The organism is Arthrobacter sp. BPSS-3, from assembly GCF_044628475.1.
Lineage (GTDB): Bacteria > Actinomycetota > Actinomycetes > Actinomycetales > Micrococcaceae > Arthrobacter.
This window is the reverse complement of sequence record NZ_JBIMMV010000004.1, coordinates 1-115,343: the sequence shown is the minus strand read 5'-3', so window position 1 is coordinate 115,343 and position 115,343 is coordinate 1. Positions and strand designations below refer to the sequence as shown.

Genomic DNA, 115,343 nt, shown 5'->3' with positions numbered 1-115,343 from the left:
GCGCCGTCGCCCCGGCCCTGGCCCTCGGCAACGCCGTGCTGCTCAAGCCGGACCCGCGGACCACGGTGTGCGGCGGCGTCAGCGTCATCCGCATCTTCGAGGAGGCCGGGCTCCCGCCGGGGCTCCTCTCGCTGCTCCCCGGCGGCGCGGAGGTGGGTGCCGCCGTCGTCGAAGCCGAGGAGGTGCGCGTGATCGCGTTCACGGGTTCGACGGCGGCCGGCCGGAAAATTGGCGAGACCGCCGGCCGGCTACTCAAGCGCGCCCACCTGGAACTGGGCGGCAACAACGCCCTGATCGTCCTGCCCGGTGCGGACATCGCCAAGGCGGCCTCCGCCGCCGCGTTCGGGTCCTTCATGCACCAGGGCCAGATCTGCATGGCCGCCGGCCGTCACATCGTGCACGAGGACATCTACGACGAATACGTCGCCGCCCTCTCCGAGAAGGCCGCGCACCTGCCCGTGGGCGACCCGAAGAGCGGCACCGTGGCGCTCGGCCCGGTGATCGATGAACGCCAGCTGCAGCGGGTGGACGGGATCGTCCGGGACGCCGTCGCCGCCGGCGCGAAGCTCGCCGCGGGCGGCACCCACGACGGCCGCTTCTACCAGCCGGCCGTGCTGGTGGACCTGGACACGGACAGCCCCGCCTGGAAGGACGAGATCTTCGGCCCGGTGGCCCCGGTGATGAAGTTCTCCACCGTAGACGAAGCCGTGGCCCTGGCCAACGACAACGAATACGGCCTCTCGATCGGCATCCTGGGCGATGTGGGCCTGGCCATGACCATCGCCGACAGGCTGGACTCCGGCAAGGTCCACATCAACGAACAGACCGTCTCCGACGAGGCCAACTCCCCCTTCGGCGGCACGAAGAACTCCGGCAACGGCTCACGGATCGGCGGCCATCACGCCAACATGGAGTCCTTCACCGAGATCCAGTGGCTCACCATGCGGCCGGACATCGCGCCCTACCCGTTCTAGGAGCGGGCCACCCGCGCGGCGGCGGTCTCCACCAGGGCCTCGAGCCAGTGCTGGTGCTGCTTCTCGATGCTGCGCCGGACCACCGGTCCCAGCAGCGTCGCGAGGACGCCGCCCTGGACCTCCTCGGTGACGATCAGGGTGCCGCCGTCGTCCGTGCGCTGCAGGTCCCAGCGGTGGTAGCCGGTGGAGCCGCGGCCGGCGCCCTCCCAGCCGAGCCGGGTGCAGGGGGCGAACTCGCGGACCGTGCTGGCCACGCGCAGGCCGAAGGTGGTCCAGTCGAACCGGGACGAAGCCTCCAGTTCCGTGCCGCCGCCATCGAGCACCACGTCCTTGGCATTGCGGTACCAGGCCGGCCAGCGCGGCGCCTCGATCAGCAACGGCCAGAGCTGCTCCGGCGCCAGCTCGGTGCGGAGCTCGTTATAGGCGTACACCCGGGCCGAGGCGGGGTCGAAGCCGGCGGGCCAGTCGGTGGTGGGGTTCATTTGCTGCTCCTGAACTGAAGGCGAAGGTAGGCGTCGAAGAGGCCCGAGCCGAGGAAGCGGCGGGACTGGACGATCGCCTTGGCGGCGGGGGTGACGGTGTAGCGGGACCGGGGCTTGCGGGCCGTCGCGGCGTGTTCGACGACGGCGGCCACGGCGTCGGGCTCCGCGGCCAGCAGCGGGGAGGCGTAGGAGACGGCCATCTGCTCGTCGGCCGCGGCCCGGAGCGGGGCGTACGGGCCGCCGTCGGCGCCGGAGGAGGCCAGGGTGCGGGCGGCGGTGGCGCCGAAGCCGGTGCGGATCAGGCCGGGGGCGATCAGGGAGGTGCTGATGCCGAAGGGCGCCGTCTCGAAGCGCAGTGCGTCCGTGATGGCCTCCACGGCGTACTTGCTGGCATGGTAGTAGCCGCCCACCGGGAAGGTGACGCGGCCGCCCATGGAACCGATGTTGATGATCCGGCCGGAGCGTGCGGCGCGCATGCCGGGCAGCACCAGCTGGATCATCCGGGAGAAGCCGAAGACGTTCGTCTCGAACTGGCGGCGGACGGCGTCCAGGTCCGCTTCCTCGATGGTGCCGTATTCGCCGTAGCCGGCGTTGTTGATGAGGATACCCACGCTGCCGTGCCGTTCCTCCACGGTGCGGACGGCCGCGGCCATGGAGTCCTCGTCGGTGACGTCCAGGGGCAGGACGGTGGCGCCGGCGTCGGCGAGTCCGGCGAGGGTTTCGGGCCGACGCGCGGTGGCGTAGACGGTGAAGCCGGGCCGTTTGAGCAGCCGTTCGGCGGCGGCCCGGCCGATGCCGGAGGAGGCTCCGGTGATCAGAACTGCGGTGGTCATGGCTGGTCCTTGGGTTCGTTGGGATAGATGGTGAAGCCTGCGGTGAAGATGGCCACGCCGCGGCGCAGCCGGTCCGGGAGCGCATCTGGGGCGGCGACGCCTGCTTCTAGGCCGCGGGTGAAGGCGAACAGCATTTCGGCCGCGTCCCGGGCATCGGCGCCGGGATAGGCCTCCTGTACGGTGCGGGTGAGCAGGGCCAGCATCGCCTCGTCGTACCGGCCCAGCGCCTCGGGCGCGAGCCGGGTTTCCACACCCAGCAGCTCGGCGGCGTGTGCCGGGCTGTCCCGCCAGATCCGCATCACCAGCTCCAGCTTGGCCAGCAGGATTCCGGCCAGCCGCTCCTCCGGCGCCGTGCCGGCCTCCGCGGCCGCCTCCGAGGCGGCGAGGGCGTCGGCCAGCAGGCGCTCGACCAGGGCGCGGAAGACGTCTTCCTTGCTGCGGAAATACTGGTACAGCGCGGGCCGGGAGACTCCGGCCTGCCCGGCGATGTCGTTCATGGTGGTGCGGCGGGCCCCGTGCCGGGTGAAGCACACGTAGGCCGCCTCGACGATGTCAGCACTGCGGTCGCTCATACCTGACACTTTAGGCAAAAAATGTCAGAATGTAAACCATGGTGCCGCAGGACCAGAGGGAAGACGGTTAAACGCCGGACGCCGGCGACCCCGTAAGGGGCGCCGGCGTCCGGACCGGGGGCGGAGCGGTGCTACATGTGCACGTGCAGACGGCGGGCCGCCTCGGAGATCGATCCGCTCAGGGACGGGTAGACAGTGAAGGTGCTGGCGACGTCGTCGACGTGCATCTTCTGGGTCACGGCCAGCGAGATCGGGAAGATCAGCTCGGAGGCGTTGGGGCCCACGACGACGCCGCCGATCACGGTGCCGGAGCCCTTGCGCGCGAAGATCTTGATGAAGCCGTCGCGGTGGTTGCGCATCTTCGCGCGGGCGTTGCTGCGCAGCGAGAGCTTGACGACGTCGCCCTGGTATTTGCCGGAGTCGATGTCCGCCTCGGACACGCCCACGTTGGCGATCTCGGGCGAGGTGAAGATGTTGGAGGCCACCTGGTGCAGCTTCAGCGGGGCGACGCTGTCGCCGAGGAAGTGGGCGATGGCGATCCGGCCCTGCATGGCGGCGACGGAGGCCAGCGCCAGGACGCCGGTGCAGTCGCCGGCGGCGTAGATGTTCGGGGCGGTGGTGCGGGAGACGCCGTCGACCTTGATGTGGCCGCTCTCGGTCAGCGCCACGCCGGCCTCCTCCAGGCCGATCCCGGCGGTGTTCGGGATGGATCCGACGGCCACCAGGCAGTGGCTGCCGCGGACGGTGGAGCCGTCCGCCAGGGTGACCACCACGCCGTTGTCCGTGCGCTCCACGGTCTCGGCGCGGGCCCGGGACAACACGGTCACGCCGCGGCGTTCGAAGACGCCCTCGAGGACCTCGGCGGCGTCCGCGTCGGAGCCGGGCAGGACCCGGTCGCGGGAGGAGATCAGAGTGACCTTGGAGCCCAAGCCGTTGTAGGCGGAGGCGAATTCGGCGCCGGTGACGCCGGAGCCCACCACGATCAGTTCCTCGGGCAGCTCGTCCAGGTTGTAGATCTGCGCCCAGTTCAGGATGCGTTCGCCGTCCGGGCGGGCGGTGGGCAGTTCGCGCGGGTGGGCGCCGACGGCGAGCAGGACCGCGTCCGCCTCGACCGTCTCCACGCCCTCCGCGGTCAGGACCTCGATCGTGTGGTTGTCGAGCATCTTGCCGGAGCCGAGCATGATGCGGACGCCCTGGCCCTCGAGGCCGCGCTGGATGTCGGCGGACTGCTGCCGGGCCAAGCCCAGGAGCCGGTCGTTGATGTGCTTGAGGTCCGCGCGCATGGTGGGCATGCAGTCGCCGCCGTCGACGTCGAACTTCACGCCCAGCTCCCCCGCCTCGCCCACGCGGGTCATCAGGTCCGCGGTGGCGATCAGGGTCTTGGAGGGGACGACGTCGGTAAGTACGGCGGAGCCGCCGAGGCCGGCGCGTTCGATGATGGTGACCTGCGCTCCCAGCGAGGCGGCGACCATGGCCGCCTCATAGCCACCCGGCCCTCCGCCGAGAATCGCGATACGGGGTGCACTGAAATCGGGATGCGTAGTCACAATCATCCATTGTCCATCATCCGGACCGGCGCCACCAAGCCACGGTGCTGGGCAGCGCGGGGGCGGCAGGGTAGCTTGTTCCAGTGAGCAACACGGAATTCCTGAACACTGACCCCTTCGACGCCGCCCGCGCCGCCGCCGACTACATCGCGGAGGAGACCGGCGTCGACAGCCACGACATCGCCCTGGTGCTGGGCTCGGGCTGGGGGGACGCCGCCGAACTGATCGGCGAGACCACCGCCACCCTGTCCGCGGACGAGGTCCCGGGCTTCTCCGCCCCGTCGGTGGTGGGCCACGTGGGCACCATCCGCTCGGTTCTCACCCGCGAGGGCAAGCGCGCCTTGGTGCTCGGCGCGCGCACGCACTACTACGAGGGCAAGGGCGTCCGCGCCGTGGTGCACGGGGTCCGGACCGCCGCCGCCGCCGGCTGCAAGACCCTGGTCCTGACCAACGGCTGCGGGGGCCTGAACGAAGACTGGGCTCCCGGAACCCCGGTGCTGATCAGCGACCACATCAACCTCACCGCCACCTCCCCGCTGGAGGGCGCCACCTTCGTGGACCTGACAGACCTCTACTCCTCCCGCATCCGTGGCCTGGCCCGCGAGGTGGATTCCAGCCTGGACGAGGGCGTCTACGCGCAGTTCACCGGCCCGCACTACGAAACCCCGGCCGAGGTGCAGTACGCCAAGCGGATCGGCGCCTCCCTGGTGGGGATGTCCACCGCGCTGGAGGCCATCGCCGCTCGTCACGCGGGCATGGAGGTCTTCGGCATCTCGCTGGTAACCAACCTCGCCGCCGGCATCAGCCCGGTACCGCTGAGCCACGAAGAGGTCCTCGAGGCCGGCCAGGCCGCGGGCCCGCGCATCTCCAAGCTGCTCGCGGAGATCATCGCCAAGCTCTAAGCCGGCCGGCTCAGCCTGCCGCCAGCTGCGCCACTGTCCGGGCCCGGTCCTCCGGAAACCGCCGCTCCATCGAGTCGGCGATCCCGGCGATGGTCTGCCGGGCCAGGGTCTGCCGCCACACCAGTTCCGCCTGCCGCATCGTCTGGGAGACCAGGCAGGACCGGGTGAAGTCGTCCCGCGTCGCGGCGCCCGGGAGGTTGCCCAGGATGCCCTCGCAGCGGAAGGCCGGTTCCTGGCCCTCGATGGCCAGCACCACGTCCAGGACGGTGATGGCATCCGGCCGCCGGGCCAGCGCGAACCCGCCGCGCGGGCCGGAGACCGAGACCAGGATCCCGTCCCGGACCATCGCCTGCAGCTGCTTGTTCAGGTAGGCGGCTGGCAGGTTATACAGGGCGGCGATCCGGCCGCTGTTGACGGCCTCGCCGGCGGGGGTCCAGGACATGGCGACGCACGCGTGCAGCGCCCATTCCACCCCTCGCCCCATCCTCATATTCCAGACGCTATGTGTCCGGAAATTGGGGTGTCAACGGGCCGAGGGGCCCTGTGGGGGTCTCCTGCGGCAATCCTGAGCCAGCCCTGCGGAGGGTCCGGACGTAATGGAACTGTAAGGCCGCGCGCGCTTGTCGCGGCGCGCCGGCCCCCGGTTTGCCGCTAGTTTGGTATTCATGACGTCTTCCGATGCCGCACTGAACGATCTCCTGGGCGAAGCCCGCGCTTGGGCCGGACAGGACCCGGATCCGGCCACCGCCGCCGCCCTGGCCGAGCTCATCCGCCTCACCGAGGAGGGCGCTCCCGGCGCCCGCCAGGAACTCGCAGACAGCTTCAGCGGCACCCTGGAGTTCGGCACAGCAGGCCTCCGCGCCGCCCTCGGCCCCGGCCCGAACCGGATGAACCGCGTAGTGGTCCGGCGCGCCGCCGCAGGGCTCGCCGCCTTCCTCACCGGCGCCGTCGGCCAGGCCGTCGCCGGCACCCGGCCGCGCGCCGTCGTCGGCTTCGACGCCCGGCACAACTCGGACGTCTTCGCCCGCGAGACCGCCGCCATCTTCACCGCCGCCGGCATCGAGACGTTCCTGATGCCCGCCGCACTGCCCACCCCGCTGCTCGCCTACGCCGTCCGCGCCCTGGACTGCGACGGCGGCGTGATGGTCACCGCCAGCCACAACCCCCCGCAGGACAACGGGTACAAGGTCTACCTGGGCCGGCACGCCGTCGAGGAATCCGGCCGCGGCGCCCAGATCGTGGCACCGTACGACGCCCGGATCGCATCCGAGATCGACGCCGTCGGCCCGCTTGAGTCGATCGCCCTCGCCGGGGAGGGCTGGACGGTCCTGGAGCCCTCCATCGCCGCCGACTACCAGGCCGCCGTCGCGGCGCTGGTGATGCCGGAGCACTTCCCGGCCCGCGACCTGAAGATCGTCCTGACCCCCATGCACGGCGTGGGCGGGGAAACCGCCGTCGCGGTACTGAACGCCGCCGGCTTCGCGGACGTTACCCTGGTCACCGAGCAGGCCCTTCCGGACCCGGACTTCCCCACCGTCAGCTTCCCCAACCCGGAGGAACCCGGCGCCCTTGACCTGGCGCTGGAGACCGCTGCCCGGGTGGACGCGGACATCGTGATCGCCAACGACCCCGACGCCGACCGCGCCGCGGTGGCTGCCAAGGACCCGGACACCGGCGCCTGGCGGATGCTGCGCGGCGACGAGGTGGGCGCCCTGCTGGGCGCGCACGTCGTCGCCCGGCTCGCGGCCGACGGCGGAGACGGACAGGGTAGCGCTGTTGCGGGCGCCGCACAGGACGGCGAAAACGCCGGCGTGTTCGCCAACTCCATCGTCTCGTCCCGGTTGCTTGCCCGCGTGGCCACCGCCGCAGGCTACGACCACAAGGAAACCCTCACCGGCTTCAAGTGGATCGCCCGCGTTCCGCACCTGCTCTACGGCTACGAGGAGGCCCTGGGATATTGCGTGGCACCGTCCCTGGTCCGGGACAAGGACGGCATCTCCGCCGCCGTGCTGATCGCCGAACTCGCCGCCGCGGCCAAGGCCGCCGGCCGGACCATCTTCGACACCCTCGACGAGCTGTACCTGGTGCACGGCCTGCACGCCAGCGACCAGCTCAGCATCCGGGTGGCGGACCTGGGCCTGCTGGACGCCATGATGAACCGGCTGCGGGTCAGTCCGCCGGAATCCTTCGGCGGCTCCGCCGTGGAGACCGCCGCGGACCTGGCCGAGGGCAGCGAACAGCTCCCGCCCACCGACGGCCTGCTCTACCTGACCCGCGACGGCAGCCGCGTGATCATCCGGCCCAGCGGCACCGAGCCGAAGCTCAAGTGCTACCTCGAGGTGATCCGGGGCGTGGAATCCGCCGCCGGCCTGCCCCAGGCCCGGCAGGAGGCGCGCGCAGCGCTGGACGCCGTGCTGGCGGACGTGCGCGAGGCCCTGGGCCTCTAGGACCTCGGCGCCTCTCGGGGCTAGAGCCGGATTTCGATGAAGCCGTCGACGGCTCGTGCCGGGTAGGTTGCCAGCCGCAGCTCCGGGTTGCCGAGGCACTCCCCGGTCAGCAGGTCGTAAACCTCCTTGTGCAACGGGGACGCCAGGGTCCGCCGGGTCCCCCGCGATCCTGTAATCCCCCGGGCCATGACGTGCGCGCCGGTGGCCGGATCGGCGTGGTCGACGGCGAAGACCTCACCGCCGGCCGTGCGGAACACGGCCACCTGCCGGCCCGCGACCAGTGCCGCCTCACCCCAGCCTGGCTCCAGGTCCTGCACCGCGCAGATCCGGTGCCAGCTGGTCCCGTGCGTTCCCGCCATCTGCTCCGCAAAACTGCGGGCCGCGTCATCCAGTACGGCAGTCATCCGGGGCTCCTCCCTGCTTGCTTTCCGGTTTCCCGGCCGCCACTGCGGCCATTCCTCCACGCTAGGACCGTCGTGTAACGGCCGCATACAGCCCATGTGTCCGGCCGGTAAAAGAGACCTCACCCGGGCCGAAACCCGTCCGTGATGCAGAAGTTAAGACCACGAAACATTCGGGAAACTGACGCGAAACTGCCGCTGCCTAGGCTGGCCGGAGATGTTGCAGCACACCGCCTGCGGCCCAACGAAAGGCCACCCGTGACCGGACAGACCGCCAGCCCCCGCCCCTCCTCCCCCGCATCCGCCGAGGCGCGCCGCGTCGTCGTCGCCGGCGGCGGCCCCGCAGCCCACCGCTTCGTGGAGGCCATGCACGCCCGCGGCCTGGCCGGCTGGCAGATCACCGTGCTGACCGAGGAGGCCCACCTGCCCTACGACCGGGTGGCGCTGAGCAAGGCGCTGACGGATACCGCCGTGGACCTCACCCTGGGCGAGCCCTCCCTGTGGGACCACGGGGCGCTCACGCTCCGCACCGGCGAGCGCGCCACCGCCATCGACACCGCCGCGAAAACCGTGCAGACCGCCGCCGGCACCGTCTACCCCTACGACGAGCTGGTGGTCGCGACCGGCTCGGACGCGGCCCGCCTGCCCATCCCGGGCGCCGAACACACCCACGTCTACCGCACGCTGGAGGACGTCCGGGCCATCAACGCCGAAATCGCGAACCTCACCGCGGCGCTGGGCCGCACGGTCAACGCCGTCACCATCGGCGGCGGGTTGCTGGGCCTGGAGGCGGCGGCCGGCACCGCCCAGCTCGGCGCCAACCCGGTCGTCATCAACGGCTCCCCCTGGCTGATGAACACCCAGCTGGACGAGGGCGCCGGACAGGCCCTCGGCCGGCTGATCGAGGCCAAAGGCTTCACCGTCCACTGCGGCGTGTTCCCCGCCGAGGTGCTCTCCGACGACGCCGGCCGGGTCACCGGCGTGCTGCTGGCCGACGGGCGCGTGATCGACGCCGACATCGTCATCGCCGCCGTCGGCGTGCGGCCCCGCGACGAGCTGTTCAGGGCCGGCGACGGCGGGCCGCAGCAGTTCCGGCTCGGCCCGCGCGGCGGCGTCGTGATCGGCGAGGACTGCCGCACGGAGGTCCCCGGGATCTGGGCGATCGGCGAAGTGGCCAATTTCGGCGGCATGTGTCTGGGCCTGGTAGCGCCGGCGAACACGATGGCGGAAATCGTCGCGGACCGGCTGCACGGCGGCGCCGCGACCTTCCCCGGCTTCGACACCGCCACCAAACTCAAGCTCTCCGGCGTCGATGTCGCCAGCTTCGGCGACGCCTTCGCCCGCACGGACCACGCGCTGGAGATCGTCTACGCGGACCCGGCCCGCGGCGTCTACCAAAAGATCGTCACCACCGACGACGCCACCACCCTGCTCGGCGGGATCTTCGTCGGCGACGCCGCCCCGTACACCGCGCTGCGGCCGCTGCTGGGCCGCGCACTGCCGGCCGAACCCGGCGCCTACCTCACCGCGTCCGGCGGCGGAGTCGACGCCCTCGCGGCCGAACTGCCCGACGACGCCATCCTCTGCTCCTGCAACAACGTGGCCGCCGGGACCATCCGCGACGCCGTCAACGCCTGCGGCACCTGCGAGGGCAGCGAACCGGTCCGGGACCTGCCCGGGCTCAAGGGTTGCACCCGCGCCGGCACCAGCTGCGGATCCTGCGTCCCGATGCTCAAGAAGCTCCTCGACGGCGAACTCACCAAGTCCGGCGTCGAGGTCTCCACGGCGCTGTGCGAACACATCGGATTGTCACGCCAGGAACTCTTCGACGCCATCCGGGTCCTGGAACTGACCTCTTTCGAGGGCGTCATGGACCGCTACGGCAGCGGCGAGGGCTGCGATATCTGCAAGCCCACCATCGCCAACATCCTCGCCAGCCAACACGGCGCGTACGTCCTCGACGCCGGCCGCGGCACCCTGCAGGACACCAACGACCGGGCCCTGGCGAACATGCAAAAGGACGGTACCTACTCGGTGGTGCCCCGGATCGCGGGCGGCGAGATCACGCCGCAGAAGCTCGGCGTGATCGCCGCCGTCGCCGAACAGTACGGCCTGTACACAAAGATCACCGGCGGCCAGCGGATTGACATGTTCGGCGCCCGGCTGGAACAGCTCCCGGAGATCTGGAAGCTGCTGGTGGACGCCGGGTTCGAATCCGGCCAGGCCTACGGCAAGAGCCTGCGGACCGTGAAGTCCTGCGTCGGGTCCACCTGGTGCCGCTTCGGGGTGCAGGATTCGGTGGCCATGGCCATCCGCCTGGAACTCCGGTACCGCGGCCTGCGCAGCCCGCACAAGCTGAAGATGGGCGTCTCCGGCTGCGCCCGCGAATGCGCCGAGGCCCGCGGCAAGGACGTCGGCGTGATCGCCACCGCGGACGGCTGGAACCTCTACGTCGGCGGCAACGGCGGCGCCACCCCGGCGCACGCGCAGCTTCTCGCCAAGGACCTCGACGACGAGACGCTGATCCGCTACATCGACCGCTACTTCATGTACTACATCCGCACCGCCGACCGGCTGCAGCGCACCGCCCGCTGGCAGGAGGAGCTCGACGGCGGCATCCGCCACGTCGAGGACGTGGTGGTGCACGACAGCCTGGGCATTGCCGCGGACCTCGAGGCAGCCATGGCCAAACACGTGGACACCTACGTCGACGAGTGGGCCGAGACCCTGCGGGACCCGGACCGGCTGCGCCGCTTCCGCTCCTTCGTCAACGCCCCGGGCCAGGTGGACGACTCCATCACCCTCGTCCCCGACGACCGCGGCCAGATGCGGCCCGCCACCGCGGAAGAAAAACGCTCCCGGCTGATCGCCACGACCATCCCCGTCAGGTCGGCCGGCCCCGCCGCCGGCGAACCCACCGAAAGCAGGGTCTAAGCATGCAGCTCAGCATCGAACTCACCGGCCGGACCGTCCTGGTGGCCGGCTCCGACGCCGCCGCCCGGCAGGCCGTCCTGCGCTACCGGGCCGCCGGCGCCGTCGTCAGCCGCCTCACCGGCCCGGACGCCCCGGCGGCCGCGGGTCCGCTGCCCTTCCTGGTGGCCGCGGTGGACGACGGCCAGCCCGGCTGGCCGGCCCGCCTGGACCGGTTCCGCGCCGCCGGCGTGCCGGTCGCCGCCGAACCGGCGGCCGGCCCGGCCGGGCACGTCACCCTGGTGGGCGGCGGCCCCGGCGCCGGGGAACTGCTCACCGTCGCCGCGGTGGCCGCCCTGCGCGACGCCGACGTCGTCTTCTACGACCGGCTGGCACCGCACCAGGACCTGCCGTCCCTGACCACCGCAGAGCTGGTGGACGTGGGCAAGACCCCCGGCCACCACAAGGTCAGCCAGGGCGGCATCGAGGAGTTGATGGTCAATGCCGCCCTGGCCGGCGCGAACGTGGTCCGGCTCAAGGGCGGAGACCCGTACGTCTTTGGCCGCGGCGGCGAGGAGGTGGCCGCCTGCGTGCGCGCCGGGCTGCCGGTCCGGGTCATTTCCGGGGTCACCAGCGCCGTCTCCGTCCCGGCCGCCGCGGGCATCCCGGTCACCCACCGCGAGGTCAGCCGCCTGTTCACCGTGGTCTCCGGCCACGCCCCGCTGACCGAGGACGAGCACCGGCACCTGACCGGGCTCGGCGGGACCATCGTGGTGCTGATGGGCATCGGCACGCTGCACCAGCTGGCGGCCGGGCTGCGCCGGGCCGGGATGGGCGCGGACATGCCGGTGGCGGTGATAGAGCGCGGCTACCAGCCCGGCCAGCGCACCACCATCGCGGACCTGGGCGGCATCACGGCGGCCGCTGCCGGCTGTGGCAACCCCGCCGTCCTGGTGATCGGTGAGGTGGTCCGGGTCGCGGAGGCGAACCGGGGCTGCGACGCCGCCGCGGCCGAACTGGACCGCCTCGCGGCGTCCCTGGTCGGGGCGTGAGCGCCGTGATCGTGAACAGCCTGCCCGTCACCGCGCCCGCCACCGCCACGGAGGCCTCCGACCAGCCGCTGGAAGGGTTCCGGATCGGCGTCACCTCGCACCGACGCTCGCAGGACCTGATCGAGGCCCTGGAACGCCGCGGCGCCGAGGTGCTGCACGCACCGGCGCTGAAGATCGCCCCGGTGCGGGAGGACCACCGGCTGATCGAGGACAGCCGCGCCATCATCGAGGCCCGGCCGCAGCTGTGCATCGCCACCACTGCCTACGGCATGCGCCGCTGGTGCGAGGCGGCGGACAGCTTCGGCATCGGCGACCAGCTGCTGGAAACCCTGGGCGCCACCCGGATGTTCGTCCGCGGGCCCAAGGCCCGCGGCGCCGTGCGCGCGGCCGGCCTGGCCGACGTCGGGATCAGCAGCGACGAGACCACCGCAACCCTGGTGGACATGCTGCTGGCCGAGGGGGTGCGCGGGAAGACCGTCGCCGTCCAGCTGCACGGCTACACCGACGTCCGGCAGCTGGAGCGGCTCCGGATGTCCGGGGCAAACGTCATGACCGTCACCCCCTACCGCTGGGTCAAGCCCGAGGGCGCCGGCCGGCTGCCCAAGCTGATCGAGGCCGCCTGCAACGGCAGCCTCGACGTGCTGACCTTCACCTCCGCCCCCGCCGTCGACGCGCTGTGGAGCACCGCGCACGAGATGGGCCTGTACAAGCAACTGGTCGCGGCGCTGAAGACCACGGTGGCCACCGCCGTCGTCGGCCCCATCACCGCCCAGCCGCTGGTCGACGCCGGCGTGCAGCCGCTGGTGCCGGAACGGTTCCGGATGGGCGCGCTGATCCGGCTGGTCTGCGAGCACCTGGCCCTGAACCACGTCCGCCGGCTGGACACCGCCGGGGGCGCGGTGGAGCTGCGCGGCCGGTCGCTGCGGATCGACGGCGAGCCCGTGGAACTGGCGCCCGCGCCGCTGCTGCTGATGCGGGCGCTGCTGGGGGCCGGCGGCGCCGTCCTGTCCCGGGAGTCGCTCTCCGAGCTGCTGGAACTGCGCGGCTCGGTGCACGCGCTGGACATGACCGTCAGCCGGCTCCGGTCCGCGCTGCCGGACGCCTCGCTGGTGGAAACCGTGGTGAAGCGCGGCTACCGGCTCCGGGTGTGAGCCACGCCATTACCAGCTGGTAACAATTGGCGAACAGGGAGCGAAAATACCGCAACACCGCAGAAACGTGCGCGAAAAACCGGCCTCCTACGCTGGGGAACAACAGAAACAGGGGCCACACCAGCAGGCCCGCCAGCGAAAGGGCCAGCACATGTCCGCACCGAAATCCTCCGCCACCAGCACCGCCTCCACCACCGTGGCCTCCTCGCCGCGGATCGTGATCGCCGGGGCCGGCCCGGCGGCGCAGGCCCTGGTCCGCCAGCTCACCCGCACCCCGTTCGGCGGCGCCATCACGGTCCTCAGCAACCGGGACGACGCCCCGGCGGAGCTGCTGGAGCTGGCCGTTCTCCCCCAGGTCTCGGTCCGGTTCGGCCAGCCCGCCAGCTTCATCGACGCCGAGCAGCGGCGGGTGACGACGGCGGACGGCCTCGAATTCGGCTACGACCAGCTGGTCATCGCCACCGGCTCGGCCCCGGCGCTGGCCCCGATCGAGGGCTCGGGCCGGTGCCTGAGCTACTCCACGATCGACGACGCCGGCACCCTCGGCGACGCGGTCAAGGACGTCACCCGGGTCCTGGGCCGGCGGCCGCTGGGCATCCTGGTGGGCACCGGCACGGCAGCGGGACAGGCCGAGGCGGTGCTGCGGGCCCGCGGCGTCCGCCCGGTCCGCACCACGCTGCGGCCCGCCGCCGTCGTCCCCACCCTCGCCGGGTCCGTGCTGCCGGCCTCCGGGATCGTCTTCGAGGACGGCTCCAGCATGAGCGGGGACCTGGTGGTCCTCGCCGAGGAGCGGATCTCCCGGGACGCGCTGGCCCGCACCGCCGGGCTGGCCACCGCCGCCCAGGGCGGGATCCTGGTGGGGGCCGACTACCGCACCTCCGTGCCCGGCATCTGGGCGATCGGCGACGCCGCGGCGCTCGACGGCGTCCGGCTGGGCCTGTTGGTGGCCGCCGGTTCCGCCGCCAGCATCTGCGCCGCCGGGCTCGTGCAGGCCTGCCTCCAGGTCCCCGTCGCGGCCGCCGCCTGAGCGGGCTTCCTACCCCGAGACAGTGTGGTCCCATATGGCAAGATGGTGCACTGAGAAGCCACGACGCGCGCCGCGTCAGCAGCCGGGCCGGCCATGATCCGTCCCGTCAGGAAAGGGACCACCATGAGCAACGACGCCACCACGGCCGGGGCCTCCGGCACCGGCCAGGACCTCCACCACGGCACCGGCAACATCGCCGCGTTCATCGACCACACCCTGCTCAAGCCGGAGGCCGGCGAGGCCGACGTGCTCAAGGTCTGCTCCGAGGCCGCCGAGTACCAGTTCAAGTCCGTCTGCGTGAACCCGATCTGGGTCAAGACCGTCAAGACCGCCCTCAAAGGCTCCGGCGTGCTGACCTGCTCCGTGATCGGCTTCCCGCTCGGTGCGACACCCAGCGACGTCAAGGCCTTCGAGGCCCGCGGCGCCGTGCTCGACGGCGCGGACGAGATCGACATGGTGATCAACATCGCCGCCGCCCGCGCCGGCGACAAGGGCGCCCTGGTCGATGACATCCGTGCCGTGGCCGAGACCGTCCACGCCGGCGGCGCCATCCTCAAGGTCATCATCGAGACGTCCCTGCTGGACGACACGCAGAAGGTCCTCGCCTGCGAGGCCGCCGTCGAGGCCGGCGCCGACTTCGTCAAGACCTCCACCGGCTTCAACGGCGGCGGCGCGACGGTCGAGGACGTCACCCTGATGCGCCGCACCGTGGGACCGGACCTGGGCGTCAAGGCATCCGGCGGCGTGCGGTCCCTCGCCGACGCGCAGGCTATGATAGCTGCTGGTGCAACACGTATTGGCGCCAGCTCCGGCATCGCGATCGTCAAGGGCGAACAGGGTTCGTCCGCGTACTGACCGCCCCGCCGGAACCACGCCGCCACAGTTTTTACAGCCCCGCGGGGCCGAGGAGGAACGAATGTCCAGCAACAACGGCAAGACCGCCAAGACCCCCAGGTTCGAGAACAACCTGGCATCCAGCGTGGTGCTGTTTGTCATCATGATGGCGCTCTTCTTCGGCGCCCTGTACTCGCTGTCGTTCCTGACCCTGGGCAACCCTTGGCCGATGCTTGCCTGCCTGGTGCTGTTCGCCCTGGCGTTCTGGATCCCGCAGACCATCACCGGCCGCTCGGACTCGGCCGGCGAACACTAAGCCTCGTCCAACGCACTGAAGCCCCGGTCCGCCGGGGCTTCCGTCGTTTAATGGCCGGTTCCAGAAGGGCGCGGCGGATTCGGACCCGCGCACCCCGGACCCGAACCGCAGCGGAAATGTGCCACGCCGACGGGCAGGTTGCGGCTAGCTTCCCGTGCCGAGCAGACGGCCGACGACGGCGGAGCCGAAGGCGACGGCCGCCGGGAAGTGGCCACGGGCGACGTCGACGGCGGCGACGCACATCCCCACCATGGCGTAGGCGCCGACCGGGATCAGCACCAGCCACTCGCGCCGCGAACCGGCACGGCCCAGGAGCGGGATGGAGAACGCCCCGTTGGCTTTCCAGACGTCCTTGACCAGCGGCAGCCTCCGCAGGAACTTCGGCGGTTTGACCACGATTGGCCACAGCAGCGGCACTCCCCCGGTGGTGATCATGTCCCCGAGGATGTGCACCAGCACGCCGGTCAGCATCGACACCGGCAGCCAGGACCACTGATGCGGGGCGAACCAGGTCACCAGCCCGGCCATGGTGAGCGCGAAGATCCAGTTGCTGACCACCCCATACTTGGGGAAGAGCTTGAGCGCCTTCGCGGCGATGTTGATTAGGAACATGCACAGCAGCCCGGCGCCCACCGAGAGCAGGCCCCAGTCGGTCTGCAGCTGGATCTTCCCGGCCAGCGCGGCCAGCAGCACGAAGAACGCCGCCCCCAGCACCGAGTGGGTGCCCTGGCGGTGGCCGCCGGAGGCGTTCTCGATCCCGACGGCGATCAGGTTCGACAGCGGCGGCAGCGCGTGCGCCACCGTGGACGAGCGGTGGTCCCAGTCGCAGATCAGCGCCGTCCCCGCGGTCGCCATCCCGCCGATGACGATCCCGGCGGGATCCAACGGGTACCAGCCGAGCGTGTACGGCCCGGTCGAGGCAATAGCCACCCACGCCGCGGCACCTGACGCGGCGTGGTGTCCTCCCATCACGGCCTAGCCCGCGGCGGGCGGGGCGTCGGTGAAGATCGCCTCGATCACGCTGTTGGCCCAGGCCAGGATCTCGGCGTCCTGCAGGTCGCGGCCGCCGATCCGGGCGGTCTTGGGCTTGGGAATCAGTACCGCGTCCAGGGCCGGCTTGGTCTGCGAGCCCGGGTACATGCGGGCCAGCCGCATCTGCTTGGACTCGGGCAGCTGGGCGGGCGAGAACTTGATGAAGTTCCCCTGCAGGGCGACGTCGGTGAGGCCCGCCTCGCGCGCCCCAACCCGGAAACGAGCCACGGCCACGAGGTTCTGGGCGGGCAGCGGCAGCTCCCCGTAGCGGTCCACCAGCTCGGCCTCGACCTCCTCGATCGCCTCGTTGGTGAGCGCCGAGGCCAGCTTCCGGTACGCCTCCAGGCGGAGCCGTTCGCCGGGAACGTAGTCGTGCGGCAGGTGCGCATTGACCGGCAGCTCGATCTTCATTTCGGCGGCCTTCTCCTCGGCCTCGCCGCGGTAATCCGCCACGGCCTCGCCGACCAGCCGGATGTAGAGGTCGAAGCCGACGCCCTGGATGTGGCCGGACTGTTCTCCGCCGAGCAGGTTGCCGGCGCCGCGGATCTCGAGGTCCTTCATGGCCAGCTGCATACCGGCGCCAAGCTCATTGTGGGTGGCCACGGCCTTGAGCCGCTCCAGCGCCACCTCGCCCAGCGGCTTCTCCGAGGGGTAGAGGAAGTAGGCGTAGGCGCGTTCCCGGCCGCGGCCCACCCGCCCGCGCAGCTGGTGCAGCTGCGAGAGCCCGTACTTGTCCGCGCCGTCGACGATCAGGGTGTTGGCGTTGGAGATGTCCAGGCCGGTCTCGATGATGGTGGTGCAGACCAGGACGTCGAAGCGCTTCTCCCAGAAGTCCACGATGATCTGTTCCAGCCGGCTCTCGGACATCTTGCCGTGCGCCACCTCCACGCGCGCCTCGGGCACGAGTTCGCGGATCTTCGCGGCGGTGCGCTCGATCGTGGAGACCCGGTTGTGGACGAAGAAGACCTGCCCCTCGCGCATCAGCTCGCGGCGGATCGCGGCGGAGGTCTGCTTGTCCGTGTACGGGCCCACGTAGGTCAGCACCGGGTGCCGCTCCTCCGGCGGGGTGGCCAGGGTGGAGGTCTCGCGGATGCCGGTCAGCGACATCTCCAGGGTGCGCGGGATCGGCGTCGCGCTCATGGCCAGGACGTCCACGTTGGTGCGCATCTTCTTCAGCGCCTCCTTGTGTTCGACGCCGAAGCGCTGCTCCTCGTCCACGATCACCAGGCCCAGGTCCTTGAACTCGAAGTCCTTGGACAGCAGCCGGTGGGTGCCGATGACGACGTCGACCGCGCCGGTCTTGACGCCTTCGGCCGTCTCCTTGGCCTCCTTGGCGGCCTGGAAGCGGGACAGGGGCCGGACCCGCAGCGGGAACCCGGAGAACCGCTCGGTGAAGGTCTCGTAGTGCTGCTGGGCGAGCAGGGTAGTGGGCACCAGCACGGCCACCTGCTTGCCGTCCTGGACGGCCTTGAACGCGGCCCGGACGGCGATCTCGGTCTTGCCGTAGCCGACGTCGCCGGAGACCAGGCGGTCCATCGGGATCTCCCGTTCCATGTCCGCCTTGACCTCGTTGATGGTGGTCAGCTGGTCCGGGGTCTCCACATAGGGGAAAGCCTCCTCCAGCTCGCGCTGCCAGGGCGTGTCCGGGCCGAAGGCGTGGCCGCGGGAGGCCATCCGGGCCGAGTAGAGCCGGATCAGCTCGCCGGCGATCTCCTTGACCGCCTTGCGGGCCTTGGACTTGGTGCTGGCCCAGTCGGAGCCGCCCATCTTGCTCAACACCGGGGTGTCGCCGCCGACATAGCGGGTGACCTGGTCCAGCTGGTCGGTGGGGACGAAGAGCCGGTCGCCGGGGGCGCCGCGCTTGGACGGGGCGTACTCAAGCACCAGGTACTCGCGCACACCGTCGCCTCCACCGGCCACCTTGCGCTGGATCAGCTCGACGAACCGTCCGATGCCGTGCTGTTCGTGCACCACGAAGTCCCCGGCGAGCAGCTGCAGCGGGTCGACGGCGTTGCGCCGCTTGGAGGGCATCCGCCGCATGTCCTTGGTGGACCCGGCGGACGTGCGGCCCAGCAGGTCCGCCTCGGTCAGCAGCGCCGTCTTGAGCCCGTCCAGGACGAAGCCGCGGCCCACGCATGCGGTGGTGACCTCGATCAACCCCGGCTGCGGCTCCGCTTCGAGCGTCTCGACCCGGGCGCAGGGGATGTCGTTGTCGTGGAACAGCTCGGCGAGGCGCTGGGCGGGGCCGGGGCCCTCGGTGGCGACCACGATTCGCCACTGGTCGCGCACGTGCGAGCCGATGAAGTCCATCATCTCGGCGACGTCGCCCTGGTAGCCGCGCGGTTCGCGGGCGTGCAGGTTCACGACGTCGATGTCCGGCAGCAGCTCCTCGTCGCTGGCCAGGGAGCTGATCGACCACCAGGACACCTGGTGCTCCAGCGCGGTGGCGCGGGTCTCGGCCAGGGACCGGAAGCTGGCCGAGTGCAGCGCCTCGGACGCGGCGGCGCTCAAATCCAGCGGTGCAGACCCGCCGTCGGACGCCGTGGACCAGGCCGCCTCGAGGAATTCCTCGTTAGTAGCGGCGAGGTCGTGGGCGCGGGTGCGGACCTTCTCGGGTTCGATCACGACGGCGATCGAACCGGCCGGGAACTGGTCCACGAACGGAACCATCGAATCCACCAGCACCGGGGCGAGGGACTCCATGCCCTCGACGGCAATGCCGCCGGCGATCTTCTCCAGCATGTCCGCGGCGGCCGGCAGCTGGGACTTCAGCGTCGCGGCGCGGGACATCACGGAGGGGGTGATCAGGATTTCGCGACACGGCGGGGCGTGCAGTTCGGTGGGGTGGTGCACTCCGGGGGCGGTCAGCGAGCGCTGGTCGGCGACGGCGAACCAGCGCATCTGTTCGACCTCGTCGCCGAAGAACTCCACCCGGATGGGGTGGTCCTCGGTGGGCGGGAAGACGTCCAGCATGCCGCCGCGGACGGCGAACTCGCCGCGCCGGGTGACCATGTCCACCCGGGCGTAGGCGGCGGCCGCGAGGTTCTTCACCACCTCACCGAACGGGGCCTCCTGACCCACCGTCAGGGTCACGGGCACCAGCTCGCCAAGCCCCGCCACGATCGGCTGGACGACGGCGCGGACGGGGGCGACGACGACGCGCAGCGGCGTGCCGGAGGCCTCCGGGTGGGCCAGGCGGCGCAGCACGGAGAGGCGGCGGCCGACGGTGTCCGAGCGCGGGGAGAGCCGCTCGTGCGGGAGGGTCTCCCAGCTGGGGAACTCGGCGATGCTGCCGGCGGGCAGGAAGGCGTCCAGGGCCTGCACCAGGTCCTCCGCCTCACGCCCGGTGGCGGTCACGGCCAGCACGACGGGGGCAGCGGTGCCGCCGGTGTCGGACGCGAGCAGGCCGTCCGAGACCTCGGCGAGCAGGGCCGCGCGCAGCCCGGCCGGGGCGCTGAGCTGGTAGCCCTCGCTCCGGGCGGAGACCGGCCGGGATGCCTCGGCCTGCACCCGGGCGAAGGTTGAGTCCCGGGCGAGGACGCGCCGCAGGCCGGAAAGTGAGGGGCCGGGAAGGCTCATGGCGGAAACTCCTGAACTGATCGCTGACGTGCAGGCAACACGAATACCCGGAATTCGCAAGAATCCCGGGTGATTCCAGCCTACCGCCACCGGAGCGGACCGGGCACCCGGGGGCTAAGCTGGCAGGACGGGCCCGGCCCGTTTCCGGCTCCCCATCCACGCCTGTTTCGTGGCAGCGGGGACGTCCGGCGGGCCCGCCGCTCCGAATGGCTAATATCCGCAACGAGAAGGAGCCACCCGCAATGACCGGCATCCCCCTTACCCCGCACCCCAAGACCGTCCTGGTCACCGGCGCCACCGGCTACATCGGCGGCCGGCTGGTCCCCCGGCTGCTGGAGGCCGGGCACAGGGTCAAAGTCCTGGTCCGGACGCCGGCGAAGATCGCGGGCGTGCCCTGGCTGGAGCAGGTGGAGGTGGTGCAGAGCAGCCTCGACGACGGCGGGGCACTCAAGGCTGCCCTGGCCGGCGTCGACGTCCTCTACTACCTGGTCCACTCGATGGCCGGCGGCTCCGGCTTCGAGGCCAAGGAAAAGGCGATGGCGGCGCTCACCGCAGAGGCGGCCGAGTCCGCCGGCGTGGACCGGATCGTCTACCTCGGCGGCCTGCACCCCTCCGGCGCCGAACTCTCCACCCACATGCGCTCCCGCGAGGCCGTGGGCAAGATCTTCCTGGACAGCCCCGTGGACGCCGTCGTCTTCCAGGCCGGCGTGGTGATCGGCTCCGGCTCCGCGTCCTTTGAGATGATCCGGCACCTGTCCGAGACGCTGCCGCTGATGCCGGCCCCCAGCTGGGTGCGCAACAAGATCGAGGCGATCGCCGTCCGCGACGTGCTCTACTACCTGGTCGGCGCGGCCTCGCTGGAGGGCCCGATCAACCGCACCTTCGACATCGGCTCCCGGCAGGTGCTCACCTACGCCGGGATGATGCAGGAGTACGCCGCGGAGGCCGGGCTGCCCTACCGGATGGTGCTGGCCCTGCCCGTTCCGGCCCCGAAGCTGGCCGGCATGTGGGTGGCCCTGACCACGCCAATCCCGCTGTCCATGTCCCTGCCGCTGGTGGAATCTCTTCAGCACGACGCCGTGGCGCGCGAACACGACATCGACGACTTCATCCCGCAGCCCGACGGCGGCCTGACCCCCTACCGCCGCGCCGTCGCCCTGGCCCTGGGCCGGGAACGCGACGGGCAGGTGGAGACCACGTGGGCGAACGCGGGCGCCGACGCCGACCCGTTGCCGAGCGACCCGGAGTGGGCCGGGCACCGGGTCTACGTGGATGAGCGCAGCTACTCCAGCCCGGCGGCCCCGGACCACGTCTGGACCATCATCGAGGGCATCGGCGGGCAGAACGGCTGGTACTCCCTGCCGCTGGCGTGGAGCGTCCGCGGCTGGCTGGATAAGCTGACCGGCGGGGCCGGGCTGGCCCGCGGCCGTCGCCACCCGCGGCTGCTGGCCGAGGGCGAAGTGGTGGACTGGTGGCGGGTGGAGCGGATCGACCGCGGCCGGCTGCTCCGGCTCCGTGCCGAGATGCGCGCCCCGGGCCGGGCCTGGCTGGAGCTCATGGTGGAACCGGAGGGCAACGGCAGCCTCTACCGGCAGCGGGCCATCTTTTTCCCCAAGGGGCTCAGCGGCAAGCTCTACTGGCTGGCTGTGCTGCCGTTCCACAGTCTGATTTTCCCCGCCATGTCGCGGAATATCGCGGCGGCGGCCCAACGGCTCGCAGAGACAGAACCAGAGGCGAAACCAGTGCCGGAACCGGAACGGGCGCCGAAGACCGAATCGGAACCGGCCGGGCCTAACGCGTAAGATGTTTGGAGCCCGAAACGACCCCTTCCACCCCCTGGAGGACCCTAATGGCCCTGAGCGCATCCACCACCCTTCCGCACACCGTCGAGAGTGTCACGGCAGTCTTCGCCAACGAGGACTTCCTGCGCCACACCAGTGAACTGGTCGGCGGCACCCTGGAATCGTTCGCCGTCGATGGCGATACGGCCGGCGCATTCAACACCACCACCGTGCGCACCATCCCCACGACCCGCATGCCGGACATCGCCCGGAAGTTCGTCGGCGAGAGCCTGAAGGTCACCCAGCTTGAGAGCTGGGGCGCCCCGGCGGCCGACGGTTCGCGGGAAAGCAACATCTCCCTCAAGGTTGCCGGCGCCCCGCTGGACGTCACCGCCGTGCAGCGCCTCGTGGCCGAGGGCGGCAGCACCCGGATCGAGTTGGAGGGCACCGTGTCCTCCTCCGTGCCGTTCCTCGGCGGGAAGATCGCCGACGCCGCCGAGCCGATGGTGGGCAAGGCCCTGAACATCCAGGCCACCCAGGCGCAGGCCTGGCTCGAAAGCCACTAGGCCATGCAGCTTCCCGTCCTCGCCGCCGTCGTCCTGATCATCGCCGGCATCTGGTCGCTGGTGGTCTGGCCGCAGTTCCTGCGCCGCGTGCGCAACGATCCGCGGGCCCGTGACGCCAATGGCAAGGCCACCCGGTTCCTGACCGTGCACGTGGTGCTGGTCAGCATCTCGATGGTGCTCGGTGCGGCCACGGCCGGGATCGGGATCGCCGGGCTCTTCTGATTCCGCGGTCCCTTCCGGACCCCACCCGGCCGTCGCGAAATGTGAGTAGGTAACCCGCTCACGTAAGCGGCGGCCGGGTCTTTTTTTGCGTGGACCGCACGCTGTTTCCGGCCGCCGGCCCGCCGTCCAATGGTGCTATGGACATGGATGGAATGGAACGGGTCTGGCACGGCAGCCACCGGAAGCCGGGCGGACGGAACTGGTCGATGTACACCGCGCTGGCCATGATGGTGCTGCTCTTCGGCATCATCGCCAGCTACGTGCCCTAGCTCTCCTGCCGGCCCAGCGCCTGGGTGAGGGCGTCCTCGGCGGCAACCCAGGAGAGCATGGCGCACTTGACCCGCGCGGCGTAGCGGGACACACCCTCGAACGCGGCCGCGTCGCCGAGGATCTCCGGATCCGCGGCCACCTTGCCGCGGGAGCGCAGCACCTCACGGAAGCTGTCGATGATGCGCTGCAATTCCGCCGTGTCCAGGTCCTCGGCGAGCTCGGTCAGGACCGAGGCGGACGCCATCGAGATCGAGCACCCCTCACCGTCCCAGCGGAGGTCGCTGACCTTCCCGCCGGCCACGGACACCCGCACGGTAATCTCGTCGCCGCAGGTCGGGTTCAGCTGGTGCGACTGGCCGGACGCGGCCCCCGCGGGGAACTCCGCCCCCGCATCCAGGCCGTTGCCGTGCCGTTCCTTGGCGTGCTCGAGGATGATTTGTTGGTACAGCTGGTCAAGGCTCACGGGCGGTCCTCAGGCGTTGAAGTAGGGACGGACACCGGCGACCGCGTCCAGGAACGCGTCGACGTCGTCGGTGGTGTTGTACAGGTAGGTGCTGGCGCGGGTGCTCGCCGTCAGGCCCAGGCGGCGGTGCAGCGGCTGGGCGCAGTGGTGGCCCACGCGCACGGCGATGCCGCGGCTGTCCAGGAACTGCCCGACGTCGTGGGCGTGGACGCCGGCGACGTCGAACGCGGCCAGGCCGATCCGTTCCCGGCCGGCGGCGGGGCCGAGGACGCGGATGCCGGGGATAGCCTCGAGGCCCTCGACGAGCCGCTGGCCGAGCGTGGCTTCCCAGGCGTGGATCCGGGCCAGGCCGGTCTCGGTCAGGTAGTTCGCCGCGGCCGCGAGCGCCACCGCCTGGGAGATCCGCTGCGTTCCGGCCTCGAAGCGCTGCGGGCTGGGCAGGAAGCCGGCACGGTCCATGGTGACCGTGGTGATCATGGACCCGCCGGTGAGGAACGGGGGCATGGCGTTGAGCAGCTCCGAGCGGCCGTAGAGGCCGCCGATCCCGGTGGGTCCGAGCATCTTGTGGCCGGAGAAGACGGCGAAGTCCACGTCCAGGGCCTTGACGTCGAGCTCCAGGTGCGGGGCGGACTGGCAGGCATCGAGGACCACCAGCGCGCCGACGGCCCGGGCCAGCGCGACCAGGTCAATAACGGGGTTGATGGTGCCGAGGACGTTGGAGGCATGGGTGAAGGCCAGGACCCGGGTGCGGGGGCCGATCAGCCGGGCGGCTGCCTCCAGGTCCAGGGCACCGGAGTCGTCCACGGGGATGTAGTGCAGGGTGGCGCCGGTCCGGGCGGCGAGCTGCTGCCACGGGATGAGGTTGGCGTGGTGCTCCATCTCGGTGACAACGATCCGGTCGCCGGCGCCGAGGGCGAACCGGGCGGCCTCCGCGGGCGCGCCGGGCAGGGAGGCGTTGAGGAAGGAGTAGCTGAGCAGGTTCAGGCCCTCGGTGGCGTTCGAGGTCCAGATCAGTTCGTCGTCCCCGGCGCCGATGAACGCGGCGACGGTTTCCCGGGCGTCCTCGAAGACGTCGGTGGCCTCCACGGCCAGGTGATGGGCACCCCGGTGCACGGCGGCGTTGCGCTGCTCGTAAAACTCCTGCTCGGCCTCGAGGACGCTAATGGGGTTCTGCGAGGTGGCCCCGGAGTCCAGGTACACCAGCGGCTGGCCGTTCACGGGCCGGTTGAGGATCGGGAAGTCGTTGCGGATCCTCAGGACCTCGTCGTTCCCCAGGGCCGGGGCCGGGCTGGGCAGGTGGGCTGGTGGTGCAACCATGGGTGGAACTCCTGATCGGCAGTCGCTGCGTCGGCTGCCGACGGCGGGTGAGCGCGGCGTGGGCGGCCGATTACGTTACACAGATTTAGCCTAATTATTCCACGGCCCGGCCGGATGCCCCACGGAGGGCCCCCTTACCGCCGAAACTTACCGCCGGAACGCGGGGCGCTCCCGGGCTTCTCCCCCGCGTTCCGGGCAGCCAAAGGCCACGTGCCGATCAGACAAGCGCCCTGTCCCGGGCAGCCAAACGCCCCACCGGCGGGCCTTGGGTTCCCGGGCGGGGCGTTTGATTCCTGCGTCTGCCGCCGGATGGACCTGGCGGGAGACCGTAAAGGGAGCCGGCGGCGGCTGGGGGGAGAGCCTCGGTCTCAGAAGGCTCTGACGCCGCCGGCTCCGTCTAGGGGGTACGGCTGCCGGTTGGGGGCACCGTACGATTCCATCGAAGGAAGCCGGATGAAGCGAAAGCCAAGTGTGTGGAGCGTTGTCCTTTCGGGCCGTTCCCTTGACTGAGTCAAGTTAATCAAATCCCGCCGGTGCTCCACACGAGTAGGACTTACCCGACTTCCCTCCGCCGCTACCCTGCCGAACTACTTAGGCGTACTCCCGGCCGGCCGGAGCGTCGGCCGGGAACTACGCAGGACCTCCCGGTGGCCCCGTCCCCGGCCCAAATCCGGGTCCCGGCGGGGTGAGGAAGTCCGGTTCTGCATCGACGAGTTCTGAGCGCCGGCTGACGCCCAGTTTGGCGAAGACCCGGTACAGGTGGCCCTCCACCGTGCGGGTGGAGAGGGTCAGGGCGGCGGCGATCTCGACGTTGCTGGCGCCCTGGCTGACGAGCCTGAGGATTTCGGCTTCCCGGGCCGTCAGGTCCGCGTGGTGGTCCCCATGGACGATGTTGATGCTCTCCGACATCCCGGCCGCGACCATGCGGTGGTGGACCTTGCGCTGGACCACCGTCAACTTCCACTTGTGCGGATCGTTTTCCAGACAGCGGGCGGCCTGCTGGGCGGCTTCCAGGGCCAGGAGCAGGTAGCCGGCGGCCAGCGCCTCGTCGCTGAGGGTACTGAGCGCGGTGGTGTCGGAGTCGGCCACGGCGCGGGCGAAGGCGCGCAGCAGGGAGCCCTCGGGCCCCTCGATCGCGGCGCTGCTGAGGGCCAGCGCCTCCGCGGCGGCCGGGTCGCCTTCGCGCACGGCCAGCCGCCGGATCTCCGTCTCGACACCGAACAGGCCACGGTCTCGGGCACCGTCCGCCAGCCGGTCCAGCCGGTGCTGCCGGGCGGCCGGGCCTGCACCGCCGTCGTCCGCGGCGGTGCAGTAGGCATCGGCGAGCAACCGCAGCGGGGCCGGCCCGCCCAGCGGTTCCGCACGGTAGGCACGCGCATTGGCGGCGGCGTCGTCGTTCCGGCCGACGACGAAGGCGGCGTAGGCCGCGAGCGCGTGGGCCAGCGGACGCAGCCGCCACGGGTCGGCGACGGTCAGCTCCTCGACGCCGATCAGCAGTTCGGCCAGGCTCTCCGGGAACCGGCCCTGGCGCAGGCGGGAGAAGCCGCGCACCAGGTGCAGCAGCCCGCCGCTGTAGAGCAGTCGGAAGGGCAGGGCCGCGGCGTAGCCGTCCACGGCGGCGGCGAGTTCGTCCCACTCCCCCGCCCGGACCAGGTTCAGGCAGTGCCGGGCGAGCAGGTCCTCACGCACCAGCGGCAACGCGGCCGTCGCCGGGCCCGCCTGCGGCCATGCCTGCCGGTCCGTCCCGAGCCCGGTCACCACCTGCCCCCGCACCGACTGCAGCTCCGCCACCCGGAATGCCGCGGGGACGCCCAGCTCCTCCGCCACGCCGGGGAGGTTGGCCAGGGCTGCCCAGCGGCGCTGCAGCTCCCCCGCGGGCTCGTCGTCCTGGCCCAGCAGCAACCGTGCGGCGAGACCGGGCGCCTCGGAACCGGACCACTCCGCCGCGGTGTCCCGGTCCCCGGCGGTGTCCTTCTCCCTTGCGACGTCGTCGTCGCCTGCCGGGCCTGCCGGGCCGGTCTCCGGGGCAGCATTTCCCAGCCGCGCTGTCAGGAGGGCCGCCAGGTAGGAGGGTCGGCCGTAGGGAACGGCCCGCGCGGACCTCAGCTGCCCGGCGGCGGCCTCCGTCCGGCCCAGGAGGTACTGCGCGTAGGCCAGCTGGATCTTTGCCTCCGGCGCGCGGTCACCCCCGGCGGCGGCGGTGGCGGCACGGAGCGCGGTGACGGCGTCGAGGGCGGCGTTCGCCCGTGCGGCGCCGTACACCAGCTCGGCGGGGGCGAGCTCGGCGCCGGCGTCAAGCGCCCAGCGGAACCGGTTGAGGTAGGCCTCGGGGTGGCCGTCGCTGAAGCCCGGCAGTTGCAGCAGGCTGGCCCGCAGCCCGGCGCTCCGTCCGGCGGGGACCCTGCCGCGGACGATCTCGCCCACCATGGGGCTGGCCGGCCGGACCAGCCGCTCCTGGTCCCTGGAGACGGCAATGATCCCGGCCATTTCGAGCGCGTCGACGGTCTTGGGGTTGCTGAAGCGCAGGATCTCGCCGAGCGAGAGGGGTCCGGCGAGGGAGACGATCGCGGCCACGGTCTGTTCCTCGGCGGGCAGGGACCGCACCCGGTGGTCCACCAGGTCCGCGGCCGGTACCCGGGCCAGATCCGGGGGCGCCAAGAGGATCCAGGTGCCCCGCCGCAGCCCGATGGAGCCGGTCTTTTGGGCATACCGGAGCAGGGACATAAGCATGGCCGGCAACCCGGCGGTGACGGTGCCGAAGAGTTCACTCAGCCAGGGCGAGACGTCCGCCCGCAGCGCCTGCTCGCAGAACTGGTGCACCTCGGAGCGGGTGAGCGGGGCGAGGTCGTACTTGGCGATCAAGCCGTCGTCCCAGAGGGCCAGGAATTCCTCCGGCGTGGACGGGCCGGTCCGGCAGGCGGCCAGCAGCCGGGCGGCCCCGGTCGCCACGGCCTGGGCGATCAGCCGGACCGTCCCGGCGTCCAGGTCCTGGGCGTCATCGATGACGAAGAGGGGTGGGGCGGGGCTGTGCTTCAGGCGCTTGGTGAAGGCCCGCGCGACGGCGGCCGAAGAATCGAGATCGTGCACCGGAAGGTCGGTCAGGACGGGGCCGAGGGCGCCGAACGGCACGGCGGAGAGCATCGCCGTCGGGGCGAGCCGGATCACCGCGCCGCGGCCGGGAAGGTCACGCAGGATCTCGCGCACGACGGCGGTTTTCCCGGACCCGGCGACGCCGACGATGAGCGCCCCGGAGCGTTCCTCGTCCCGCAGGCACGCCACGGCGTCCCGGACTACACCGGACCTGCCGATGAGTGCCATCTGGTCCGTGAGGCTTTCCACCCAGGTCCTTTCCCCGCTGGCGGCTGGCGGCCGCCGGGCCCGATGAGCTGTGGCGCCCCGCTAGCCGATGCGGGCGTTGCCGGTGGTTCCGGCGATGGCATCTTTAAGTTCGGACCGGCTCGCCAGATGGAGCTTGGCGTACACCTGGTAGAGGTGGCCTTCCACGGTCCGGACCGAGACCTGCATCTGTTCGGCGATCTTGCGGTTCGACGTCCCGGCCGCGGCCCGGACCGCGACCTCGCACTCGCGTGCCGTGAGGATGGACGAGGTCAGGGCCTGGACGCCGTTGCGGGGTCCGCCGAAGCGTTCGTCCAGCATGTGCTCGGTGCGCTGGGCGACCCGCAGGGCGATCCGGTTGCCGGCGTCGTTGGCGCAGGTGACGGCCTTGCGCGCCACGTCCCGGGCGAAGACGGCGTCTCCCGCGGCGTCGGCATCCTTGGCCACGGTCAGCAGGGCCTCGCTGGCGGCGTCCTTGACGCCGTTGGCCAGGCGCAGGCAGAGCATTGCGAACTGGCCCGTGACGCTGCCGGCCAGGCCGCCGAGCTTCTGGCTGGCCTGGCGGTCGCCGAGCCGCGCGGCGGCGGACTGGAACAACAGCGCGGTGGCCACGGCTCCCGCCTCGGAGTCGGCGTCCGCCTCGGCTGCCAGGGCGCGGATCGCGGCGGCCCGCTGGCCCAGTTCCGCGGTGGCCCCCAGCTCGAAGTAGCGGGTGAGCCGCGCGGTGAGCCACGGGGCCGGGTGTTCCAGGGCGGAGAGTTCCGCCAGCTGGACCGCGGCCTCGTCGGCGTTGCCGTGCAGTCCGTTGGCGTAGGCGCAGGCGGCCGTCGCGAGCCCGGTGAGGGGGTCCCGGTCGTTGGTCCGCAGCTGCCAGAGCCCGGCCTCGAGGCCGTGCAGGGCCTCCTCGAGCCGGCCCGCGTGCAGGCTGATGAGTCCCTCACCGATCTCGAACATGCCGCCCAGGCGTGAATGCGGGTCCGGCACCTCGGAGGTGAGGGCCAGGAACTCGCCGGCCTCCTTGAACCGGGCGGAGAGCAGCATCAGCAGGAGCATCCGGCCGCGGAGTTCGCGCAGGTTCCGGTCCGTCATGGGGACCGTGGCCGCGGCGGAGAGGACCTGCTTGGCCAGGCCGGTGGCGCCCAGGACGTTGCCGGTCACCGCCATGGCCTCGCAGAGCAGGCCGCCGGCGACGACGCCGGATTCTGTGCTGAGGTCCGCGACGTCGAGGTCCTCGCGCATGGCCAGCACGTCGGTGTACCGGCCCTCCTGGACTGCCAGCCGGGCCTCGGCCAGCCGAAGCTGCGCCGCCGCGCGGTGTCCGGCGTCGGTCTCGGCGTCAGGCCGGTCCGCGAGCGACGGTCGCAGGTCCAGCACCCGTCCGGAGGCGGCGGGGGCCGTCCCGGGGCCTCGGTGTTCCAGGTCGGCTAGCAGGATGTTGACCCCCACCCACTCGGGGGCGGTGAGGTCGGGGCCCTGGCCGCCAACCAGCGGGTGCAGCAGCCGGCGTGCGGCCTCGTCGTTGCCGAGGCCCAGGTGGGCCCTGGCGGCTTCGATGACGGCCGCGGGCATCTCCGCCAGTTCCTCGACCGCGTGCAGGAAGCGCAGGGCGGCGGCGGGATCGGAGGAGTCGTTGGCGCGCCGGGCCGCCGCGAGGGCCAGCTCCGGGGTGATCTGCTCGCCGCAATCCAGCGCCCAGGCCACCCCGGTGGGGCCGCCGGGTTCGAGGCTATTGGCGGTTTCCTGCACGGCGGTGAGGCGGCGGCGCAGTTCGGCGCTGCGGCCCGGGGGGACGACGCTTCCGACGATGGCTGCGGTCACGGTGTTGGAGACCCGGACGGTCGGCGGGTGCTCGTGGCTGACCTGGATGAGGCCGCGTTCCTGCAGGGTGTCCATGTCGTGGGGGTTGAAGATGCTCATGAGCGTCTGCAGGGACACGGCACCGGCGAGCGCCAGCAGTTCGAACACGTCCCGCTGGCCGGGGCTGAGCCGGTTCAGGCGTGCCTTGACCACGTCCCGGACCTCGCCGGTGAGCGAGATCGGGCGGCGGCCGAGAACCCAGGTGCCGTCCTGCTTGGCGATCGCGCCCAGCTTGATCTGTTCGCGGGCCAGGGAGTGCAGGAAGAGTGCGTTGCCGCCGCTGGCGGTCCAGAGGGCGCGGGCCGCGGCGTGCGAGAAGTGGCCGCCGTACTCCTGGTTGAGGGTGGCCGAGGTCTCGGCGAAGTCGAACGGCTCCAGGTCCACGCGGCGCAGGAGGTCGTCCTTCCACAGGCCCATGATGTCGCCGCCGACATGCGGCAGGTCCACGCAGGCGGCCAGGAGGGTGACGTGGCCGCCGGCGCTGAGCTGGGCGACCATCATGCAGGAGAGGTCGTCCAGGTCGTGGGCGTTGTCCACGAACAGGGCGATGGTGCGGCCCTGGGCCTTGGCGTGCAGCAGCTGGGTCAGGCCGCGCAGGACCATGAGCGGGTGTTCGAGGTGGGAGGAGTCGAGGTCGTTAAGCAGCACGCTGAGCGCCCCGTAGGGCAGCTTCGAGGAGATCGAGCTGCCGCGGACCTGGACCACCAGGTAGTCCTCCCCCAGCTGCTCCAGCGCGCGCTGGGCGATGAAGGACTTGCCGGCGCCGTGCTCGCCTACCAAAACGACGCCGCAGCCGGACCCGGAGGTCAAGGTTTCCACGACGTCGTCAATAATGTGCTGGCGGGTTTGCTGTTTGTCGGGCCGCCCGCCGGCGGCATGGTGCGCGGGTGGAATCACATCTGTTTTACCGCTGCCGGCGGGCACGCCGGTGTCATGCTGAAACATGGGAGAGACCTTCGCAATCAATGGATAGCCAGTGATAGCTCCACCGTATGGATGAGCCCCGGCGATGACACCCGTAGGTAGTACCCGATTGGAAGACAGGTATTCGGAGGCCTTTACTTGGGTGTACTCAGTTCCTCGGCCGGAGGCTCCGGGATGGACCAAGTAGTCCCCCGCCGGTCCGCGTCACCGGGTACGCATCCGGGCGTAGGCGGCTCCGGCGGCCTGTTCTGTGCGTGGTCGGGTAGTTGCGGGCAGTGGCGGGCCGCACGCAAAACTGTAGCGGATTCCGGGTCAGTCGTCGGCGGCGAGGCGGCGCAGGTCCTCGCGGCCCTTGATATTCAGCTTGGCGTAGCTGCGGTAGAGGTGGCCCTCCACGGTGCGGACGGAGACCTGCAGTTCGGCGGCGATCTGGCGGTCGCTGAGGCCGCGGACGGCGCGGGCGACGATGTCCCGTTCACGCCGGGTGAGCAGCGCCAGGGCACCGTCCTGGGCGTCCGGCTCCTGGCCCGGGGTGCTGGACGCCCGGTCGCGGCAGCGTTGGCGCTGCGCGGTCGCTACCCGTTCCCGCAGGGTGTCCCCCGCCTCGCGGTACGCGGCGGCGGCGTCGTCGTAGGCCTGCGCCGCGAACCCCCACAGCTCGGCTTCCTCGCAGCCCTTGGCCGCCGCCAGCAGTTCCCCGGCGTCCCCGTTGCCCAGCGCCGCCGCATAGGCGCAGACCGCCGCCGGGCGCCGGCCGTCCAGGTCCGGCGCGAGTTCCCGCAGCCGGGCCGCGACGCTCTTGTCGCCGAGGGCCAGCCGCCAGGCCAGCGACTCGAACTCGAGTCCGGCGCCGTCGGATCCCCCGGACTCCCCCAGCCGCCGCAGCTCACCGAGGGCATCCGGGTGGTCTTCCAGTTTCGCTTTCCCGTAGACCACCGCCATCGCGGCGAGCGTGCGCAGGTAGCGGGAGGCCGGAGGCCTGGCGGATTCGTAGTCCGCCAGCAGCCCCGCGGCCTTGCTCTTGGCCCCCACCTCCGCTGCAGCGGCGAAAGCCATGGCCGCGGTCAAAGCAAAAAGCTGCTGGGCATCCGCGATCCGCAGGGCCTCCAGGCCTACCCGCAGGGTCTTCTTCGCCTCGGCGGCACGGCCCTGGTAGAGCAGCATGATCCCTGCCGCCGTGTGGACGCCGCCGCCAAAGGCAATCAGGCTGGCCCCGTAACTGGCCGAGAAGCCGCCAAGCACTCCCTCCGCGCCGCTCCAGTTTCCCCCGTGCACCAGCGGGGTGGCCGCGCGGACGGCGAGGAACTCGGTGAGGAAGGAGACCTCCTCATCGGCCTTCCCGGCGGCCTCGATCCCCCGGGTCGCGGCCGCGTAGGCGTCCTCGGTTTTGCCCCGGACCAGCAGTTGCTCGGCCTCCAGGGCCAGCTCGAAGGCGCGCTCCAGGTGGTTGTCCGGGAGCCCGTCACCGGTCTCCGCGGCGGGGAAGGATTCGCCGGGCTCCGCACCGCCGTCGTCCTCGCGTTCCCCCGCCAGCGCCCGCGCCAGCGCACGGAGGGAGCGGACCCGCGCGGCGGTGGCGGCCCGGATGCTCTCCGCCTCCGCCGGGCGTTCCCCGGCGAGCCGCTCGCCCGCGGCCAGCAACTCCTCCGAGCGCCGGACGATCTCGGCCGGCTTGTGACCCAGGGCGGTGAGGACGGCCGCCCACAGCAGCGTGCCGGAGAGCAGGCTCGTGACGGTGCTGCCCAGGCCGAAGTCCGCCTCCAGGATGTCCCGGGCGGCGGCGTGGTTGGCGGTGTTGTAGTACGTGCGTGCCACGATTGCCCGTCCCGCCATGCGCAGGTCCGGGTCCTTGACCTGGCCGGCAGCGCGGCGGGCAAGCTCGTCCTCGAAGAGTCCGCTGGCCAGCGCGGCGGCGCGCAGCAGCTGACGGTCGTCGACCTCCATGCCGCATTCCAGCGACCAGCTCACTTGGCGGAGCAGGCCTTCGGCGCTGGCCGGTTCCCGGTCCATCAGCCGGAGCAGGCCCTGCCGGAGCTGGAGGCTGCGGGCCGGGGACACGAGGTTCCGCAGGGTGTCGCCGTAGGTGGTGTGCCAGAGCCGCAGCTCCGGTTCGGCCGCGTCGGTCACCCGGAGCAGTTCCTGTTCGACCAGTCCGGCGACGGTGTCCTCGTCCACCATGGCCTCGATGAGTTTCCGGGACACCGGCTCGGAGAGTGCCACGAGGTTCAGGGCCGTGCGCTCGTCCGCGGAGAGGCGGAGCAGCTGCCGGCGCACGACGTCGGTGAGCCGCTCGCCGTGGCTGTTCAGGGCGCGGGTGAGGAGCCAGACGCCGTTGTGCTGCTTCAGCGTGCCGTCGTTCCGGGCGTCGTCGATCAGGCAGGTCAGCAGCAGCGGGTTTCCGGCGGAAGCGTGCCAGAGCATTTCCGCGGCACTCGGCAGCACCTGCGGGCCCAGCCTCTCGGCCAGGAAGTCCTGCGTCTGTTCGAGAGTCAGGGGGCGCAGGTCGTGCCGTTCCGCGATGCCCTCGAACCAGAGCTCCAGCAGCGGGGTGGGCAGTCCCGGACGGACGGCCGCGCTGACCAGCAGTTTCGCCCAGCCGGCGGCCGCGAGCTCCACCAGCACCGACGCGGTGGCCTCGTCCAGGTCATGGGCGTCGTCCACAATCAGCAGCAGCGGCTGGCCGGTGACCCGCCGCTGGGCCTCCAGGTGGCTCCAGAAGGTCCGCAGCACGGCCAGCTGCGACGTTGCTTCCTCCACCGGAAGCTCCACAATGTAGGGCGCGAGGACACCGTAGGGGACGCTGCCCAGGGCCGGGCTGCCGTGGAGGCGGACGGCGGTGACCTCGTCCCGAAGTTCGGTGGCGACGGCCTCCATCAGGGTGGACTTGCCGATGCCGTGCTCGCCCACCAGCAACACGGCCACGTGCATGCCGCCCCGCAGGGCCTCGGCCGCGGCACGCAGGTCCTCGGCCCGTCCGGTCAGGCCCGCGCTCCGCGTCTCCCGCGAGGCGGTGGTGGCCTTAGATGAGTCCAAGCAGATCACTCCGCGAGGACACCCCGAGCTTCGTGAAGACCTGGTACAGGTGGCCTTCGACGGTGCGGACGGAGATGCCGATTTCCTGGGCGATGTCCTTATTGGTGACGCCGTTTCCGGCCAGGGACGCGATCTGCCGTTCCCGGTCGGTCAGCAGCGGCCCCTTGTTCCTGGGGACCACCGGCAGCGACGGCACCGAATCGGTGAGGGACTCCAGCATGCTGTGCGCCGCGGTGGCGAGGCTGGCCTGGCCGGCGCCCCGGGCGAAGTCGAACGCCAGCGCCGCGCACCGGGCCTGGACCGCGTCGAGCTCCAGCGCGGCGGCCAGGGCGGCGGCGTCGAGCATGTTTTCGGCGTCTTTTTTCCGGCTCCCGACGGCGACCACCCGGGACAGTTCGGCCAGCTGGCCCTGCCGCCGGCCGGCGATTTCCTCCATGAACAGGAAGTCCTTGACCGTGCCGTTCACGGTGGCGCCCAGCATGCTGATGCCGGCCAGGGTGTAGAGGCCGTCCCGGTCGTAGCGTTCGGCCGCGCGGACCAGCCGGTCCTTGGCGTCCGGGTCCCCCAGCCAGCGGGAGGCCATGTCCATGCAGAAGTCCGCGGAGCTGCTGACGACGAACCGGCCCAGTCCGTCGGCGGAACGGGCCCGGTCCAGGTAGATGGTGGCCTGGACCGAGTTGCCCATCTGGGCGTAGGCGAAGGCCGCGGCGGCATAGGCCTGGCGCAGCGACTGCAGGCTGGGCCGGACCTCCAACTGGGCTATCGCAGCCAGCAGCGGGTCCAGGGCCAGGTGGCCGCGGCCGGCGTAGACATAGGCGAGGCCGACGGCGAGGTCCGTGGCGGCGCTGCCGGAGTGCAGGCCGTGCCCGGCCCGGCCGCTGGCGTCCTTGAGCATGTCGATGCTCTGGCGCCACTGCCCGGCCAGGAGCAGGACGTTGAAGGACCGCCAGGCGAAGTTTTCCCTAAGCCGCGGAACGTTGGCCCGCTCACCCAGCTGGCCGGCGATGTCCCGCATCACGGCCCGGGCCTCGAGTTCCCGGCCGGTCATGCCGAGCGCCTCCATCAGGATGATGGCGGCGCGGAGCCGGAAGTCGGGGTCGACTGCATCCGCGGCGGTGTTCTCGGCGGCGTCCCTGAGGCGCTGCATCATGGGCGCGTAGTCGCCGATGAAGGACAGGTAATTGAATTCGCACAGCTCGAGGCAGAGGCCCGCGCAGGCCAGCCCGTCGGCCTCGGTGTCGGGGCCGAACTCCTGGAGCCGGAGCCGGGCCTGCCGGAGCAGTTCCGGGACCTTTCCGGAGCGGTCCTCGAGCCAGGCCATGCAGTCGGCCTTCGACGCGATGAAGTTGGCGAACGCCCGCGGAGGCAGCGCCATCAGCTGGGCCTCGGAGATGTCGTCTAAGGCGGACATTGCCTGCAGCGGCAGGCCCAGCTGGAGGTAGGCGGCGGCTTTTTGCTGCTGGCCCTCGGGCCATTCGCGGTCCCGGGACCTGATGCTGCCGGCGCATTTCAGCGCGAATTTGGGGTCGAAAAGCCGCACGGCCGCCTGAGCCGCTGCCAGGGCGTGAGCGGGTGCGAGTTCGGCGTTGCAGTCGAGGGTCCAGGCGGCGTAGGCCAGCAGGTCCTGGACGGTGAGCTCGCCCAGCTCCTCTTCCCGGTGACCGGGGACCTTGTCCCGCAGCTCCAGGCGGCGCTCCACGCTGAGCCAGTTCCGGACGATGTCCCCCAGATAGCGGTCGCCGAGGGTGACGAAGTGCCGGTCGGTGCGGTCGACGACGATCTGGCCGGCCTCCTCCATGTCCGCGATGAGGGACGGGCCGTACATCCGGGCCAGGCGGGACAGCGACATGCTCCGGGCGCAGGAGAGCACCTCGATGACCTCGCGGGCCTCCGGGGATTCGCGGGCGTAGCGTGCCCGGACGATGTCCTCCAGGGCGGTGCGGCCGTCCAGGACCACCTCGTCCACCAAGGTCCACACGGAGCCGGCGAGGACCAGGTTGCCGCGCTCGATCTGTTCGGAGACCACGGCCTGCAGCAGCGTGGGGCTGCCGCCGACCAGTTCGTGCAGCTGGCTCGCCAGGGCAGTCGATACGCGGTGCCCCAGGGCTGCCTGCAGCACCTTCCGGGTCTCCAGTTCGGTCATGGCGGAGAGCCTGACCTCGGCCAGCTGACCGGAGGTGATGAGCCAGTAGAAGTCCGGCGGGAGGTCGGTGGTGCGCTGCGCGGTGGCGACCAGGCGGGCGGTGCCGGTCTGCAGCAGGTTCAGCAGCACCCCGGTGCTCTGCTCATCCAGGGCGCCGGCGTTATCGAGCAGGATGACGCATTTGCGGCCGGCGGCGTCGTCCCGGATTAACGAGGTGATCCCGTGCAGGATGGCCGTCGGTGAACCCAGAGAGCTCTGCGGGAGGCGGGCCAGGGTGAAGGACAGGCAGCCGTAGGGGGTGGCGGTACCGTTGCCCGGGCTGCGGAGCTGGAGGGTGTAGACGTCCGCGCCGAAGGCGGCGATGGCGCTGCGCCCGACGAGCGACTTACCCACCCCGCGGTCGCCGGTGATCACCACCCCCATGCCCTCGGGGGCGGTCAGGGCACGGACCACTCGGTCGGCGTCGGCCCCGCGTGCCAGGCCTGACCAGGAATGGCGCCCGGCGGATGGCGCGGCCGCGCCCCGGTCGTCGCCGCTGGCTGCGCCGGCCCTGGCCGGAGCGGGAGGCACCGTCACGGAGACGTCCCCCCAATTCAGCGTATCCCTCGACATCAAGCCCCCTCTTACCGCTTGCGGACGGCTTATCCCGCGCCGTCGGCATGCAAGTAGCGTAACCCTACCCCGCGACACGGAAGTATGGCGATCATAACGGCGCGCCGGAAGGCTCGGGAAGGAGACTAGGGCCCTTGCCAGCCGGGGGCCCCGCGGCTATGGCCGGGAGGTGCGGCGGTCAGGCCTTCGAGGGGTGGAACTTCTGCTGCGCGACGAGCAGGCCCTCGCGGATGAGGTCCTCCACGGCGTCGGCGGCCGAGCCCACCAGGAAGGGCAGTTCCTTTTTCTCGGGTCCGGCAAAGTCACGGAGCACGAAGTCGGCGGTGTCCATCCGGCCCGGCGGCCGTCCCACGCCCACGCGGACCCGGAGGTAATCCTTGGTGGCGAGGGCCTTGGAGATGTCGCGCAGGCCGTTGTGGCCGCCCTCGCCGCCGCCGAGCTTGAGTTTGATGGTGTCGAAGGGGATGTCGATCTCGTCGTGGACGGCGATCACGTGGGCGGGGTCGATGTCGTAGAACTTCGTCAGCGCCGAGACCGGACCGCCGGAGACGTTCATATACGTCAGCGGCTTGGCCAGCACAACGCGCGGGCCGCCGATGCCCAGCCGGCCCTCCAGCACCTGGGCCCGCGCCGCCTTGTGCGACTTGAAGCCCCCGCCCACCCGCGCGGCGAGGTCGTCGAGGACCATCTGGCCGACGTTGTGCCGGTTGTGGGCGTATTCGGCGCCGGGGTTGCCGAGCCCGACGATCAGCCAGGTTTCGCTCATGGGTGGATCCTTTCAGGGCGGCCCGCCGGGGCGGGGTGGGCACAGACGACGGCGGCCGGGCCCCTGTGGGACCCGGCCGCCGGACGATTCGCCGTAATTACTCGGCGGCAGCTTCGGAGGACTCTTCCGCGGCAGCTTCCTCGCCGGCTTCCGGAGCCTCTTCGCCGGTCTCTTCTTCCTCGACCTCGAGCTCGACGGCCTCGGAGACGTTGACGACCAGGGTATCGGCGTCGGCCAGCAGGGTGGTGCCCTTCGGCAGGACCAGGTCGGAGGCGAGCACGTGCTCGCCGGCGGCGCGGCCTTCGACGCTGACCTCGACGGCGGTCGGCAGGTGGGTTGCCTCGGCCTCGAGCGGAACGGTGGTCAGTTCCAGGTTGTGGACGTTGCCCGGAGCAACTTCGCCGGTGACCGTGACGGGGACGTCAACGGAAACCTTCTCGCCCTGGCGGACCGTCAGCAGGTCGAGGTGCTCGACGATCTGCTTGACGGCGTTGCGCTGGATGTCCTTGACCAGGGCGAGGTGGGATTCGCCGTTGATGTCCAGGTTCAGCAGGGCGTTGGGGGTGCGGACGGCCAGGGTGGTGGCCTTCGACGGCAGGGTCACGTGGATCGGCTCGGCGCCGTGGCCGTAGATGACGGCGGGGATGAGGCCGGCCATGCGGGCGCGGCGGGCGAAGCCCTTGCCGAATTCGGTGCGTACTTCTGCTGCGAGCTTCTGCTCAGACATAGCGTCTCCTCTGGTGGAACGGTGGTTCAGCAAGGGCGGAGGTCTGTCAGCGACCTTCGACGCCGGGCGCGTGGCCCACTTCAGAAGGAGATTCAGACCCAGTCGATAACGGAGACCGGCTGTTGTGCCGGCGCTCTCCCTCGCCAAGGTATCGGGAAAAAGTCTAGCAGTGCCGGCCCCCGATGTGCTAAACGGGGCCCGGCACTGCCGTGGTGAAGCGGGCTGTCAGGCGTTGCCGTCGAACAGGCTGGTAACGGAGCCGTCGTCGAACACTTCGCGGATCGCGCGGGCGATCAACGGCGCGATCGAGAGCACGGTCAGCTGCGGGAAGTGCTTGTTCGCGGCGATCGGCAGGGTGTTGGTCACGACGACCTCGCGGGCACCGGACTCGGAGAGGCGCTTGGCTGCCGGGTCGGAGAACACGGCGTGCGTGGCGGCGATGATGACGTCCTTGGCCCCGGCGTTCTTCAGCACCTGGACGGCACCGGAGATGGTTCCACCGGTGTCGATCATGTCGTCGATCAGCACGCAGGTGCGGCCCTCGATCTGGCCGACGACGGTCTTGGAGACGGCCTGGTTCGGCACGGTCAGGTCGCGGCTCTTGTGCACGAAGGCCAGCGGGGCGCCGCCGAGGCGCTCGGCCCACTGTTCGGCGACCCGGACGCGGCCGGTGTCCGGGGAGACGACGGTGATGTTGTCGGAGCCGACCCGGGTGCGGATGTAGTCCGCCAGCAGCGGGATGGCCATCAGGTGGTCCACGGGGCCGTCGAAGAAGCCCTGGATCTGCGAGGTGTGCAGGTCCACGCTCATGATCCGGTCGGCGCCGGCGGTCTTGTACAGGTCGGCTACCAGGCGGGCGGAGATCGGCTCGCGGCCGCGGCCCTTCTTGTCCTGGCGGGCGTACGGGTAGAACGGGGAGACGACGGTGATGCGCTTGGCGGAGGCCCGCTTGAGCGAATCGATCATGATCAGCTGTTCCATGAGCCAGTTGTTCAGCGGGGCCGGGTGCGCCTGGATCACGAAGGCGTCGGTACCGCGGACGCTCTCGCCGGCGCGGACGTAGATCTCGCCGTTGGCGAAGTCGTAGGCGTCCAGCGGCAGCAGTTCGGTGCCCAGCTCCTTGGCGATCTCCCGTGCCAGCTCCGGGTGCGCCCGCCCGGCGGCCAGCACCAGCTTCTTCTCGCCGTGTGCCGTAATTTCGCTCATGTTTGCTAGCCCTCTTCTGTTGGTGCCGGAGTAGTGGAGGAAGTTGTGGTGCCGGCAGCCTCGGCCAGGGTTGCCGAGATGGAGCCGGGGCGGTGCGCCGCGACCCAGCCTTCGGCGTTGCGCTGCTTGGCCAGGGAGAGGGCCAGGGCGCCCGCGGGAACGTCGCTGCGGATCACGGCGCCGGCGCCGCTGTAGGCGCCGTCGCCGACCTGGACCGGGGCGACGAACACGGTGTTCGAGCCGGTGCGGACGCCGGAGCCGATGATGGTGCGGTGCTTCTTCTCGCCGTCGTAGTTGGCGGTGATGTTGCCGCAGCCGATGTTGGTGTCCTCGCCGATCTCGGCGTCGCCGGCGTAGCCCAGGTGGGAGAGCTTGGAGCCGCGGCCGATGGTGACGTTCTTGGTTTCGTAGAACGCGCCGATCTTGCCGGTCTCGCCGAGGTCGGTGCCCGGGCGGAGGTAGGTGAACGGTCCCACCGAGGCGCGGGCGCCGATGCGCGAACCGGAGCCGTGGGTGCGGATGACCTTCGCGCCCTCCCCCACCTCGACGTCGGTGAGCGTGGTATCGGGGCCGACGACGGCGTCGCGCGCGATGCGGGTGGCGCCGTGCAGCTGCGTGTTCGGCAGCAGGCGGACATCCTCGTCGAGGGTGACGGTCGCGTCGATCCAGGTGGTGGCGGGGTCGACGACGGTGACGCCGGCGCGCATCCAGGCCTCGACGGTGCGGCGGTTGTGCTCGGCGCCGAGGGCGGAGAGCTGGACGCGGTCGTTGGCGCCCTCGACCTGCCAGCGGTCCTCGGTGACGACGGCGGCGACGCGGCCGCCGGCGGCCCGGGCCAGGGCCAGGACGTCGGTGAGGTACTTCTCGCCCTGGGCGTTGTCGGTGGTGACGTGGGCCAGCGCGTCGCGGAGGACGGCGGCGTCGAAGGCGTAGATGCCGGAGTTGATCTCGCGGATGCCGCGCTCGGCCTCGGAGGCGTCCTTGTGTTCGCGGATGCCGGTGACGGTGCCGTCCTCGGCTCGGAGGATGCGGCCGTAGCCGGTGGCGTCGTCGAGCACGGCGGTCAGCACGGTGACGGCGTTGCCGCCGGCCTCGTGCGCGGCCACCAGTTCGGCGAGCAGGCCGCCGGTGAGCAGCGGGACATCGCCGTAGGTGACGACGACGGTGCCGGTCAGCGGGCCGCCGGCGTGCCGGGCGTCGAGCGCCTCGAGGGCCGCCTCGACCGCGCGGCCGGTGCCGGGGATGTGGTCCTGGTCCACGATCAGCGCCTCGGGATCCAGCGCCGCGATGTGCGCGGCCACGAGGTCACGTTCGTGCCGGACCACGAGGGCCAGCTCCTCCGGGTGCAGGGCGCGCGCGGCGTTCAGGGCGTGGCCGACCAGGGAACGGCCGCCGATCTCGTGGAGAATCTTGGGGGTACGGGACTTCATCCGGGTACCGGCGCCTGCTGCAAGGACTATGACGGCGGCTGGGCCGGTGTTCTCGGGGCTCACGTACGGGCTCTCCTTGCTCAGCGGCCCGACTCGTGGCCGCTGCTCGGTGGATCTCGGCATCCTGTCCATCCTACTGGAATCCACAGGGCCCCCACCCGCTGCCGCAGTTCCGCCCATAGGACTCGAACCTATACTCCACGGCTCCAAAGGCCGGGGTGCTGCCATTACACCAGAGCGGACCATGCCCGGCGGTTAGGCCCTGGCACGAGAGCCAATTCTGCCACGAAGCATGTTGCTCGTGCGACTCGGCGGTGCACGGAGCCTGAGCGGATTAGGGCATGATGAATGCTGTGAGTGAGAACGCAGGCGGGTCCGGAGGGGCGGACCACCGCACCGGCATGCCGGGGCGGACGCCCGGCCACATCCCGCGGCCCCGGATGACCGGCGCCGCGCGGAGGTTGCAGCTGCTCGACGTCGGCCGCGGACTGTTCGCCGCCCGAGGCCGGGACGCCACCACCATCGAGGAAATCGCCTCGGCCGCCGGGGTCTCCAAACCGGTGATCTACGAGCACTTCGGCTCCAAGGAAGGCCTCTACAGCCAGGTCGTCTCCCACGAGTTCGGGATCCTGCTGGGCGCCGTCGGCGGTGCACTCTCCGCCGACGCGAAGCCCCGGGTCCTGGTGGAGCGGGCGATCCTGGCACTGCTGGGCTACATCGAAGACCGGGCCGAGGGCTTCCGGATCCTGGTCCGCGACGCTCCCCCGGCCCAGCCCGGCGGAGCCTTCCCCGCACTGCTGGCCCAGGTCACCACCCGGGTGGAGCACATCCTGGCCGACGAGTTCTCCCGCCGCGGCTTCAGCGCCGCGGACGGCGCCATCTACGCCCAGATGCTGGTGGGCATGGTGGCGATGACCGGCCAGTGGTGGCAGGACACCCGCACCCCGAACAAGCACGAGCTGGCCGCGCACCTGGTGAACCTCGCCTGGAACGGCCTCACCGGCCTGCAAAAGGACCCTGTACTCCAGATCGACGGCTGAGCCGCTGATTGCCTTCGTGGCGTAGTGGCCCTTCGCCGTCGTGGTCACCTTCGCGGCGCGGTTGCCCTGCGATGTCGTGGTCACCACCGCGGCGGAACGGCCCTTCGCCGTCGCTTAGCGCTTAGTCCCTTCCCAACACTCGCAAGCTCGCGTCGGGACCCTCGGGACACGCTTCGGCGCAACAGGCCCCTGCGGTCGCTGAGCGACCTCCGGAGCCCGTTGTGCCGCGATGCGCGACTACGCGAAAGACCGCGGCGCCGCTTGTGCGGCAGAACGGCGTGTTCTCGGCCACGCGCGATGGCGAGACGCATCGCCGGAGGCGGTCCTTCCGAAAGGAGCGCATCGCGACGCTCCGGAGTCCGGAGGTCGCTCAGCGACCGTAGGGCTCCGGAACGTTGTGTCTAAGCGACGCGGAAGGGCCGACTTCGGCACCCAAGCCAACCACGGCGTGGAGGGCCGACTTCGGCACCCAAGCCAACCACGGCGTGGAGGGCCGACTTCGGCACCCAAGCCAGCCACGGCGTGGAGGGCCGACTTCGGCACCCAACCCGACCACGGCGGAACGGCCGGGGCTACTCGCCGAGGGTTTCTGCGGCTTCGAGCCATTCGAGTTCGAGGGTTTCGCGTTCGGCGGCGAGTTCCTGGAGCTTGGCGTTGAGGGCGGCCAGTTCGTCGAACTTGTTTGCGTCGCCGGCGCCGGCCGCCATTTGGGCGTGGATCTTGTCCTCCTGCTGCTGCAGCTTGCCCAGCTGGCGGTCGATCCGGTTCTTGGCCTTGCGGGCCTCGCGCTTCTCCGCCTCGGACGGGCCGGACGTCGCAGCTGCGGCCGCGCCGGCGCCGGAGGTGACCGGGTTGCCGCCGCCGGACACCGTGGAGCCGGCCAAGGCTGCCTCGCGCAGTTCCAGGTACTGGTCCACGCCGCGCGGCAGGGCACGGAGCTTGCCGTCGCCCAGCAGTGCCATCTGGTGGTCGGTGACGCGTTCGAGCAGGTAGCGGTCGTGGCTGACCACCACGAGGGTGCCCGGCCAGCCGTCGAGGACGTCTTCGACGGCCGCGAGGGTGTCCGTGTCCAGGTCGTTGGTGGGCTCATCGAGCATCAGGACGTTCGGCTCCCCCACCAGCAGGCGGAGCAGCTGCAGGCGGCGCCGCTCGCCGCCGGAGAGGTCCTTGACCGGGGTCCACTGCTTCTCGTTCGTGAAGCCCAGCTGCTCCACGAGCTGGCCGGCGGTGAATTCCTTGCCGCCGACATTGAAGGAACGCTTCTCCCGCTCGATGACCTCGATCACGCGCAGGTCGGAGACGTCGTCGAGCTCCTTGACCTCCTGCGTCAGGACGGCGGTGACGACGGTCTTGCCGCGCTTGACCTTGCCCGTCGTGGGTTCGATCTCGCCGTTGAGCAGTTTCAGCAGCGTGGTCTTGCCGGCGCCGTTGACGCCCACCAGGCCCAGCCGCTCGCCCGGGGCCAGGCGCAGGGTGATGTTGTCGAAGAGCTTCCGGCCGGACTCGTCGCCGCGCAGGTCGAGGGAAACGTTCTCCAGGTCCAGCACGTCCTTGCCGAGCCGGGCGGTGGCCATCTTGCTCAGCGCGGTGGTGTCGCGGGGCTCGGGGACGTCGGCGATCAGGGCGTTGGCTGCCTCGATCCGGAACTTCGGCTTGGCGGTGCGGGCCGGGGCGCCGCGGCGCAGCCACGCCAGCTCCTTCTTGACCAGCTGCTGGCGCTTGGATTCGACGACGGCGGCGGTGCGGTCGCGCTCGGCACGGGCCAGGACGTAGGCCGCGTAGCCGCCCTCGAACGGGTCGACGATGCCGTCGTGGACCTCCCAGGTCTTGGTGCAGACCTCGTCGAGGAACCAACGGTCGTGGGTGACCACCAGGAAGGCGCCCTGGTTGGCGCGCCAGCGGGACTTCAGGTGCCGGGCCAGCCAGGCGACGCCCTCGACGTCGAGGTGGTTGGTGGGCTCGTCGAGCATGATGACGTCATGGTCCTCGATCAGCAGCTTGGCCAGCGCCACGCGGCGCTTCTGGCCGCCCGAGAGGGAGTGGACGTTGGCGTGCCAGTCGACGTCGGAGACCAGCCCGCCCATGATCTCGCGGATCTGCGGATTGCGGGCCCATTCGTAGTCGGCCTGGTCGCCGACAATCGCGGCGCCGACGGTAAGGTCACCGTCGAGCACGTCGCTCTGGTCCAGGTAGCCGACGTTAACGTCGCCGCGTTTGGTGACGCGGCCGGAATCCGGGGTGGAGCGCAGCGCAAGCAACCGCATCAGGGTGGATTTACCGTCGCCGTTGCGGCCCACCATGCCGATCCGGTCCCCTTCTTCGAGGCCGAGGGTGATGCCGTCGAGGACGGTGCGGGTTGCGTACGAAACCGTGAGGTTTTCGCCGCCGAGCAGGTGTGCCACGGGGAACTGCTTTCCTGGATCTGAAGGACCCCGCCGGGGTCCGTACTGCGAGCGTACTTAAAGGAGCGTATCGGAGATGATGCGGGCGCCGTGCACCGGGCCGTGGACGGCCATGGCGTCCAGGCCGTGGTGGCGCAGTTCGGTGGCGAGCCCGTCGGCGGCCGAGGGGTTGTGCGCCAGCAGCGCCACGGTGGGGCCGGAGCCGGAGACGATCCCGGCGATGGCGCCGCAGGATTCGCCGAGGCCCAGCACATCGCGCAGCTCGGGGGCGAGTTCGATCGAGGCGCGCTGCAGGTCGTTGACGAGGACGCGGCTGAGGGCGTCGGCGTCGCCGCTGAGCAACGCCGCGAGGACCCGCGGATCCACGGACGTGGGCTCCTCGATAGCCTCGTCGCTCTCGGCCCGGAGCCGGTCGAGGGTGCGGAAGACCTCGGGGGTGGAGAGGCCGAAGTCCGCGGTGACCAGCACCCAGTCGGTCTGGGCCTTGACGAGCGCGGGCGAGAGTTCGTCGCCGACGCCGAGGCCGACGGCTGTGCCGCCGAGCAGGGAGAAGGGCACGTCGGCGCCGAGCTCGGCGGCGAGATGGGCGAGTTCCTCACGGGAGAGTCCACTGTTCCAGAGCGCGTCGCAGGCCAGCAGCGTCGCCGCGGCGTCCGCGGAGCCACCGCCCATGCCTCCGGCTACCGGGACACGCTTGGTGATTTCCAGGTGCACGCCGGTGGAGTGCTCGGAGACGTCGGCCATGATGGCGGCGGCTTTGTAGGCCAGGTTGCGTTCGTCGAGGGGGATGTCGACGCCGTCGAGGTCCAGGGTGCTGGCCGGGCTGATGCCGACGGTGATTTCACCCGTGTCCGTGCTGGTGGCGGCCACCTCTTCATAGAGCGAGACGGCCAGGTAGACGCTGGCCACCGAGTGGTACCCGTCGGGCCGCAGCGGCCCTACATCCAGTGAGACGTTCACCTTGCCTGGCGCCTTGACCCTCACGGTCCGCGCCGGGAAGCGCCCTCTCACTGCGTTCATGGCTCCACGCTATGGCATGGGCGGTGCGGTTCCAAGCCGCCGGCGCAGGTGATATCCACGCGGCCCGGGGGTCTGCTCCGCGCTAGACGGCCCAGGGCTCAGGCGTCCGCGGGCGCCGGGGCGTTCCGCGCCTCGGCGATCCGGGCGAAGGCCGTCACGTCCAGCACCTCGCCGCGCGCCGTGGGGTCCACGCCCGCGGCGCGGAGGCACCGCTCGGCCTCGGCGGCGCTTCCGGCCCAGCCGGCCAGCGCCGCACGCAAAGTCTTCCGGCGCTGGGCGAACGCGGCGTCGATCACGGCGAACACCTCTTCCCGGGTGGCGGTCGTGGCCGGTGGTTCGCGGCGGGTGAAGGCCACCAGGCCGGAGTGGATCTTCGGCGCAGGCCAGAAGACGTTCATGCCGATGACCCCGGCCTTGCGCATCCCGCTGTACCAGGCGGCCTTGACGGAGGGGACGCCGTACGTCTTGGAGCCGGGCGCCGCGGCCAGCCGGTCCGCCACCTCGTCCTGGACCATGACCAGCCCGTGGCGCAGGCTCGGGAAGTGCTGGAGCAGGTGCAACACGACGGGAACGGCCACGTTGTAGGGCAGGTTGGCCACCAGCGCGGTGGGCTCCACCGGCAGCTCGGTGACCTTCATGGCGTCGGAGAGGACCAGGTGGAAGTCCTCCGCGGCGCCGGGGCGCCAGCGTTCAACGGTGGCGGGGAGTTTCGCGGCGAGGACCGGATCGATTTCGACGGCGACGACGGTTTTGGCGGCGTCCAGCAGGCCCAGGGTCAGGGACCCGAGCCCGGGGCCGACCTCGAGGACGGTCTCGTCCGGGGCGATGCCGGCGACGGAGACGATGCGGCGGATGGTGTTGCCGTCGATGACAAAGTTCTGGCCCAGCGTCTTCGTGGGACGGACCCCGATCTCCTCGGCCATCCGGCGGATGTCGGTGGCGCCCAGCAGGGGTGCAGGGGCGGTCACGGGAGGCGTCGCGGCGGTCGCGGGAGTTGCCGCGTCGGGCCCGGCGGAGGTCGGTTCAGTCACCTAGGTATCCTATCCCGCGGTGCCGCCGCCCCCGACGGGGGGACGGCGCGGCAGACGGCGAAGGAAATGGCGCAGGGAACGGCGAAGGCCGGCCCCGGCTCTGTGCTGGACAGAGCGGGGGCCGGCCTTGACGGGCTCGTGCTGTATTTCGCGGTCAGGTTAGCGCGAGGCCGCCCAGCCGCAGCCCCACGGGCCGAGGCCTGCCTTGGCGTAGTACGTGTTCGCGACGGCGATCTGCTGGGCCTTGCTGGCCTGGCTGGCGTTAGGAGCATAGGCCCCGCCGCCGTTGGCGAGCCAGGACGGGATGTCGAACTGCAGGCCGCCGTAGTAGCCGTTGCCGGAGTTGATGGACCAGTTGCCGCCGGACTCGCACTGGGCGATCTTGTCCCACATGGCCTCGTTCATCATGGCGGGGGCGGCGGCACCGGTGTTGCCGGACGCGGCCGGCGCGGCGGCGGCCTGCGGCTTGGGCTTTTCCTTGGTTCCGACCGCGATCTTCTCGGTGACCGGCTGGAGCGTGACGTTCTGCGACACGAGGGTGCGCGAGGCTTCGCGGCCGTCAACCAGGATCAGCTTGAAGCTCTTGCTCATGCTGCCGTTGACGCCGGCCTGCAGGACCTTGGAATCGCCCTTGAACAGGGTCGCGTCGTCGGAGCTCAGGCTCTCGAACGGGACGGCCTCGGTGGTCTCGTCGGTCTTGGTGGTGTCCACCCGGGAGACCTTGACCACCATGTCGTTGACGACGGGGGCGTTGGCCGGCTGGGAGAGACGGTCGCTGGCGCCGAGCTTGATGCCGGCTCCGTTCAGCAGCTCACCGACGGTGGCGGCGGTGGTGGTGGTCTTGGTGTCCTTGCCGTCGGCCACGAGGGTGACGGTCTTCGGCGTCGAGATGCTCACGTAGGAGCCGGAGACGGCCAGCTGGGCGTCCTTGGGGACGGAAACCTCGGAGGCGCCGGCGACGCCGAGCTCGGAGACCAGGCTCTCGACGGTGGGGGCGGTGGTGGTCACGGTCCGCTCGGCGCCGTCCACGCTGACCTTGACGGCCTTGGCGAGGTTGACGTTGATGACGGAGCCGTCCTGGACATGGGCGTCGGCGGCGGGCGTGACCTTGTCCGCGGACTGCAGTTCGACGTTGGCGGCCTTAACAACCTGGCCTACGGTGCCGCCGAAGGTCTGCACGGAGCTGACCTTGCCGTCAACGTTGAGCGTGACTGTCTTGTTGTTGCCGACGAAGGCGACGAGGCCGAGCACGAGGGCCATGAGGACCACCAGCTGTGAACCGACCTTGACGACGCTGACCTTGCCGTCCGTTGTGAAGAACTTGACCACGATTGCCCGTATCTCTTGGACCATCCGGGCACGGGGAAAAGTGCACAGGCGTGTCCCGTCAAACACCCTCGAGGGCTGGTCCGGACCGGGTCCGGATGCTTGCGGAAAACGCGGGCACCGCCACACCACCAAACGAGAGCGCGCACGTGGATCAACCACTGCAGCGCGCGTCCGAAAGGAGTGAAATTATCCGAAGGCCTTCCCCGACCCCGGCTAATAGTTGACCACTGTAACCGGAGCGTTATAAAGCGGCCAAGAAATTATGCATACCGGGTATTCATGGGACGTCACATCGGAGAGCGCGAAAAATCCCGGCGTCAGTCCCAGGATCCGTATGCCCGCACGGTATTTTCGGCCAGGCCGGCGCAGAGTCCGGCGAGGTCCCGGCCTGTCAATTCGGCCATGCCGCGGACCGTGTACGGCACCATGTAACTGGCGTTCGGACGGCCCCGGTGCGGGTGCGGGGTCAGGAACGGCGCGTCGGTTTCGACCAGCAGCAACTCCGGTTCGGCGATGGCCAGCGCGCTGCGCAGGTCGGCAGCGTTCTTGAAGGTCACCGTCCCTGCAAAGGACATGTACCAGCCCTCCCGGTTGCAGGTTCTCGCCAGCTCCTCGCCGCCGGAGAAACAGTGGAAGACCACCCGCTCGGGGGCGCCCTCCTCGCGCAGGACCTGCACGACGTCGTCGTGGGCGTCCCGGTCGTGGATCTGCAGGGTCAGGCCCAGCCGCTTGGCGATGTCGATGTGCCGGCGGAACGAGTAGCGCTGGTGGGCCAGACCCTCCCCCTCGGTGCGGAAGAAGTCCAGGCCGGTCTCCCCGATGGCCCGGACCCGGGGGTGGGCGGCGAGCGCCTCGATCTCGGCCAGCGCCTCCTCCAGCTCGCCGCGGGCGGCGTAGTGGGGTGCGTCGTTCGGGTGCAGGGCGACGGCGCCAAGCAGCCGCGCGTCGAGGTCGACCGCTTCGACGGTGAAGCGGGAGGACTCCAGGTCGCAGCCGACCTGGATGGCGCCCTGCACGCCGACGGCGGCGGCGGCGTCGAGGGCGTCCTTGATGCCGACGGCGGGCCCGTCCGCGGACGCCCCGGCGTCCGGGAAGTCCAGGTGGGTGTGGTTGTCCATGACCGGGACCGGCAGCGGCTCCGGTGCCGGCGGGTAGGCCTTGCGACCGGAGGTACCGGTGCCCTCGTCACTGATCGCGCGGAACGGGGCCGGGGCCTGGGAGGAAGAGGACATGCTTCCAGCCTAGCGGCGGCCCGGATCGGAGAATTACCGGAACTCTCTGTCTGCGCTGAGAGTTGTGTGAGTACGCTGATATCACACAGGCGGCCCACCGTGGTGCCCGGCAGCATCTGCCTGCCGCGGATTTCCGGCCGCCCCAGGGCTGAAAGGCTGCCGATGGATTTCCACCGCCGCACCACCTTTGACGAGACCGTTGACGAGGCCATGGCCGCGCCGCAGCAGGCCGCCCATGTCCCCGCCGCCCGCACCGGGCAGGAGCCGATGGATCCGGCAGAGTTCAGCCGGGCCTGCGACCGGATCCTGGCCGGCATCAACACGGTCATCGACGGCAAAGCCGAGGCGGCGAAGCTGGCCCTGACGGTGCTCCTGGCCCAGGGCCACCTGCTCCTGGAGGACGTGCCCGGCGTCGGGAAAACCATGCTGGCCAAGACCCTGGCACGCACCATCGACTGCACGGTCAGCCGGATCCAGTTCACCCCGGACCTGCTGCCCTCGGACGTGACCGGCGTGTCCGTGTACAACCAGGCGACGCGGATGTTCGAGTTCCGTCCCGGCGCGGTCTTCGCCAACATCGTGATCGGCGACGAAATCAACCGGGCCTCCGCGAAGACCCAGTCCGCCCTGCTCGAGTGCATGGAGGAGCACCAGGTCACCGTCGACGGGACCTCCTACCGGCTGGACGAGCCGTTCATGGTGGTGGCCACGCAGAACCCCATCGAGATGGAGGGCACCTATCCGCTGCCCGAGGCGCAGCGGGACCGGTTCATGGCCAGGATCTCGATGGGCTACCCGGACCGGGAGGCGGAGCTGGAGATGCTGGAGACGCACCAGTCCGCGTCCCCGCTGGCCGCCGTGTCCGCCGTCGTCACCGCCGCGCAGGTGGCCGCGATGATCGCCACGGTCCAGCAGGTCTACGTCTCCCGCGCGGTCAAGGAGTACACGGTGGCGCTCGGCCGCGCCACGCGGGAGAGCCCGCTGCTGCGGCTAGGCGCAAGCCCCCGGTCCATGCTGCAGCTGCTGCGCGCGGCGAAGGCCACCGCGGCGCTGGAGGGCCGGGACTTCGTCCTGCCCGACGACGTCGTCGCCGTCGCCGAGCCGGTGCTGGCGCACCGCATCATCCTGGACCGAAAGGCCGCCGGCACCGGCGAGACTCCGCAGTCGGTCATCCGCTCCATCCTGGCCAAGGTTCCGGTGGGCGAAGGGGCCGCCGGTCCGCCCGCGGGCCGGCGCCGCTAGGACCCGGCCGCCATGGGGGTATGGGACCGGATCCCGAAGCAGATCTTCAGCACGCGCGGCTGGGGGCTGCTGGCCGCCGGGTTGCTCTGCCTGCTGGCCGCCCAGGTGCTCGGCCGGCGGGACCTGCTCTCCCTGGCCCTGCTGCTGCTGATCCTGCCGCTGCTTTCCCTGGCCGGCACCCGGGTGCTGAAGCCGCGGTTCAGCGTTTACCGGGAGTTCGACCCGTCCCCGGTCCAGACCTCCGCCGCCGTCACGGTCCGGCTGGCGGTGGCCCGCACCGGACCGGGCACCGGGCACGCCCTGATGGAGGAGCAGCTCCCACCCCGGTTCGGCCAGTCCCCGGTGTTCCGCTTTCCGGCCCGCACCGCCACGGCAGGCAGCAGCCGCTACGAATACCAGCTGCGCAGCGCCACGCGCGGGCAGTTCGTGATCGGCCCGGTCACCGCCGAATTCAGCGACCCGTTCGGGCTCTCGGTCCACCGGCACGCGATCGACGCCGGGGACGTCCTTACGGTCACGCCCGCCCCGGTCTATCTGCCGCCCACCTCGCTCGCCGGCGCACGCGGCCACGACGGCGTCACCGCCACCCGGAGCCGGGCCAACCCCAGCGACGACGACGTCATGACCCGCGAGTACCGGCACGGCGACCCGATGCGCCGGGTGCACTGGGCCGCCACGGCCCGGCACGGGGAGCTGATGGTCCGCCAGGAGGAGTCGGTCACCACCCCGGAGGCGACCGTGATCCTGGACCACCGCTATCTGGCCCACTCCCACGGCACCGGGTACGCCGGCCCCTCGGACGGGCTGGAGCCGGTGAGCAGCGACTCGTTCGAGTGGGCCGTGACGGCCGCGATGTCCGTCTGCGCCCACCTCGGCGAGCGCAGCTACGCGTTGCGCTGCCTCGACCCCTCCGGCGAGCCCGCCTTCCTCCACTCCCCCTCCGCCCCGGAACCGCACACCGAGGAGTTCCTGGGCGCGGCCGGGCTGCAGTCCATCGCCGAGAGCCTGGCCGCGATCGGGCTCACCGGCCCCCGGCATCCCGGCGGGGACGCCGGGCCCCGACCCTTCGATGACCGGCTGCTGGACAAGCTCTCCGCCCACCGCCTGCGCGGTCCCGTCCTGGCGATCCTTGGCCGGCTCACCCCGGCCGAAGCCCGGGATCTGGCCCCGGCGGCCGCGTTCGGCGCCAACGCCTTCGCCCTCGTGGCCGCCGGGCGCGGGGCGGAGACGGAGGAAATAATCGCGTCGCTGCGCCGCGGCGGCTGGCGGGCGGTGGCGGTCTCCCCCGCCACCGCTCTGGCCGCGGCGTGGTCCGCGTTCGACGACGACGGCGCCGCCCCCGAGGCGACGGCCGCCGACGCCCGCCGCGGTGCGGGGGCGCGGCGATGACGCTGACGGATACCCCGGCCCGGGGCGGCGGGGGGACCGGCTCCGCCGGACACGGTCCCGACACCGGCCGCGACGGTGCCGGTCGTGGCGAAACAGGCGGCACCCCGGGCGGCCCGGCCGGCCGCATCCGCGGCGCCGGCCTGGAACCGTGGGCGATGGCCCTCTCCGTCGCCGTGGCACTGGCCGGGGCCGCCCTGGGCATGAACGGGGTACTGCGCGGCTGGGCCTGGTACCCGACCGTGCTGACCACCGTCTTCGCCGTCGCCCTTGCCACCGCCGCCCTGCGGTCGCTCCGCCTGCCGGGGGTGGTGGTCAGCCTCGGCGGGTTCCTGTCCCTCGCGGCGGTGCTGACCAGTACGTTCTTCCGACCGTCCAGCATCGCCGGGTTCATCCCCTCGGCCGAGACGCTGGGACAGCTGCAGGCCTACCTGCGCCGCGCCAACGAGACGATCCTGGGTGAGAGCACCCCCGTGGCGCCGAACGCGGGCATCGTGCTGCTGATCTGCGGGGTGCTGGGACTGCTGGTGGTGCTGGTGGATACCCTCTGCGGCCCGCTGGCCCTGCCGGCCACCAGCGGGCTGGGCATCCTGGCGGTCCTGGTGGTCCCCGCCCTGGTCAAGCCGCAGAGCGTGGGCTGGCCGGCGTTCACCGCCGCGGCCGCCGGCTACCTGATGATCCTGGCCTGCAGCCACTGGTTCCACCCCGGCTCGGGCCTGCGCGGGGACACCGCGCGGACCCCCGGGCAGCTTCGTCGCGCGGGTGTCCTAGGGGCGATGGCGCTGGCCCTGACGCTGCTGGTGCAGGCAGTGGTGCCGGGCTTCGACCAGGGCGCCTTCCCGCAGGGCTCCCGGCTCACCCCGTGGGGCGGCGCCACCGGCCTGAACCCGATGATCAGCCTGGGCAACAGCCTCCGGAGCCCCTCCGGCGTCGGCCGGATCACCTATGCCAGCAACGCGGGGTCCGCGCCCTATCTCCGCTCGGTCACGGTGGACAGTTTCGACGGCGACTCCTGGTCCCCGGATGACCGGGATGCCACCCGCCGGCCGGGCACCGGTGCGATCGATCCTGGGACCGACGTCACCGCCGACGAGCAGGTCCGGACCGTCACCGCGGTCAACACCGGGCAGTTCACCAGCCCCTACCTGCCGGTCCCGTACGCCCCGGCGTCTGTCAGCGGCCTCACCGGCCGGTGGAACTGGGATCCGGCGACCCTCAGCATCAAGGGCATCGACGTGAACTCCCGCGACCAGCAGTACGTCGTGGCGTCGGTGGCGCCGAAGCTGACCCCAGCCGTCCTGGACCGGGCCACGGAGCAGCCCCGAGGCCTGCCGGACCTCTTCACCCGGGTTCCGGGCAACGTCCCGGCGATCGTGCGGCAGACGGCGGACACGGTCACGGCCGGGGCCGGCACCGAGTACGCCAAGGCGATGGCCATTCAGGCCTACCTGCGCTCCCCGGCGTTTACCTACTCGCTGCAGGCGCCGGTCCAGAACGGGTACGACGGCAACGGACTCTCCGTGCTGGCCGACTTCCTGGCCCAGAAGAGCGGCTACTGCATCCACTTCTCCTCGGCGATGGCCGTGATGGCCCGGCTGGAGGGGATCCCCAGCCGGATCGCCGTCGGCTACGCCCCGGGCCGGCCCACCGGTTCGACGGTGTCGCTCGGCGGGCTGGGGGCGCTGCCGGAGTACGAGGTGGACGCCCGTGATGCCCATGCCTGGCCGGAACTGTATTTCCAGGGCCTGGGCTGGGTGGCGTTCGAGCCCACGCCCTCCCGCGGCGTCGTCCCGGGCTATGCGACCGAGGCGGCGGCGCCGAGCGGGGCGAGCACCAACGAGAACAACGACGGGCTGGTGCCCTCGGCCGATCCGAAGCCCACGACGTCGGCGGCGCCCCTCCCGGTACCCGTCCCCGCCGCGGCCGGCGGCACGGGTACCGGCCCGGAGATCCCCTGGCCGCTGCTCTACGGCGCCGGGGGCGTGCTGCTGGCGGCGCTGCTGCTGGCCGCCCCGGCCCTGGCCCGTGCCGGGTTGCGGCGGCGGCGGCTGCGGGCCGCGGCGGAGGATCCGGCGGCCGCCGCGGGGCCGGCCTGGGCGGAACTGCGCGACCTCGCCGCGGACTACGGCCTGCCGCCGCGCGGCAGCGATTCGCCCCGGCTGTTCGCCGCCCGGCTGCTGGGCTCTCCCCTGCTGGGAGTCCCGGACGGGGCGGACGCCCCGGCCCGGGACGCGGTGGAGACCTTGACGGCGGAACGCGAACGGCAACGCTACGGCCGCCCCGGGGTCGAGGGCCAGCCACCGGGTGCGGCAGAGGGTGGGGCCGGAAGCGCTTCCGGGAGTGAGACGGCGGAGCGGATCGCCCTGATCCGCGGCAGCCTGCAGGCAAACGCCCGCTGGGCGGCCCGGCTGCGCGCCGGGTGGCTGCCGCCGTCGCTGTTCACCCGCTGGCGCAACGCCCTGGCCAGGCCCTTCACGCGCCCGCTGCGCCGCGTGCCGCGGCCGGCCCCGGACAACCGGGCCACCCCGCAAACGCCGAACGGCGCCGCGGAGACCCGTTCAGGGGTCCGCGGCGCCGTCCGCAGGCTTCGCCGGAACTAGCCGGCGTACGGGTCGGCGATGCCGATGTACTGGGTGTAGAGGTACTCCTCGATGCCTTCGAGGCCGCCCTCGCGGCCCAGGCCGGACTGCTTCACGCCACCGAACGGCGCCGAGGCGTTGGAGACGACACCTGCGTTCAGGCCCAGCATGCCGGTCTCGAGGCGTTCGCCCATCCGGATGCCCCGGTTGAGGTCCTTGGTGAAGACGTAGGCCACCAGGCCGTACTCGGTGTTGTTGGCGAGCCGGACGGCCTCGTCCTCGGTGTCGAAGGTGATGATCGGGGCGACCGGCCCGAAGATCTCCTCGTTGAGGATGCGGGTGCCCTCGGTGACGCCCTTGAGGATGGTGGGCTGGTAGAAGTATCCCGGGCCCTCGACGGCGGCGCCGCCGATGACGGTCTCGGCGCCGGCGGCGACGGCGTCGGCGACCAGGTCGTGGACCTTGTCGCGGCTCTTCGCGTCGATCAGAGGGCCCACCTTGGACTCCGGCTCGGTACCGCGAGCCGGGGTCATTTCCTTCATCATGGCGGCGAACTTCTCGGCGAATTCGTCGGCGACGGACTCGTGCACGATGAAGCGGTTGGCCGCGGTGCAGGCCTCACCCATGTTCCGCAGCTTGGCCAGCATGGCGCCGGTGACGGCGGCGTCAACGTCGGCGTCCTCGAAGACCACGAACGGGGCGTTTCCGCCAAGCTCCATGGAGGTCCGGAGCACGTTCTCGGAGGCGTCGGCCAAGAGCCGGCGGCCCACCTCGGTGGAGCCGGTGAAGGAGAGCTTCCGGAGCCGGGAGTCCTTGATCAGCGGGCCGGTGGTGGCGCCGGCGGTGGAGGTGGGGATGACGTTCAGGACGCCGGCGGGCAGGCCGGCCTCCATCATCACCGCGGCGAACAGCTGCGAGGTCAGCGGGGTCAGGTTCGCGGACTTCAGCACCATGGTGCAGCCGGCGGCGACGGCGGGGGCGATCTTGCGGGTGGCCATGGCCAGCGGGAAGTTCCACGGGGTGATCAGCAGGCAGGGGCCCACCGGCTTCTTCGCCACGAGCAGGCGGGACTTGCCGTCCGGGGACACCGAGTAGCGGCCGAACGCGCGGACGGCTTCCTCGGAGAACCAGCGCAGGAACTCGGAGCCGTAGGTGACCTCGCCTCGGGCCTCGGCCAGCGGCTTGCCCATTTCCAGGGTCATCAGCAGGGCGAAGTCCTCGGCCCGCTCCGTGACCATGTCGAAGGCCCGGCGGAGAATTTCGCCACGCTCGCGCGGCGGGACCTTGGCCCAGGACTCCTGCGCCGCGGCGGCGGCGTCCAGGGCGGCGGCGCCGTCCTCGGGGCCGGCGTCGGCCAGGCTCAGCAGCACCTTGCCGGTGGCGGGGTCCTCCACGTCGAAGGTCTTGCCGGACGCGGCGGGACGCCACTGCCCGTCAATCAGCAGGCCGGTGGGCACGGAGGCCAGCAGCGCGGCCTCCCGCTCGGCGGTAACGGTGGGCTGGGCAGTTACAGTCACAATGACTCCCTCGTCGGCAATGGATGGAAAAGATCGGATGGCGGGCCCGGGGACTGGCGTCGCACTGGTGGTTCCGTCAGGCCGGTGGGGCGGGCCCAGCAGCGGGTGCGGCCGGGCCTAACTACTGCCCACGGTACTGCCGGTTTCTCGGGGGTGTCTACGCTTCCGCGCACTAGGAACCGGGCAGGCCGCTGTGCAGCTGCACAAGGTGCGGCGGGCCGCCGCTGGGGCCTCAGCGAGCGGCCAGGACGGCGGCGTAGAGTTCGCGTTTGCTGACCCGGGTGTCCTCAGCGACCGCGGCCACGGCCTCCTTGAGCCGCATGCCCTGGGCGACCAGGGCGTTGACATCCGCCACGTGGTCCTCCGGCTTCCCCGGCTCGCGCTTGGGGGCCCCGGCGACGACGACGGCGATCTCGCCGCGGATCTCGGAGGTCTCGGCCCAGCGCAGCAGCTCGCGCAGGTCCCCGCGGATGACCTCCTCGTAGGTTTTGGTCAGTTCGCGGCAGACGGCGGCCCGGCGCGCGGCGCCGAAACGTTCGTGCAGGGCCCGCAGCATCGGCTCCAGCCGGTGCGGGGCCTCGAAGAACACCATGGTGCGGGACTCGTCGTCGAGCTCGGCGAGCCTGCCCGCCCGCTCCCCCGCCTTCCGCGGCAGGAAGCCCTCGAAGCAGAAGCGGTCGGTGGGCAGGCCGGAGAGGGCCAGGGCGGTCAGCACGGCGGAGGGGCCGGGAGCCGCGGTGACGGTGATGCCGTCCGCCACGGCCGCCTCGACCAGGCGGAAGCCCGGGTCCGAGACCGAGGGCATGCCGGCGTCGGTCACCATCACCAGGGTCTTGCCGGACCGGACCTGGTCCAGGAGTTCGCCGGTCTTGGCCGCCTCGTTGTGTTCGTGGTAGCTAATCACCCGTCCGGCCACCGTGATGCCGAGGCCCTGGACCAGGCGGTGCAGGCGGCGGGTGTCCTCGGCCGCGACGATGTCCGCGGTCTCCAGGAGCCCGATCAGCCGCGCGGAGGCATCGCCGACGTTGCCAATCGGGGTGGCCGCGAGGACGACCCGGCCCTGGCCGGAGATGCTGCCGGAATAGCTGCCGGCGAAACTGCCGGAAGAGCTCCCGGGGGACGTGCCTGCGGGGGCGTCGGACTGGGGGCTGCTCGGCTCGGATTCCACAGCACCAGCCTACTGCCGCCCGGCGCGCGGGACCGACCCGGCCGGCTGCCGCCGGTAGCATGGGCTTCGTGACGCAGACCCCCATGCGGTCAGCCGGGGCCGCGCCGACCCCCGCCGACGCAAGCACGCAGCAGCCCGCCGCATCCCGCCGACGTGCGGCCGGTGCCGCCGGGGGCGGCCGGAACCTCGAGGGGCACCGCTGGATTGCCCGGCCGAAGGAGGCGTACACCCTGCCCGCCCTCACGCGGCGGCTGGTCGGGGACCTCGGCAGCTGGCGGGACTACCCGCCGTCTTTGCGTCTCTGGTACTGGCTGATCCCCACCCTCACCGCGGTGCTGGGCGGCATCCTGCGCTTCGCCCGGCTGGACACCCCGCACAACCTGGTCTTCGACGAGACCTATTACGTCAAGGACGCCTACTCCTACCTGGTCAGCGGGTACGAGCGGGCGTGGCCGGACAAAGCCAACGATTCCTTCATCGCCGGAAATCCGGGCATCCTGCTGGACAGCCCGGAATACGTCGTGCACCCGCCGGTGGGCAAGTGGATGATCGCCGCCGGCATGTGGCTGTTCGGGCCGGAAAGTTCGTTCGGCTGGCGCTTCGGCGCGGCCCTGACCGGCACCCTCTCCATCCTGCTGCTCGCCCTGATCGCCCAGAAGCTCTTCCGCTCCCTGACCCTGGGCGCCGTGGCCGGGCTGCTGCTGGCCGTCGACGGCCACCACCTGGTGATGTCCCGGACCTCGCTGCTGGATATCTTCCTGATGTTCTGGATCCTGGCAGCGTTCGGCGCGCTGCTGATGGACCGCGACGACGGCCGGCGCCGGCTCGCGGCACGGCTCGCCGCGCAGGCCTCCGCTTCGCAAGCATCCACCCGGCAGGCTGGTGTCCCCACGCGGCTGCAGCTGGCCGCCGGCCCCTGGCTCGGGGTGCGCTGGTGGCGGCTCGCCGCGGGGGTCTGCCTCGGCCTGGCCGTGGGCACGAAGTGGTCCGCGCTATTCTTCCTGGCCGGCTTCGGCCTCCTCACCGTGTTCTGGGACCTGAGTGCGCGCCGGATCGCCGGGGTGCACGGCTGGATCGCCGGCGGCATCCTCAAGGACGGCCTGCCCGCGTTCCTGAGCATCGTCCCGGTCGCCGGGCTGGTCTACCTGGCCACCTGGACCGGCTGGTTCCAGTCAAGCAACGCCTACTTCCGGCACTGGGCCGAGGCCAACCCGTCCGCACAATGGGGCTGGATCCCCAACGCGCTGCGGTCCCTGGCGCACTACCACCTGGAGGCGTACAAGTTCCATCAGGGACTCAGCGCTGACCACCCGTACAAGGCCAGCGCCTGGAGCTGGCTGGTGATGGGCCGGCCGACGTCGTTCTTCTACGAGTCCCCCAAGCAAGGCACCGGCGGCTGCGAGCTGCCCAGCTGCACCTCGGCCATCCTCTCGGTGGGCAACCCGCTGATCTGGTGGAGCGCCGCCGTCGCCCTCGGCGTGCTGCTGTTCTGGTGGATCGGCCGCCGCGACTGGCGGGCCGGGGCGGTGCTGGCCGGCGTCGGCGCCGGCTACCTTCCCTGGTTCATGTACCCGGAGCGGACGACGTTCTTCTTCTACGCGGTCTCCTTCGAGCCGTTCCTGGTCCTCGCCCTGGTCTACTGCCTGGGGCTGGTGTTGGGCCGCCGGACGGACCCGCTGTGGCGGCGCCGGTCAGGTCTGCTCGTGGTGGCCCTGTTCGTCGTCGGTGCGGTGCTGCTCTCGGCGTTCTTCTACCCGGTCTGGACGGCCGAAGTGATTTCCTACCAGGACTGGCGGGCCCGGATGTGGATGCCGTCCTGGATCTAGGGCAGGATTACTAGCGGACACCCGGTCACCGGCCGGCCGACCCGGAACGGGAGAGACGCGACGTGAGAGAAGCCAGCACCGGACTGCTTGTGGAGCTGGATCCGGACAGTAATGTCACGGACCTGCTGCTGGAACAGTACGCCGAGGACCCGGTCCGCGCACTGTACGCCCGCAAGGGTCCCAACGGCTGGACGGACGTGCCTGCCCGGCAGTTCGTGGAGCAGGCCCGATCCCTGGCCAAGGGCCTGATCGCCGGCGGCATCGTCCCGGGCGACACCGTGGCCGTCATGTCCGCCACCCGCTACGAATGGACCGTGGTGGACTTCGCCATCTGGTTCGCCGGCGGCGTGACCGTTCCGATCTACGAAACGTCCTCCGCCAGCCAGGTCGAATGGATTTTGCACGATTCCGGCGCCCGCCGCGTCTTCGTCGAGGACCAGGCCAAGGCGGACCTGGTCCAGGGCGTCCTGGACTCCTCCGCCCTGCTCGCCGAACGCGTCCTCGGCGTGGTCCGGATGGACTTCGACGGCGCTGCCCCCAACCTGGCAAGCCTGGCCGCCGCCGGCACCGGCGTCACCGACGCCGAGTTGGAGCGGCAACGGTCCGCGGCGGGCCTGGACGACGTCGCCTCCCTGGTCTACACCTCCGGCACCACGGGCCGGCCGAAGGGCTGCGAGATCACGCACGGAAACTTCGCGCTCGTGGCCAAGAACATCGTCCTGTTCCTGCCCGAGATCCTGCTGAACCCCTCCAACCGGACGCTGATGTTCCTGCCGCTGGCGCACGTGCTGGCCCGCGCCGTGCAGGTGGTCTGCCTGGCCGCCGGCACCACCCTGGGCCACACCGGCAGCGCCAAGGAACTCCTCGAGGATCTGGGCACCTTCAAGCCCACGTTCCTGCTGGTGGTGCCGCGGATCTTCGAAAAGGTCTACGCCGGCGCCTCGCACAAGGCCGCCGAGGCGGGCAAGGGCAAACTGTTCGACGCCGCCGCCACCACCGCCGTCGAGTACTCCCGGGCGCTCGACGCCGAGTCCCGCGGCGAGGGCCGGGGACCCGGCCTGCTGCTGCGCGCCCGGCACGGGCTCTTCGACAGGGTGTTCTACCCGCGGCTGCGGCAGGCGTTCGGCGGCCAGCTGGGCTACACCGTCTCCGGCGCCAGCCCGCTGAGCGCCAACGACGCGCACTTCTTCCGCGGCGCCGGGATCCCGGTGCTGGAGGGCTACGGACTGACCGAAACGACGGCCCCCTGCACGGCCAACACACCGTCCCTGACCAAGGTGGGAACCGTGGGCATCCCGATCCCCGGCACCACCATCCGGATCGCCGACGACGGCGAGATCCTGGTCAAGGGCATCGGCGTCTTTAAGGGCTACCACGCGAACGAGACGGCCAACGCCGAGGCCTTCACCGACGGGTTCTTCCGCACCGGCGACCTCGGCGCCCTGGACGAGGACGGCTTCCTGACCATCACCGGCCGCAAGAAGGACCTGCTGGTCACCGCCGGCGGCAAGAACGTGGCACCCGGGCCGATGGAGGAAAAGATCCGCGAGCACCAGCTGGTGGCCCAGGCCGTGGTGGTGGGCGACGGGCGGCCGTTCGTGTCAGCGCTGATCAACCTGGACCCCGAGGGCCTGGAGAATTGGTGCGCAGCGCAGCGCATCCCCGTGATGGGTGCGGCCGAGGCGGCCTCCTCCGAACTGGTCAGGGAGGCTTTGCAGGCCGCCGTCGACGACGCGAACCGGCTGGTCTCCAAGGCCGAGTCGATCCGCAGCTTCGTGGTCCTGGACGCCGACTTCACGGTCGAGTCCGGCCACCTGACCCCGTCACTGAAACTGAAGCGCGCCGCCGTCGTCCGGGACTACGAGGAGCACATCAACCGCATCTACGGCTGAGCGTGCGGCGGGGCGGGAGCCCCGCCGCCGCTGCGGCCGCGTGTGGCTGCTAGGACTGCGCGGGTCCGGCGGGGGCGCTTGCGCCCTTGGATGCCGCTTCCGGGGCGGCGTCCGTGGACGGTTCCGACGCAGCGTTCGGCACGGCCGTAGTCTCTGCGGGCGCCTCCGTGGCCGGGGTGCCGCGGCGCTTGAAGCGGCGGCCCTTGAGCGCCGCCTGGGAGGACGTGTCTGCGTCCGTCAGGCCGCCGGCCGCCGGCGCGTCGCCGGCAACGCTGTCCTTCGCCTTCCCGGTCCGGGGCGGCAGGCCGCGGCGGCGCCGGGTGGGCCAGGTGAGGATGAGGGTCAGCAGCGAGGCCAGCAGCACCAGTGCGCCGATCGCGATCCCCGCGTCGCTCCAGAACTGGGCCGGGAAGAGCCGGATCAGGGTGTCCTGCAGCGAGAATGTCCAGGTGCCGTTGGCGAAGAAGATCTGGTGGAACTCGGTGAAGAACTGCTCCCAGCCGAGCACCGCCAGGACGCCCAGGCCGATGATGATCACCAGGGTGGCGATCGAGCCGGCGAAGAGCCCGCGGCGGACCCCGCCGGTGCTGCGGCGGCGCAGGTAGAGGATGGCGACCAGGCTGACGATGCCCAGCAGCGTCCCCGCCGCGAAGGAGGAGAGCATCACGGTTTTGACGTCGGCCATGTGGCTGACCTCGCCGGCCTTGAACAGCTTCTCGCCGCTGCGGTTCACCAGTTCGCCCAGGTAACGCGGGCCGGACCAGTTGCCCAGGTAGTCCACGGCGTAGGAACCGTAGGTCATCCGGTCATCGATGTTGAAGCCGTAGCCGTCGCCCGGGAAGCCGGGACGGTTGTATTCGGCCCAGAGGAACAGCGGGCTGGTCACGGCGCGGACGGCGAGGACCAGCAGGATGACCGGGAAGCAGATGGCCAGCAGGACCTGCATGACCCGGGGGGCCACGGGCTTGGCGTTGGCGGCCTGCTCGCGTTCGGCGTTGCGGCGCTCGACTTCCTCCTGGGGCGGGCGCACGTGCAGGGCCGAGGTGGGGAGCGCCTCGCGGTAGGCGTCCTCCCCCGCGGGACGGCCGACGGCGGTGGCGCCGCCAGCGCGCTCGTCGGTGCGGCGTTCGTCGGTCCGGCGTTCGGCGGCAAGCCGTTCGGCCCGGCGGCCCTGGCGTTCACCGGGTTCTGCGACATTGTCCTTGCCCGGGGCCGGCTTCGAGGCGGCGGCGCCGGAGGGCTTCATCCACTCGAAGGCGGGCTCGTCCGTGTCCCCGGCGGGATCCAGGTCGGGCTCCGGCCGGTTCGGAGGGGTGGCACTCTTCTCAGTCACTGCTGCTTCGCTTCCGTCGGATTCCGCGCGTCCGGGCGTCGAGCCGGGCCGCGCCTCATATCTGTTCTCGAGCCTACCGTCAGGGTTTCGGCCCCGGGGAGGTGCCACCCCGGACCGTCACCGATTCGTGGCCAAACTCGCCGCCCCCTAGCGCTTGGCATACACGTTCCAGGGGATGTTCCAGTCGCCGAAGCCCTCGAGGGGTTCCACCGGCGGAGCGCCCGTGTTCAGGGTCTGGACCACGTCGCCGGGTTTCATCGTGGCGAAGAACCACGCGGCGTCCGCCGGCAACAGCCCCACGCAGCCGTGCGAGACGTTCGCCCGGCCCACCGCGCCCCAGGCCGATTCCAGGGCCTGGTGGACGTACACGCCCGACGTCGTGAGCCGGTTGGCGTACTCGACCGTCAGTGGCGGGTAGTAGCCCTTGTCCCCCGGCTTGAGCCCGATGCTGCCTGCGTTGAACGGGGAGCTTCGCTCCTGCTCCATGATCACGGCATACCCCGTCGGGGACAGCCAGTCCTCCCCGCCGAGGGTGACCGGCGCGGTGCGGGCGAGGGCGCCGTCGATGTAGACGTTCATGGTCTTGGTGGTGTCGTCCACTACAGCGATCCGCTGCGGGCCTACCGTGTAGCCGATCCGGGTGTCCGCGTTCCCCACCATCCCGTTGCCGAAGTCCACCCCGAAGAGGCGCAGGTCCACGCTGACCGTGGCGTTGGCGGCCCAGAAGGTTTCCGGCCGGATCCGGGCGCGCCGGTCCGAGTACCAGCGCCAGGCCACGGGTTGGCCGGAGGATGCCGTGACCGTCACGGCCCGCTCCAGCGCCTCCTTGTTCTTCACCGGTTCGCTGAAGATGATCTCAAGCGGCTGGCCGGCGCCGAGGGTGCTGCCGGCGCGGGGGTAGACGGCGGCGTCGGCCTCGTTGGCGGCGGCCACCGTGGTGAACCGTTGCTCCCGGACGGTGGTCCGCCCGGCGCCGTCGACGATCGTGAAGCGATACCGGTAGACGGTGTCAAAGTCGAGCGGCTGCTCCGCCGTCCAGGTGGAGCCGTCGGCGCTGAGGCTGCCGGGGACGGGGCCGCCACCGTTCTCGGGGCGCAGCGTCACCTCCAGCACGCGGCCGTTCACGGCCTTGACCGCGGGCAGCGAGGCCGGGTTGACGCCGGTGGCACCGTCCAGCGGCGTCACGCCAAGTTCCAGCGGCTGCAGCACGGGGACGGCGAGTCCGCTGACCGAGCGCATCGGCGCGGACGCCTCCGACGGCAGCTTTTCCTCGGCCCAAACCGGGGCGGTGGCGGATCCGATGCCGGCCGCGGCCAGGAGGAGGCAGATGCCCGCGACGGCGGGCAGCCTGCTCCGGCGCTTTAGTTGGCGTACTGGGCCCATGGGATATTCCAGTCGCCGTAGCCGTCGTCGAACGCGGCGAAGTCGCCCTCGGTGTTGACCACCTGGACCACGTCGCCGGCGGTCATGTTGTCGAAGACCCACTGGGCGCCGTCGGGTCCCAGCCCGATGCAGCCGTGCGAGAGGTTGGCCTTGCCGATAAAGGGCAGGGCGGAGTCGGTGGCCTGGTGGATGAACTCGCCGCTGGGGGTCAGCCGGGTGGCGAAGTTGACGTCCAGCTCTCCGTAGTAGGCCGGGTCACCGGGCTTGAGGCCGATCGAGGCGGCGCTCATGTGCTCCACCCGGTACTTCTCCATCAGCACCAGGTAGCCGCGCGCCGAGGGGAACCGGGTGTCGCCCATGGTGGTGGGCCATTCGCCGACCTGCTGGTCGTTGACGAAGGCCTTGAAGGTGTGGGCGGTGGCGTCGGCGATCGCGGTCTTCTTGTCCCCGATGTGGATGGTGACCTTCTTGTTGAAATTGCCGATCTGGCCCTTGCCGAGGTCGACGCCGAAGAGCTGCATGTCCATGGTGATGGTGCTGTTGGCGGCCCAGAAGTTCTCCGGCCGGTACCGGACCATGGTGTTGCTGAACCAGTGGAACTCCCCGGGCTGGCCGGAGGTGGAGGTGATCTTGATGGCCTTCTCGACAGCGTCGCGGTTCAGGACCGGTTCGCTGAAGGTGATCTGGATCGGCTGCGCGACGCCCACCTTCATCCCGTCCAGCGGGTAAATCGCGGCGTCGGCCTCGTTCGCGGTGGAGACCGTGGTGAAGCTGCGGGTGGAGGTGGTGCTCCGGCCGGCGGCGTCGATGACGGTGTAGGTGTAGGTGTACCGGGTGTTGAACTTCAGCGGCCCGGACGCGGTCCAGCTGGAACCGTCCGCGCTGAGCGTGCCATCCACCGAGCCGCCGGATTCGCTGGTCAGGGATGCCCGGTCGATCCGCCCGTTGCCGACCTTCAGGGTCACCGGCGAGGCAGGGTTCACGGCCGTGGCGGCGTCCGCCGGGGCCGCGGTCAGCTGGACCGGCGGCAGCACCGGGTAGGCCAGTCCCGGGGTGGACCGCTCCGGCGAGGAAGCCTCGGAGGCAAAGGACGGGTGGGCCAGCGGCCCGGCCGCGGCGAAGACTCCTCCGCCGGCTCCCAGCACGCAGACAGCGGCCAGGACGATGGCCTTGCGGCGGGTGCTCCAGGTTTTTGAGACGGTCACGATACTCGGGTCCTTCCAGACGTCACCTTGCCAGCATAGGGGCAAACGGGCGCCGGACCGGGCCGGACCGAGGCACGATACGGTCACAAAAAGGCCCCGGGCCCGCGGCGGGTGCCGTGGGCCCGGGGCCTTCCCGGGAGACTCAGGGGATGTTCCCAGGGAGCTCCTAGTAGCGGTAGTGCTCCGGCTTGAACGGGCCGGCAACGTCGAGGCCGAGGTACTCCGCCTGTTCCTTGCTCAGCTCGGTCAGGGTGGCGCCGAGGGCGTCCAGGTGCAACCGGGCGACCTTCTCGTCCAGGATCTTGGGGAGCACGTAGACCTGCTTCTCGTACTCCTTCTCACCCTCGGGCTGGCCGGCCTTGGTGAACAGTTCGATCTGCGCAATCGTCTGGTTCGCGAAGGAGTTGCTCATCACGAAGGACGGGTGGCCGGTGGCGTTGCCGAGGTTGAGCAGGCGGCCCTCGGAGAGGACGATGATCGACTTCTCCCCGTCGGTGCCCTCGTTGAAGACCCACTCGTGGACCTGCGGCTTGATCTCGACCTTCTTGACGCCGGGGATGCGGGCCAGGCCGGCCATGTCGATCTCGTTGTCGAAGTGGCCAATGTTGCCCACGATGGCCTTGTCGCGCATGCCGGCCATGTGTTCGGCCAGGATGACGTCCTTGTTGCCGGTGGTGGTGATGAAGATGTGGCCCTCGGCGAGCACGCTTTCGAGCGTGGCCACCTGGTAGCCGTCCATGGCGGCCTGCAGCGCGCAGATCGGGTCGATCTCGGTGACGATCACGCGGGAACCCTGGCCCCGGAACGCCTCGGCGGCGCCCTTGCCGACGTCGCCGTAGCCGCAGACGACGGCGACCTTGCCGCCCATCAGGACGTCGGTGGCGCGGTTGATGCCGTCGGGCAGGGAGTGGCGGATGCCGTACTTGTTATCGAACTTGCTCTTGGTGACCGAGTCGTTGACGTTGATGGCCGGGAAGAGCAGCTTGCCCTGCTCCGCGAGCTGGTACAGGCGGTGCACGCCGGTGGTGGTCTCCTCGGTCACGCCCAGCAGACGGGAGCCGATCCGGGTCCACTTCTGCGGGTCCTTTTCGAGCGAGGCGCGCAGCACGGACAGGAAGACCCGGCCCTCCTCGGACTCGTCGTCGCCTGCGGCCGGGACGGAGCCCAGGGCCTCAAACTCGGCGCCCTTGTGCACCAGCATGGTGGCGTCGCCGCCGTCGTCGAGGATCATGTTCGGGCCCAGGTCCGGGTTGCTGTCCGCGCCGGGCCAGGTCAGGATCTGCTCGGCGGTCCACCAGTATTCCTCGAGCGTCTCGCCCTTCCAGGCGAAGACGGGGACGCCCTGCGGGTCCTCGACCGTGCCCTGGCCGACGACGACGGCCGCGGCGGCCTCGTTCTGGGTGGAGAAGATGTTGCAGGAGGCCCAACGGACCTCGGCCCCAAGAGCGGTGAGGGTCTCGATCAGCACGGCGGTCTGAACCGTCATGTGCAGGGAGCCGGCGATCCGGGCGCCCTTGAGCGGCTGGCTGGGGCCGAATTCCTCGCGCAGAGCCATCAGGCCCGGCATCTCGTGCTCGGCGAGGCGGATCTGGTGCCGGCCGGCCTCGGCCAGGGAGATGTCGGCAATCTTGTAATCGAAGGTCATGAAAATCCTTTGGAGTAGCCGGGTTGGAAGCGTCGGGTTGAAAGCACGGGGCTGTCAGGGGTTCGGAGCCGCGGGCGGTTCCGATGGGAAGCGGGCGGGGCACCCTTGGTGGGGTGCCGCACCCGCCCTGGGGCAGGTGCTAGTCCGCGGCGTGGCGGGGTCCGGCGGGCGCGCCGCCGTCGTGCTGGTCGGACGCGGCGGAGCCGGCGGCGGCCAGGAGTTCGGGCGGGAGCAGCAGCGGAATGCCGTCTTCGATGCCGTAACGGAGGGTGCGGCCCTGCGCGTCGGGGCTGGTGGCAACGAGTTCCTCGCCCTCCTGCACCAGGGTGGAGCCGGTGACCGGGCAGCGCAGCACGGAGAGAAGTTCGGAACTGATCAATGGCACGTTAAGACCTGGCATGGCGAAGGCTCCCTGGGGGCGCCGCGTCGGGCGCCGGTGGCTTACGGAAAGTTCTTCCCCAGCCTACCGCTGATTCGGGGCTCAGGAGGGTTCGCGGAGGACGCGCAGGTGGCCGCGCCGGGCGCCCTCCGGGGCGGCCGGGGCCTCCAGGGCGGGATGGCTGGCACGCTGCCCGGGGGCCTGGGCCGCGTCGTTACCCTGGCCGGTGGCGGCCGGGCGTCCGGCGGCCTCACGGACGGCGTGGGCCAGGGCCAGCAGGTCGTCGGGGCCGGGCCCGGCGGGCGTCGCGGGCATGGCCAGGCGGAGGACTTCCCAGCCGCGGGGCACCGTCAGGGACCCGGCGTGCTGTTCGCAGAGGTCGTAGCAGTGCGGTTCGGCGTAGGTGGCCAGCGGGCCGAGAACGGCGGTGGAGTCGGCGTAAACGTACGTCAAAGTCGCCACCGCCGAATTCCGGCAGGCGGACCTTGAACAGAGACGAATTGCACCCACGACACCACAGACTACTCCCCTGCACGGTTCCGGGGCCGCATTGAAACACCGCAGGAGGGGCCCGCGCCCGCGTACGGCCCGTCATATCGCGGAATCAGGGCGCCGGGTTTAGAGTCGAGGTATGCAGTCTTTGCCCCACGATTCCGGCTTTACGGTGCGGCTCACGGAGCCCGGCGCCGCCGCGGGCGGCCGTGTCCGGGGCTTCCGCGAACGCCGCAGGAACCGCCATGGCCGCGGCCTGCGCGGTGAGCTGCTGATGCCCACCCTGCCGGGGTACCGGACCCGCGCGGAGCGCTTCGACGACTTCGTCCTCGATTCGGCCCAGCGCCTCCACGACATCTGGGGCAAGCCGCTGGACGGGGTCCGGTTCGCGGTCGAGGACATCCCGCCGCAGCTCGAGCAGCTCGTGGCCGAGGGCTCGCCCGCGCCGATGGGTGCCTACGCGCCGGCGACGGCGGGAGAGGGCCCGGTGATCACGCTCTACCGCCGCGTGGTGGAGCAGGCGTGCGGGAGCCGGGAGGAACTCGCGGACCTGGTTCACGACGTCGTCGTCGAACGCACCGCAGAGATGCTGGGCGTTCCGCCCGAGACGCTCGACCCCGTCTACCGCCGCCGCTACTAGTAGCCGAGGGTAACGGCGACCTTTTCCTGCCCGGCCGCGCCCGGGGACACGGGCACGGTGGCCACGTCCGCCTTGCCGTCGCGTTCGAGCAGGACTGCGCCGTAAGCCGCTTCCCCCGCCGCGGACACCAGGTAACCCACCACAGCGGAGCCTTCCACGTCGGCGGGGACCTGGACCGATGCGGTCGTGCCGCCGGCGATGTCCGCCGTCGTGGCACTGCGGATTTTGCCGTCCGCGGTGACCGGCGTGTAGGAGATGGTGGCGCGCCCGTCCGGGGCGCCGAACATCAGAAAGCGGCTGCCGGCAGCCGGGACCGGCACCAGGTGCTGGCTGCCGAGCCGGATGGCGGACGGCGACCAGGCGACGTCCGTGGGCTCCTCGGCCTTGAGCCCGCGGGTGACGCGGGCGGCCGCGGTGAAGGAGACGTCGGAGCTGGCCGAGACGGTGTAGTGCCCGGCCGGCACCCCCGCGAGCGGGACGGTGGTGACCGCGCCGGCCTTGGCGGTGACGACGCCGCCGCCGGGCAGCGGCTTCTGCCCGTCCCGGCCGTACATCTTGACCTCCACGACGGCGTCCGCGGCGCCCGGGACGGCGATCTGGAGTGCGGGGCCGGCGTCCCCAAAGCCGGACTTGGCCGTGAGCGGGCCGAGGGCGGCAGGGTCCTGGATGTCCAGCCCGGTGACGGCCTGCCGGGTGGCGGGGCCGGTGCCGGGGGTGATGAAGTCGACGCCGCCGGGCGTCAGTCCGCGGAGCACGCTCTGCTGGATGACGGCGGCCACGGGGCCGCCGGTGCTGCGCACCCGCACGGCCAGGCTGTCCTGTCCCGGCGCGAGGCCGGCCAGGACGATCGAGCGGGTGGTGCCGGGGGCCACCAGCAGGCCTCGGCTGCCCGGGGCCTGGATGACGCCCTTGGCGCCGAAGAGGTCGAGGTTGACCGTCGCCGGGGTGCCCGAGGCATTGCTCAGGTTCAGCACGGCGGTCCGGCCGAGGGAGGTGTCCGCACCTACCAGCCAGAGATCGTTGGCGGGATTCTGGCAGGCCGCGGCGGCGGTGCCGCGGAGGTCGCCGTCGTCCGCGGCGTAGCTCATGGCGGCGGCGGCGGAGGGCTGCTGGTCCCGGAACGCGTCCGCGCTGAGGACGCTCACGGCGTCGATCCCGCGCTGGGCGACGGCGGCGCGGGGTGCCGGCGGTGTACTCGCTGGGGCCGGAGCCGGGCTGGCGGTGGCGGGCACGGCCGGGGCCTTCGCCAGTTCCACCAGCGGACTGCCGGTGAGGCCGGCGAGGCGGCTGCCGGGGATCACGCCGGACCCGTTGCCGAGGACCAGGGCGGAGACGGCGCTCTTGGCCGTGGCGGACTCGGGGCTGAACTGCGGGTCGGTCCCCACCGGGGTGGCCTGGAGCAGCCGGGCCGGGGCGGGGCACACGGCCACGAGGTTGCCGGCCGGGACTGCGGCCTGAGGTGCCGCCAGCGGGCTGCTGCCGGAAGTCCGGGGCGCCAGTGCCGTGGCGGCCACCAGTCCGCCGCCGGCGGCCACTATGACCACGCCGGCGAGGATCCCGCCCAGCGGGCGGGCCAGGGTCTTCAGCCGCCGGGCTGTTGGTTGGGAATCAGTGGGCCGGGACTCCTTGGGCTTGTGCTCTCTGGGCCGGGATTCCTTGCCTCGGGCGCTGCGGTCCCGTTTGCCGTCGGACGGACCGTCGCCGGAGTTTTCGGGCCGGGCCGCGGGGTGCTGTTCGTCAGGCATGCTGGTGTTCCTTCCGCAGGGACGCTTCGTCCCGGGAGATGCCGGCATTGCGGCGGCGGGCGGGCATGGGGATGGCCAGCAGCACGGTCAGGCCGATCACGACCGCCTGCCCGATACCGGTCCAGAGCGCCCAGGGGTTCTCGTAGCGGATGCTGAGCTGGCCGCCGCGGGCCGGCAGCGTGAAGGCCTGTGCCCAGTCCGAGGTGGTGGCGGTGAGCCGCTTGCCGTCCAGGAAGGCGCTCCATCCGGCGTCGGCCCGTTCGCTGAGGACCACCAGCCGGCCCTCGGGGCCGTCCGGAACGGGGGCGTCGGCGCCCAGCGGTCCGGCGGGCAGCAGCCCGGTGGTGGCGCCGGAGCCGTCGAGGATCCGCAGCCGGTGCGCCACCTCCGCGGCGTCGGCGGGGCCCTGCTGGCTCCGGTGCAGCGGGGTGATACGCCACAGCCAGCCGACGTCGGTCTGCCCGACGGCGACGAGGCCGGGGACGGCGTCCATGCGGCTGGCCGTCAGCTGGGCCGAGCTGTCCGTGGCCGAGAGCACCACGAAGCCGATGCCGAATTCCTCCAGCAGCTGTCGCGGATCCACGCCCTGGCCGGCGACGATGGTGGCGACCACGGAGCGGAGTGAGCCGTTGACGGCGTCGTCCAGCCGGACGGATTCCTCGCCCGGGGCCCCGATGACGGGCCGGGCGGAGGCGATCGCAGACAGGGCGTCCAGGGTGGTCCCGGAGCCACGCATCAGCGAGGCGGCGAATCCGCCGTTGTCCTGTGCGGAGATCACCAGGGTCCGGGCCTGTTCGGGACCCTCGCCGCGGTCGATCGCGGTGGCGGGCAGCGCCGTGGACCGGCCCGGCTGAAGAAGCCGGGAAACCCCGAGCGCCCCGTCACCGGCGGCGGCATCTGCGGCGTCGGTGCCGGCGGCAGGTCCCGCGGCCGGGGTTCCGGTTCCCGCGGATCCGGTGGAGGCGGCCCCGGCTGAGGCAGTTCCGGCGGGGGCGGCCGTGGTCTGCAAAACGTTGTGCGCGGACCACGCCGCCAGCCCTGCCAGCGGCCCGGCGACCAGAAGCACGACGGCGGCCGCGGCGGCGCCCTTCATCAGAAAGGCAGGGACCGCGACTGCACGGGCCGGAAGCGCCCGGGAGGTGGTGGGCCCTTCTGTTGCGGTGTCGGCGGCCGACTCGGCCCCCGACTCTGCCTCAACGGTGACGGACCGGGTGCGGGCTGCGGCCGCGGCGTCCAGCAGGGCCTCGGCGCCGAGCAGCGCCGCGCCGAGCAGGAGGAAAGCGGCGGCAGACACGGCCGGTCCGGAGAACGGGGAGACCAGCACCTCGGCGCTGGCGGCGACGGCGAGGTGGCCGGCTAGCCAGCTTCCGGCCAGCAGTACGAGGGCCGCGGCCCACAGGCTGCGCGCGAGGCGGGGCCGGCGGCCGGTGCCGCGGCGGCCCGGAAGGAACAGCGCAGTGAGCGCCAGCACCAAGACGGGAACCCCGGCCAGCAGGGCCAGCAGCAGCGCCCACGGCACGGGGCCAGGACCGAAGAGGGACAGCCCGGTCAGGCCCGCGCCGGCGTCGAAAGCAAGCGGCTGGCCTAGCGCCTGCTGCCACAGCGGCGCGGCGTCGAAGCCGAGCGGCAGTCCCGGGTCAGCGAGCAGGGCGCGAGGGCGGTCCAGGGCGGAGAGAGCGAACGGAACGAACAGCGCCAGGCTGGGAAGCAGCGACCACCAGAGCGTGCGTCCCCGGCGGCCCAGCAGGACCGCGCCGAGGACGATCAGGACCAGGGCAGGCACCAGGAGCGATGGGGCGGCGGCGGTGACGACCGCCAGGGCGAGCCCGGCGGCGGCCGCGGCGGTCCAGGACGGCGTCCCGTTGATGCCGGGTTTGATGGGGGGCTTCTCGGTAAAGCGGCGCTCCCCCGGCGCGGGCACCGCGAAGCGGCCGCGGCCGGGGACGGTGCCGGTGGCGCGCAGCAGCGCCAGGACCAGCAGCGGCAGCATCACATGCGCCACCAGGGCACCCAATCGGCCCTGGTTCAGGGCCACCTGCAGCGCCGGGGCGCCGGCCCAGGCCAGCGCGGCGATGAACCGCAGCCGGCGCCGCCGGGTCAGGGCCCCCGCGGCGAACCAAGCCGTCAGGGCCGCCAGCGGCATGGCCAGCAGCAGCAGCCACACGACCGAGGCGTTGGCGTTCCCCGCGCCGAGGACGCCCAGGAACCAGAGCACGAAGCCGAAGGGATCCCCGCGCCCGGGCAGCCCGGCCCCAAGTTCCACCCACCAGCCAGTGGCGTGGTCCCAGATCCTGCCCAGCCCGGTGGAGAGCGGGATCAGTGCGCCGCCGGTGACGGCGTCGGCCCGGAAAATGTTCAGCAACCCGGCCACCGAGGCCGCGGCGGCGAGCAGCACCGCCAGCAGCGCGCCGGCTCCCACCCAGCCGCGGTCCGTCGCGGCCAGGGCGGCGAAGTCGTCGGCGGCGTCGCCGCTGGGCTGCTCCCCCAGCGGGTCGTGGCCCGGCATACCCTCGGCGTCGTCGGAGCCGAGGGACTCGATCAGGGAGCGCCGGTGGGCCCAGACCTCGCGGCGGTGGGTCTGCAGGCCCTTGATCACGGAGCGGCGGATCCGGCGGGTGCGCGCGGCGTTGCGGCGGCCGCGGAAGACGGCGGCGGGCCGGGCCAGGGCGCCGAGGGTGGCGACCAGCTGGGCCAGGCCGTGGCCGGGGTCCTTGAGCGCGATGCTCAGGACAAGTTTGAACAGGCTTCCCAGCAGGGCGCCGACGGCATGCAGGGGCACCTTCCAGGCCGAGGCGTGCTTGAGCCGCAGGTGGACCTGGGCCTTGCGGGCGGCTGCGGGGGTGCCCTGGCCGTGCGGGCGGTGCGCCACGTGGAACATGCGTGCCGTCGGGACCACCACCACGCGGTGGCCGGCCAGGCGGTTGCGCCAGCAGAAGTCGACGTCGTCGCCGGTTCCGGGCAGGGCCGGGTCGAATCCGCCCAGCTGCTCCCAGACGTCCCGGCGGACCAGCATGCCGGCGGAGTTGACGGCGAAGGTGTCGCTGCGGCCGTCGTACTGGCCCTGGTCGAGCTCGTCCGCCTCGATCAGGGTGAGCCGCTCGGCCCAACGGCTGATGGAGAGTCCAACGTCGATCAGGCGCCGCTCGGAGTGCCAGTCGAGCTGCTTGCAGCCTGCCACCGTCACCGAGGGCGCACGTTCGACGGCGTGCAGCAGTTCCGCGAGGGCCTCGGGGGCCGGGGCGGCGTCGTCGTGGAGCAGCCAGATCCATTCGGCGTCGGCGGCCATGCCCTCCCGGCGCGGGGCCAGGGCGGCCAGGCCGGCCTGCACCGCTCCGCCCATGCCGGTCCGGGAGTGTTCAACGGCGGTGACGTTACCGGCGCCGAGCGCCTGCGCCAACAGGGCCGCCGAATGGTCGCGGGATCCGGTGTCGACCCCGATCGCGGCGTCCGCGGGGCGCGTCTGCGCCGCCAGGGCCGCGAGGGTTCTGGGGAGGTAGTCACCGCCGTCGCGGGCTACCACGACGGCGGTGACTCGTACTTCTTGAAGAATTAGACTGCCCGCTTCCTAAGCCTGCGGCGTTCCCGCTCGGAGAGGCCACCCCAGATGCCGAAACGCTCGTCATTGGAGAGTGCGTACTCCAGGCACTGCGAGCGGACGTTGCACGCGCCGCAGACCTTCTTGGCGTCCCGGGTGGAGCCGCCCTTTTCGGGGAAGAATGCCTCGGGGTCCGTCTGGGCGCACAGCGCGTCCGTCTGCCAGCCCAGCTCGCCTTCGTCGTCGAAGTCCTGCTGCGCGGGGAGACCGATCCAGATCGCCTGGGTTACGGTGCCGGCGTCGGGGGCCTGCACCTCCATGGGCGGGTCCAGCGGATCGTCGTCGAGATCCGGGTTCCCCGCCGGGAGAGCCTCGTGGGCTGCGAGGAAGGCCGTGGCCTGGTCCTCCAGCGCGTCCTTGGTCTGGCCGTTGTAGCGGTCCGCGGCCTCCGGATCGGCCGGGTCCACGTACCAGTCGCTCGGCACTCCGCGTGAACGGTATTTGGCCGTCGCCTGGCCGGCGACAACTTCCTCTTCATGGATACGCTCTGCAAGCCCCATTGGCGTTTCCCTCTCTGATTGGCAGCCCCTGCTTGACCCACGGACACTCGGTTGAGCGCCGGCTGTTGTGCGGTGGCTTTCGTTCCCTAATTACACGTGTGTAAGTATCGGGGAGTCAAGCGGCAGCAGGGATAATAATCAATTCCTTGGGAATTCCTGAGGCACGCCACGCCCGTGATTTTTTGCGCGGCCTGCGGCCCATCCCCGCCGAATGGGAAGCATGCTGACCACCTTTGGGGGGCTAATGGCGATTTCTGCTCCCTTTTGGCCGACATTCCGGCATCATCGGCGGCATCCCCCTCCCCCGCGCCCACCACTCAGATAACGGCGGCACCGCACCCGGCGCCGTGCCGCGTGACCGAGATCACCCGGACCGGGCGTGGGTGGCTCCGGGGCACTGCCACGTGGGGCGCGGCGGCCTCCGTGGCAAGATGAACGCCATGAACATCCCCGCCGCCGACCTGATGTCGGCCCTGCGTTCCGGCCAGTCCACCGCCCCGCGCCTGACCTGGTACGGCCCGGACGCCGAGCGCGTCGAGCTCTCCGGCCGGGTGCTGGATAACTGGGTGGCGAAAACCAGCAACCTGCTGCAGGACGAACTGGACGCCGAACCGGGGACCCGGCTGCGACTGGACCTGCCGGCGCACTGGAAATCGCTGGTGCTGGCCCTGGCCGCCTGGCAGTTGGGGATGGAGGTGGTGCTGGCGGACGGCGACGCCGAACTGCTCGCCACGGCGGATCCCGGCCCGGCCGCGGCCGCCGGCGGGGTCGACGCCGTGCTGGCCGTGGCGCTGCCGGCCTTGGCGATGCGCTGGCCGGGCGAACTCCCCAGCGGCGTGCTCGACTATGCGGCGGAGGTCCGCAGCCACGGGGACTTCTTTATGGCCTACGTTGACCCGGAGCCGGACCGGACCGCGCTGCGGGACGCCGCCGGCGTCGACCATCCGCACGGCCGGCTGGTCGAGGACTTCGGGGCCCTGCCAGGGGTTGCGGACGACGGCGCTGACAGCGCTGCGGCGCCGCGGTTGCTGGTGCAGGCCGGGGACGGCCTGGAGGCGGCGCTGTCACGGGCGCTGTGGGCCTGGTCCAGGGACGGCTCGGTGGTGCTGGTGCACCCGGACGTTGCCCTGACCGAGCGGCTGCTGGGCGACGAACGGATCAGCCTCCGCTGATCCGGCCGAGTCCGCGAAGCAGGCCTACGGGGCCTAGCGTCCGTCCGGCGTCGCGCCCGGGGTTCCGGTCTCGCGGCCGGCCGGCACTGATCCGGCGGCGTGCGGGTGCGGGTGGCGTTCGATGATCTCGTGGTCGCCGGAGAACTCCGGTTCGTCGTCGAGTTCCTTGTTGAACACCAGGAACCGGTAGGCGAAGAAGCGCACCACGGTTGCGACCAGGATGCCGACGACGCCGGCCAGGAACAGCATGTTCTTGTCGTTGATGCCCATGCCGTACTTGGCGAGGGCGGTCAGGCCGGTGGAGATGCCGATGCCGATGCCGTTGATCAGCACGAACATCAGGAACTCGCGCAGCACGTTGGCCTGGCGGCGGTGCCGGAAGGTCCAGAAGCGGTTGGCAATCCAGGAGAAGATGGTGGCCACGGTGGCCCCAACGAAGCGCGCCTTGGCCTCGCTGTCGGACATGGGACCGTGCATCAGGTAGTAGGTCAGGCCGTTGTCGATGACAAAGGCGACACCGCCGACGGCTCCGAACTTCGCTACTTCGCGCCAAAAGAGCGAGGCGAGCCCGCGGATCCGGTCTGCAAGTGTGGTGATCATGACCCTCCGAGGGCGTTGCTGTCTGTGGGGCCAAGTGGCCGACGGCCTATTTTAGCGCCGTTTCCCCGGAGATTGCCCCGCCGTGGGGACTCACCGGCCCAAATCACGGGTCCGGGGTCTCGTCCGGCGCGGTGTTCGGTAGGCTGGTCGATGTGACTTTTCCAGTAATCGGCGTGGTTGGCGGCGGCCAACTAGCCCGCATGATGGCCCCAGCCGCGACCGCTCTCGGCTTCGAACTCCGTGTCCTCGCCGAGGCTGAGGACGTCTCCGCGGTGGCCGCGGTGGCGAAAGCCCCGGTCGGCGACTACAAGGACCTGGACCACCTGCTGGAGTTCTCCCGCGGGCTGGACGTCCTCACCTTCGACCACGAGCACGTTCCCACGGAGCACCTGCGTGCCCTGATCGATGCCGGCGTCAACGTCCACCCGGGCCCCGACGCCCTGGTCAACGCCCAGGACAAGCTCGTGATGCGCGCCGCGATCGACCGGCTGGAACTGCCGAACCCGCGCTGGGCCGCGGTGGACGACGTCGACGCCCTCGTCGCGTTCGGCGACGACGCCGGCTGGCCCGTGGTGCTGAAGACCCCGCGTGGCGGCTACGACGGCAAGGGCGTGCGCGTCATCGCCTCGGCCGGGGACGCCGCCGCGTCGGCCGACTGGTTCGAATCGATGTCCCCGCTGCTGGCCGAGGCCAAGGTCGAGTTCAGCCGCGAACTCTCCGCCATGGTGGCCCGCACCCCGGACGGCGAGTGCCGCGCCTGGCCCGTCGTGCACACCATCCAGGTCGACGGCGTCTGCGACGAGGTGATCGCCCCCGCCCTGGACATCCCCCTGGAGGTCGCCGCCGCGGCGGAAGACGCCGCCGTACGGATCGCCAACGAACTCGGCGTCACCGGCGTCATGGCCGTGGAGATGTTCGAAACCCCCGGCGTCGGCTCCGGCTTCCTGATCAACGAACTGGCCATGCGCCCGCATAACACCGGCCACTGGACCCAGGACGGCTCCGTCACCAGCCAGTTCGAACAGCACCTGCGCGCCATCCTGAACCTGCCGCTGGGTGCCACCGACCTGCTGGGCCCGGTGGTGGTCATGAAGAACTTCCTCGGCGGCGCCAACCAGAACCTCTACTCGGCCTACCCCGCGGCGCTGGCCACCGAGCCGGCCGCCAAGGTCCACAGCTATGGCAAGGCCGTGCGGCCGGGCCGGAAGATCGGCCACGTCAACCTTGTCGGCGGCTCCACCGCCGACGTCGACTCCGTCCGGCAGCGCGCCGGCGCTGTCGCCGCCATCATCCGGGACGGCCGGCCCCAGGCCGCCGCGCCCGAGACCACCGGGGAGACCGAATGACCACCACTGACACCACCGCCGCCCCGCTCGTCGGGCTCGTCATGGGCTCCGACTCGGACTGGCCGGTCATGGAGGCCGCCGCGGAGGCGCTGGCCGAGTTCGGCATCCCCTTCGAGGCCGACGTCGTCTCCGCCCACCGGATGCCCACCGAGATGATCCGCTACGGGCAGACCGCCCACGAACGCGGCATCCGGGTCATCATCGCCGGCGCCGGCGGCGCGGCCCACCTGCCCGGGATGCTCGCCTCGGTGACGCCGCTGCCGGTGATCGGGGTGCCCGTGCCGCTTAAGACCCTCGACGGCATGGACTCGCTCCTCTCGATCGTCCAGATGCCCGCAGGCGTGCCGGTGGCCACCGTCTCCATCGGCGGCGCCCGCAACGCCGGCCTGCTGGCCGTGCGCATGCTGGCCGCCGGGACGGACGCGTTCGCCGCGGAGCTGCGCGCCGAACTGCTGCGCTTCGCCCAGGACCTCAACGACGCTGCCACCGCCAAGGGCGCCAGCCTGCGCGCCAAGGTGGCCGAGGTGTTCTCCGCCGAGAACACCGAACCGCGGGGCGGCCGGTAAGGATTCCCACCATGAGCGAAGGATCCGCCGGCGCGCCGGACACTGCCCGGCCCGGGCGGACCAGGCTGACGGACCCGGTCCGGTATCCGCGGGGAGCCGCGCCCGCCACCCTGACCCGGCGCGGGATCCTGCTGATCCTGCTGACCCTCCTGGTTCCCGGCAGCGCGCAGCTGGTGGCCGGCGACCGGCGGCTGGGACGCCTCGCCCTGCGCGTCACCCTCACCGTCTGGGCCCTGGTACTGGTGGGGCTGATCCTGCTGGCCGTCGCACGGCCCACGCTGATTAACCTCGTCGCCAACCCGATCACCTCGCTGATCCTCGTGGTCGTGCTCGCGGCCCTCGCCGTCGGCTGGGCGACCCTGTTCCTGAACACGCTCCGGCTGATCCGGCCGGTGCTGCTGCCCGCGGCCCGCACCCGCGCCGCCGTCGTCCTCGGCCTGGTCGTCGCGATGGTGCTCAGCGCCGGCGGGCTCGGCTACACCGCCTACCTACTGAATGTCGGCCGCGAGGCGATCGGCACCATCTTCGCCGACGGCCCCGCGATGGAACCCTCCGAAGGCCGCTACAACTTCCTCATGATGGGCGGCGACGCCGGCGCGGACCGGACCGGCCGCCGCCCGGACAGCCTCTCGGTGATCAGCGTGGACGCCAAGACCGGCGCCTCCGCGATCATCTCGATCCCCCGCAACCTGCAAAACGCCAGGTTCAGCGACGATTCGCCGATGCGGAAGATCTACCCGGACGGCTATAACTGCGGCGACGAGTGCCTGATCAACGCGATCAACACCGAGGTCACCAACGAACACCAGGACCTCTACCCCGGCGTCGAGGATCCCGGGGCGCAGGCCACGCTCGAGGCCGTCTCCGGCACGCTGGGCATCAAGGTCCAGGCCTACGTCCTGGTGGACATGGACGGCTTCGCCAAGCTCATCGACGCGATGGGCGGGATTCGGATCAAGGCCGGCGGCTGGGTCCCCATCAGCGGCGAGACCATCGACGAGGCCAACGGCATCCACGGCATGCCGCTGGGCTGGATCCCCGCCGGGGACAACACCCTGGACGGCTACCACGCCCTCTGGTACGGCCGCTCGCGCGAATTCGTCGACGACTACGCCCGCATCGCCCGGCAGCAGTGCGTCCAGCAGGCCATGCTCAAGCAGCTCGACCCGGGCACCCTGCTGACAAAGTTCGAGGACATCGTCAAGGCCGGCACCAAGGTGGTGGACTCCAACGTCTCCGCCGGGCAGCTGGGCAGCTTCGTGGACCTCGCCATGAAGTCCAAGGGCCAGCCGGTCCGCCGCCTGACCATCGGGCCGCCGGACTTCGAGGCGTACTTCTCCACCGTCCCGGCCTTCGACCGGATCCACCAGGCCGTGGACAAGCTCCTCGGCCCGGCCCCGCAGGCGGCCGCCGGCACCGATGAGCTGCTGCGCCCGGCCGCGGTCCCCGGACCGCTCTCCGCCGCCGGCACCATCTCCGGGCTGTCGGCGCAGGCCGCGCCCGGGACGGTGCCCGGAACGTCGCCGGCGCCGTCGCCGTCGTCCTCGGACTTCACCCCGGTGACCACCACCCCGGACGGTGAACCCATCACCGAGGAGATGCTCAACGACTTCAAGCGCCAGGGCGACGAGCAGTCGATCCGCAACCTGGTCGCCACCAACGGCCAGTGCGCCCCGCTTTAGGATAAGGATCCATGTACGCACTCGAGAACGTCCTCCGCCCCTACGCCTGGGGCTCCCCCACCGCGATCGCCGGCCTGCTGGGCCGCCCGGCCTCCGGCGGCCCGGAAGCCGAGCTGTGGATCGGGGCGCACCCGGACTCCCCCTCCACCGCGGCGGGAGCGGACGACGGCGGACCGCTGGCACTGGACGCGCTGATCGCCGGCGACCCGGACCACTTCCTGGGCAGTGAGAGCATCGCCGCGTTCGGCCCGCGGCTGCCCTTCCTGCTGAAGGTCCTCGCCGCCGACCACCCGCTCTCCCTTCAGGTGCACCCCACCCTTGAACAAGCGCGGGCAGGCTTCGCGCGCGAGGAGGCCGCCGGCGTGGACCGGTCCGCGGCGACCCGCAACTACAAGGACGACAACCACAAGCCGGAGATGATCTTCGCGCTCACCCCGTTCGACGCGCTCTGCGGCTTCAGGCCGGCGGCCGCGTCCCGCGCCGTGTTCGAGGACCTGGCCCGGGCCTTCGAGCAGGCCGGCCGCGAGGTGCCGGCCCTGCTGCCGCAACTGGTCGGTGACCTCGCCCGGCCGGAGGAGGACCAGGCCCTGCGCGCCGCGTTCGAACGGCTGATCGGCGGGGGCGACGACGTGGCCGCCGCGACGGCCGCCGTCGTCGAGCTGCTGGCCGCCGGCACCCCGGAGGGACCGGACGCCACCGCCCTCGACACCGTCGGCACCCTCAACGCCGAGTACCCCGGCGACCCCGGCGTGCTGATCTCGCTGCTGCTGAACCGGATTTCCCTGGCCCCCGGCGAGGCCGTCTACCTGCCCGCCGGCAACGTGCACGCCTACCTGCACGGACTCGGGATCGAGGTGATGGCCTCCTCGGACAACGTGCTGCGCGGCGGCCTTACTCCCAAGTTCGTGGACGTGCCCGAGCTGTTGCAGACCATCGCCTTCGAGGCCGTGGGCGTCCCGGAGCTGCGCGCCGAGCAGACCATGCTGGGCCAGGAGCTGTACCGGCCGCCGTTCCAGGAATTCGCGCTGCAGCGCATCGAACTCGCCCCGGGCGGCGAGGCCGTTCCGCTGGCCCAATCGGGCGCCGCGGTGCTGATCGTGGTGGCCGGGTCCGTGATGCTCGATTCGCCCAAGGGCGACCTCCGGCTGGACCGCGGCGGCAGCGCCTTCGTGCCCGCCGCCGAGGCGCCGGTGAACGTCCACCCGGCCGGGGACACCGCCGAACCGGCCGTCGTCTTTGCCGTGACCACCGGAATGAAGGCCTGATCATGGACCACTTCCTGCAGGGCCCGGACTGGGCCCGCGTCCAGCGCGACCTGGGCCGCACCGTCCACGAGGAGTCCGGCGACGGCTGGAGCTACCTCGCCATCGAGGAAAGCAACCCAGCCGGCAAGCTCCTCTACGTCCCCTACGGCCCGGTGGCCGGGTCGGTGGCCGCCTTCGAAGCCGCACTGGCCTCGCTGACGGACCGCGCCAAGGCGTCCGGCGCGGTCTTCATCCGGGTCGAGCCGGTCAGCGCCGGGTTCTCCGCCGCGGAGGCCGACGCGGTCCTGCGCAGCCGCGGCCTGCGCCCGGCACCGGCGAACCTGCAGCCGGAGCTGAGCTGGATCGTGGATCTTGAGCAGGACTTCAAGGAGGTCCTGGCCGGGATGAAGCCGGTCAACCGGAACCTCTACCGCAACATCCACAAGAAGGGCGTGACCTTCCGGGCCAGCCAGGACCCCGCCGAGATTTCGGTCCTGCTGGGATTCCTGCACCAGACGGCGGCCCGCAACGGCTTCAAGCCGCAGAGCGATGAGTACCTGACGCAGGTGGCGCGGACGCTGATGCCCTCGGGCGCCGCGACCCTGTTCATCGCCGAGCTGGAGGGATCACCGATCGCGGCGGCCCTGACGTACGACTCGGCGGACACCCGCACCTACGCCCACGCGGCGCTGGATGACACCCACCGCAAGCTCAGCGCCGGCATCCCGCTGGTGGTGACCCTGATGGCGGACGCCAAGGACAAGGGCCTGAAGCACGTGGACCTCTGGGGCGTCGCGCCGGCGGACCAGCCGGACCACAAGTGGGCCGGGTTCACCGCCTTCAAGAAGTCCTTCGGCGGCCGGGAGGTCGCCTACCCGGGCACCTGGGACCTGCCGGTGAACAAGCTGCGCTACGGCGGCTACCAGCTGGCCCGGAAGGGCGCCCAGGTCCTGAAGGGGCTGCTCCGCAGGCTGCGGAAGTAGCCTCCGCGGCGGGTTTCGCCGTGCGACACGCAAAAACGCCCGCGCCCCGGAATGTCCGGGGCGCGGGCGTTTTTGCGTGTCGCCAGGCCGCTGGGCGCCGTTACTTAGCCCCGGCGCGCTTCTGCGCCTCGTAGGCGCTGGCCACCATGTCCTCCACCGTGTGCCGCATCTTCCAGTCCAGGTCCCGGGCGGCGCGGGTGCCGTCCGCCACGATCCGGTCCGGGTCGCCGGGGCGGCGCGGGCCGATCTCCGGTTCGAAGTCGATGCCGGTCACGGTGGCCATGGCGGTCATGATCTGCTTCACGGACAGGCCGTCGCCGGAGCCCAGGTTGTAGACCCGCTCCAGCGGCTTGCCAGCGGCCAGTGCCTGCGCGGCGGCGACGTGCGAGGCGGCGAGGTCGGCGACGTGGACGTAGTCGCGGACGCAGGTGCCGTCCTCGGTGTTGTAGTCGGTGCCGTTGATCTTCGGCGTCTTACCCGAGGTCAGCGCCCGGAGAACGATCGGGAACAAGTTGTGCGGGCTCGTGTCGTAGAGTTCCGGCGAGCCGGAGCCCACCACGTTGAAGTAGCGCAACGAGGTGTGCTTCAGGCCACGGGCCACGCCCTGGTCCCGGATCAGCCACTCGCCGATCAACTTGCTTTCGCCGTACGGGGACTCGGGCGAGGTGGACGTGTCTTCCGTGACGATGTCCACCCGCGGCGTGCCGTAAGTGGCGGCCGAGGAGGAGAACACCAGCTTGTCCACGTCGGCCAGTTCCATCGCCTTGAGCAGGTTGGCCGTGCCGGTGACGTTCTGTTCGTAGGTGAGCAGGGGTTCCTGCACCGAGACGCCGGCGTACTTGAAGCCGGCCAGGTGGATGACGCCGGTGACGCCGTGGTCCACCATGCTGCGGGCCACCACCTCGGTGTCCAGGATGCTGGCGTGCACGAACGGCACGTCCTCCGGGACGAATTCGCGGTGGCCGCTGGAGAGCGAGTCCACCACCAGGGAAGGGATCGAGGCCGCGCGCAACGCCGCGACCACGTGGGAGCCGATATATCCTGCACCGCCGGTTACAAGCCAAGTCATGGCACCACCCTATCGGGGTAAAGCTGATCCCGGCACGCGGGCGCGTACCGGGATCAGGAAATGACGGAGCGGGTGGCCGCTAGTGCTTGCGGGCGTAGCCCTCCCACTTGCTGGCCTGGTGCTCGCCGTCGACGAAGCGGATGGTGCCGGACTTGGAGCGCATCACGATGGACTGGGTGAGGACCTTGTCCTTGGAGTAGCGCACGCCCTTGAGCAGGTCGCCGTCGGTGATGCCGGTGGCGGCGAAGTAGCAGTTGTCGCTGGAGACGAGGTCGTTGGTGGAGAGCACCCGGTCCAAATCGTGGCCGGCGTCGATCGCCTTCTGCTTTTCCTCGTCGCTGGTGGGCCAGAGGCGGCCCTGGATGACGCCGCCGAGGGACTTGATCGCACAGGCCGCGACGATGCCTTCGGGGGTGCCGCCGATGCCCATCAGGGCGTCGACGCCGGTGCCGGAGCGGGCCGCGGCGATGGCGCCGGCGACGTCGCCGTCCATGATGAACTTCGTACGCGCGCCGGCCTCGCGGATCTCGTCCACCAGCGGGCGGTGCCGGTCGCGGTCCAGGATCATGACGTTGAGCTGGTTGACCTTGACGCCCTTGGCCTTGGCGATCAGGTGCAGGTTCTGCTTGACCGGCAGGCGCAGGTCCACCATGTCGGCGGCCTCGGGGCCGGTCACGAGCTTCTCCATGTAGAAGACGGCGGAGGGGTCGAACATCGAACCGCGCTCGGCGACGGCCAGGACGGCCAGGGCGTTGTTGATGCCGAGGGCGGTCAGCCGGGTGCCGTCGATGGGGTCGACGGCGACGTCGACCTCGGGGCCGGTGCCGTCGCCGACGCGTTCGCCGTTGAACAGCATCGGTGCCTCGTCCTTTTCGCCCTCACCGATGACCACGACGCCGTTGAAGTGGACGGTCTGGAGGAAGGAGCGCATGGCGTCGACGGCGGCGCCGTCGGCCTTGTTCTTGTCGCCGAAGCCCACCCAGTGGCCGCCGGCGATGGCCGCGGCCTCGGTGACGCGGACCAGTTCCAGGGCAAGGTTGCGGTCAGGCTCGTCGATGCCGACGGCAAGCGACGGGGAAAGCGTGGAGTACTGCTGGGTGATGGACGCAGGTGACACGTGAACCTCTTCTTCGAGTGGCAATCATCGAACCCGCCCGGCCGGGTGGCGGCCGCAACGGTCGTTCGTCTCTTATCGATCATAGTCACGGCCGCGTCCATCGGTCAGTGGATGACGGCCCCTTACCGGAACCTACTGCCCGGTAGCGTCCCGGCAGGGTCCGGACGGGGGCGCCGGAGGGGGCACCGTGGAATGGGAGATCGGTGCGCCATGGGCGACTATAGAAGGGTGAACGAATTGCAGGAAACGCCGTCCGAGGCGCCCCGAACGCCGGCCCCGGCGGACCAGCCCGTCAAACCCGTCATCCGCGCCGCCGCGGCCAAGCGCGCCAACGCGTCGGTGATCGGCATGATCGTCGCCCTGGTGCTGAGCATCGCGGCGTTCCTTCCGGTGGTGCTGATGAACCCGGCGCCCAAGAGCGACGGCTACCGTCCCAGCATCGACGTCGCCGGCATCGCCGCCAACGCCGCCGGAGTGGCAGGATTCACACCGGTTGCGCCGCAGGCGGGCGACGGGTACCGGGCCAACTACGCCCGGTGGGAGTCCGGCATCGCCACCGGCGTCGCCACCTGGGAGGTGGGCTACCTGACGCCCAAGGATTCCTTCATCGGCCTGGTCCAGACCAGGCAGTCCAACCCCACCTGGCTGCGGGACCAGACCAAGAGCGCCCCGGTCACCGGCACCCGGAACGCCGGCGGCAAGGACTGGGAACTGCGTGACACCGGCAAGGGCGAAAAGAGCATGGTCCTGAACTACCGCGGTACCACTGTGGTGCTCAGCGGACCGGCGACCCTGGCCGAGTTCTCCACCCTGGGCGCGGCCGTGGTCGCGGCGCTGGACAGCAACCCCGCCGCAACAGTTTCTGCGACGGCGGCACCCTCGACGTAAAGTAAGCAGGGTGACCACTCAACTGACTCCCGCCCTCGCCTGGCGCCGCCTGCAGGAAGGCAACCAGCGCTTCGTTGCCGGTGAATCCTCGCACCCGAACCAGGACGCCTCGCGCCGGTCCTCCCTGGTGGAGAACCAGCACCCGTTCGCCGTCATCTTCGGCTGCGCCGACTCCCGGCTCGCCGCCGAGATCATCTTCGACCTGGGCCTGGGGGACGCGTTCGTCGTCCGCACCGCCGGCCAGGTGATCGACGACGCCGTCCTCGGCTCGCTCGAGTACAGCATCGGCGTGCTCGGCGTGCCGCTGATCGTGGTCCTGGGCCACGACAGCTGCGGCGCCGTCATCGCCACCAAGGACGCCGTCGAATCGGGCGAGATGCCCGGCGGCTTCGTCCGCAGCCTGGTCGAGCGCATCACCCCGGCCGTCCTGACCTCGCTGCGCAACGGCCACACCGAGGTCAACGACATGGTCGAGGAGAACGTCAAGCAGATCGCTCAGCGGCTGGTGGACAGCTCGCGCACCATTTCCGACGCCGTAGCCAACGGCAGCACCGCGGTGCTGGGCGTGACCTACCGCCTCGCCGAGGGCCGGGCCGACCGGGTCTCCGGGATCGGCGAGCTCTAGGGTCCTCCGCGTGCACCTCATGGGGTCCGGTGGCGCCGGTTCACGGTTTTCGAAGCGGCGCCCCGGCCCAATAAGCTAGCCCCATGACTTCCACAGCAGATTTGACCAACGAAGAATTCCGCATCGAGCACGACACGATGGGCGAGGTCCGCGTCCCGGCCAACGCCCTGTACCGTGCGCAGACGCAGCGTGCAGTCGAAAACTTCCCGATCTCCGGCAAGACCCTGGAGCGCGCCCACATCGAGGCCCTCGCCCGGGTTAAGAAGGCAGCGGCGCAGGCCAACGCGGAGCTGGGGGTGCTCGACGGCGAGCTGGCCCAGGCGATCGCCGACGCCGCCGACGAGGTCGCCGCGGGCAAGTACGACGGCCACTTCCCGATCGACGTGTTCCAGACCGGTTCCGGTACCTCCTCGAACATGAACACCAACGAGGTCATCGCCGAGCTCGCCTCCCGTGCGCTGAAGGCCGGCGGCAGCGACAAGGTGGTCCACCCGAACGACCACGTCAACGCCTCGCAGTCCTCCAACGACGTGTTCCCCACCTCCGTCCACGTCGCCGCAACCTCCGCGCTGATCAACGACCTGATCCCGGCCCTGGGCTACCTGGCCGAGTCCCTGGAGCGGAAGTCGGTCGAGTTCAAGGACGTCGTGAAGTCCGGCCGCACCCACCTGATGGACGCCACCCCCGTCACCCTGGGCCAGGAGTTCGGCGGCTACGCCGCGCAGGTCCGCTACGGCATCGAGCGGATCAACGCCTCCCTCCCCCGCGTCGCCGAGGTCCCCCTGGGCGGCACCGCCGTCGGCACCGGCATCAACACCCCCGCCGGCTTCCCGGAGCGCGTGATCGAGCTGCTCGCCGCGGACACCGGCCTGCCGCTGACCGAGGCCCGTGACCACTTTGAGGCCCAGGCCAACCGTGACGGCCTGATCGAGGCCTCCAGCCAGCTGCGCAATATCGCGATCTCCTTCATGAAGATCAACAACGACCTGCGCTGGATGGGTTCCGGCCCCAACACCGGCCTCGGCGAGATCGCCATCCCGGACCTGCAGCCGGGCTCCTCGATCATGCCGGGCAAGGTCAACCCGGTCATCTGCGAGGCCTCCATCATGGTCGCCGCGCAGGTCATCGGCAACGACACCGCCATCGCCTGGTCCGGCACCAACGGCGCCTTCGAACTCAACGTCGGCATCCCCGTCATGGCCGCCAACCTGCTCGAGTCCGTCCGCCTGCTGGCCAACACCAGCCGCGTCATGGCCGACAAGATGATCGACGGCATCACCGCCAACGTCGAGCGTGCCCGCTTCCTGGCCGAGGCCTCCCCCTCGATCGTGACCCCGCTGAACAAGTTCATCGGCTACGAGAACGCCGCCAAGATCGCCAAGAAGGCCGTCGCCGAGGGCCTGACCATCCGCGAGACCGTGGTGGCCATGGGCTTCCTGGAGCGCGGCGAACTGACCGAGGAGCAGCTGGACACCGCCCTGGACGTCATGTCCATGACCCGTCCGCCGCACAAAGCTTAGGGCCCAGGGCCAGCAAGAGGGCCCCGCAGGGGTAGAACGACGACGGCGGCCGGCACCTTCCCGCGAAGGTGCCGGCCGCCGTCGTGTGCGGTGTCTGGAGTGCCCGGACCTACCGGCGGACGTGGACTATCGGCGGAAATAAGCGGCGCCGTCGGCCTCACGGGCCCGCTCGATGTCCTTCAGGTGTCCCGGCAGCAGCTCCGGGAAGTCTTCCGCGTGGAACCAGCCCACGGCGAGGGATTCGTCGTCGTTGACCCGGGCCTCCCCGGAGACGTAACGGCAGCGGAACACCAGGGTCAGAAAGTGGCAACTGTCCCCGTTCGGGTAGACCGTGGGGCCCACGGTGTCCACCGAGACCAGCCGCTCGGCCTCGGCCACGACGCCCGTTTCCTCCAACACCTCGCGGAGCATCCCGGGCGCCGGTTCCTCGCCCGGTTCCAGGATGCCGGTGATCAGGCCCCAGCGGCCGTTGTCCGCGCGCTGGCCCAGCAACACCCGGCCGGCGTCGTCGAACACCACCGCGCGGGCGCCGGGAATCCAGAGCATGTCGTGGCCGACTTTTTCGCGCAGGGTCAGGATGAAGTCGGGGGTGGCCATGCCTGCCAGCCTATCCTGCGGGCAACAGCAGCATGGCGGCCGCGGCGCCGGCCAGCATGAAGGGCCCGAAAGGGATGTCCGACCTCAGGGTCCCGCGCCGGGAGGCCAGCAGGGCCACGCCCCAGAGCCCGCCGAAGAGGAAGGCCGCGAAGGTGGCGGCGAACAGGTGCCCCCAGCCCAGGAAGCCCAGGTACAGGCCGAGCACCCCGGCCAGTTTCACGTCCCCGAAGCCCATCCCGGCCGGGTACACGGCGCGCAGCAGGAAGTAGAACAGCCACAGCGCGGCCGCGCCGGCCAAGACCCGCAGGCCGGGGACCCCGAACAGGGCGGCGGAGGTCCCGCCGTCGTGTCCGTTCATCGCCGCCAGCAGCGCCGCGCCCAGCAGCAGCACCCCGGCCACCGGGTAGGCGGGGAAAACGATCCGGTTGGGCAGCAAGTGGTGGCGGACGTCGATCACGGTCAGCCGCACCGCCAGGACCAGGAAGTACAGGCAGGCCAGGGCCGCCAGCCAGAAGGCCGGCGTCGCCGCTCCCAGCTCGCCCAGTCGTTGGATCACCCTCGGATGCTACTCGATGCGGCCCGGCGGAAGCTGCGGACGCGGTGCACCGGTGTGACTGGTGTGACTCCGCCGGCATGGGTAGGCTTCCCCGATGACCGATTCCGCCGCCTTCTGGCCGCCCTTCGCCCTGAGCCTCCACACCCCGCGGCTGACCCTGCGCCCCATCCAGGACGGAGACATCCCGGCCGCCATCGACGCGGCCCTCTCCGGCGTGCACGAGCCGGGGCGGAACCCGTTCAGCTCGCCATGGGCCGAGAAGCCCGCCGAGGAACTGGGCCCGAACATGGCGAAGTGGTACTGGCGCTGCCGGGCAGGGATGCGTCCGGAGGAATGGACGCTGCTGCTGGGCATCTGGCACGACGGCGAATTTATCGGCTGCCAGGATGTCGAGGGCAAGGACTTCGCGACGCTGAAGACCGTCGGCACGGGCTCCTGGCTGAAGCGCAGCGTTCACGGCCAGGGCTTCGGCAAGGAGATGCGCGCCGCGGTCGCGCTCTACGCCTTCGACTGGCTGGGCGCCGAGGTGGCCGAGTCCGAGGCGGCCGCCTGGAACCAGCAGTCCCTGGGCGTCTCTCGCTCGCTCGGCTACGAACTGAACGGCACCGTCCGGGTCAACTGGGGCGGCGACTTCCAGGACTCCCAGCGCGTCCGTCTCACGCCCGCCACCTTCAAGCGCCCCGACTGGACCCTCACAGTCCACGGCCACGAACCCACCGCACGGTTCCTCGGCATCTCCTAGCTTGCCGTCCCCGTCCGCCGTGGCTGGCTTTGGCGGGCGTCTAGCGGCTGGCTTGTGCAGGCACGTCGGGTGCGGGGCGGCGGCGCCCCGCCGTCGCTTAGACACCTCCCGTCGCTGCGCTGCGGTCGCTGGGCGACCTTCGCTCCGCTCTGGTCGGCGATGCGCTCCTTAGCGGGCCACCGCAGCCCCGCGCGGGTGGTGGACGCACAAGCTCGAAAGGGTAGCGAAAGGACGGGTGCGCGACCCACGTATTCGAGCGTCCCGCCGACGCGTGGGCGACTGACGCACGCATCCCGGCTTCCCGGCATCCCGCTGATGCTAGGGCGACGCACGCACAAGCCGCGCTGCGGGCTCTTCGCGTAGTCGCGCATCGCGACGGCGGCGGCCCCGAAGGTCGCCCAGCGACCGCAGCGGGTCGCCGTCGTTGTGTCTAAGCGACGGCGAAGGGGCCGCGGCCCGGCGAACCGGGCCTCGGGCGCCCGCGAAAGGCGACGGGGGAACTCCTGAAACTAGATTTCAGCCCCCTCGAGCAGGTCCGTTACGAGGGCGGCGATCGGGGAGCGCTCGGAGCGGGTGAGGGTGATGTGGCCGAAGAGCGGGTGGCCCTTGAGGGTTTCGACGACGGCGGCGACGCCGTCGTGCCGGCCGACGCGGAGGTTGTCGCGCTGGGCGACGTCGTGGGTGAGGACGATCTTGGAGTTCTGGCCGATCCGGCTCATGACCGTGAGCAGGACGTTCTTCTCCAGGGACTGTGCCTCGTCGACGATCACGAAGGCGTCGTGCAGGGAGCGGCCGCGGATGTGGGTCAGCGGCATGACCTCGAGCATGCCGCGGTCCATCACCTCTTCGACCACCTCCTGGCTGACCAGCGCGCCGAGGGTGTCGAAGACCGCCTGCGCCCACGGGTTCATTTTCTCCGCCTCTGATCCGGGCAGGTAGCCCAGTTCCTGGCCGCCGACGGCGTAGAGCGGGCGGAAGACGATGACTTTGCGGTGTTCCCGGCGCTCCAGGACCGCCTCGAGGCCGGCGCAGAGGGCGAGGGCGGACTTGCCGGTGCCGGCGCGGCCGCCGAGGGAGACGATCCCGACGGAGGGGTCCAGCAGCAGGTCGATTGCGAGGCGCTGCTCGGCGGAGCGGCCGTGCAGGCCGAAGACGTCCCGGTCGCCCTTGACCAGCCGGACCTGCTTGTCGGAGCCAACCCGGCCCAGGGCCGAACCGCGGCTGGAGAGCAGCACCAGGCCGGTGTTGACGGGCAGTTCGCCGGCGGCGGGGATGAAGGCCGGTTCGTGGCCGTAGAGGGTGGCCACGTCCTCCTCGGCGGCGTCGATCTCGGCCAGGCCGGTCCAGCCGGAGTCCTTGACGAGTTCGTTGCGGTACTCGTCGGCCAGCAGGCCCATGGCGGAGGCCTTGACGCGCATCGGCAGGTCCTTGGACACCACGGTGACGTCCCGGCCCTCGTTGGAGAGGTTCTTGGCGACGGCCAGGATCCGGCTGTCGTTGTCACCGCCGCGGAAGCCGGCCGGGAGCACCTCGGCTGAGATGTGGTTCATTTCCACCATCAGGGTGCCGCCGTCGGCCCCCAGCGGAACGGGGCGGTCCAGGCCGCCGTGCTCCACCCTCAGGTCGTCGAGGAGGCGGAGGGCCTTGCGGGCGAAGTAGCCCAGTTCCGGGTCGTGCCGCTTGCTTTCCAGTTCCGTGATCACCACGATGGGCACGATCACCTCGTGTTCGGCGAAGCGCAGCAACGCCCGCGGGTCCGAGAGCAGGACGGAGGTGTCGATGACGTAGCTGCGGGTGGTATCCCCCTGCGGGGCGGCCGCACCGGCGGTGGATTTGGCTCGCGTGGTGCGAGAGGTAGCTTGCGTGCCCTCGGTGGAACTGACGGTGGGCAGTGCTTCGGAAATAGCCACATCGACTCCAGCCCCGGGCCCCCAGGCCCGGAAAGGTTAGTGGTGAGGCGGTTCGGCCCTGAGGCCGGACGCGGCCTCCCATACACCCGGTGCGGACGTCCGCTCCATGTACTGGCCTCCCCGATCAGCCGGCGGTTTGCCCGCTGATGGGATTAACGTACGTCCACCGCGCGTCGATTGCCGGACTATTTTTCGGCGATTCTTGCGGACATCAGGTGACGGACGGGTGAACCGTTCAGGCCCCGAAGCGGCGCTGCCGGCCGGCGTAGTCGCGCAGGGCGCGCAGGAAGTCGACCTTGCGGAAGGCGGGCCAGAGGGCCTCGCAGAAGTAGAACTCGCTGTAGGCGCTCTGCCACATCAGGAACCCGGAGAGCCGCTGCTCGCCGGAGGTGCGGATGACCAGGTCAGGGTCGGGCTGGCCCCGGGTGTAGAGGAAGCGGGAGATGTCGTCAACGGTGAGCTCATCGGCGAGCTTGCCGATGTCGGCGCCGCGCGCGACGGCGTCGTGCAGCAGTTCGCGGACGGCGTCGACAATTTCGCGCCGGCCGCCGTAGCCGACGGCGACGTTGACGTGGATCTTCTCGTGCGCCGGGGTGCGGGCGGTGAGTTTGTTCAGCCGCTCGGCCAGGTAGTCCGGCAGCAGTTCGGGGGCGCCCATGGCGTGGACCGAGACGTCCTCGTCCTCGTCCAGGCGGTCCAGGGTGTTGGCGATGATGCCCATCAGCAGCTCGAGCTCTTCGCCGGAGCGGTTCATGTTGTCCGTGGAGAGCATGTAGAGCGTGACCACCTTGACCCCGAGCTCCTGGCACCAGCCGAGGAATTCGTGGATCTTGTCCGCGCCGGCCTGGTGGCCCTGGCTGGTGGGGGCGTTGAACTGCCGGGCCCAGCGGCGGTTTCCGTCGACCATCACGCCGATGTGCCGGGGGATCCGTTCCGGGTCCAGCGAACGCTGCAGGCTGCGCTCGTAGAAGCCATAGAGGAATCCGGGCAGTTCCATCCGGGGATTCACCTGGCTTCCTTGGGTCTGACGGGAGTGCATTCCTAGGCTACCCGCCGCGCGGGCCGGGCCGCGCACCCGGACCGGGCGATTTACCCCCGCCCGCTTGCTACCCGTCGGTAACTTATCCGCGCGTCGAATATTATTGCCGTATGGAACGCAACTCAGCGGAACCCGGACCAAGCCTGTCTCCGCACGGCGACCGCGCCGTCGATGCCGCGGGGCCGGCACCCGAAGCCGGTGCCCCGCGGGGCAAGGGCGGCGCCGTCGACGAGGCGGCCGTCCGGATCGCCGAGCTGCTCATGATCAAGCCCAAGTGGCGCGGCTGGATCCACACCGTCACCGCCCCGCTGGCGTTTGCCGCCGGCCTGGTGCTGGTGCTGCTGGCCCCCACCACCGAACTGAAGATCGCCTCCGCCGTCTACGCCTTCACCGGGGTGCTGCTGTTCGGCGTGAGCGCGGTCTACCACCGCGGCAACTGGTCCCCGGGCGTGAAGATCGTGCTGAAGCGTCTCGACCACACCAACATCATGCTGGTGATTGCCGGCAGCTACACCCCGCTGGCATGGGCCCTCCTGGACCGGCCCAAGGCGGTGTTCCTGCTCTGGCTGATCTGGACCGGAGCGGTGCTGGGCGTGCTGTTCCGGCTGCTCTGGACGCACGCGCCGCGCTGGCTCTACGTGCCGATCTACATCGCCCTGGGCTGCGCGGCCCTGTTCTACCTGCCCGACTTCTTCGCCGCCAGCATCCCCGCCGCGGTCCTGATCTGCGTGGGCGGGGCCCTGTACATCACCGGCGCGGTGTTCTACGCCCTCAAAAAGCCCAACTTCAGCTACAGCCACTTCGGCTTCCACGAGCTGTTCCACGCCTTCACGGTCTTCGCCTTCGCGGCGCACTACATCGCCATCGCGATGGCCGTCCTGGGCTGACCGGGTCTAGCCTGGCCCGGCCGCCTGATCTCCCCATGTGTGGAGCACGACGACGGGTCCGCGGCCCGGGCGCGCCGGTCACCGCCGTCGTACGTGGGGAATTTCCGCGCCGCAACCACGGGCCGCGGGACCGTGCCCGCGGCTAGCCCAAGATAGACAAACCCCTGTCAGGGGCGGCCGGCGGCGATCAGTTCCGGCAGCAGGCGCATGTCCTCGAACACGGTGGTTCCGGGCCCGGCCAGCCGCTCGGCGGGGGTCACTCCCCCGGCGTAGGCGAACGCGTGCATGCCGGCGGCCCGGGCGGCCTGGACCCCGTAGGCACTGTCCTCGACCACGGCGCAGCGGGCCGGGTCCACACCGAGGGTCTTCGCCGCGTGGAGGAACAGGTCCGGGGCCGGCTTGCCGTTGCGGACCTCGGTGGCGCTGAAGATGCGGCCGGCGAAGCGGGGCAGCAGCCCGGTCTGGCCCAGGGTCCGCCGCATCTTCTCGTGGCTGCCGCTGGAGGCCACGCAGTGCGGCAACTCCAGCCGTTCCAGGGCCTCCTCGACACCGTCCACCGCGGTGAGGTCCCGTTCGAAGGCCTCGCGGTACCAGTGCTGGTAGACGCTGTCCCAGCCCTCGGCCAGTTCGATGCCGAGGTGGTTCTCGATGCTTGAGACGAAGTTGGCCTCGCTCTTGCCGACGAAGCGGGCGACGATTTCCTCCCGCTCCAGTTCCCAGCCGAGGTCCGCCAGGACCCGCTGGTCGACGTGGACGGAGATTACCTCGGAGTCCACCAGGACGCCGTCGCAGTCGAAGACGACGAGCTCGAAGGAACCTGGCTGAGCGGGGGTTGGGGTCATCCCGCCATGCTAGCCAGTTGCTCCCGCACCTGGGCGGCGGACACCGCCGGGGCGTGGCAGACCATGGCGCGGCAAAGGTACACCACCGGGTCCCCCGTGGTCTCGCGGCCGTGCAGCAGCGGGACCGGGCCCGGCGCGGTGCCAGGTCCCGGCTCGGCATCCTGGACGGCGATGACCAGGCCGGGGCTGGGCGAGCGGAGCAGTTCGCGGTGGAGCGCGGAGCGGGCGGCCGACGGCGGACCGGCGACCGCGGCTTCCACGGGACCGGCGACGGCGGCCTGGGCGGCGGCGAGCAGGCCGCCGGCGGCCCGGGGCGCCTGCCGGGCCAGCGGGGGCAGGAGGGCCAGGATCTGTTCGGCGAGGCTGCGGTGCCCGGTGGAGCCGGTGAGGGCGGCGTAGCTGAGCAGCGCACCGGCGAAGGCCGCCGCGCCGCTGGGGGTGGCGTCGTCGAACGGATCAGCCCCGGCGCCGCCACCCTGGGCGTTGCCCACCTGGGCGGATTCCCCGGCGGCATCGCGCAGGGTTCCGCCGGCGGCAAAGCGTTCGCAGGCGGCCAAGAGGATCCCCTCGGCCAGGGCGTACCAGCGGGTCTGTCCCGTTGCGGCGTAGAGCGCGAAGAGGCCCTCGCTGCAGAATGTGTAGTCCTCCAGCAGGCCGCCAATGCCGCGGGCCCGCCCGTCGTGAGAGACCCGGACCAGCAACCCCGGCTCGCCGTCCGTCCCCGGCGTCCAGTGCACCCGTTCCAGATACTCCGCGATCCGCTCGGCGGCCGCCAGGAATTCCGCCCTATTCAGTTCGGTTCCCAGTTCGGTTCCGTCCAGCACGGCGGCGGCGTCGGTCAGGGCGCCGAGGGCCAAGCCGTTCCAGCCGGCCACCACCTTCTCGTCCCGGGCCGGTTGCGGCCGCGCCGAACGTGCAGCACGCAGCGCCGGGCGCACCCGCTGCCAGAGCCGGCGGTCCTCCCCGGCGAGGCCGGCGCCGGCGGCCCCGCCGGGGTGCAGCGGAGCCTCGGACGGGCCGACGTGCATGAGCCGGGCGACGGCGGCGCCGTCCTCCCGGCCCAGGACGTCGGCGAGTTCCGCCGCGGTCCAGAGGTATGTTCCGCCCTCGTGATGGACGCCGTCCACCACCGTGTCCGCGTCCAGGGACGAGGCGAGGGCCGCCAGTCCGCCGTCGGAGCCGGTCAGGCCCAGGGCCGCCAGCATCCAGTCCGCCGTCCCGGCGGCGGCCTCGGCGGCCTCCGCCGCGGGATACTCGTCGGAGCCGCCCAGCCGGACCCAGTGCGCGCAGGCGCGCAGCAGCAGGGCATTGTCGTAGAGCATCTTCTCGAAGTGCGGGAGGGACCAGTCCCGGGTGACCGAATACCGGGCGAACCCGCCCTCGAGCTGGTCGTAGAGTGCGGAGCGGGCCATGGCCGCGAGGGTGCGGCCGGCAATCCCGCGGGCGGTGCCTGCGGTCGCGGATGGGACCGCGGCGTGCCTGATCAGGAATTCCAGGACGGCCGACGGCGGGAACTTCGGGGCGGCGCCGAAGCCGCCCCCGGCGTCCTCGGCCGCCGCCAGCGCGCGGACGGCGCCCGCGAGCACCTCCGGGTCCGGGGTGCCCGGCCCGGCACCGGCCGCGTCATTGCCGCCGCCGGGGGGCTGCAGGCGCACGGCCGAGCGGACGTGCAGGTCCGCCAGCCCGCGGGCCAGTGCCGCGGCGTTGGCTTCCACGGCCTCCCGGCGCTCCGCCCAGGCCTCGTGGACCGCTTCCAGCACCTGCCGGAAGGAGGGCCGGCCCGGCATGGGCCGGGGCGGGAAGTAGGTTCCGGCGTGGAAGGCCCGGCCGTCGGGGAGCAGGAACACGGACATCGGCCAGCCGCCCTCGCCGGTGAGCGCCTGGGTGGCGGCCATGTAGGCGGCGTCGACGTCGGGGCGTTCCTCCCGGTCCACCTTGACGGAGACGAAGTGCTCGTTCAGGTACCGGGCGGTCTCCGGGTCCTCGAAGGACTCCCCGGCCATGACGTGGCACCAGTGGCAGGCCGCGTAGCCGATGGAGAGGAAGACCGGCACGTCCCGGTCCGCGGCGGCGGCGAAGGCCGCGTCGCCGAAGGGTTGCCAGTGCACCGGGTTGCCGGCGTGCTGGCGCAGGTAGGCGGAGGGCTCGCCGGCCAGGGCGTTGCCCGTCACCGGTTGCTCCCCCGCCGAGGGGGTGTCAGCGGCTTCCGGGTCCCGCGTCACCGTTGGCCTCCGGGCGGGCCGGTCCGGATCCGTCCCTGCCGCCGTCGAGGGTTCCGCCGTCGAGGGTGCCGGCGCCGGGAGTAACGTCGGCTCCCGTGTCAGCTCCGCCCTCGGCCGCGGCGCGTTCTTCCTCCACCTGGGCCCGGTAGCGGACCCGCCGGATCCGGCGCACCATGTCCACGATCAGCAGGGCGCTGAGGATGACGATGAAGGCGGTGAGCACGAATCCCAGCAGGCCCGGGCTGACCTGGTCCTGGTCGAGCCCGGGGCGCAGTGACGGCGTCGGGGAAGGCGCCGGGGCGGTGGCCAGGGCAATGAACAAGGAGTGCACGGGTAAACCTTCTGTGAGGAGCTGGGGGTCAGGCCTCCGACGCCGCTTTTCTACGCGGTATAGAAGTCTCTGCTGGGTCTATCTTAGCCCGGCGAAGAAGTCCGTTTCCGGCAGTTCTGCGGGGACGCGGGAGGTGATCAGCGAGTAGTCCTCCCACGGCCAGGTCTGCCGCTGCATCGCCGGGGAGACGGCGAAGAAGAAGCCTTCCGGGTCGATCTGCGTCCGGTGCGCGCGCAGGGCGTTGTCCCGGGCTTCGAAGTAGTCCCCGCACTGGATCTGGGTGGTGGTTTCGTGGGTGGGCGCCGGCGGGGTGTGGCCCTCGGCGTCGGCCTCAAGCCAGGCGGCGATCCGCTCGGCGTACGGCGACTGCAGGCCGGCCTCCTCCAGGGCGTAGTGCAGGGCCTTGAACCGTTCCGGGCTGAAGGCACGGTCGTAGTAGAGCTTGCTGGGGGTCCAGGCCTCCCCGGTGCCCGGGTAGCGGTCCGGGCTGCCCGCGGCCTCGAAGGCCTCGACGGCGACGCGGTGGGCCATGATGTGGTCCGGGTGCGGGTAGCCGCCGTTCTCGTCGTAGCTGAGGATCACGTGCGGCTTGAAGGACCGGACCAGGCGGACCAGCGGCGCGGCGGCGCGCTCCAGCGGCAGGGTGGCGAAGGATCCGGCCGGCAGCGGCGGCAGCGGGTCGCCCTCGGGCAGGCCGGAGTCCACGAAGCCCAACCAGCGCTGCCGGATGCCCAGCACCTTGGCCGCGTTGGCCATCTCCAGCCGGCGGGCGCCGGCCATGTCCCGCTTGGGGTGCGGCGCGGACTCCATCTGCGGGTTCTGGATGTCGCCGCGGGAGCCATCGGTGCAGGTGGCCACCAGGACGTCGACGCCGGCCGCGGCGTACATGGCCATGGTCGCGGCGCCCTTGCTGGATTCGTCGTCGGGGTGGGCGTGGACGGCGAGGAGCCGAAGCGGGGCGGACGGGCTGGGGGACGCTGTCATCGTCGGACGGCTCCTCTTTCTTCTCTGGGTGGTTCGAGCCGGGTGATTTCGGGCTGACCGATCCACACTAAACTGGACTGGTGACTTCCGAGGAGCAGCCTGCAGCACCCGCGCCGGCACCCACCAGCCTAGCCAATCGCTACGGCGGTCAAAAGCGCGCCATGGGCGGCAGCTTCGGCAGGGCCGGAAGCACCGGCGGGACCACCGACGGACGCAAGCGCAGGCGCAACCTCCTGATCGCGGCCCTGGCCGTCGCGGTGGCCTTCCTCGCCTGGGTGGCAACCTCCGCAGCCACCGGGTCCGTCAGCTTCAAGGACATCGGCTACAGCACCCCGGACGCCACCCTCGCCCAGCTGGACTTCCAGGTCACGAAGAACCCGGACAGCACCGCCGCCTGCGCCGTGAAGGCCCTTGATTCGAAGTTCGCGGTGGTCGGCTGGAAGGTCGTCACCATCGGCCCGAACGACGCCTCGGCCGGGACCGACGGCGGCCACACCACCGCCCAGCGGGTGACGCTGCGGACCGAATCTCAGGCGGTCTCCGCCGTCGTCGACAACTGCTGGCTGCCCTCCGCCAACAAGTAACGCCCGCCCCGCGCGTGTGACGCAACGCGTAACACGGTGTGACCTGCGCCGCTCAGGTTCTTTGGTTTATCCACAGCATTGACTACAATGGATCAATACCTTAACCCCGCTGAGCTGGTTGCTGAGTTCCATAAGTGGCCACCGTGGCGGGGTCTTTGCTTGTTTGACCAGTTCGTTTGACCCGTTTTGTTTGACCAGCTTGTTTATCCACCAAAGGAGAAGTCCGTGTCGACCACCAACAGCGCAACTGCAGCTTGGCTTACCCAGGAAGCTTTTGACCGCCTGAAGGCAGAGCTGGACCACCTCTCCGGCGCCGGCCGGGCGGAAATCGTTCAGAAGATCGAAGCCGCCCGCCAGGAGGGCGACCTCAAGGAGAACGGTGGATACCACGCCGCCAAGGAGGAGCAGGGCAAGATCGAGGCCCGCATCCGCCAGCTGACCGTCCTGCTCCGCGACGCCCACGTGGGCGAGGCTCCCGCCGACGACGGAATCGTCGAACCGGGCATGATCGTCGTCGCGAAGATCGCTGGCGACGAGGAAACCTTCCTGCTGGGCTCCCGCGAGATCGCCGGCGACTCGGACCTGGACGTCTTCAGCGAGAAGTCCCCGCTGGGCTCGGCCATCGTCGGCCACAAGGAAGGCGACAAGCTCAGCTACACCGCCCCGAACGGCAAGGACATCTCCGTGGAGATCATCTCCGCGAAGCCCTACGTCGGCTAGCCAGCAACGGACGACGCCGGCCCTCCCCTCCCGGGGACGGGCCGGCGTCGGCGTTTAACGCGTCGGTGTTTAAGGCGCCGGCGCTGAAGGGGTACGCCGGCGCAGCAGCAGCGCCGCCACCACCCCGCCGGCGGCACCGCCGAGGTGCGCCTGCCAGGAGACGTAGCCGGCCACCGTGGGGAGCACCCCGAAGAGGATGCCGCCGTAGGCCAGGAACAGCACCACGGAGAGCAGGATCTGCCCCCAGTGCCGGTTCAGGAAGCCTCGCACCAGCAGGAAGGCGAACAGCCCGAATACCAGCCCGGACGCGCCCACCGTGATGTTGTAGCCGCCGATCAGCCACACCGTCAGCCCGGAGCCGAGCCAGCTGGCGGCCAGCGCAGTGAGGAAGACCCGCAGCCCGGAGAGGAACACCAGGAAGCCGAAGATGATCAGCGGCAGGGTGTTGGAGAACAGGTGGGCCAGGCTGGCGTGCAGCAGCGGGAAGGTGAGGATATCCACCAGCCCTTCGGGCGTGCGTGGCCGGAGCCCGAACACCCGGTTCAGTGAATGCAGCATCAGGGTGTTGACGAACTCCACCGCGTAGAGGAAGGCGACGAAGGAACCCACCACCGCCAGGCCCTGCCGGGCGCGGGCCGCGGTGGCGTCCCGGCGCCGTTCCCCCTCGGGTGCTTGCAGCACGATCGGCTGCCTAGTGCACCACGATCGGCTGGAACCCCTCGGCCCGGAGCGCGGCCAGGACCTGTTCGCCGTGCTCGTGGCCCTTGGTTTCCAGGTTGACCGTGATGGAGACGTCGCCCATGCTGATCGATCCGCCCACCCGGGTGTGGTCCAGGCCGGTGACGTTCGCGTCGTTCTCGGCGATGATCCGGGCGATGGTGGCCAGCGAACCGGGCCGGTCGTCCAGCATCATCCGCACGGTCATGTAGCGGCCGGCGGCGGAGAGGCCGCGCTGGATGACCTTGAGCATGAGCATCGGGTCGATGTTGCCGCCGGAGAGCACGACGGCGGTGGTGCCGGGGTTCTCGATCTTGCCTTCCATCAGCGCGGCGACGCCCACGGCGCCGGCCGGTTCGACGACCATCTTGGCCCGTTCCAGCAGGAAGATCAGGGCCCGGGCCAGGGCGTCCTCGCTGACGGTGACGACGTCGTCCACCAGTTCCCGGATGATGCTAAAGGGCAGCTGGCCGGGGCGGCCGACGGCGATGCCGTCCGCCATGGTGGAGACCCGTTTCAGCGGCACCAGGGCGTCCGCGGCGAGGGAGGGCGGGTAGGCGGCGGCGTTTTCGGCTTGCACGCCGATGATGCGGATGGTGCGGCCCAGTTCCTTGGCGCGGGCCTTGACGGCGACGGCGACGCCGGCGAGCAGCCCGCCGCCGCCGACGCCCATCAGGATGGTGTCCACGTGCGGGATCTGTTCGAGGATTTCCAGGCCCACGGTGCCCTGCCCGGCCACGACGTCGACGTCGTCGAACGGGTGAACGAACACGGCGCCCGACTCGTCGGCGTAGCGCTTGGCCTCGGCGAGTGCCTCGTCGACGTTGTGGCCGTGGAGCACCACCTCCGCGCCGTGGCTGCGGGTGGCGGCGAGCTTGGGCAGCGCGACGCCCAGCGGCATGTAGATCCGGGCCTTGATGCCGAGGGCCTTCGCGGCGACCGCCACGCCCTGGGCGTGGTTGCCGGCCGAGGCCGCCACGACGCCCCGCTGCTTCTCGGCCGCGGAGAGCTTGGCCATCCGGACGTAGGCGCCGCGGACCTTGAACGAACCGGCGCGCTGCAGGTTCTCGCACTTGAAGTAGACCTCGCCGCCCACCAGGCCGCCGAGGGCCCGGGAGGACTCCACCGGGGTCCGGGTAATAATCCCGTCGAGCAGCTTCTGCGCCTCCAGGACATCGTCCAATGTGACGGGAAGGGTCTCGAGGGTATTCACGAACTAGTCTCCTTTTAGGGTTCCTGCGTCGGCGCGAGGGTGGCTTTCCTGCCCGTCGCCCGGGGTGTTGCCGGCGCCGGCCGGGGCGGAAACGCCCGGTTGGTTGGCGGCTGCCAGCTCTCCATCATGTTCCCACGTTCTGGCCGCGATGTACCGAACGGCCGAGTTTGCTACGGCGAGGATCGGGACCGAGAACAGCGCGCCGGGGATGCCGGCCAGGTAGGAACCGGCGGCGACGGAGAGGATGACGGCCACGGGGTGCAGGGAGACGGCCTTGCCCATCACCAGCGGCTGCAGGATGTGGCCTTCGAGCTGCTGGACCAGCAGCACGATGCCGATCATGATCAGCGCGTTGACCAGGCCGTTGGCCACCAGGGCCAGCAGCACGGCGATGGCACCGGTGACCAGCGCGCCGACGACTGGGATGAAGGAGCCGATGAAGACCAGGACGCCCAGCGGCAGGGCCAGCGGCACGCCGATAATCGCGGCGCCGACGCCGATGCCGAGGGCATCGACGAAGGCGACGAACATCTGGATCCGGGTGTAGCTGACCATCGAGGTCCAGCCGCGCCGGCCGGCGCCGTTAACCGCGGGGCGGGCCTTCCGCGGCATCAGCCGGACCAGGAACCGCCAGATCCGCTCGCCTTCGAGCAGGAAGAAGATGGTGACGAAGAGGGCGATGAGCAGCCCTGCGGCGAAGTGCCCGGCGGTGCTTCCGAAGGTCAGGGCGCCGCTGACGATGCTGCTGCTGTTTTTCTGCAGCGCGGCGGTGGCTTCCTCGATGTAGGTGTCGATCTGGGCGGCGGTCAGGTGCAGCGGGCCCTCGGAGAGCCAGGTCTGGACCTGCTGGACGCCGGTGAGGGCCTGGCCCCACAGCTCGCCGAAGCCGGAGGTCAGCTGGCGGCCGACCAGGGCGAGCGCTCCGGCGATCACGCCGATGAAGCCAAGGAGGGTGATGGCGACGGCGAGGCCGTTGGGCACCTTGCGCCGCCGGAGCCACCGGGTGACCGGGCTGAGCAGGCCGGCGAGCAGGGCGGCGACCATGATCGGGATGATGAGGAAGCTGATCTTGCTCAGCAGCCAGATCATCGCGCCGGAGACCAGCAGGATCAGGCCGACCCGCCAGGCCCAGGACGCGGCGATCCGGATGCCGTAGGGGATGTCCTCGTCCAGTTCGCGGTCGGTGCGCACGCGGGGCCCGGTTCCGGACGGGGCGGTCCCCTCCCCCGGGGTTCCCGTCGTGACCGGCACTCCCGCCGGCGCGGCGGACAGTGCAGGATCTGCGTAGCCCGGGACGGTGATTCCGGGCCGGTCGTCGGGACCGGTGGTGTCGGTCGGGAGGGTGGGGCGGGCGTCATCAGCTGGCGTCATTACCCCATAATTCCCTAGCTTGCCTAGGAAAGGAAACGCTAGCCGCCCAGCGTGGCGCGGATCCCCCAGGTCATGGAGAACTCCTCGCCGGCGGCGAGCCAGCGCAGCCCGTCGCCGCTGTTGAACGCGTTTGCCGGGCCGGTCATCGGTTCCAGGGCCACGGCCCGGTTCAGCCCGGGCAGCCGGTCGGTGACGAAGACGTGGACGTAGCGGCAGTGCTCGTCCTGCCAGAGGGTGACGCTGCGCCCGTCGGGGGCGTGCAGCGTGCTGCCGGCCTCGCCGCCGTCGAACTCCAGGTCCGTGTAAGCGCTGTCCAGGTCCAGGTCTCCGGCGCGGCGTCCGGAGCGAAGGTCGTAGTCGCCGGCCACGGGCTCGGTGTCGCGCGGGATCTGGCGTTCGTCGGTGACCAAGCGGGTGCCGCCGGAGACGGTGACGGTGAGGTCCTCGGTGGGCACGTCGCCGATCCGCAGATAGGGGTGGGCGCCCAGCACGAACGGGGCGGAGTCGCGGCCGTCGTTGATGAGGGTCTGCCGGACGGTCAGTCCCAGGTCCTCGCCGAGGGAGTACCGGACCCGGTGCCGGAGCAGGAACGGGTAGCCGTGCTGCGGGAAGACCGCGGCTTCGAGCGTGACGGAGAATTCATCCTCATCCACCAGGGCGTAGCCGGCGTTCCGGAGCAGGCCGTGGCTGGCGTTGTTGTAGCTGACCTCGGTGATGTCCAGCTGGAGTTTCTTGCCGTCGAGGTACCAGATCCCGTCCTCGATCCGGTTGGCCCACGGGGCGAGCATGATGCCGGCGGCGCCCGGGGCGATCTCGTCGTCGGCGTAGGTCTCGGTCAGTGCCACGCCCGCGCGGCTGTAGAGCCGCACGCCGCCGGCGAGTTCCGTGATGACGGCAAGCGCATCGCCGCGCCGCAGTTCATACTGCCGGCCGGTGGCGTAGCGGCGGGCCTCGGAGTCGGCGGCTGCGGGGCCGGTTGCGGCGGAGTCAGCGGCTGAGGAGGTATCGGCGGGAGCGGTGGCGGTCGGTTCCATGGCACCACCGTACCCAACCCGCGGGCTCCCCTCCTAGCGCGCCTTACACGTGCTGCGATAGAGCCCTGATAGACGAAACGGGCCCCGCCGTAAGGCGGGACCCGCTCCCTGCTACTTTGAAGCCTGTCGGCCGGAGCCGGCGTCGTGTCAGTCGTCGCCGCGCAGGATGGCCAGCAGGCGGATGATCTCCACGTACAGCCACACCAGGGTGACGGTCAGGCCGAAGGCGGCGGTCCAGGAGAAGCGCTGCGGGGCACCGGCGCGGACGCCGGCCTCGATGCTGGTGAAGTCCATGATCAGCGAGAACGCGGCCAGGCCGATGGCCAGCAGGCCGATGAAGACGCCCAGCGGGATGCCGAAGATCTCGACGGAGGTACGGAGACCGAATGGGGACTGTACGGCACCGGTCCACATCATCACCATGTTGATCAGCGCGAAGACGGCGTAGCCGATCAGGGCGATCATGAAGAAGCGCATGGCCCGGGGGGTGGCGCGGACCTTGCCGCTCTTGAACAGCACCAGGGTCACGGCGAAGACGGACAGGGTGCCTATGACGGCCTGCAGGCCGACGCCGGGGAACATGCCGTCGAGGATCCGGGTCAGGCCGCCGAGGAACAGGCCCTCAAGGGCGGCATACGCCAGGATCAGCGCCGGGGAGGGCTGCTTCTTGAAGGTGTTGACCAGCGCCAGGACGAATCCGCCCAGCGCGCCGACCAGCATCAGCATCGAGGCGAGGCCCTGCGCAACGACCAGCGTCACGGCGGCGCCGGCGATCACGGCGGCGAGGCAGGCGGCGGTCTTCATGATGACGTCGTCGAACGTCATCCGGCCCGCGTCGGCAGGCCCGGCGGCCGGTCGGTTGTACAGGTCCTGCAGCTGCTCGCTGCTCATGGCCTGCTGGCCCGCGTTCCAGCCGGCTTGCTGGCCAAACTGGTTCTGCCCGTACTGGGGCTGTCCGTAGTTCTGGCCATAGGGTGCCTGGCCGTAGTTCTGGCCATAACCCTGGCCGTACGCCTGCGGGGCCGGCGGTGCCTGGGTGGCTCCACGGAAGTTCTTTCCGTTGAAGATCGGATTTCCGCCAAGTGCCATTGCTGGTGTCCTCCAAATAAGGGGGTTGAGTGATGAACTGCGGTGGAGTTCGGTAGTTTCCACGCTACCAATTCCCACGGCCCGCGGGCAGGGTTAGTTCCCGCCGTCAGGCGTCGCAACCCAACCGTGACCTCCCCCGCCCGCCCCGCACGGGGATTGTTTAGGACGCATGGCGATCAACAAAAGTTTTCATTAGCTGAACTAATTGGATACCTGCGTCCAGCTTCACGGTTGTTATGTGATCGCGACGTAATACCTGCTCGGAGCGGCAATTAGCGTCCCGCCGGGGCGGTAACATGAGGCCAACGGGGTGACGGACATCACAACCAGCTTCACCATCAGCTCCATCGCATCGCACCACCGGCTCCACCCGTCCCCCGAACGTTCGCAGTGGTTGCAACGGCGCAACCCAGACCATCCCCACGTGGAGGTTTTCACCTTTGAGAAGCACAACACGAGGCCTGCCCCCGCGGCGCCGCGGCAGAATCATGACAGCTGTAGGCGCGGTCTTCGCCGCCGTCGCAGCCCTTCTGCTCATCGTCGCGCCGGCATCGCAGGCCACGACCCCATCGCCGACACCATCCCCGTCGAGCACCAACTTCCAGAACAGCATCAGCGGCTTCCTCCGCGGTGACGACAGGGCGCCGCTGGCCGGCGTCACCATCACCGCCAAGGGAGAGAACTTCACCGGCACCACCAAGTCGGCCGCCAACGGATCCTGGAACATCGGCGTCCCCACCCAGGGCACCTACGAAGTCGAGCTGGACACCAAGACCCTGCCGGAGGGCGTCAAGCTCGCCGAAGGCCAGGAAAACCCCCGCAAGGTCACCTTCAGCCAGACCTCCAACCTCTCCGTGGTCTTTGCCTTCGGTAAGGGCATCGTGGTCCAGCAGCAGGACTTCGGCCAGAACCTGATCAACCGCCTCGTCGCCGGCCTGAGCTTCGGCCTGCTGCTGGCCCTGGCGTCCGTTGGCCTGTCGCTGATCTTCGGCACCACCGGCCTGACCAACTTCGCCCACGGCGAGATGGTCACCCTCGGGGCCGTCCTGGTCTTCGCCTTCAACGCCATGAACCTGCCGTTCTGGCTCGCGATCATCCTGGCCCTCCTCGGCGGCGGCCTCTTCGGCTACGTCCAGGACGCCGGGCTCTGGAAGCCGCTGCGCCGCCGCGGGACCGGCCTGGTTCCGATGATGATCGTCAGCATCGGCCTGGCCCTGGCGGTCCGTTACGTCATCCAGTTCTACTTCGGCGGCGCCACCCAGCAGCTGCCGTTCGCGCAGAGCGCCGAGATCCAGATCGGCCCGATCTCCATCTCGCCGAACAACCTGTGGTCCCTGCTGATCAGCGTGATCGTCATCGCCGTCCTCGGCGTCGTGCTGCTGAAGACCCGTTTGGGCAAGGCCACCCGCGCGGTGGCCGACAACCCGGCCCTTGCCGCGGCCTCCGGCATCGACGTCGACTCCGTGATCCGCATCGTCTGGGTCACCGGCGGCATGCTGGCCTCCCTCGGCGGCATCCTCTGGGCCTACTACCGGCCGGGCGTCACCTTCGACATGGGGTCCCAGATCCTGCTGCTCATCTTCGCCGGCGTCACCCTGGGCGGCCTCGGCACCGTGTGGGGCGCACTCTTCGGCTCCATCATCGTCGGTATCTTCGTGGAGCTCACCACCGTGTTCGGCCTCGCCGCCGACCTCAAGTACGTGGGAGCCCTCTTCATCATGATCGTTGTCCTCTTGTTCCGGCCCCAGGGCATCCTGGGCCGCCGCGAGCGCGTGGGTTAGGAGACAAACATGGACTTCGGATTCATTCTTTCCAGCGCTGCCGGAGAAATCTTCAGCCCGACGACGGCGGCGTACGCACTCGCCGCGCTCGGCCTGGCGGTGCACTTCGGCTACTCGGGCCTGCTGAACTTCGGCCAGGCCGGCTTCATGGCGGTGGGAGCCTACGGCTTCGCCATCTCCACCCTGAGCTTCCACGTGCCGTTCTTCGTGGGCCTGCTGATCGCCGTCGTCTGCTCGGCGATCTTCGCCCTGCTGCTCGGCATCCCCACCCTGCGGCTGCGGGCCGACTACCTGGCCATCGTCACGATCGCGGCCGCGGAAATCGTCCGTTACATCGTCACCACCAACCAGCTGACCTCGGTCACCGGTTCGGCCAACGGCCTGGCCGCCTTCGAGGGCGACTTCTACGCCATGAACCCGTTCCCCGAGGGCTCCTACTTCGGCATGAACAACCGCGACTTCTTCATCCGGGTCGCCGGCTGGGCCCTCGTGATCGTATGCTGCGTCCTCGTCTGGCTGCTGATGCGCAGCCCGTGGGGCCGCGTCCTCAAGGGCATCCGTGAGGACGAGAACGCCGTCCGCTCCCTCGGCAAGAACGTCTACGCCTACAAGATGCAGGCCCTGGTCATCGGCGGCGTCCTCGGCGCCCTCGCCGGCATGGTCTTCACCCTCCCCCGCGGTGCGGTGCAGCCGGCCAACTACGGCACCGAACTGACGTTCTTCCTCTACACCTGCCTGCTGCTCGGCGGCCTCGGCACCGTGCTGGGACCGGTCGTCGGCGCCATGATCTTCTGGGTGGTGCTGTCCCTGACCCAGGGAGTGCTCTACGGACTGATCGAGTCCGGCGCCGTCACCTGGCTGAACACGGTCCAGGCCGGTCAGCTGCGCTACATCCTGGTAGGCATCGCCCTGATGCTGCTGATGATCTTCAGGCCGCAGGGCGTCTTTGGCAATAAGAAGGAGCTGGCGTTCGCATGAGCATGCACAGCCAAGAACCCAAGGCCGGCGCCGGCACCACGGCCGACGCCGAGACCATCGATTACATGACGGACTCCCGTCCGATCGCGGCCGGGGAGATCGCGCCCGGCTGCAAGAAGCGGGACCCTATCGTGGTGGCGGAGAACGTCACCCGCAGCTTCGGCGGCATCAATGCCGTTGACGTCGAATACCTGGAAATCCCGCGGCACAAGATCACCGCCCTGATCGGCCCGAACGGTGCCGGCAAGACCACCCTCTTCAACCTGCTGACCGGTTTCGATACCCCGAACACCGGCAAGTGGCAGTTCGAGGGCAACAGCCTGGCCGGCGTCTCCTCCTACAAGGTGGCGCGGATGGGCATGGTCCGTACCTTCCAGCTGACCAAGGTCATGGGCAAGCTCACCGTGATGGAGAACATGCGCCTCGGCGCCTCCAACCAGTCCGGCGAGAAGCTCTACAAGGCGCTTTTCAAGGGCATCTGGGGCGGCGAGGAGAAGCGCATCACCGAGCAGGCCGAGGTGCTGCTGCAGAAGTTCAAGCTCGACGCCAAGAAGGACGACTACGCAGCGTCCCTCTCCGGCGGCCAGCGCAAGCTCCTGGAGATGGCCCGTTCCCTCATGGTCCGGCCCAAGCTGGTCATGCTGGACGAGCCGATGGCAGGCGTGAACCCGGCGCTGACGCAGTCGCTGCTGGACCACATCAAGAACCTCAAGGCCGAGGGCATGACCGTGTTGTTCGTCGAGCACGACATGCACATGGTCCGCCACATCGCCGACTGGGTGGTGGTCATGGCCGAGGGCAAGATCGTGGCCGAGGGCCCGCCCGCCGAGGTGATGAAGAACCCGGCCGTGATCGACGCCTACCTGGGCGCCCACCACGACGTCGACCTCGGCGACTCCGAGGGCATCAAGGAGCTCGCCGCCGAGCTCGAGGCCGACGACGAATCGATCGTCGGCACCGAGAACGCCGGCATCATCTCCTCTGATGTGATCGCGACGGAAACCGCCGACGCCGGCACCGCCCCCGCCACGGGTGCGGCGCACGGGCGGCGGAGCGCCGAGGAGCCGAACCATGGCGAACAGCCGCCCAGCACAGTGAAGGACGCAGAATGAGCGCCACGAGCCCCGCCCCCGCCGCGCAGAGCGGATTCGACGGCGACTCGGTCGTCAAAGTCACCAACCTGGTGGCCGGTTATATCCCGGGCGTCAACATCCTCAACGGGTGCAGCATCGAGGCCCGCAAGGGTGAACTGATCGGCATCATCGGGCCCAACGGCGCCGGCAAATCGACCCTGCTCAAGGCCATGTTCGGCCTGGTCAAGGTCCACTCCGGCTCCGTGGTGGTCCGCGGCCAGGACATCACCGGGCTGAAGGCGAACAAGCTGGTCACCAAGGGCGTCGGTTTCGTCCCGCAGACCAACAACGTCTTCGCGGCCCTGACCATCGAAGAGAATCTGCAGATGGGCATGTTCCAGCGGCCCAAGGACTTCGCCAAGCGGTTCGAGTTCGTGGCGGACCTCTTCCCGGAGCTGGCGAAGCGGCGGGCCCAGCGCGCCGGTTCCCTCTCCGGCGGCGAACGCCAGATGGTCGCCATGGGCCGGGCGCTGATGATGGACCCGGCGGTGCTGCTGCTCGATGAGCCCTCGGCCGGCCTCTCCCCCGTCAAGCAGGACGAGACCTTCCTGCGGGTCCACGAGATCAACCGGGCCGGCGTCTCCGTGATCATGGTCGAGCAGAACGCCCGGCGCTGCCTGCAGATCTGCGACCGCGGCTACGTCCTGGACCAGGGCAAGGACGCGTACACCGGCACCGGCCGGGAGCTGATGAAGGATCCCAAGGTCATCCAGCTCTACCTGGGCACCCTGGCAGACACCGTCGAGTAGTTCCAGGCTCACCCCCTCCGAAGGGTCGTCACCGCAACGGTGGCGGCCCTTCTGCATACCCTGGCGCCCGCGGCCTGTCTCCGCCCGGCGTCGAGGTTTCCGCCGCGATTTCAGACCTCCGCGCCCCGGACCGGAGGTGCCTTCGTCCGAAACCGCCGCGGATTTCCGGAACCGCTGCCTCAGCAGGAGCACCCACGTTCCTTAGTGACGGATCAGGCGCCTGACCGGGCCGTAGCGGACTCTCCGCGCTGATCCCCGCCTCCACCGACCCCCACCGGCCCCGGACCTCCTCCGCGCGCCCGTTTCCGCCCAGCGTCGAGGTTTCCGCGGGGGAATCGGACGGCCGCATCCCGGACCAGCGGTGCCCCTGTCTGAAACCGCAGCGGACACTCCCCGCTGCTCCCACCTACACCGCGCCTTCACAGGCCCCGACACCCCACCGTCGCCACGTATCCGTCCGATGTGGAGTTTTCGCGCCGGTTTCGGACTTCCGCACCCGGGACCCGACGTGCGAATGTCCGGAACCGCAGCGGAAGTCCGGGACCGTCGCCTGAGGCGCCCCTGCCGGTCCACTCCCTGTTTCACCGCGTCATACGAATGTTTCCGCCCGGCGTCGAGGATTCCGCGGCGGAATCGGACCTGCGCACCCCGGACCCGGCGTGCCCGAGTCCGGAACCGCAGCGCAAATCCGGAACCCCTGCGGAGAGTCCAGGCAGTACCCGCAGACGCAGGAAACCCCCGCCCAGATGGACGGGGGTTTCCTGTGTGTCAGTCAGAGGCGGGGCTTAGAGCTTGCCGAACTCTTCCTTGACTGGCTTGTAGCTGTTGTCATCCTGGTACTCGTAGATGCCGATGTAGGCTTCTGTCGGGTCACCGGCGTCGGAGAACGTTACGGGGCCGGACTGGCCGTCGTAGTCGATGTCCTTGCCGTTGCGGAGCAGGGTGACGCAGGTGGCGAAGCTGTTGCACTTCTCGCCGCCTTCGGAGACGTCCTTGAGGTGCTTGGCGATCTCCGTGCCCTTGGTGCTCTTGGCTTCCTCAGCGGCCAGGGCGATCAGGTTCACGGCGTCGTAGGACTCGCCTGCGTAGCTGTAATCCTTCAGCGCCGGGTCGATGCCGAGCAGCTTCTTCTTGAAGTCATCCTTGGCGAAGGTACCGGGGATGGTGCCCTGGGCGCCCTTGAGGGTGCCTGCCTTGAAGTCCTTGCTGTAGTCGGACATGTTGCCGTCCACCATGAAGATCTGCGTGGGCTTGACGCCCTTGCCGGTGATCAGCGGAACGATGCTCTTGGCCTGGTCAAAGGTGATCAGTGCGATCGCGTCCGGCTTGGCGGCGAGGACCTTGTCCACCTGGCTGCTGAACTGCGAGTCACCCTCGTTGAAGAGTTCCTGGGCCACAACCTTGCCGCCGGCGGCCTCAACTGCGGACTGGATGTTCTTGGCCAGGCCGGTGCCGTAGGCGTCATTGAGGACGATCATGCCGACGGTCTGGGCGCCACAGGTGGTCATGTAGTTGCCCAGGACCTTGCCCTGCAGGACGTCGGAGGGAGCGGTGCGCCAGTAGAGGCCCTTGTCGTCCCAGGTGGTGAAGTCCGGCGAGGTGTTGGCCGGGGAGAACTGGATGACGCCCGCGCCGGTGATCTGGTTGATCACGGTCTTGGAGACACCGGAGGAGGCGGCGCCGATGATGGCGCTGACACCCTGGCCGAGGAGGGCGGTGGTGGACTGCGTGGCGATGTCGGTCTTGGTGTCGCCGGAGTCGCGGTGGATGACCTCGACCGGCTTGCCCAGGACGCCGCCGGCATCGTTGATTTCCTTGATGCCGAGGTTGACGCCGGCGATTTCCGGCGGGCCGAGGAAGGCGAGCGAACCGGTGGTCGGCAGCAGCGAACCGATCTTCAGCGGGGTATCCGTGGTGGTCGAGGAAGCGGGCACGGAGCCTGCGGCGCTGGCCGAGCTGCTGGCACCTGCGGAGGCGCTGGGAGCCGGGCAGGAAATGCCGCCGGCCTGGCTGGAGGCCGAAGCCGAGCCGGAGCCGCTGGACGAGGGCGTGGACGAACCGCCACAAGCCGTAGCCAGAAGGGCGACGCCGATGCTAAGCGCGGTGAGCTTGGCAATGCGCGGCGCCGCCTGGGGGAGTGAAGTCATAGAGAGGTCTCCTCGATCGAAAGGTGCGAACGGCCTTTGACGCGAAAGATCAGGTGTTCCTGATTTAGCTTCAAGCTAGTGCAATTTCAGCCCGAAAATAAGTGACTACGGTCACATCCTTATAACACTCGTTGCCTAGGGGGAATCAGGCCCCCAACGCGCCCTCAAACCCCTCCCCGGGCCGCAAAGAGCACCCGAGAGGACGCTCCCGGATGACACAAAACCGCCCCGGCCCTTCACAAAGGAAGGGCCGGGGCGGCGACGGGGTACCCCAGGCGGGACTCGAACCCACAACACGCGGATTTTAATCTTCCGCCCTCCGCTCACTTCCGAGCCTCACCAGTGGGCCTAATTCCCAGCAATGGCGCGGATTTTGACGAAATCTGACCTAATGCTCATGAAGGGCTCTTGTTACCAAAACACCGGAAATATAGGGTCTTGCATGGGTAGTTTGTTACCAGTTTGTCACCAGTCGGCAGGACATACGAATTTTACTTACCAGTTTTGGTGGCTTGGAACGGTCCATGAGTAGCCAACACTCGCCCGATGCGTCCGGGCATGAGAATGCCCCCAGCAACATGGCTACTAGGGGCATTCGGGAAGGAAGGGAGGCTAGGCCTCCTTGGGTACGTCCTCAGCCCCTTCTGACTCAACATCCGTCTAATCAGTCATGGCATCCACGGGTTTCCATGGCTAACCAGCGCTTCTAAGCCCGGAGAAAGGCGTACAGCGCCTCACAGCAGGCTTCCAGCCCCCGTTCTCATGTCAGAGCGGGGCTTTGCCATGTCATGGGAGTGTCTTCCTACGCTGAATCCTTGATATCGGTACGCCCTGTCCGGAAACCCGGAGAGCGGCCAGTATGGTGGCAAGGAGGAATAGCACTAGATAAGTGGGGGAACCAGTGCCAGCGCCATCGCATCCAAGCACAGTCTTGGATGTCATCATCTCGGACGTCGAAACTGATGTCCGGTTGCTTGGTGTGTGCGCTGGGTATGAGAGCCAAGAGTGGCGCTACAAGCAACTGGTGGGGGACTTCATCCGCTGGGCACCGGATTGGATCCTGAAAAAATCCGAAATCAGGGATCTGGGCGGCCACAACATGATGGACCTCGCAGCCAAGGCTCTCAAGCGCATTTACATCAGCGAGAAGTATGAGCACCGGGGCGAAATCGGTGAACTCCTGCTGCACATGATTCTGCGGAAGTTTATGGGTGCTGACAGAGCCATCAGCCGTATCTTTTTCAAGGATGCCCCGAATGACACGGTGAAGGGCTTCGACGGCATCTTCGTGGTTCCCACCGAGAACGAGGCTGGCGAAACCGAACTGGAACTGTGGCTTGGGGAGTCCAAGTTTTACAAGGACTCAGCCCGAGGCGTCAGGGATGTCCTAGAGGAACTGGAACTCCACCTGTCCACGGACTACCTGCGCACTGAGTTTGCAGCCATCACCGACAAAATCGAGCCCGACTGGGAACACGCAGAGCAACTGCAAAAACTCCTTGACCCGAACGTTTCGCTGGATGAGGTTTTCAAGCGGGTAGTCATCCCCGTTTTCATCACCTTCGACAGCAACATCACGCAGAAGCACAGGACTCACACCGCTGAGTACGTGGCCGAAATGACTGACTTCGTGCAGCGCCAGTATTCAGGATTCCAGCAGCGCATCGCAGATCGGAACCTTCCTCCCAGCATTCGGGTTCATCTCATCCTCATGCCGCTTGCCACCAAGGAAATCCTGCAAGACGAGTTCGACAGGAGGCTCAAAGCATGGCAGCAACTGTGAACGAACTGCGGGAGGTCCTGAACAGCCCCAATCCCATCCCTGACCCCTTCGGCCTCCTGCACTCCATCACCATCCTCACAGCAACCGATGGACAGACACCTGCGCTGCGGGAACTGGTGGTCCGGGCGCTGGACAAGATTGACCAGTTCCAGAAGGAAAAGCCACTGCTCATGGCACTGGCACGGGAGTTTGGCCTGTATCCGTATATGGAGCAGGACGGTCTGGCTCTCACGGATGCCCTTGCAGTAGAGATGCATCGCCCGGACAACTTGGATGGCGTGGTGTTTTCCAGCATCCAAGCAGCGGTGTATCTGGATTTGATGGAGGGGCGAAACGTCATCCTGTCCGCTCCCACATCTTTTGGTAAATCCCTGATTGTGGATGCCTTGATAGCCAGCGGCAAGTACGACAATGTAGTGCTCATTGTGCCGACCATCGCTCTCATCGATGAGACGAGACGACGATTGAGCGACCGTCAGACCGGCCACAAGATTTACACTCATCCCGGTCAGGCCTACGCCGAGCGCAACCTTTTCGTGCTGACGCAGGAGCGATACCTGAACCTAGTGGATCCGCCCCGCCCGGACCTGTTTTTCGTGGATGAGTTTTACAAACTGGATGAGCGCAGCGGGGAAAACCTCAGTGGGCGTGCTGCGCTCCTGAATCAAGCCTTATACAGGCTGATGAAAACCGGGGCGCAGTTCTATCTGGCGGGGCCGAACATCCATGAACTTTCCGCAATGGTGCCGACGAACATTTCACGGACGCTGCGGGTAACGGACTTTTCCACCGTGGCCGCGAATGTGCACCGGCTCCCATCGAGAACCGCTGACCAGCGAAAAGAGATGGTGAAACTGCTGGCCTCCACCCTGACCGGTGGCACCATGATTTACTGCGGCAGTCCCAAGCGTGTCCGTGATGTGGTGGGCTGGCTGACTGAGGACGAGAACGCCACCTACGGTTCGGGGATGCCTGATGCGGCTAACTGGCTGGAACACGAATACAGCGAGGACTGGGCGCTACCTAAGGCTTTGAGGAAGGGTATTGGCTCCCATCATGGGAGGCTTCCCCGCTGGCTGGCCCACAAGGTTGTTTCCGGCTTCAATGATGGAAGCCTAGGAGTGCTGGTATGCAACAACACGTTGATTGAGGGTGTGAACACGACAGCCAAGAACGTGATTGTTTTGGACCGTACCCTTGCACGACGCGCTTACAACTTTTTTACTTTCATGAACATCCGTGGCCGTGGTGGAAGGATGTTCAAGCACTTCGTTGGCGACATCTTCTTGTTCCACGATGCCCCGGAGCCAGAGATAAACGCGGTGGACATTCCTGCACTCAGCCAGAGCGATGATGCTCCAACTTCACTACTGCTTTCCATGGAGGCTCAGGACCGTTCCGAACGGACCAACGAACGGCTTAGTCCTGTCCTTTCCCAGCGTGTGTTGAGTTTGGAAACGATGAGGGCGAATCAGGGTGTTTCGCCTGAGGCGCAGATTGAACTGGCTGAGCACCTGCAGCAACTGTCGCTGCCACACATCCAGAACCTCCTATGGAATACCCCGTATCCGAATGGCCGCCAGTCCAACGCGCTGATGGAACTGATTTGGGACTTCATCCCGCCTGACGGAGCATCACGCCATGGTGCGGTGTCCGCTGCACAGTTGGCCCTGTTTACCTACTGGGTTGCAAGTGCTGAGGGGAATCTTCGGGCCGTCATGGACAAGTTCACGCAGCCGAATCCTGAATACGATGGCCGGGAAACCCACGATGACAAGGTCGACAAGGCCTTTGACTTCATACGGTTCTGGATTGACCACAACTTGCCCATGTTGATTCGTGCAGTGGACAGGATTGCTGACGAAGTTTTTACTCGCCGTGGCATCACTCCCGGCAAGTATGGTGGCTACGCTTCCCGCATGGAGGATGGCTTCCAGCCCCACCTGCTCCTAACGCTTGAGGAGTATGGGATTCCTGTCCAGATTTCCAAGAAACTGACGCGCTGGATTTCCGGCTACCGCACCCTTGACGAACTGCTGGAACGGATTGCACGGCTTCCGAATGAGGCCCTGTCCGGGCTGGATTACTTTGAGCAGGAAACAGTGCTGGCTACTATCAGCAGCCTCCGGCCTGATGGCGGCGACTTCCCGCTCTTCGGTTGGCGAAGGTAAGCGTGGCTGCTCTCTTACACTGGAAAAATGTCATCGGCTGAGCAGCGCACAAAACCCGGCCTGACCTTGCCCTTCTTTGATGAGGTTGAGCCTGTGGGCTTCACCGAGGCTGAGCAGCAGGTTGTCCTTGCTCCCATGAAACTCCGGCCCTCCAAAGTCATTGAAGCCCGTGGTGGTGATTACGTTCCCTTGCAACGGCAAAACACACGGATTTTTTGTTACCACTGGTAGCAATCTCGGGCACTGGTAACGAGTTTGTCAACAGTTTGTCACCAATCGGGCCTTTTAGGGGCTTCGGAACACTTGGACCTAACAAGCAAAAACCCCGCCAATTCAAGGAACTAGCGGGGTTTTACTCTGTGCCCCAGGTGGGACTCGAACCCACAACACGCGGATTTTAAGTCCGATGCCTCTGCCAATTGGGCTACTGGGGCGCCGGACAATCGTATCGCGCCGGCTACCCCTGGCCGTGGACGCCGTCGGCGTCGAAGGGCGCCGCGTACCGGAAGGTGCCGTTCACTCCCCCGGGCCAGAGCGCCAGCGGCAGCAGCTGGAAGTACTCGCCCCACGCCGGGTCCGGCGCCTGCACGCCGAGGGAGGTGGAGGGAACGAAGCCAAACCGGGCATAGTAGTCCGGGCTGCCGAGGAGGGCGATGCCCCGCTCCCCCGCGGCGTTGGCCCGGCTGATGGTCTCCTTCATCAGGGCCGAGCCGATGCCGTGACGCTGCAGCCGCGGCGTCACCCCCAGCGGGCCGAGCCCCAGCAGCTCCAGCTCCCCCACCCGGCCGCGGGTGCTGATCACGTGGCCCACGATCTCGCCGTCGAGCTCGGCGACGACGCTGAACGCCGGAAGGTACTCCCCGCACTCGAAGAGGGCCGCGAGCAGCCCCACCTCCTCGGGTTCGCCCTCGACCGGCTCCCCGGTGACCGGGGAGATCGCGAACGCCGCGCGGGTCAGCTCCAGCAGGGCCGGGCGGTCCCCCGGCTGTTCGCCGCGCAGCACCAGCCGCGGTTCCGGGGCCGGGGTGCCGCCGCTGGCGGACCGGCTGGCGGCGGACAGTTCGTGGAGCACCTCGAGGGCACGTTCGGCGTCGGGGACCGGGACGAGCAGGTGATCGTGGTGGAAACCGGCCAGGACTTTGACGCCGATCTTCGCCTCGGCCAGGGCGGCGCTGATGGCGGCGGTCAGGCCGGCGGCCCCGTCCGCGGAGGGGACCTGGGCGGTGATCCAGGCCGCCGCATGGTCATAGGGCAGGTCCTGGGCGTCGGCGTCGGCGCGGGGCAGCACCACGGTGAGCCCGTCGGCCTCGCGGACGGCGGCGGCGATGTGGCCGCTCAGCGGCCTGCCCTCGGGCCAGCGGACGTAGACGTACTCGCCTTCGCGGACCGCCGGATGCATCGAGGCGAGCAGGGCATGCAGGTCTTTCTCGGCTGGGGTCATGGCCCCAGTCTAGGCACGCTGCCAAACCCCGGGGCCAGGAGTGCGTGCGCCACAAGCGGTACAACGACGACGGCGGCCGCTCCCCTGCGTGGGCGGCTTCTAGCGGTCGTTGCAACACCCGTTATTGGGAGTTGCAACGACCGTGTCGCGTTTAAGTGGTGAATCGAAGTGCCATCGGAGGTACTCGGATCAGGAGAAAGCAGCATTTTTTGTTGCA

General features: G+C 70.2%; 92 protein-coding genes, 3 tRNA genes and 1 pseudogene (1 of these 96 running past the window's edge). 42 read left to right on the top strand and 54 right to left on the bottom strand.

What is annotated here, in order from left to right; all coding sequences use genetic code 11:
- Positions 1-974, top strand: partial view of an aldehyde dehydrogenase family protein gene (locus ACFVY3_RS08015; protein WP_400159345.1) — the 3' portion only. It extends 484 nt beyond the left edge of the window; 974 of the gene's 1,458 nt are visible here — the last part of the coding sequence; its start codon lies off the left edge, out of view; its stop codon occupies positions 972-974.
- On the opposite strand, the gene ACFVY3_RS08010 is transcribed toward ACFVY3_RS08015, so the two are convergent.
- From ACFVY3_RS08010 to ACFVY3_RS07995, 4 genes are all read right to left on the bottom strand, one after another.
- The gene (locus ACFVY3_RS08010; RefSeq protein WP_400159344.1) at positions 971-1,456 is read right to left on the bottom strand and encodes an SRPBCC family protein; all 486 of its coding nucleotides are present in this window, start codon (positions 1,454-1,456) and stop codon (positions 971-973) included. The genes ACFVY3_RS08015 and ACFVY3_RS08010 overlap by 4 nt on opposite strands.
- Positions 1,453-2,289: an SDR family NAD(P)-dependent oxidoreductase gene (locus ACFVY3_RS08005; RefSeq protein ID WP_400159343.1), complete on the bottom strand. Its 837-nt coding sequence runs from the start codon at positions 2,287-2,289 to the stop codon at positions 1,453-1,455. The genes ACFVY3_RS08010 and ACFVY3_RS08005 overlap by 4 nt, the downstream gene beginning before the upstream one ends.
- Positions 2,286-2,861 carry a helix-turn-helix domain-containing protein gene (locus ACFVY3_RS08000; protein WP_400159342.1) on the bottom strand — a complete coding sequence of 192 codons (576 nt, stop codon included), beginning with the start codon at positions 2,859-2,861 and terminating at the stop codon, positions 2,286-2,288. The genes ACFVY3_RS08005 and ACFVY3_RS08000 overlap by 4 nt, the downstream gene beginning before the upstream one ends.
- A 131-nt stretch (positions 2,862-2,992) precedes the next feature.
- On the bottom strand, positions 2,993-4,408 hold the full coding sequence (locus tag ACFVY3_RS07995) for an NAD(P)H-quinone dehydrogenase (RefSeq protein WP_290258487.1): 1,416 nt from the start codon (positions 4,406-4,408) through the stop codon (positions 2,993-2,995).
- Positions 4,409-4,491: 83 nt separating this feature from the next.
- Between ACFVY3_RS07995 and ACFVY3_RS07990 the strand changes: the two genes are divergently transcribed.
- A complete protein-coding gene (locus tag ACFVY3_RS07990) occupies positions 4,492-5,310 on the top strand; it encodes a purine-nucleoside phosphorylase (protein ID WP_364136925.1) in 819 nt (272 codons plus the stop codon).
- A 10-nt stretch (positions 5,311-5,320) separates the two neighbouring features.
- Here the strand turns inward: ACFVY3_RS07990 and ACFVY3_RS07985 are convergent, their stop codons facing one another.
- The gene (locus ACFVY3_RS07985; RefSeq protein ID WP_400159341.1) at positions 5,321-5,800 is read right to left on the bottom strand and encodes an RrF2 family transcriptional regulator; all 480 of its coding nucleotides are present in this window, start codon (positions 5,798-5,800) and stop codon (positions 5,321-5,323) included.
- 175 nt (positions 5,801-5,975) lie between these two features.
- On the opposite strand from ACFVY3_RS07985, the gene ACFVY3_RS07980 reads away from it, so the two are divergent.
- Positions 5,976-7,757 (top strand): phospho-sugar mutase, encoded by a 1,782-nt coding sequence (locus ACFVY3_RS07980; protein ID WP_400159340.1) that lies wholly within the window; start codon positions 5,976-5,978, stop codon positions 7,755-7,757.
- A 20-nt stretch (positions 7,758-7,777) separates the two neighbouring features.
- Here the strand turns inward: ACFVY3_RS07980 and nirD are convergent, their stop codons facing one another.
- On the bottom strand, positions 7,778-8,161 hold the full coding sequence (gene nirD, locus ACFVY3_RS07975) for a nitrite reductase small subunit NirD (protein ID WP_400159339.1): 384 nt from the start codon (positions 8,159-8,161) through the stop codon (positions 7,778-7,780).
- Positions 8,162-8,305: 144 nt separating this feature from the next.
- On the opposite strand from nirD, the pseudogene nirB reads away from it, so the two are divergent.
- The 8 genes and pseudogenes from nirB to ACFVY3_RS07935 all read left to right on the top strand — a co-directional run.
- Positions 8,306-10,297, top strand: a pseudogene (nirB, locus tag ACFVY3_RS07970) (nitrite reductase large subunit NirB); the annotation flags it as partial.
- A tRNA-OTHER gene (locus ACFVY3_RS07965) sits at positions 10,267-10,386 on the top strand. The pseudogene nirB and the gene ACFVY3_RS07965, both read left to right, overlap by 31 nt.
- Positions 10,355-11,092, top strand: coding sequence for a hypothetical protein (locus tag ACFVY3_RS07960; protein WP_400159338.1), 738 nt, complete (start codon positions 10,355-10,357; stop codon positions 11,090-11,092). Before ACFVY3_RS07965 ends, ACFVY3_RS07960 begins: the two co-directional genes overlap by 32 nt.
- A 2-nt stretch (positions 11,093-11,094) precedes the next feature.
- Positions 11,095-12,120, top strand: a complete 1,026-nt coding sequence (gene cobA / locus ACFVY3_RS07955; RefSeq protein WP_400159337.1) for a uroporphyrinogen-III C-methyltransferase — start codon at positions 11,095-11,097, stop codon at positions 12,118-12,120.
- A gap of 5 nt (positions 12,121-12,125) precedes the next feature.
- Complete coding sequence (locus ACFVY3_RS07950; RefSeq protein WP_400159493.1) at positions 12,126-13,271, top strand: uroporphyrinogen-III synthase; 1,146 nt, start codon at positions 12,126-12,128, stop codon at positions 13,269-13,271.
- Positions 13,272-13,422: 151 nt separating this feature from the next.
- Positions 13,423-14,298 (top strand): FAD-dependent oxidoreductase, encoded by an 876-nt coding sequence (locus ACFVY3_RS07945; protein WP_400159336.1) that lies wholly within the window; start codon positions 13,423-13,425, stop codon positions 14,296-14,298.
- A 123-nt stretch (positions 14,299-14,421) separates the two neighbouring features.
- Positions 14,422-15,153, top strand: coding sequence for a deoxyribose-phosphate aldolase (gene deoC / locus ACFVY3_RS07940; RefSeq protein WP_400159335.1), 732 nt, complete (start codon positions 14,422-14,424; stop codon positions 15,151-15,153).
- A 61-nt stretch (positions 15,154-15,214) separates the two neighbouring features.
- A complete protein-coding gene (locus tag ACFVY3_RS07935) occupies positions 15,215-15,448 on the top strand; it encodes a hypothetical protein (protein ID WP_290258496.1) in 234 nt (77 codons plus the stop codon).
- Between the two features lie 144 nt (positions 15,449-15,592).
- On the opposite strand, the gene ACFVY3_RS07930 is transcribed toward ACFVY3_RS07935, so the two are convergent.
- Together ACFVY3_RS07930 and mfd are read right to left on the bottom strand one after the other, a co-directional pair.
- Positions 15,593-16,417: a metal-dependent hydrolase gene (locus tag ACFVY3_RS07930; protein WP_377972377.1), complete on the bottom strand. Its 825-nt coding sequence runs from the start codon at positions 16,415-16,417 to the stop codon at positions 15,593-15,595.
- Positions 16,418-16,423: 6 nt separating this feature from the next.
- Complete coding sequence (gene mfd / locus ACFVY3_RS07925; protein ID WP_400159334.1) at positions 16,424-20,059, bottom strand: transcription-repair coupling factor; 3,636 nt, start codon at positions 20,057-20,059, stop codon at positions 16,424-16,426.
- A gap of 242 nt (positions 20,060-20,301) precedes the next feature.
- Between mfd and ACFVY3_RS07920 the strand changes: the two genes are divergently transcribed.
- The 4 genes from ACFVY3_RS07920 to ACFVY3_RS07905 all read left to right on the top strand — a co-directional run bounded on the left by ACFVY3_RS07920 (position 20,302) and on the right by ACFVY3_RS07905 (position 22,897).
- Positions 20,302-21,861, top strand: coding sequence for an SDR family oxidoreductase (locus ACFVY3_RS07920; RefSeq protein ID WP_400159333.1), 1,560 nt, complete (start codon positions 20,302-20,304; stop codon positions 21,859-21,861).
- A 47-nt stretch (positions 21,862-21,908) separates the two neighbouring features.
- Entirely contained in the window at positions 21,909-22,406 is a 498-nt protein-coding gene (locus tag ACFVY3_RS07915; RefSeq protein WP_290258501.1) for a DUF2505 domain-containing protein, read from the top strand.
- 3 nt (positions 22,407-22,409) lie between these two features.
- Positions 22,410-22,628 (top strand): SCO4848 family membrane protein, encoded by a 219-nt coding sequence (locus ACFVY3_RS07910; RefSeq protein WP_400159332.1) that lies wholly within the window; start codon positions 22,410-22,412, stop codon positions 22,626-22,628.
- A gap of 137 nt (positions 22,629-22,765) precedes the next feature.
- Complete coding sequence (locus ACFVY3_RS07905) at positions 22,766-22,897, top strand: hypothetical protein (RefSeq protein ID WP_290258503.1); 132 nt, start codon at positions 22,766-22,768, stop codon at positions 22,895-22,897.
- Here ACFVY3_RS07905 and sufU read toward each other — a convergent pair.
- The 11 genes from sufU to ACFVY3_RS07850 form a co-directional block, all read right to left on the bottom strand.
- A complete protein-coding gene (sufU, locus tag ACFVY3_RS07900; RefSeq protein ID WP_364136901.1) occupies positions 22,894-23,361 on the bottom strand; it encodes a Fe-S cluster assembly sulfur transfer protein SufU in 468 nt (155 codons plus the stop codon). The two genes, ACFVY3_RS07905 and sufU, sit on opposite strands and share 4 nt — an antisense overlap.
- Positions 23,362-23,370: 9 nt before the next feature.
- Positions 23,371-24,678: a SufS family cysteine desulfurase gene (locus ACFVY3_RS07895; RefSeq protein WP_400159331.1), complete on the bottom strand. Its 1,308-nt coding sequence runs from the start codon at positions 24,676-24,678 to the stop codon at positions 23,371-23,373.
- A gap of 630 nt (positions 24,679-25,308) precedes the next feature.
- The gene (locus ACFVY3_RS07890; RefSeq protein WP_400159330.1) at positions 25,309-28,017 is read right to left on the bottom strand and encodes a LuxR C-terminal-related transcriptional regulator; all 2,709 of its coding nucleotides are present in this window, start codon (positions 28,015-28,017) and stop codon (positions 25,309-25,311) included.
- 60 nt (positions 28,018-28,077) lie between these two features.
- Entirely contained in the window at positions 28,078-30,816 is a 2,739-nt protein-coding gene (locus ACFVY3_RS07885) for a LuxR C-terminal-related transcriptional regulator (protein WP_400159329.1), read from the bottom strand.
- A 291-nt stretch (positions 30,817-31,107) separates the two neighbouring features.
- Entirely contained in the window at positions 31,108-33,828 is a 2,721-nt protein-coding gene (locus tag ACFVY3_RS07880) for a LuxR C-terminal-related transcriptional regulator (RefSeq protein ID WP_400159328.1), read from the bottom strand.
- Positions 33,815-36,547 (bottom strand): LuxR C-terminal-related transcriptional regulator, encoded by a 2,733-nt coding sequence (locus ACFVY3_RS07875; protein ID WP_400159327.1) that lies wholly within the window; start codon positions 36,545-36,547, stop codon positions 33,815-33,817. Before ACFVY3_RS07875 ends, ACFVY3_RS07880 begins: the two co-directional genes overlap by 14 nt.
- Positions 36,548-36,761: 214 nt before the next feature.
- Positions 36,762-37,349 (bottom strand): aminoacyl-tRNA hydrolase, encoded by a 588-nt coding sequence (pth, locus tag ACFVY3_RS07870; protein ID WP_400159326.1) that lies wholly within the window; start codon positions 37,347-37,349, stop codon positions 36,762-36,764.
- A 97-nt stretch (positions 37,350-37,446) separates the two neighbouring features.
- Complete coding sequence (locus tag ACFVY3_RS07865) at positions 37,447-38,076, bottom strand: 50S ribosomal protein L25/general stress protein Ctc (protein WP_400159325.1); 630 nt, start codon at positions 38,074-38,076, stop codon at positions 37,447-37,449.
- A gap of 225 nt (positions 38,077-38,301) precedes the next feature.
- Entirely contained in the window at positions 38,302-39,282 is a 981-nt protein-coding gene (locus ACFVY3_RS07860; protein ID WP_290258513.1) for a ribose-phosphate diphosphokinase, read from the bottom strand.
- 5 nt (positions 39,283-39,287) lie between these two features.
- On the bottom strand, positions 39,288-40,775 hold the full coding sequence (gene glmU / locus ACFVY3_RS07855) for a bifunctional UDP-N-acetylglucosamine diphosphorylase/glucosamine-1-phosphate N-acetyltransferase GlmU (protein ID WP_400159324.1): 1,488 nt from the start codon (positions 40,773-40,775) through the stop codon (positions 39,288-39,290).
- Between the two features lie 107 nt (positions 40,776-40,882).
- Positions 40,883-40,954, bottom strand: a tRNA-Gln gene (locus ACFVY3_RS07850).
- Positions 40,955-41,113: 159 nt separating this feature from the next.
- On the opposite strand from ACFVY3_RS07850, the gene ACFVY3_RS07845 reads away from it, so the two are divergent.
- Positions 41,114-41,752, top strand: a complete 639-nt coding sequence (locus ACFVY3_RS07845; protein WP_400159492.1) for a TetR/AcrR family transcriptional regulator — start codon at positions 41,114-41,116, stop codon at positions 41,750-41,752.
- Positions 41,753-42,324: 572 nt separating this feature from the next.
- On the opposite strand, the gene ACFVY3_RS07840 is transcribed toward ACFVY3_RS07845, so the two are convergent.
- The 5 genes from ACFVY3_RS07840 to ACFVY3_RS07820 all read right to left on the bottom strand — a co-directional run bounded on the left by ACFVY3_RS07840 (position 42,325) and on the right by ACFVY3_RS07820 (position 48,766).
- On the bottom strand, positions 42,325-44,154 hold the full coding sequence (locus tag ACFVY3_RS07840) for an ATP-binding cassette domain-containing protein (protein ID WP_400159323.1): 1,830 nt from the start codon (positions 44,152-44,154) through the stop codon (positions 42,325-42,327).
- A 57-nt stretch (positions 44,155-44,211) separates the two neighbouring features.
- The gene (locus tag ACFVY3_RS07835) at positions 44,212-45,174 is read right to left on the bottom strand and encodes a 4-(cytidine 5'-diphospho)-2-C-methyl-D-erythritol kinase (protein ID WP_400159322.1); all 963 of its coding nucleotides are present in this window, start codon (positions 45,172-45,174) and stop codon (positions 44,212-44,214) included.
- A gap of 98 nt (positions 45,175-45,272) precedes the next feature.
- Positions 45,273-46,097 (bottom strand): 16S rRNA (adenine(1518)-N(6)/adenine(1519)-N(6))-dimethyltransferase RsmA, encoded by an 825-nt coding sequence (rsmA, locus tag ACFVY3_RS07830; RefSeq protein ID WP_400159491.1) that lies wholly within the window; start codon positions 46,095-46,097, stop codon positions 45,273-45,275.
- A 267-nt stretch (positions 46,098-46,364) separates the two neighbouring features.
- Entirely contained in the window at positions 46,365-47,558 is a 1,194-nt protein-coding gene (locus ACFVY3_RS07825; RefSeq protein WP_400159321.1) for a ubiquitin-like domain-containing protein, read from the bottom strand.
- A gap of 293 nt (positions 47,559-47,851) precedes the next feature.
- Positions 47,852-48,766 (bottom strand): TatD family hydrolase, encoded by a 915-nt coding sequence (locus ACFVY3_RS07820; protein WP_290258517.1) that lies wholly within the window; start codon positions 48,764-48,766, stop codon positions 47,852-47,854.
- Between the two features lie 210 nt (positions 48,767-48,976).
- Between ACFVY3_RS07820 and ACFVY3_RS07815 the strand changes: the two genes are divergently transcribed.
- From ACFVY3_RS07815 to ACFVY3_RS07805, 3 genes are read left to right on the top strand one after another with little or no spacing between them, the layout of a single operon-like run.
- Entirely contained in the window at positions 48,977-50,008 is a 1,032-nt protein-coding gene (locus ACFVY3_RS07815) for an AAA family ATPase (protein WP_400159490.1), read from the top strand.
- 12 nt (positions 50,009-50,020) lie between these two features.
- On the top strand, positions 50,021-51,397 hold the full coding sequence (locus tag ACFVY3_RS07810; protein WP_400159320.1) for a DUF58 domain-containing protein: 1,377 nt from the start codon (positions 50,021-50,023) through the stop codon (positions 51,395-51,397).
- Positions 51,394-53,994 (top strand): transglutaminaseTgpA domain-containing protein, encoded by a 2,601-nt coding sequence (locus tag ACFVY3_RS07805; RefSeq protein WP_400159319.1) that lies wholly within the window; start codon positions 51,394-51,396, stop codon positions 53,992-53,994. The genes ACFVY3_RS07810 and ACFVY3_RS07805 overlap by 4 nt, the downstream gene beginning before the upstream one ends.
- On the opposite strand, the gene ACFVY3_RS07800 is transcribed toward ACFVY3_RS07805, so the two are convergent.
- Both ACFVY3_RS07800 and rsmI read right to left on the bottom strand, forming a co-directional pair.
- Positions 53,991-55,490 (bottom strand): NAD-dependent succinate-semialdehyde dehydrogenase, encoded by a 1,500-nt coding sequence (locus tag ACFVY3_RS07800; RefSeq protein WP_400159318.1) that lies wholly within the window; start codon positions 55,488-55,490, stop codon positions 53,991-53,993. The two genes, ACFVY3_RS07805 and ACFVY3_RS07800, sit on opposite strands and share 4 nt — an antisense overlap.
- Before the next feature lie 232 nt (positions 55,491-55,722).
- Entirely contained in the window at positions 55,723-56,562 is an 840-nt protein-coding gene (gene rsmI / locus ACFVY3_RS07795; protein ID WP_400159489.1) for a 16S rRNA (cytidine(1402)-2'-O)-methyltransferase, read from the bottom strand.
- 155 nt (positions 56,563-56,717) lie between these two features.
- On the opposite strand from rsmI, the gene ACFVY3_RS07790 reads away from it, so the two are divergent.
- On the top strand, positions 56,718-58,484 hold the full coding sequence (locus ACFVY3_RS07790; protein ID WP_400159317.1) for a dolichyl-phosphate-mannose--protein mannosyltransferase: 1,767 nt from the start codon (positions 56,718-56,720) through the stop codon (positions 58,482-58,484).
- A 62-nt stretch (positions 58,485-58,546) separates the two neighbouring features.
- A complete protein-coding gene (locus tag ACFVY3_RS07785) occupies positions 58,547-60,376 on the top strand; it encodes an AMP-dependent synthetase/ligase (protein WP_400159316.1) in 1,830 nt (609 codons plus the stop codon).
- Positions 60,377-60,425: 49 nt separating this feature from the next.
- On the opposite strand, the gene ACFVY3_RS07780 is transcribed toward ACFVY3_RS07785, so the two are convergent.
- The 6 genes from ACFVY3_RS07780 to ACFVY3_RS07755 form a co-directional block, all read right to left on the bottom strand.
- A complete protein-coding gene (locus ACFVY3_RS07780) occupies positions 60,426-61,709 on the bottom strand; it encodes a TIGR01906 family membrane protein (protein WP_400159315.1) in 1,284 nt (427 codons plus the stop codon).
- Positions 61,710-61,856: 147 nt separating this feature from the next.
- Entirely contained in the window at positions 61,857-63,092 is a 1,236-nt protein-coding gene (locus ACFVY3_RS07775; protein ID WP_400159314.1) for an Ig-like domain-containing protein, read from the bottom strand.
- Entirely contained in the window at positions 63,071-64,297 is a 1,227-nt protein-coding gene (locus ACFVY3_RS07770) for an Ig-like domain-containing protein (protein ID WP_290258526.1), read from the bottom strand. The genes ACFVY3_RS07775 and ACFVY3_RS07770 overlap by 22 nt, the downstream gene beginning before the upstream one ends.
- Before the next feature lie 166 nt (positions 64,298-64,463).
- The gene (ahcY, locus tag ACFVY3_RS07765; protein WP_290258528.1) at positions 64,464-65,942 is read right to left on the bottom strand and encodes an adenosylhomocysteinase; all 1,479 of its coding nucleotides are present in this window, start codon (positions 65,940-65,942) and stop codon (positions 64,464-64,466) included.
- Between the two features lie 139 nt (positions 65,943-66,081).
- Positions 66,082-66,327: a hypothetical protein gene (locus ACFVY3_RS07760; protein ID WP_290258529.1), complete on the bottom strand. Its 246-nt coding sequence runs from the start codon at positions 66,325-66,327 to the stop codon at positions 66,082-66,084.
- Positions 66,328-66,423: 96 nt separating this feature from the next.
- Complete coding sequence (locus ACFVY3_RS07755; protein ID WP_290258530.1) at positions 66,424-66,831, bottom strand: DUF3499 domain-containing protein; 408 nt, start codon at positions 66,829-66,831, stop codon at positions 66,424-66,426.
- 121 nt (positions 66,832-66,952) lie between these two features.
- Here ACFVY3_RS07755 and ACFVY3_RS07750 point away from each other — a divergent pair, with 121 nt between their 5' ends.
- Positions 66,953-67,453 (top strand): metallopeptidase family protein, encoded by a 501-nt coding sequence (locus tag ACFVY3_RS07750; protein ID WP_290258531.1) that lies wholly within the window; start codon positions 66,953-66,955, stop codon positions 67,451-67,453.
- On the opposite strand, the gene ACFVY3_RS07745 is transcribed toward ACFVY3_RS07750, so the two are convergent.
- The 3 genes from ACFVY3_RS07745 to ACFVY3_RS07735 are packed head-to-tail and all read right to left on the bottom strand — an operon-like array spanning position 67,450 to position 73,293.
- A complete protein-coding gene (locus tag ACFVY3_RS07745) occupies positions 67,450-69,198 on the bottom strand; it encodes a DUF5719 family protein (RefSeq protein WP_400159313.1) in 1,749 nt (582 codons plus the stop codon). The genes ACFVY3_RS07750 and ACFVY3_RS07745 overlap by 4 nt on opposite strands.
- Positions 69,191-72,718, bottom strand: a complete 3,528-nt coding sequence (locus ACFVY3_RS07740; protein ID WP_400159312.1) for a glycosyltransferase family 2 protein — start codon at positions 72,716-72,718, stop codon at positions 69,191-69,193. The genes ACFVY3_RS07745 and ACFVY3_RS07740 overlap by 8 nt, the downstream gene beginning before the upstream one ends.
- A gap of 29 nt (positions 72,719-72,747) precedes the next feature.
- Positions 72,748-73,293, bottom strand: a complete 546-nt coding sequence (locus tag ACFVY3_RS07735; protein WP_400159311.1) for a WhiB family transcriptional regulator — start codon at positions 73,291-73,293, stop codon at positions 72,748-72,750.
- A 440-nt stretch (positions 73,294-73,733) separates the two neighbouring features.
- Between ACFVY3_RS07735 and ACFVY3_RS07730 the strand changes: the two genes are divergently transcribed.
- Positions 73,734-74,465, top strand: coding sequence for a TIGR03089 family protein (locus ACFVY3_RS07730; RefSeq protein WP_400159310.1), 732 nt, complete (start codon positions 73,734-73,736; stop codon positions 74,463-74,465).
- A 33-nt stretch (positions 74,466-74,498) separates the two neighbouring features.
- Here ACFVY3_RS07730 and ACFVY3_RS07725 read toward each other — a convergent pair whose 3' ends face one another.
- Positions 74,499-75,065 carry a GtrA family protein gene (locus ACFVY3_RS07725; RefSeq protein WP_400159309.1) on the bottom strand — a complete coding sequence of 189 codons (567 nt, stop codon included), beginning with the start codon at positions 75,063-75,065 and terminating at the stop codon, positions 74,499-74,501.
- Positions 75,066-75,265: 200 nt separating this feature from the next.
- On the opposite strand from ACFVY3_RS07725, the gene ACFVY3_RS07720 reads away from it, so the two are divergent.
- From ACFVY3_RS07720 to ACFVY3_RS07700, 5 genes are read left to right on the top strand one after another with little or no spacing between them, the layout of a single operon-like run.
- A complete protein-coding gene (locus ACFVY3_RS07720; protein ID WP_400159488.1) occupies positions 75,266-76,411 on the top strand; it encodes a 5-(carboxyamino)imidazole ribonucleotide synthase in 1,146 nt (381 codons plus the stop codon).
- The gene (purE, locus tag ACFVY3_RS07715) at positions 76,408-76,977 is read left to right on the top strand and encodes a 5-(carboxyamino)imidazole ribonucleotide mutase (protein ID WP_400159308.1); all 570 of its coding nucleotides are present in this window, start codon (positions 76,408-76,410) and stop codon (positions 76,975-76,977) included. Before ACFVY3_RS07720 ends, purE begins: the two co-directional genes overlap by 4 nt.
- Before the next feature lie 11 nt (positions 76,978-76,988).
- Entirely contained in the window at positions 76,989-78,659 is a 1,671-nt protein-coding gene (locus ACFVY3_RS07710) for an LCP family protein (RefSeq protein WP_400159307.1), read from the top strand.
- Positions 78,660-78,670: 11 nt separating this feature from the next.
- Positions 78,671-79,924 carry a mannose-6-phosphate isomerase, class I gene (gene manA, locus ACFVY3_RS07705; protein ID WP_290258539.1) on the top strand — a complete coding sequence of 418 codons (1,254 nt, stop codon included), beginning with the start codon at positions 78,671-78,673 and terminating at the stop codon, positions 79,922-79,924.
- A gap of 2 nt (positions 79,925-79,926) precedes the next feature.
- The gene (locus ACFVY3_RS07700) at positions 79,927-80,886 is read left to right on the top strand and encodes a lipid II:glycine glycyltransferase FemX (protein ID WP_400159306.1); all 960 of its coding nucleotides are present in this window, start codon (positions 79,927-79,929) and stop codon (positions 80,884-80,886) included.
- 100 nt (positions 80,887-80,986) lie between these two features.
- Here ACFVY3_RS07700 and galE read toward each other — a convergent pair whose 3' ends face one another.
- Entirely contained in the window at positions 80,987-81,955 is a 969-nt protein-coding gene (gene galE / locus ACFVY3_RS07695; RefSeq protein WP_400159305.1) for a UDP-glucose 4-epimerase GalE, read from the bottom strand.
- A gap of 79 nt (positions 81,956-82,034) precedes the next feature.
- The gene (gene glpX, locus ACFVY3_RS07690) at positions 82,035-83,072 is read right to left on the bottom strand and encodes a class II fructose-bisphosphatase (RefSeq protein ID WP_290258543.1); all 1,038 of its coding nucleotides are present in this window, start codon (positions 83,070-83,072) and stop codon (positions 82,035-82,037) included.
- Positions 83,073-83,300: 228 nt separating this feature from the next.
- On the opposite strand from glpX, the gene ACFVY3_RS07685 reads away from it, so the two are divergent.
- The 3 genes from ACFVY3_RS07685 (at position 83,301) to ACFVY3_RS07675 (ending at position 86,105) form a co-directional block, all read left to right on the top strand.
- A complete protein-coding gene (locus tag ACFVY3_RS07685; protein ID WP_364136843.1) occupies positions 83,301-83,960 on the top strand; it encodes a DUF4245 domain-containing protein in 660 nt (219 codons plus the stop codon).
- Between the two features lie 10 nt (positions 83,961-83,970).
- On the top strand, positions 83,971-84,585 hold the full coding sequence (locus ACFVY3_RS07680) for a carbonic anhydrase (RefSeq protein ID WP_290258545.1): 615 nt from the start codon (positions 83,971-83,973) through the stop codon (positions 84,583-84,585).
- Positions 84,586-84,668: 83 nt separating this feature from the next.
- Positions 84,669-86,105, top strand: coding sequence for a class II fumarate hydratase (locus ACFVY3_RS07675; RefSeq protein WP_290258546.1), 1,437 nt, complete (start codon positions 84,669-84,671; stop codon positions 86,103-86,105).
- A 126-nt stretch (positions 86,106-86,231) separates the two neighbouring features.
- Here the strand turns inward: ACFVY3_RS07675 and ACFVY3_RS07670 are convergent, their stop codons facing one another.
- Together ACFVY3_RS07670 and ACFVY3_RS07665 are read right to left on the bottom strand one after the other, a co-directional pair.
- Positions 86,232-86,702: an NUDIX domain-containing protein gene (locus ACFVY3_RS07670; RefSeq protein WP_290258547.1), complete on the bottom strand. Its 471-nt coding sequence runs from the start codon at positions 86,700-86,702 to the stop codon at positions 86,232-86,234.
- 10 nt (positions 86,703-86,712) lie between these two features.
- Positions 86,713-87,258, bottom strand: coding sequence for a prepilin peptidase (locus ACFVY3_RS07665; protein ID WP_400159304.1), 546 nt, complete (start codon positions 87,256-87,258; stop codon positions 86,713-86,715).
- 94 nt (positions 87,259-87,352) lie between these two features.
- Between ACFVY3_RS07665 and ACFVY3_RS07660 the strand changes: the two genes are divergently transcribed.
- Positions 87,353-88,000 carry a GNAT family N-acetyltransferase gene (locus ACFVY3_RS07660; RefSeq protein WP_400159303.1) on the top strand — a complete coding sequence of 216 codons (648 nt, stop codon included), beginning with the start codon at positions 87,353-87,355 and terminating at the stop codon, positions 87,998-88,000.
- Positions 88,001-88,509: 509 nt separating this feature from the next.
- On the opposite strand, the gene ACFVY3_RS07655 is transcribed toward ACFVY3_RS07660, so the two are convergent.
- On the bottom strand, positions 88,510-89,910 hold the full coding sequence (locus ACFVY3_RS07655; RefSeq protein WP_400159302.1) for a PhoH family protein: 1,401 nt from the start codon (positions 89,908-89,910) through the stop codon (positions 88,510-88,512).
- Between the two features lie 235 nt (positions 89,911-90,145).
- The gene (locus tag ACFVY3_RS07650) at positions 90,146-90,907 is read right to left on the bottom strand and encodes an isoprenyl transferase (RefSeq protein WP_377972436.1); all 762 of its coding nucleotides are present in this window, start codon (positions 90,905-90,907) and stop codon (positions 90,146-90,148) included.
- A gap of 287 nt (positions 90,908-91,194) precedes the next feature.
- On the opposite strand from ACFVY3_RS07650, the gene ACFVY3_RS07645 reads away from it, so the two are divergent.
- Complete coding sequence (locus ACFVY3_RS07645; protein WP_364137299.1) at positions 91,195-91,836, top strand: hemolysin III family protein; 642 nt, start codon at positions 91,195-91,197, stop codon at positions 91,834-91,836.
- Positions 91,837-92,003: 167 nt separating this feature from the next.
- Here ACFVY3_RS07645 and ACFVY3_RS07640 read toward each other — a convergent pair whose 3' ends face one another.
- The 4 genes from ACFVY3_RS07640 to mca form a co-directional block, all read right to left on the bottom strand.
- A complete protein-coding gene (locus tag ACFVY3_RS07640; RefSeq protein ID WP_400159301.1) occupies positions 92,004-92,678 on the bottom strand; it encodes an HAD family hydrolase in 675 nt (224 codons plus the stop codon).
- Positions 92,675-94,849 (bottom strand): thioredoxin domain-containing protein, encoded by a 2,175-nt coding sequence (locus ACFVY3_RS07635; RefSeq protein ID WP_400159300.1) that lies wholly within the window; start codon positions 94,847-94,849, stop codon positions 92,675-92,677. The genes ACFVY3_RS07640 and ACFVY3_RS07635 overlap by 4 nt, the downstream gene beginning before the upstream one ends.
- Before the next feature lie 25 nt (positions 94,850-94,874).
- Positions 94,875-95,231, bottom strand: a complete 357-nt coding sequence (locus tag ACFVY3_RS07630; RefSeq protein WP_400159299.1) for a hypothetical protein — start codon at positions 95,229-95,231, stop codon at positions 94,875-94,877.
- A 78-nt stretch (positions 95,232-95,309) separates the two neighbouring features.
- Positions 95,310-96,215: a mycothiol conjugate amidase Mca gene (gene mca, locus ACFVY3_RS07625; protein ID WP_290258555.1), complete on the bottom strand. Its 906-nt coding sequence runs from the start codon at positions 96,213-96,215 to the stop codon at positions 95,310-95,312.
- Between the two features lie 80 nt (positions 96,216-96,295).
- On the opposite strand from mca, the gene ACFVY3_RS07620 reads away from it, so the two are divergent.
- Together ACFVY3_RS07620 and greA are read left to right on the top strand one after the other, a co-directional pair.
- On the top strand, positions 96,296-96,799 hold the full coding sequence (locus ACFVY3_RS07620) for a DUF4307 domain-containing protein (RefSeq protein ID WP_400159298.1): 504 nt from the start codon (positions 96,296-96,298) through the stop codon (positions 96,797-96,799).
- A 225-nt stretch (positions 96,800-97,024) separates the two neighbouring features.
- The gene (greA, locus tag ACFVY3_RS07615) at positions 97,025-97,519 is read left to right on the top strand and encodes a transcription elongation factor GreA (RefSeq protein WP_400159297.1); all 495 of its coding nucleotides are present in this window, start codon (positions 97,025-97,027) and stop codon (positions 97,517-97,519) included.
- A gap of 69 nt (positions 97,520-97,588) precedes the next feature.
- Here the strand turns inward: greA and ACFVY3_RS07610 are convergent, their stop codons facing one another.
- The 5 genes from ACFVY3_RS07610 to ACFVY3_RS07590 form a co-directional block, all read right to left on the bottom strand.
- Entirely contained in the window at positions 97,589-98,203 is a 615-nt protein-coding gene (locus ACFVY3_RS07610; protein ID WP_400159487.1) for a rhomboid family intramembrane serine protease, read from the bottom strand.
- Between the two features lie 7 nt (positions 98,204-98,210).
- Positions 98,211-99,449, bottom strand: a complete 1,239-nt coding sequence (gene ilvA, locus ACFVY3_RS07605; RefSeq protein WP_290258559.1) for a threonine ammonia-lyase — start codon at positions 99,447-99,449, stop codon at positions 98,211-98,213.
- 3 nt (positions 99,450-99,452) lie between these two features.
- On the bottom strand, positions 99,453-100,820 hold the full coding sequence (locus ACFVY3_RS07600; protein WP_400159296.1) for an AI-2E family transporter: 1,368 nt from the start codon (positions 100,818-100,820) through the stop codon (positions 99,453-99,455).
- A gap of 38 nt (positions 100,821-100,858) precedes the next feature.
- Positions 100,859-101,854 carry an aldose 1-epimerase family protein gene (locus tag ACFVY3_RS07595; RefSeq protein ID WP_400159295.1) on the bottom strand — a complete coding sequence of 332 codons (996 nt, stop codon included), beginning with the start codon at positions 101,852-101,854 and terminating at the stop codon, positions 100,859-100,861.
- 147 nt (positions 101,855-102,001) lie between these two features.
- Entirely contained in the window at positions 102,002-102,943 is a 942-nt protein-coding gene (locus ACFVY3_RS07590; protein WP_400159294.1) for a Bax inhibitor-1/YccA family protein, read from the bottom strand.
- Between the two features lie 488 nt (positions 102,944-103,431).
- Between ACFVY3_RS07590 and ACFVY3_RS07585 the strand changes: the two genes are divergently transcribed.
- Genes ACFVY3_RS07585 through ACFVY3_RS07570 form a run of 4 tightly spaced genes read left to right on the top strand, consistent with a single transcriptional unit; the run spans position 103,432 to position 107,584 of the window.
- Entirely contained in the window at positions 103,432-104,724 is a 1,293-nt protein-coding gene (locus ACFVY3_RS07585; RefSeq protein WP_290258563.1) for a branched-chain amino acid ABC transporter permease, read from the top strand.
- A gap of 9 nt (positions 104,725-104,733) precedes the next feature.
- Positions 104,734-105,702, top strand: a complete 969-nt coding sequence (locus ACFVY3_RS07580) for a branched-chain amino acid ABC transporter permease (RefSeq protein WP_290258564.1) — start codon at positions 104,734-104,736, stop codon at positions 105,700-105,702.
- Positions 105,699-106,814 carry an ABC transporter ATP-binding protein gene (locus ACFVY3_RS07575; protein WP_290258565.1) on the top strand — a complete coding sequence of 372 codons (1,116 nt, stop codon included), beginning with the start codon at positions 105,699-105,701 and terminating at the stop codon, positions 106,812-106,814. Before ACFVY3_RS07580 ends, ACFVY3_RS07575 begins: the two co-directional genes overlap by 4 nt.
- On the top strand, positions 106,811-107,584 hold the full coding sequence (locus ACFVY3_RS07570) for an ABC transporter ATP-binding protein (RefSeq protein ID WP_290258566.1): 774 nt from the start codon (positions 106,811-106,813) through the stop codon (positions 107,582-107,584). The genes ACFVY3_RS07575 and ACFVY3_RS07570 overlap by 4 nt, the downstream gene beginning before the upstream one ends.
- 785 nt (positions 107,585-108,369) lie before the next feature.
- Here ACFVY3_RS07570 and ACFVY3_RS07565 read toward each other — a convergent pair.
- A complete protein-coding gene (locus ACFVY3_RS07565) occupies positions 108,370-109,731 on the bottom strand; it encodes an ABC transporter substrate-binding protein (RefSeq protein WP_377972455.1) in 1,362 nt (453 codons plus the stop codon).
- A 931-nt stretch (positions 109,732-110,662) separates the two neighbouring features.
- Here ACFVY3_RS07565 and ACFVY3_RS07560 point away from each other — a divergent pair.
- The 3 genes from ACFVY3_RS07560 to ACFVY3_RS07550 are packed head-to-tail and all read left to right on the top strand — an operon-like array spanning position 110,663 to position 113,916.
- The gene (locus tag ACFVY3_RS07560; RefSeq protein WP_400159293.1) at positions 110,663-111,514 is read left to right on the top strand and encodes a DUF1837 domain-containing protein; all 852 of its coding nucleotides are present in this window, start codon (positions 110,663-110,665) and stop codon (positions 111,512-111,514) included.
- On the top strand, positions 111,499-113,685 hold the full coding sequence (locus tag ACFVY3_RS07555) for a DEAD/DEAH box helicase (RefSeq protein ID WP_400159292.1): 2,187 nt from the start codon (positions 111,499-111,501) through the stop codon (positions 113,683-113,685). Before ACFVY3_RS07560 ends, ACFVY3_RS07555 begins: the two co-directional genes overlap by 16 nt.
- A gap of 27 nt (positions 113,686-113,712) precedes the next feature.
- Positions 113,713-113,916: a hypothetical protein gene (locus ACFVY3_RS07550; protein WP_400159291.1), complete on the top strand. Its 204-nt coding sequence runs from the start codon at positions 113,713-113,715 to the stop codon at positions 113,914-113,916.
- Positions 113,917-114,045: 129 nt separating this feature from the next.
- Here ACFVY3_RS07550 and ACFVY3_RS07545 read toward each other — a convergent pair.
- Positions 114,046-114,119, bottom strand: a tRNA-Leu gene (locus ACFVY3_RS07545).
- A gap of 23 nt (positions 114,120-114,142) precedes the next feature.
- Complete coding sequence (locus tag ACFVY3_RS07540; RefSeq protein ID WP_400159290.1) at positions 114,143-115,126, bottom strand: ACT domain-containing protein; 984 nt, start codon at positions 115,124-115,126, stop codon at positions 114,143-114,145.
- Positions 115,127-115,343: the final 217 nt, after the last annotated feature.

Bases quoted from the DNA above. Each gene is read 5' to 3' on its own strand.
- ACFVY3_RS08010 (WP_400159344.1), bottom strand. From the start codon at position 1,456: ATGAACCCCACCACCGACTGGCCCGCCGGCTTCGACCCCGCCTCGGCC.
- ACFVY3_RS08005 (WP_400159343.1), bottom strand. From the start codon at position 2,289: ATGACCACCGCAGTTCTGATCACCGGAGCCTCCTCCGGCATCGGCCGG.
- ACFVY3_RS08000 (WP_400159342.1), bottom strand. From the start codon at position 2,861: ATGAGCGACCGCAGTGCTGACATCGTCGAGGCGGCCTACGTGTGCTTC.
- ACFVY3_RS07985 (WP_400159341.1), bottom strand. From the start codon at position 5,800: ATGAGGATGGGGCGAGGGGTGGAATGGGCGCTGCACGCGTGCGTCGCC.
- ACFVY3_RS07980 (WP_400159340.1), top strand. From the start codon at position 5,976: ATGACGTCTTCCGATGCCGCACTGAACGATCTCCTGGGCGAAGCCCGC.
- nirD (WP_400159339.1), bottom strand. From the start codon at position 8,161: ATGACTGCCGTACTGGATGACGCGGCCCGCAGTTTTGCGGAGCAGATG.
- cobA (WP_400159337.1), top strand. From the start codon at position 11,095: ATGCAGCTCAGCATCGAACTCACCGGCCGGACCGTCCTGGTGGCCGGC.
- ACFVY3_RS07945 (WP_400159336.1), top strand. From the start codon at position 13,423: ATGTCCGCACCGAAATCCTCCGCCACCAGCACCGCCTCCACCACCGTG.
- deoC (WP_400159335.1), top strand. From the start codon at position 14,422: ATGAGCAACGACGCCACCACGGCCGGGGCCTCCGGCACCGGCCAGGAC.
- ACFVY3_RS07935 (WP_290258496.1), top strand. From the start codon at position 15,215: ATGTCCAGCAACAACGGCAAGACCGCCAAGACCCCCAGGTTCGAGAAC.
- ACFVY3_RS07930 (WP_377972377.1), bottom strand. From the start codon at position 16,417: ATGGGAGGACACCACGCCGCGTCAGGTGCCGCGGCGTGGGTGGCTATT.
- mfd (WP_400159334.1), bottom strand. From the start codon at position 20,059: ATGAGCCTTCCCGGCCCCTCACTTTCCGGCCTGCGGCGCGTCCTCGCC.
- ACFVY3_RS07920 (WP_400159333.1), top strand. From the start codon at position 20,302: ATGACCGGCATCCCCCTTACCCCGCACCCCAAGACCGTCCTGGTCACC.
- ACFVY3_RS07915 (WP_290258501.1), top strand. From the start codon at position 21,909: ATGGCCCTGAGCGCATCCACCACCCTTCCGCACACCGTCGAGAGTGTC.
- ACFVY3_RS07910 (WP_400159332.1), top strand. From the start codon at position 22,410: ATGCAGCTTCCCGTCCTCGCCGCCGTCGTCCTGATCATCGCCGGCATC.
- ACFVY3_RS07905 (WP_290258503.1), top strand. From the start codon at position 22,766: ATGGACATGGATGGAATGGAACGGGTCTGGCACGGCAGCCACCGGAAG.
- ACFVY3_RS07895 (WP_400159331.1), bottom strand. From the start codon at position 24,678: ATGGTTGCACCACCAGCCCACCTGCCCAGCCCGGCCCCGGCCCTGGGG.
- ACFVY3_RS07885 (WP_400159329.1), bottom strand. From the start codon at position 30,816: ATGTTTCAGCATGACACCGGCGTGCCCGCCGGCAGCGGTAAAACAGAT.
- pth (WP_400159326.1), bottom strand. From the start codon at position 37,349: ATGAGCGAAACCTGGCTGATCGTCGGGCTCGGCAACCCCGGCGCCGAA.
- ACFVY3_RS07865 (WP_400159325.1), bottom strand. From the start codon at position 38,076: ATGTCTGAGCAGAAGCTCGCAGCAGAAGTACGCACCGAATTCGGCAAG.
- ACFVY3_RS07860 (WP_290258513.1), bottom strand. From the start codon at position 39,282: ATGAGCGAAATTACGGCACACGGCGAGAAGAAGCTGGTGCTGGCCGCC.
- ACFVY3_RS07845 (WP_400159492.1), top strand. From the start codon at position 41,114: ATGCCGGGGCGGACGCCCGGCCACATCCCGCGGCCCCGGATGACCGGC.
- ACFVY3_RS07835 (WP_400159322.1), bottom strand. From the start codon at position 45,174: ATGAACGCAGTGAGAGGGCGCTTCCCGGCGCGGACCGTGAGGGTCAAG.
- rsmA (WP_400159491.1), bottom strand. From the start codon at position 46,097: ATGGCCGAGGAGATCGGGGTCCGTCCCACGAAGACGCTGGGCCAGAAC.
- ACFVY3_RS07825 (WP_400159321.1), bottom strand. From the start codon at position 47,558: ATGGTCCAAGAGATACGGGCAATCGTGGTCAAGTTCTTCACAACGGAC.
- ACFVY3_RS07820 (WP_290258517.1), bottom strand. From the start codon at position 48,766: ATGTCCTCTTCCTCCCAGGCCCCGGCCCCGTTCCGCGCGATCAGTGAC.
- ACFVY3_RS07815 (WP_400159490.1), top strand. From the start codon at position 48,977: ATGGCCGCGCCGCAGCAGGCCGCCCATGTCCCCGCCGCCCGCACCGGG.
- ACFVY3_RS07810 (WP_400159320.1), top strand. From the start codon at position 50,021: ATGGGGGTATGGGACCGGATCCCGAAGCAGATCTTCAGCACGCGCGGC.
- ACFVY3_RS07805 (WP_400159319.1), top strand. From the start codon at position 51,394: ATGACGCTGACGGATACCCCGGCCCGGGGCGGCGGGGGGACCGGCTCC.
- ACFVY3_RS07790 (WP_400159317.1), top strand. From the start codon at position 56,718: ATGGGCTTCGTGACGCAGACCCCCATGCGGTCAGCCGGGGCCGCGCCG.
- ACFVY3_RS07775 (WP_400159314.1), bottom strand. From the start codon at position 63,092: ATGGGCCCAGTACGCCAACTAAAGCGCCGGAGCAGGCTGCCCGCCGTC.
- ahcY (WP_290258528.1), bottom strand. From the start codon at position 65,942: ATGACCTTCGATTACAAGATTGCCGACATCTCCCTGGCCGAGGCCGGC.
- ACFVY3_RS07750 (WP_290258531.1), top strand. From the start codon at position 66,953: ATGCAGTCTTTGCCCCACGATTCCGGCTTTACGGTGCGGCTCACGGAG.
- ACFVY3_RS07745 (WP_400159313.1), bottom strand. From the start codon at position 69,198: ATGCCTGACGAACAGCACCCCGCGGCCCGGCCCGAAAACTCCGGCGAC.
- ACFVY3_RS07735 (WP_400159311.1), bottom strand. From the start codon at position 73,293: ATGGGGCTTGCAGAGCGTATCCATGAAGAGGAAGTTGTCGCCGGCCAG.
- ACFVY3_RS07730 (WP_400159310.1), top strand. From the start codon at position 73,734: ATGAACATCCCCGCCGCCGACCTGATGTCGGCCCTGCGTTCCGGCCAG.
- ACFVY3_RS07725 (WP_400159309.1), bottom strand. From the start codon at position 75,065: ATGATCACCACACTTGCAGACCGGATCCGCGGGCTCGCCTCGCTCTTT.
- ACFVY3_RS07720 (WP_400159488.1), top strand. From the start codon at position 75,266: ATGATGGCCCCAGCCGCGACCGCTCTCGGCTTCGAACTCCGTGTCCTC.
- purE (WP_400159308.1), top strand. From the start codon at position 76,408: ATGACCACCACTGACACCACCGCCGCCCCGCTCGTCGGGCTCGTCATG.
- ACFVY3_RS07710 (WP_400159307.1), top strand. From the start codon at position 76,989: ATGAGCGAAGGATCCGCCGGCGCGCCGGACACTGCCCGGCCCGGGCGG.
- manA (WP_290258539.1), top strand. From the start codon at position 78,671: ATGTACGCACTCGAGAACGTCCTCCGCCCCTACGCCTGGGGCTCCCCC.
- ACFVY3_RS07700 (WP_400159306.1), top strand. From the start codon at position 79,927: ATGGACCACTTCCTGCAGGGCCCGGACTGGGCCCGCGTCCAGCGCGAC.
- galE (WP_400159305.1), bottom strand. From the start codon at position 81,955: ATGACTTGGCTTGTAACCGGCGGTGCAGGATATATCGGCTCCCACGTG.
- ACFVY3_RS07675 (WP_290258546.1), top strand. From the start codon at position 84,669: ATGACTTCCACAGCAGATTTGACCAACGAAGAATTCCGCATCGAGCAC.
- ACFVY3_RS07670 (WP_290258547.1), bottom strand. From the start codon at position 86,702: ATGGCCACCCCCGACTTCATCCTGACCCTGCGCGAAAAAGTCGGCCAC.
- ACFVY3_RS07660 (WP_400159303.1), top strand. From the start codon at position 87,353: ATGACCGATTCCGCCGCCTTCTGGCCGCCCTTCGCCCTGAGCCTCCAC.
- ACFVY3_RS07650 (WP_377972436.1), bottom strand. From the start codon at position 90,907: ATGGAACTGCCCGGATTCCTCTATGGCTTCTACGAGCGCAGCCTGCAG.
- ACFVY3_RS07640 (WP_400159301.1), bottom strand. From the start codon at position 92,678: ATGACCCCAACCCCCGCTCAGCCAGGTTCCTTCGAGCTCGTCGTCTTC.
- mca (WP_290258555.1), bottom strand. From the start codon at position 96,215: ATGACAGCGTCCCCCAGCCCGTCCGCCCCGCTTCGGCTCCTCGCCGTC.
- ACFVY3_RS07600 (WP_400159296.1), bottom strand. From the start codon at position 100,820: ATGACGCCAGCTGATGACGCCCGCCCCACCCTCCCGACCGACACCACC.
- ACFVY3_RS07595 (WP_400159295.1), bottom strand. From the start codon at position 101,854: ATGGAACCGACCGCCACCGCTCCCGCCGATACCTCCTCAGCCGCTGAC.
- ACFVY3_RS07590 (WP_400159294.1), bottom strand. From the start codon at position 102,943: ATGGCACTTGGCGGAAATCCGATCTTCAACGGAAAGAACTTCCGTGGA.
- ACFVY3_RS07585 (WP_290258563.1), top strand. From the start codon at position 103,432: ATGACAGCTGTAGGCGCGGTCTTCGCCGCCGTCGCAGCCCTTCTGCTC.
- ACFVY3_RS07580 (WP_290258564.1), top strand. From the start codon at position 104,734: ATGGACTTCGGATTCATTCTTTCCAGCGCTGCCGGAGAAATCTTCAGC.
- ACFVY3_RS07575 (WP_290258565.1), top strand. From the start codon at position 105,699: ATGAGCATGCACAGCCAAGAACCCAAGGCCGGCGCCGGCACCACGGCC.
- ACFVY3_RS07570 (WP_290258566.1), top strand. From the start codon at position 106,811: ATGAGCGCCACGAGCCCCGCCCCCGCCGCGCAGAGCGGATTCGACGGC.
- ACFVY3_RS07565 (WP_377972455.1), bottom strand. From the start codon at position 109,731: ATGACTTCACTCCCCCAGGCGGCGCCGCGCATTGCCAAGCTCACCGCG.
- ACFVY3_RS07555 (WP_400159292.1), top strand. From the start codon at position 111,499: ATGGCAGCAACTGTGAACGAACTGCGGGAGGTCCTGAACAGCCCCAAT.
- ACFVY3_RS07550 (WP_400159291.1), top strand. From the start codon at position 113,713: ATGTCATCGGCTGAGCAGCGCACAAAACCCGGCCTGACCTTGCCCTTC.
- ACFVY3_RS07540 (WP_400159290.1), bottom strand. From the start codon at position 115,126: ATGACCCCAGCCGAGAAAGACCTGCATGCCCTGCTCGCCTCGATGCAT.